The 115343-nt window shown below is 32.9% G+C and carries 124 protein-coding genes, 7 tRNA genes and 4 pseudogenes (2 of these 135 running past the window's edge); 65 read left to right on the top strand and 70 right to left on the bottom strand.

What is annotated here, in order from left to right; genetic code table 11:
* The 3 genes in view from cgi121 to DSQ20_RS08565 are tightly spaced (at most 49 nt apart) and all read right to left on the bottom strand, a layout consistent with a single transcriptional unit that may run on beyond the window.
* Positions 1-412, bottom strand: the 5' portion of a protein-coding gene (gene cgi121 / locus DSQ20_RS08555; RefSeq protein ID WP_179365307.1) for a KEOPS complex subunit Cgi121. It extends 362 nt beyond the left edge of the window; the window shows 412 of its 774 coding nt (coding positions 1-412); the start codon lies at positions 410-412; the stop codon falls past the left edge of the window.
* A 49-nt stretch (positions 413-461) separates the two neighbouring features.
* Positions 462-779: a hypothetical protein gene (locus tag DSQ20_RS08560; RefSeq protein WP_179365308.1), complete on the bottom strand. Its 318-nt coding sequence runs from the start codon at positions 777-779 to the stop codon at positions 462-464.
* A 31-nt stretch (positions 780-810) separates the two neighbouring features.
* Positions 811-1566, bottom strand: a complete 756-nt coding sequence (locus tag DSQ20_RS08565) for a TatD family hydrolase (protein ID WP_179365309.1) — start codon at positions 1564-1566, stop codon at positions 811-813.
* A gap of 93 nt (positions 1567-1659) precedes the next feature.
* Between DSQ20_RS08565 and DSQ20_RS08570 the strand changes: the two genes are divergently transcribed.
* Positions 1660-1875: a histone family protein gene (locus DSQ20_RS08570; protein ID WP_007551282.1), complete on the top strand. Its 216-nt coding sequence runs from the start codon at positions 1660-1662 to the stop codon at positions 1873-1875.
* Positions 1876-1999: 124 nt separating this feature from the next.
* Here the strand turns inward: DSQ20_RS08570 and DSQ20_RS08575 are convergent, their stop codons facing one another.
* Entirely contained in the window at positions 2000-2416 is a 417-nt protein-coding gene (locus DSQ20_RS08575) for a plastocyanin/azurin family copper-binding protein (RefSeq protein ID WP_179365310.1), read from the bottom strand.
* A gap of 75 nt (positions 2417-2491) precedes the next feature.
* Between DSQ20_RS08575 and DSQ20_RS08580 the strand changes: the two genes are divergently transcribed.
* Both DSQ20_RS08580 and DSQ20_RS08585 read left to right on the top strand, forming a co-directional pair.
* Complete coding sequence (locus tag DSQ20_RS08580) at positions 2492-4243, top strand: AIPR family protein (RefSeq protein WP_007551285.1); 1752 nt, start codon at positions 2492-2494, stop codon at positions 4241-4243.
* A gap of 159 nt (positions 4244-4402) precedes the next feature.
* The gene (locus DSQ20_RS08585) at positions 4403-4570 is read left to right on the top strand and encodes a hypothetical protein (protein ID WP_007551286.1); all 168 of its coding nucleotides are present in this window, start codon (positions 4403-4405) and stop codon (positions 4568-4570) included.
* Here DSQ20_RS08585 and DSQ20_RS08590 read toward each other — a convergent pair.
* Positions 4567-5112 carry a hypothetical protein gene (locus DSQ20_RS08590; RefSeq protein WP_179366369.1) on the bottom strand — a complete coding sequence of 182 codons (546 nt, stop codon included), beginning with the start codon at positions 5110-5112 and terminating at the stop codon, positions 4567-4569. The genes DSQ20_RS08585 and DSQ20_RS08590 overlap by 4 nt on opposite strands.
* Positions 5113-5230: 118 nt before the next feature.
* Here DSQ20_RS08590 and DSQ20_RS08595 point away from each other — a divergent pair, with 118 nt between their 5' ends.
* The 4 genes from DSQ20_RS08595 to DSQ20_RS08610 all read left to right on the top strand — a co-directional run bounded on the left by DSQ20_RS08595 (position 5231) and on the right by DSQ20_RS08610 (position 7116).
* Positions 5231-5512, top strand: coding sequence for a winged helix-turn-helix domain-containing protein (locus tag DSQ20_RS08595; protein WP_237698822.1), 282 nt, complete (start codon positions 5231-5233; stop codon positions 5510-5512).
* A gap of 277 nt (positions 5513-5789) precedes the next feature.
* Positions 5790-5966, top strand: coding sequence for a hypothetical protein (locus DSQ20_RS08600; protein WP_007551290.1), 177 nt, complete (start codon positions 5790-5792; stop codon positions 5964-5966).
* A 731-nt stretch (positions 5967-6697) separates the two neighbouring features.
* Entirely contained in the window at positions 6698-6904 is a 207-nt protein-coding gene (locus DSQ20_RS08605; RefSeq protein WP_179365311.1) for a type II toxin-antitoxin system HicB family antitoxin, read from the top strand.
* On the top strand, positions 6901-7116 hold the full coding sequence (locus tag DSQ20_RS08610) for a type II toxin-antitoxin system HicA family toxin (RefSeq protein WP_179365312.1): 216 nt from the start codon (positions 6901-6903) through the stop codon (positions 7114-7116). The genes DSQ20_RS08605 and DSQ20_RS08610 overlap by 4 nt, the downstream gene beginning before the upstream one ends.
* 160 nt (positions 7117-7276) lie before the next feature.
* Here DSQ20_RS08610 and DSQ20_RS08615 read toward each other — a convergent pair whose 3' ends face one another.
* Positions 7277-8437 carry a 2'-5' RNA ligase family protein gene (locus DSQ20_RS08615; RefSeq protein WP_179365313.1) on the bottom strand — a complete coding sequence of 387 codons (1161 nt, stop codon included), beginning with the start codon at positions 8435-8437 and terminating at the stop codon, positions 7277-7279.
* 125 nt (positions 8438-8562) lie between these two features.
* Between DSQ20_RS08615 and DSQ20_RS08620 the strand changes: the two genes are divergently transcribed.
* Complete coding sequence (locus DSQ20_RS08620) at positions 8563-9159, top strand: tetratricopeptide repeat protein (protein WP_179365314.1); 597 nt, start codon at positions 8563-8565, stop codon at positions 9157-9159.
* Positions 9160-9231: 72 nt separating this feature from the next.
* Here the strand turns inward: DSQ20_RS08620 and DSQ20_RS08625 are convergent, their stop codons facing one another.
* Positions 9232-9594 (bottom strand): hypothetical protein, encoded by a 363-nt coding sequence (locus DSQ20_RS08625; RefSeq protein WP_179365315.1) that lies wholly within the window; start codon positions 9592-9594, stop codon positions 9232-9234.
* A 98-nt stretch (positions 9595-9692) separates the two neighbouring features.
* Here DSQ20_RS08625 and DSQ20_RS08630 point away from each other — a divergent pair, with 98 nt between their 5' ends.
* Both DSQ20_RS08630 and DSQ20_RS08635 read left to right on the top strand, forming a co-directional pair.
* Positions 9693-10823 carry a hypothetical protein gene (locus tag DSQ20_RS08630; protein ID WP_179365316.1) on the top strand — a complete coding sequence of 377 codons (1131 nt, stop codon included), beginning with the start codon at positions 9693-9695 and terminating at the stop codon, positions 10821-10823.
* Positions 10796-12832 (top strand): Hsp70 family protein, encoded by a 2037-nt coding sequence (locus DSQ20_RS08635; protein WP_179365317.1) that lies wholly within the window; start codon positions 10796-10798, stop codon positions 12830-12832. Before DSQ20_RS08630 ends, DSQ20_RS08635 begins: the two co-directional genes overlap by 28 nt.
* A 74-nt stretch (positions 12833-12906) precedes the next feature.
* Here DSQ20_RS08635 and DSQ20_RS08640 read toward each other — a convergent pair whose 3' ends face one another.
* The gene (locus DSQ20_RS08640) at positions 12907-14205 is read right to left on the bottom strand and encodes an LEA type 2 family protein (RefSeq protein WP_179365318.1); all 1299 of its coding nucleotides are present in this window, start codon (positions 14203-14205) and stop codon (positions 12907-12909) included.
* 84 nt (positions 14206-14289) lie between these two features.
* On the opposite strand from DSQ20_RS08640, the gene DSQ20_RS11045 reads away from it, so the two are divergent.
* The 9 genes and pseudogenes from DSQ20_RS11045 to DSQ20_RS08695 all read left to right on the top strand — a co-directional run bounded on the left by DSQ20_RS11045 (position 14290) and on the right by DSQ20_RS08695 (position 20285).
* On the top strand, positions 14290-16098 hold the full coding sequence (locus tag DSQ20_RS11045) for a plastocyanin/azurin family copper-binding protein (protein WP_370464186.1): 1809 nt from the start codon (positions 14290-14292) through the stop codon (positions 16096-16098).
* Positions 16095-16853, top strand: a complete 759-nt coding sequence (locus DSQ20_RS10895) for a CFI-box-CTERM domain-containing protein (RefSeq protein WP_255458225.1) — start codon at positions 16095-16097, stop codon at positions 16851-16853. Before DSQ20_RS11045 ends, DSQ20_RS10895 begins: the two co-directional genes overlap by 4 nt.
* 264 nt (positions 16854-17117) lie before the next feature.
* Positions 17118-17405 (top strand): annotated as a pseudogene (locus tag DSQ20_RS08660) (peptidase); the annotation flags it as partial.
* A 734-nt stretch (positions 17406-18139) separates the two neighbouring features.
* Positions 18140-18370, top strand: a complete 231-nt coding sequence (locus DSQ20_RS08665) for a hypothetical protein (protein ID WP_179365319.1) — start codon at positions 18140-18142, stop codon at positions 18368-18370.
* Positions 18371-18416: 46 nt separating this feature from the next.
* Positions 18417-19055 carry a zinc ribbon domain-containing protein gene (locus tag DSQ20_RS08670; RefSeq protein ID WP_179365320.1) on the top strand — a complete coding sequence of 213 codons (639 nt, stop codon included), beginning with the start codon at positions 18417-18419 and terminating at the stop codon, positions 19053-19055.
* A gap of 48 nt (positions 19056-19103) precedes the next feature.
* Positions 19104-19418: a zinc ribbon domain-containing protein gene (locus DSQ20_RS10440; protein WP_218841287.1), complete on the top strand. Its 315-nt coding sequence runs from the start codon at positions 19104-19106 to the stop codon at positions 19416-19418.
* A gap of 42 nt (positions 19419-19460) precedes the next feature.
* Positions 19461-19844 (top strand): hypothetical protein, encoded by a 384-nt coding sequence (locus DSQ20_RS08685; RefSeq protein ID WP_179365321.1) that lies wholly within the window; start codon positions 19461-19463, stop codon positions 19842-19844.
* 38 nt (positions 19845-19882) lie between these two features.
* A complete protein-coding gene (locus DSQ20_RS08690) occupies positions 19883-20053 on the top strand; it encodes a hypothetical protein (RefSeq protein ID WP_179365322.1) in 171 nt (56 codons plus the stop codon).
* A 4-nt stretch (positions 20054-20057) separates the two neighbouring features.
* Positions 20058-20285 carry a hypothetical protein gene (locus DSQ20_RS08695; protein WP_179365323.1) on the top strand — a complete coding sequence of 76 codons (228 nt, stop codon included), beginning with the start codon at positions 20058-20060 and terminating at the stop codon, positions 20283-20285.
* Here the strand turns inward: DSQ20_RS08695 and DSQ20_RS08700 are convergent.
* The 5 genes from DSQ20_RS08700 to DSQ20_RS08715 form a co-directional block, all read right to left on the bottom strand.
* The gene (locus tag DSQ20_RS08700; protein WP_179365324.1) at positions 20274-21380 is read right to left on the bottom strand and encodes a hypothetical protein; all 1107 of its coding nucleotides are present in this window, start codon (positions 21378-21380) and stop codon (positions 20274-20276) included. The genes DSQ20_RS08695 and DSQ20_RS08700 overlap by 12 nt on opposite strands.
* A gap of 208 nt (positions 21381-21588) precedes the next feature.
* Complete coding sequence (locus tag DSQ20_RS08705; protein WP_179365325.1) at positions 21589-22173, bottom strand: hypothetical protein; 585 nt, start codon at positions 22171-22173, stop codon at positions 21589-21591.
* A gap of 87 nt (positions 22174-22260) precedes the next feature.
* Positions 22261-22392: a hypothetical protein gene (locus tag DSQ20_RS10900; protein ID WP_255458226.1), complete on the bottom strand. Its 132-nt coding sequence runs from the start codon at positions 22390-22392 to the stop codon at positions 22261-22263.
* 207 nt (positions 22393-22599) lie between these two features.
* Entirely contained in the window at positions 22600-24159 is a 1560-nt protein-coding gene (locus DSQ20_RS08710) for a hypothetical protein (protein WP_179365326.1), read from the bottom strand.
* Positions 24156-24446 (bottom strand): hypothetical protein, encoded by a 291-nt coding sequence (locus tag DSQ20_RS08715; protein ID WP_179365327.1) that lies wholly within the window; start codon positions 24444-24446, stop codon positions 24156-24158. Before DSQ20_RS08715 ends, DSQ20_RS08710 begins: the two co-directional genes overlap by 4 nt.
* A gap of 270 nt (positions 24447-24716) precedes the next feature.
* Between DSQ20_RS08715 and DSQ20_RS08720 the strand changes: the two genes are divergently transcribed.
* Positions 24717-25529 carry a hypothetical protein gene (locus tag DSQ20_RS08720; protein WP_179365328.1) on the top strand — a complete coding sequence of 271 codons (813 nt, stop codon included), beginning with the start codon at positions 24717-24719 and terminating at the stop codon, positions 25527-25529.
* Here the strand turns inward: DSQ20_RS08720 and DSQ20_RS08725 are convergent.
* Both DSQ20_RS08725 and DSQ20_RS08730 read right to left on the bottom strand, forming a co-directional pair.
* Entirely contained in the window at positions 25524-26780 is a 1257-nt protein-coding gene (locus tag DSQ20_RS08725; protein WP_179365329.1) for a tyrosine-type recombinase/integrase, read from the bottom strand. The genes DSQ20_RS08720 and DSQ20_RS08725 overlap by 6 nt on opposite strands.
* Before the next feature lie 43 nt (positions 26781-26823).
* Positions 26824-26897, bottom strand: a tRNA-Thr gene (locus DSQ20_RS08730).
* 53 nt (positions 26898-26950) lie between these two features.
* On the opposite strand from DSQ20_RS08730, the gene DSQ20_RS08735 reads away from it, so the two are divergent.
* Positions 26951-28249 carry a phosphomannomutase gene (locus tag DSQ20_RS08735; protein WP_179365330.1) on the top strand — a complete coding sequence of 433 codons (1299 nt, stop codon included), beginning with the start codon at positions 26951-26953 and terminating at the stop codon, positions 28247-28249.
* Positions 28233-29186, top strand: coding sequence for a thiamine-phosphate kinase (thiL, locus tag DSQ20_RS08740; protein WP_179365331.1), 954 nt, complete (start codon positions 28233-28235; stop codon positions 29184-29186). The genes DSQ20_RS08735 and thiL overlap by 17 nt, the downstream gene beginning before the upstream one ends.
* A gap of 1 nt (position 29187) precedes the next feature.
* Here thiL and DSQ20_RS08745 read toward each other — a convergent pair whose 3' ends face one another.
* Positions 29188-29505: a hypothetical protein gene (locus tag DSQ20_RS08745; protein WP_179365332.1), complete on the bottom strand. Its 318-nt coding sequence runs from the start codon at positions 29503-29505 to the stop codon at positions 29188-29190.
* 168 nt (positions 29506-29673) lie between these two features.
* Between DSQ20_RS08745 and DSQ20_RS08750 the strand changes: the two genes are divergently transcribed.
* Positions 29674-30096, top strand: a complete 423-nt coding sequence (locus tag DSQ20_RS08750; RefSeq protein WP_179366372.1) for a 30S ribosomal protein S11 — start codon at positions 29674-29676, stop codon at positions 30094-30096.
* Here the strand turns inward: DSQ20_RS08750 and DSQ20_RS08755 are convergent.
* From DSQ20_RS08755 to DSQ20_RS08765, 3 genes are read right to left on the bottom strand one after another with little or no spacing between them, the layout of a single operon-like run.
* Positions 30093-30404 (bottom strand): hypothetical protein, encoded by a 312-nt coding sequence (locus tag DSQ20_RS08755; protein ID WP_179365333.1) that lies wholly within the window; start codon positions 30402-30404, stop codon positions 30093-30095. The two genes, DSQ20_RS08750 and DSQ20_RS08755, sit on opposite strands and share 4 nt — an antisense overlap.
* A 2-nt stretch (positions 30405-30406) precedes the next feature.
* Entirely contained in the window at positions 30407-30820 is a 414-nt protein-coding gene (locus tag DSQ20_RS08760; RefSeq protein WP_179365334.1) for a DNA-binding protein, read from the bottom strand.
* Positions 30817-32265 carry an RtcB family protein gene (locus DSQ20_RS08765; protein WP_179365335.1) on the bottom strand — a complete coding sequence of 483 codons (1449 nt, stop codon included), beginning with the start codon at positions 32263-32265 and terminating at the stop codon, positions 30817-30819. The genes DSQ20_RS08760 and DSQ20_RS08765 overlap by 4 nt, the downstream gene beginning before the upstream one ends.
* Before the next feature lie 77 nt (positions 32266-32342).
* On the opposite strand from DSQ20_RS08765, the gene purB reads away from it, so the two are divergent.
* On the top strand, positions 32343-33704 hold the full coding sequence (gene purB / locus DSQ20_RS08770; protein WP_179365336.1) for an adenylosuccinate lyase: 1362 nt from the start codon (positions 32343-32345) through the stop codon (positions 33702-33704).
* Here the strand turns inward: purB and DSQ20_RS08775 are convergent.
* Complete coding sequence (locus tag DSQ20_RS08775) at positions 33697-34452, bottom strand: asparagine synthase C-terminal domain-containing protein (protein WP_179365337.1); 756 nt, start codon at positions 34450-34452, stop codon at positions 33697-33699. The genes purB and DSQ20_RS08775 overlap by 8 nt on opposite strands.
* A 73-nt stretch (positions 34453-34525) precedes the next feature.
* Here DSQ20_RS08775 and DSQ20_RS08780 point away from each other — a divergent pair.
* The 3 genes and pseudogenes from DSQ20_RS08780 (at position 34526) to DSQ20_RS08790 (ending at position 38017) form a co-directional block, all read left to right on the top strand.
* Positions 34526-34803: pseudogene (locus DSQ20_RS08780) on the top strand (4a-hydroxytetrahydrobiopterin dehydratase).
* 69 nt (positions 34804-34872) lie between these two features.
* On the top strand, positions 34873-35688 hold the full coding sequence (locus DSQ20_RS08785; RefSeq protein ID WP_179365338.1) for a 6-carboxytetrahydropterin synthase: 816 nt from the start codon (positions 34873-34875) through the stop codon (positions 35686-35688).
* A 7-nt stretch (positions 35689-35695) separates the two neighbouring features.
* Positions 35696-38017 (top strand): valine--tRNA ligase, encoded by a 2322-nt coding sequence (locus DSQ20_RS08790; RefSeq protein ID WP_179365339.1) that lies wholly within the window; start codon positions 35696-35698, stop codon positions 38015-38017.
* A gap of 7 nt (positions 38018-38024) precedes the next feature.
* Here the strand turns inward: DSQ20_RS08790 and DSQ20_RS08795 are convergent, their stop codons facing one another.
* From DSQ20_RS08795 to DSQ20_RS08815, 5 genes are read right to left on the bottom strand one after another with little or no spacing between them, the layout of a single operon-like run.
* Positions 38025-38720, bottom strand: a complete 696-nt coding sequence (locus DSQ20_RS08795; protein WP_255458228.1) for a hypothetical protein — start codon at positions 38718-38720, stop codon at positions 38025-38027.
* Positions 38720-39934 (bottom strand): hypothetical protein, encoded by a 1215-nt coding sequence (locus DSQ20_RS08800; protein WP_179365341.1) that lies wholly within the window; start codon positions 39932-39934, stop codon positions 38720-38722. Before DSQ20_RS08800 ends, DSQ20_RS08795 begins: the two co-directional genes overlap by 1 nt.
* 56 nt (positions 39935-39990) lie before the next feature.
* Positions 39991-40608 (bottom strand): pyridoxal 5'-phosphate synthase glutaminase subunit PdxT, encoded by a 618-nt coding sequence (pdxT, locus tag DSQ20_RS08805; RefSeq protein WP_179365342.1) that lies wholly within the window; start codon positions 40606-40608, stop codon positions 39991-39993.
* Positions 40605-41573 (bottom strand): pyridoxal 5'-phosphate synthase lyase subunit PdxS, encoded by a 969-nt coding sequence (gene pdxS, locus DSQ20_RS08810; RefSeq protein WP_179365343.1) that lies wholly within the window; start codon positions 41571-41573, stop codon positions 40605-40607. Before pdxS ends, pdxT begins: the two co-directional genes overlap by 4 nt.
* Positions 41574-41604: 31 nt before the next feature.
* Positions 41605-42138, bottom strand: coding sequence for a hypothetical protein (locus tag DSQ20_RS08815; protein ID WP_179365344.1), 534 nt, complete (start codon positions 42136-42138; stop codon positions 41605-41607).
* 91 nt (positions 42139-42229) lie between these two features.
* Between DSQ20_RS08815 and DSQ20_RS08820 the strand changes: the two genes are divergently transcribed.
* Positions 42230-42381: transfer RNA gene (locus DSQ20_RS08820), tRNA-Trp, on the top strand.
* A 10-nt stretch (positions 42382-42391) separates the two neighbouring features.
* Here the strand turns inward: DSQ20_RS08820 and DSQ20_RS08825 are convergent.
* A complete protein-coding gene (locus tag DSQ20_RS08825; RefSeq protein WP_179365345.1) occupies positions 42392-44656 on the bottom strand; it encodes an aconitate hydratase in 2265 nt (754 codons plus the stop codon).
* Between the two features lie 154 nt (positions 44657-44810).
* Here DSQ20_RS08825 and DSQ20_RS08830 point away from each other — a divergent pair, with 154 nt between their 5' ends.
* Positions 44811-45443, top strand: coding sequence for a hypothetical protein (locus DSQ20_RS08830; protein WP_007551318.1), 633 nt, complete (start codon positions 44811-44813; stop codon positions 45441-45443).
* Between the two features lie 38 nt (positions 45444-45481).
* On the opposite strand, the gene DSQ20_RS08835 is transcribed toward DSQ20_RS08830, so the two are convergent.
* The 5 genes and pseudogenes from DSQ20_RS08835 to DSQ20_RS08855 all read right to left on the bottom strand — a co-directional run bounded on the left by DSQ20_RS08835 (position 45482) and on the right by DSQ20_RS08855 (position 50136).
* Positions 45482-46051: a hypothetical protein gene (locus DSQ20_RS08835; RefSeq protein ID WP_179365346.1), complete on the bottom strand. Its 570-nt coding sequence runs from the start codon at positions 46049-46051 to the stop codon at positions 45482-45484.
* 18 nt (positions 46052-46069) lie between these two features.
* Positions 46070-46309 (bottom strand): Lrp/AsnC family transcriptional regulator, encoded by a 240-nt coding sequence (locus tag DSQ20_RS08840; protein WP_048110523.1) that lies wholly within the window; start codon positions 46307-46309, stop codon positions 46070-46072.
* A gap of 48 nt (positions 46310-46357) precedes the next feature.
* Entirely contained in the window at positions 46358-46783 is a 426-nt protein-coding gene (locus DSQ20_RS08845; protein WP_179365347.1) for an EVE domain-containing protein, read from the bottom strand.
* Between the two features lie 334 nt (positions 46784-47117).
* A pseudogene (gene pheT, locus DSQ20_RS08850) lies at positions 47118-48754 on the bottom strand (phenylalanine--tRNA ligase subunit beta).
* Positions 48745-50136 (bottom strand): phenylalanine--tRNA ligase subunit alpha, encoded by a 1392-nt coding sequence (locus tag DSQ20_RS08855; RefSeq protein ID WP_179365348.1) that lies wholly within the window; start codon positions 50134-50136, stop codon positions 48745-48747. Before DSQ20_RS08855 ends, pheT begins: the two are co-directional and overlap by 10 nt.
* Before the next feature lie 51 nt (positions 50137-50187).
* Between DSQ20_RS08855 and DSQ20_RS08860 the strand changes: the two genes are divergently transcribed.
* Positions 50188-51297, top strand: coding sequence for a tryptophan--tRNA ligase (locus DSQ20_RS08860; protein ID WP_179365349.1), 1110 nt, complete (start codon positions 50188-50190; stop codon positions 51295-51297).
* Positions 51297-51578: a hypothetical protein gene (locus DSQ20_RS08865; protein WP_179365350.1), complete on the top strand. Its 282-nt coding sequence runs from the start codon at positions 51297-51299 to the stop codon at positions 51576-51578. Before DSQ20_RS08860 ends, DSQ20_RS08865 begins: the two co-directional genes overlap by 1 nt.
* A 143-nt stretch (positions 51579-51721) precedes the next feature.
* On the opposite strand, the gene DSQ20_RS08870 is transcribed toward DSQ20_RS08865, so the two are convergent.
* The 5 genes from DSQ20_RS08870 to DSQ20_RS08890 all read right to left on the bottom strand — a co-directional run bounded on the left by DSQ20_RS08870 (position 51722) and on the right by DSQ20_RS08890 (position 54906).
* A complete protein-coding gene (locus tag DSQ20_RS08870; RefSeq protein WP_179365351.1) occupies positions 51722-52495 on the bottom strand; it encodes a CxxC-x17-CxxC domain-containing protein in 774 nt (257 codons plus the stop codon).
* A gap of 76 nt (positions 52496-52571) precedes the next feature.
* Positions 52572-52901, bottom strand: a complete 330-nt coding sequence (locus DSQ20_RS08875) for a hypothetical protein (RefSeq protein ID WP_179365352.1) — start codon at positions 52899-52901, stop codon at positions 52572-52574.
* Positions 52902-52957: 56 nt separating this feature from the next.
* Complete coding sequence (locus DSQ20_RS08880) at positions 52958-53431, bottom strand: phosphopantetheine adenylyltransferase (RefSeq protein ID WP_179365353.1); 474 nt, start codon at positions 53429-53431, stop codon at positions 52958-52960.
* A 31-nt stretch (positions 53432-53462) separates the two neighbouring features.
* On the bottom strand, positions 53463-54488 hold the full coding sequence (locus DSQ20_RS08885) for a hypothetical protein (protein WP_255458231.1): 1026 nt from the start codon (positions 54486-54488) through the stop codon (positions 53463-53465).
* Positions 54489-54832: 344 nt separating this feature from the next.
* Positions 54833-54906, bottom strand: a tRNA-Ala gene (locus DSQ20_RS08890).
* An 80-nt stretch (positions 54907-54986) separates the two neighbouring features.
* Between DSQ20_RS08890 and DSQ20_RS08895 the strand changes: the two genes are divergently transcribed.
* Positions 54987-55541: a thioredoxin family protein gene (locus tag DSQ20_RS08895; protein ID WP_179365355.1), complete on the top strand. Its 555-nt coding sequence runs from the start codon at positions 54987-54989 to the stop codon at positions 55539-55541.
* Between the two features lie 33 nt (positions 55542-55574).
* Positions 55575-55649, top strand: a tRNA-Ile gene (locus DSQ20_RS08900).
* 4 nt (positions 55650-55653) lie between these two features.
* On the opposite strand, the gene DSQ20_RS08905 is transcribed toward DSQ20_RS08900, so the two are convergent.
* Both DSQ20_RS08905 and DSQ20_RS10445 read right to left on the bottom strand, forming a co-directional pair.
* Positions 55654-56547, bottom strand: a complete 894-nt coding sequence (locus DSQ20_RS08905) for a helix-turn-helix domain-containing protein (RefSeq protein WP_179365356.1) — start codon at positions 56545-56547, stop codon at positions 55654-55656.
* A 130-nt stretch (positions 56548-56677) separates the two neighbouring features.
* Positions 56678-57268 carry a DUF1801 domain-containing protein gene (locus DSQ20_RS10445; protein WP_218841289.1) on the bottom strand — a complete coding sequence of 197 codons (591 nt, stop codon included), beginning with the start codon at positions 57266-57268 and terminating at the stop codon, positions 56678-56680.
* 144 nt (positions 57269-57412) lie between these two features.
* On the opposite strand from DSQ20_RS10445, the gene DSQ20_RS08915 reads away from it, so the two are divergent.
* Complete coding sequence (locus tag DSQ20_RS08915) at positions 57413-57799, top strand: hypothetical protein (RefSeq protein WP_007551335.1); 387 nt, start codon at positions 57413-57415, stop codon at positions 57797-57799.
* An 8-nt stretch (positions 57800-57807) separates the two neighbouring features.
* On the opposite strand, the gene DSQ20_RS08920 is transcribed toward DSQ20_RS08915, so the two are convergent.
* Positions 57808-57930: transfer RNA gene (locus tag DSQ20_RS08920), tRNA-Leu, on the bottom strand.
* Positions 57931-58021: 91 nt separating this feature from the next.
* Here DSQ20_RS08920 and DSQ20_RS08925 point away from each other — a divergent pair.
* Positions 58022-58095: transfer RNA gene (locus DSQ20_RS08925), tRNA-Thr, on the top strand.
* Position 58096: 1 nt separating this feature from the next.
* Here DSQ20_RS08925 and DSQ20_RS08930 read toward each other — a convergent pair.
* From DSQ20_RS08930 to DSQ20_RS08945, 4 genes are all read right to left on the bottom strand, one after another.
* Positions 58097-58957 carry a DNA adenine methylase gene (locus DSQ20_RS08930; RefSeq protein WP_179365357.1) on the bottom strand — a complete coding sequence of 287 codons (861 nt, stop codon included), beginning with the start codon at positions 58955-58957 and terminating at the stop codon, positions 58097-58099.
* A gap of 141 nt (positions 58958-59098) precedes the next feature.
* The gene (locus DSQ20_RS08935) at positions 59099-59749 is read right to left on the bottom strand and encodes an ammonia monooxygenase (protein WP_048110034.1); all 651 of its coding nucleotides are present in this window, start codon (positions 59747-59749) and stop codon (positions 59099-59101) included.
* Positions 59750-59850: 101 nt separating this feature from the next.
* On the bottom strand, positions 59851-60213 hold the full coding sequence (locus tag DSQ20_RS08940; protein WP_179365358.1) for a hypothetical protein: 363 nt from the start codon (positions 60211-60213) through the stop codon (positions 59851-59853).
* 116 nt (positions 60214-60329) lie between these two features.
* Positions 60330-60893, bottom strand: coding sequence for a methane monooxygenase/ammonia monooxygenase subunit C (locus tag DSQ20_RS08945; protein WP_007402982.1), 564 nt, complete (start codon positions 60891-60893; stop codon positions 60330-60332).
* Between the two features lie 253 nt (positions 60894-61146).
* Between DSQ20_RS08945 and DSQ20_RS08950 the strand changes: the two genes are divergently transcribed.
* The 3 genes from DSQ20_RS08950 to DSQ20_RS08960 all read left to right on the top strand — a co-directional run bounded on the left by DSQ20_RS08950 (position 61147) and on the right by DSQ20_RS08960 (position 62689).
* The gene (locus DSQ20_RS08950) at positions 61147-61716 is read left to right on the top strand and encodes a methane monooxygenase/ammonia monooxygenase subunit B (protein ID WP_007551342.1); all 570 of its coding nucleotides are present in this window, start codon (positions 61147-61149) and stop codon (positions 61714-61716) included.
* Between the two features lie 95 nt (positions 61717-61811).
* Entirely contained in the window at positions 61812-62126 is a 315-nt protein-coding gene (locus tag DSQ20_RS08955; RefSeq protein ID WP_179365359.1) for a hypothetical protein, read from the top strand.
* A gap of 38 nt (positions 62127-62164) precedes the next feature.
* The gene (locus DSQ20_RS08960) at positions 62165-62689 is read left to right on the top strand and encodes a hypothetical protein (RefSeq protein ID WP_179365360.1); all 525 of its coding nucleotides are present in this window, start codon (positions 62165-62167) and stop codon (positions 62687-62689) included.
* 92 nt (positions 62690-62781) lie between these two features.
* Here the strand turns inward: DSQ20_RS08960 and DSQ20_RS08965 are convergent, their stop codons facing one another.
* Together DSQ20_RS08965 and DSQ20_RS08970 are read right to left on the bottom strand one after the other, a co-directional pair.
* Positions 62782-63123 carry a hypothetical protein gene (locus DSQ20_RS08965; protein ID WP_255458233.1) on the bottom strand — a complete coding sequence of 114 codons (342 nt, stop codon included), beginning with the start codon at positions 63121-63123 and terminating at the stop codon, positions 62782-62784.
* 40 nt (positions 63124-63163) lie between these two features.
* Entirely contained in the window at positions 63164-63496 is a 333-nt protein-coding gene (locus DSQ20_RS08970; protein ID WP_179365361.1) for a hypothetical protein, read from the bottom strand.
* 127 nt (positions 63497-63623) lie between these two features.
* Between DSQ20_RS08970 and DSQ20_RS08975 the strand changes: the two genes are divergently transcribed.
* The 15 genes and pseudogenes from DSQ20_RS08975 to DSQ20_RS09040 all read left to right on the top strand — a co-directional run bounded on the left by DSQ20_RS08975 (position 63624) and on the right by DSQ20_RS09040 (position 75735).
* On the top strand, positions 63624-64073 hold the full coding sequence (locus tag DSQ20_RS08975) for a 30S ribosomal protein S15 (protein ID WP_179365362.1): 450 nt from the start codon (positions 63624-63626) through the stop codon (positions 64071-64073).
* A complete protein-coding gene (locus DSQ20_RS08980) occupies positions 64073-65494 on the top strand; it encodes a DHHA1 domain-containing protein (RefSeq protein WP_179365363.1) in 1422 nt (473 codons plus the stop codon). The genes DSQ20_RS08975 and DSQ20_RS08980 overlap by 1 nt, the downstream gene beginning before the upstream one ends.
* Positions 65457-65699, top strand: coding sequence for a KEOPS complex subunit Pcc1 (locus DSQ20_RS08985; RefSeq protein ID WP_179365364.1), 243 nt, complete (start codon positions 65457-65459; stop codon positions 65697-65699). Before DSQ20_RS08980 ends, DSQ20_RS08985 begins: the two co-directional genes overlap by 38 nt.
* The gene (serS, locus tag DSQ20_RS08990) at positions 65699-66961 is read left to right on the top strand and encodes a serine--tRNA ligase (protein ID WP_179365365.1); all 1263 of its coding nucleotides are present in this window, start codon (positions 65699-65701) and stop codon (positions 66959-66961) included. The genes DSQ20_RS08985 and serS overlap by 1 nt, the downstream gene beginning before the upstream one ends.
* A gap of 40 nt (positions 66962-67001) precedes the next feature.
* Positions 67002-67613, top strand: a complete 612-nt coding sequence (locus DSQ20_RS08995; RefSeq protein ID WP_007551351.1) for a 30S ribosomal protein S3ae — start codon at positions 67002-67004, stop codon at positions 67611-67613.
* A gap of 24 nt (positions 67614-67637) precedes the next feature.
* Entirely contained in the window at positions 67638-68063 is a 426-nt protein-coding gene (locus DSQ20_RS09000; RefSeq protein ID WP_179365366.1) for an RNA-binding domain-containing protein, read from the top strand.
* 185 nt (positions 68064-68248) lie between these two features.
* Entirely contained in the window at positions 68249-69457 is a 1209-nt protein-coding gene (locus tag DSQ20_RS09005) for an NAD(P)/FAD-dependent oxidoreductase (protein WP_255458235.1), read from the top strand.
* A gap of 59 nt (positions 69458-69516) precedes the next feature.
* Positions 69517-69705 carry a hypothetical protein gene (locus DSQ20_RS10910; protein ID WP_255458236.1) on the top strand — a complete coding sequence of 63 codons (189 nt, stop codon included), beginning with the start codon at positions 69517-69519 and terminating at the stop codon, positions 69703-69705.
* Positions 69706-69741: 36 nt separating this feature from the next.
* A complete protein-coding gene (locus DSQ20_RS09010; RefSeq protein WP_179365367.1) occupies positions 69742-70539 on the top strand; it encodes a MoxR family ATPase in 798 nt (265 codons plus the stop codon).
* Positions 70540-72100: pseudogene (locus DSQ20_RS11050) on the top strand (VWA domain-containing protein). It begins immediately after the preceding gene.
* A gap of 77 nt (positions 72101-72177) precedes the next feature.
* Entirely contained in the window at positions 72178-73728 is a 1551-nt protein-coding gene (locus DSQ20_RS09020) for a pyridoxal-phosphate dependent enzyme (protein WP_179365368.1), read from the top strand.
* A gap of 5 nt (positions 73729-73733) precedes the next feature.
* Positions 73734-74183, top strand: a complete 450-nt coding sequence (locus tag DSQ20_RS09025; RefSeq protein ID WP_179365369.1) for an ASCH domain-containing protein — start codon at positions 73734-73736, stop codon at positions 74181-74183.
* A 66-nt stretch (positions 74184-74249) separates the two neighbouring features.
* Positions 74250-74813: a TATA-box-binding protein gene (locus DSQ20_RS09030; protein ID WP_007551360.1), complete on the top strand. Its 564-nt coding sequence runs from the start codon at positions 74250-74252 to the stop codon at positions 74811-74813.
* 45 nt (positions 74814-74858) lie between these two features.
* The gene (locus DSQ20_RS09035; protein ID WP_179365370.1) at positions 74859-75080 is read left to right on the top strand and encodes a hypothetical protein; all 222 of its coding nucleotides are present in this window, start codon (positions 74859-74861) and stop codon (positions 75078-75080) included.
* Positions 75081-75150: 70 nt separating this feature from the next.
* Positions 75151-75735, top strand: coding sequence for a hypothetical protein (locus tag DSQ20_RS09040; protein ID WP_179365371.1), 585 nt, complete (start codon positions 75151-75153; stop codon positions 75733-75735).
* Here DSQ20_RS09040 and DSQ20_RS09045 read toward each other — a convergent pair.
* Together DSQ20_RS09045 and DSQ20_RS09050 are read right to left on the bottom strand one after the other, a co-directional pair.
* Complete coding sequence (locus DSQ20_RS09045) at positions 75725-76423, bottom strand: hypothetical protein (protein WP_179365372.1); 699 nt, start codon at positions 76421-76423, stop codon at positions 75725-75727. The genes DSQ20_RS09040 and DSQ20_RS09045 overlap by 11 nt on opposite strands.
* Positions 76424-76532: 109 nt before the next feature.
* A complete protein-coding gene (locus DSQ20_RS09050; RefSeq protein ID WP_179365373.1) occupies positions 76533-76709 on the bottom strand; it encodes a hypothetical protein in 177 nt (58 codons plus the stop codon).
* 126 nt (positions 76710-76835) lie between these two features.
* On the opposite strand from DSQ20_RS09050, the gene DSQ20_RS09055 reads away from it, so the two are divergent.
* The 3 genes from DSQ20_RS09055 to DSQ20_RS09065 all read left to right on the top strand — a co-directional run bounded on the left by DSQ20_RS09055 (position 76836) and on the right by DSQ20_RS09065 (position 78139).
* Positions 76836-77177 carry a P-II family nitrogen regulator gene (locus DSQ20_RS09055; protein WP_007551366.1) on the top strand — a complete coding sequence of 114 codons (342 nt, stop codon included), beginning with the start codon at positions 76836-76838 and terminating at the stop codon, positions 77175-77177.
* A 128-nt stretch (positions 77178-77305) separates the two neighbouring features.
* Positions 77306-77560, top strand: coding sequence for a hypothetical protein (locus DSQ20_RS09060; RefSeq protein WP_179365374.1), 255 nt, complete (start codon positions 77306-77308; stop codon positions 77558-77560).
* A gap of 222 nt (positions 77561-77782) precedes the next feature.
* Complete coding sequence (locus tag DSQ20_RS09065) at positions 77783-78139, top strand: DUF6659 family protein (protein ID WP_179365375.1); 357 nt, start codon at positions 77783-77785, stop codon at positions 78137-78139.
* Positions 78140-78258: 119 nt separating this feature from the next.
* Here the strand turns inward: DSQ20_RS09065 and DSQ20_RS09070 are convergent, their stop codons facing one another.
* The 6 genes from DSQ20_RS09070 to DSQ20_RS09095 all read right to left on the bottom strand — a co-directional run bounded on the left by DSQ20_RS09070 (position 78259) and on the right by DSQ20_RS09095 (position 87024).
* Positions 78259-78399 (bottom strand): hypothetical protein, encoded by a 141-nt coding sequence (locus tag DSQ20_RS09070; RefSeq protein WP_179365376.1) that lies wholly within the window; start codon positions 78397-78399, stop codon positions 78259-78261.
* Between the two features lie 102 nt (positions 78400-78501).
* Positions 78502-79029 (bottom strand): Lrp/AsnC family transcriptional regulator, encoded by a 528-nt coding sequence (locus DSQ20_RS09075; protein WP_179365377.1) that lies wholly within the window; start codon positions 79027-79029, stop codon positions 78502-78504.
* Positions 79030-79201: 172 nt separating this feature from the next.
* Positions 79202-80158 (bottom strand): tRNA dihydrouridine synthase DusB, encoded by a 957-nt coding sequence (gene dusB, locus DSQ20_RS09080; protein ID WP_179365378.1) that lies wholly within the window; start codon positions 80156-80158, stop codon positions 79202-79204.
* A gap of 70 nt (positions 80159-80228) precedes the next feature.
* Entirely contained in the window at positions 80229-82370 is a 2142-nt protein-coding gene (locus DSQ20_RS09085; protein WP_179365379.1) for a thrombospondin type 3 repeat-containing protein, read from the bottom strand.
* 85 nt (positions 82371-82455) lie between these two features.
* Positions 82456-84597, bottom strand: coding sequence for a thrombospondin type 3 repeat-containing protein (locus tag DSQ20_RS09090; RefSeq protein ID WP_179365380.1), 2142 nt, complete (start codon positions 84595-84597; stop codon positions 82456-82458).
* Positions 84598-84609: 12 nt separating this feature from the next.
* Positions 84610-87024, bottom strand: a complete 2415-nt coding sequence (locus DSQ20_RS09095) for a thrombospondin type 3 repeat-containing protein (protein ID WP_179366375.1) — start codon at positions 87022-87024, stop codon at positions 84610-84612.
* Positions 87025-87178: 154 nt separating this feature from the next.
* On the opposite strand from DSQ20_RS09095, the gene twy1 reads away from it, so the two are divergent.
* Positions 87179-88204 (top strand): 4-demethylwyosine synthase TYW1, encoded by a 1026-nt coding sequence (twy1, locus tag DSQ20_RS09100; RefSeq protein WP_179365381.1) that lies wholly within the window; start codon positions 87179-87181, stop codon positions 88202-88204.
* Here the strand turns inward: twy1 and rdgB are convergent.
* Together rdgB and DSQ20_RS09110 are read right to left on the bottom strand one after the other, a co-directional pair.
* Positions 88167-88730, bottom strand: coding sequence for an RdgB/HAM1 family non-canonical purine NTP pyrophosphatase (gene rdgB, locus DSQ20_RS09105; protein ID WP_179365382.1), 564 nt, complete (start codon positions 88728-88730; stop codon positions 88167-88169). The two genes, twy1 and rdgB, sit on opposite strands and share 38 nt — an antisense overlap.
* The gene (locus tag DSQ20_RS09110) at positions 88714-89334 is read right to left on the bottom strand and encodes a KEOPS complex kinase/ATPase Bud32 (protein ID WP_179365383.1); all 621 of its coding nucleotides are present in this window, start codon (positions 89332-89334) and stop codon (positions 88714-88716) included. Before DSQ20_RS09110 ends, rdgB begins: the two co-directional genes overlap by 17 nt.
* Positions 89335-89423: 89 nt before the next feature.
* Between DSQ20_RS09110 and DSQ20_RS09115 the strand changes: the two genes are divergently transcribed.
* Entirely contained in the window at positions 89424-89750 is a 327-nt protein-coding gene (locus DSQ20_RS09115) for a hypothetical protein (protein ID WP_179365384.1), read from the top strand.
* On the opposite strand, the gene kae1 is transcribed toward DSQ20_RS09115, so the two are convergent.
* Entirely contained in the window at positions 89744-90727 is a 984-nt protein-coding gene (gene kae1 / locus DSQ20_RS09120; protein ID WP_179365385.1) for a KEOPS complex N(6)-L-threonylcarbamoyladenine synthase Kae1, read from the bottom strand. The two genes, DSQ20_RS09115 and kae1, sit on opposite strands and share 7 nt — an antisense overlap.
* 1 nt (position 90728) lies before the next feature.
* The gene (locus DSQ20_RS09125; protein WP_179365386.1) at positions 90729-91919 is read right to left on the bottom strand and encodes a redox-regulated ATPase YchF; all 1191 of its coding nucleotides are present in this window, start codon (positions 91917-91919) and stop codon (positions 90729-90731) included.
* Between the two features lie 73 nt (positions 91920-91992).
* Here DSQ20_RS09125 and DSQ20_RS09130 point away from each other — a divergent pair, with 73 nt between their 5' ends.
* Both DSQ20_RS09130 and tgtA read left to right on the top strand, forming a co-directional pair.
* The gene (locus DSQ20_RS09130; protein WP_179365387.1) at positions 91993-92541 is read left to right on the top strand and encodes an adenylate kinase family protein; all 549 of its coding nucleotides are present in this window, start codon (positions 91993-91995) and stop codon (positions 92539-92541) included.
* Positions 92542-92572: 31 nt separating this feature from the next.
* On the top strand, positions 92573-94084 hold the full coding sequence (gene tgtA / locus DSQ20_RS09135; protein WP_179365388.1) for a tRNA guanosine(15) transglycosylase TgtA: 1512 nt from the start codon (positions 92573-92575) through the stop codon (positions 94082-94084).
* A gap of 38 nt (positions 94085-94122) precedes the next feature.
* On the opposite strand, the gene DSQ20_RS09140 is transcribed toward tgtA, so the two are convergent.
* Both DSQ20_RS09140 and DSQ20_RS09145 read right to left on the bottom strand, forming a co-directional pair.
* A complete protein-coding gene (locus tag DSQ20_RS09140; RefSeq protein WP_007403030.1) occupies positions 94123-94425 on the bottom strand; it encodes an ATP-binding protein in 303 nt (100 codons plus the stop codon).
* Positions 94426-94584: 159 nt separating this feature from the next.
* A complete protein-coding gene (locus DSQ20_RS09145) occupies positions 94585-94797 on the bottom strand; it encodes a hypothetical protein (protein ID WP_007403031.1) in 213 nt (70 codons plus the stop codon).
* Positions 94798-94910: 113 nt separating this feature from the next.
* On the opposite strand from DSQ20_RS09145, the gene DSQ20_RS09150 reads away from it, so the two are divergent.
* The 4 genes from DSQ20_RS09150 (at position 94911) to DSQ20_RS09165 (ending at position 97521) form a co-directional block, all read left to right on the top strand.
* Positions 94911-96176 carry an MBL fold metallo-hydrolase gene (locus tag DSQ20_RS09150; protein WP_179365389.1) on the top strand — a complete coding sequence of 422 codons (1266 nt, stop codon included), beginning with the start codon at positions 94911-94913 and terminating at the stop codon, positions 96174-96176.
* Between the two features lies 1 nt (position 96177).
* The gene (locus DSQ20_RS09155) at positions 96178-97020 is read left to right on the top strand and encodes a DNA glycosylase (protein WP_179365390.1); all 843 of its coding nucleotides are present in this window, start codon (positions 96178-96180) and stop codon (positions 97018-97020) included.
* 33 nt (positions 97021-97053) lie between these two features.
* A tRNA-Arg gene (locus DSQ20_RS09160) sits at positions 97054-97128 on the top strand.
* A 42-nt stretch (positions 97129-97170) separates the two neighbouring features.
* Positions 97171-97521, top strand: a complete 351-nt coding sequence (locus DSQ20_RS09165; protein ID WP_179365391.1) for a hypothetical protein — start codon at positions 97171-97173, stop codon at positions 97519-97521.
* Here DSQ20_RS09165 and DSQ20_RS09170 read toward each other — a convergent pair.
* The 8 genes from DSQ20_RS09170 to DSQ20_RS09205 all read right to left on the bottom strand — a co-directional run bounded on the left by DSQ20_RS09170 (position 97518) and on the right by DSQ20_RS09205 (position 113090).
* Positions 97518-97979 (bottom strand): plastocyanin/azurin family copper-binding protein, encoded by a 462-nt coding sequence (locus tag DSQ20_RS09170; protein WP_179365392.1) that lies wholly within the window; start codon positions 97977-97979, stop codon positions 97518-97520. The two genes, DSQ20_RS09165 and DSQ20_RS09170, sit on opposite strands and share 4 nt — an antisense overlap.
* Before the next feature lie 54 nt (positions 97980-98033).
* Complete coding sequence (locus DSQ20_RS09175; RefSeq protein ID WP_179365393.1) at positions 98034-99617, bottom strand: cytochrome b N-terminal domain-containing protein; 1584 nt, start codon at positions 99615-99617, stop codon at positions 98034-98036.
* On the bottom strand, positions 99598-100206 hold the full coding sequence (locus DSQ20_RS09180) for a ubiquinol-cytochrome c reductase iron-sulfur subunit (RefSeq protein WP_179365394.1): 609 nt from the start codon (positions 100204-100206) through the stop codon (positions 99598-99600). Before DSQ20_RS09180 ends, DSQ20_RS09175 begins: the two co-directional genes overlap by 20 nt.
* A 39-nt stretch (positions 100207-100245) precedes the next feature.
* Entirely contained in the window at positions 100246-104118 is a 3873-nt protein-coding gene (locus DSQ20_RS09185) for a S8 family serine peptidase (RefSeq protein ID WP_179366376.1), read from the bottom strand.
* A gap of 34 nt (positions 104119-104152) precedes the next feature.
* Positions 104153-105121, bottom strand: coding sequence for a methyl-accepting chemotaxis protein (locus DSQ20_RS09190; RefSeq protein WP_179365395.1), 969 nt, complete (start codon positions 105119-105121; stop codon positions 104153-104155).
* 109 nt (positions 105122-105230) lie between these two features.
* Entirely contained in the window at positions 105231-110327 is a 5097-nt protein-coding gene (locus tag DSQ20_RS09195; protein ID WP_179365396.1) for a hypothetical protein, read from the bottom strand.
* 203 nt (positions 110328-110530) lie between these two features.
* Entirely contained in the window at positions 110531-111874 is a 1344-nt protein-coding gene (locus DSQ20_RS09200; protein ID WP_179365397.1) for a ThiF family adenylyltransferase, read from the bottom strand.
* Position 111875: 1 nt separating this feature from the next.
* A complete protein-coding gene (locus DSQ20_RS09205) occupies positions 111876-113090 on the bottom strand; it encodes a threonine synthase (RefSeq protein WP_179365398.1) in 1215 nt (404 codons plus the stop codon).
* Positions 113091-113287: 197 nt separating this feature from the next.
* Here DSQ20_RS09205 and DSQ20_RS09210 point away from each other — a divergent pair, with 197 nt between their 5' ends.
* Positions 113288-113860 carry a hypothetical protein gene (locus DSQ20_RS09210; RefSeq protein ID WP_179365399.1) on the top strand — a complete coding sequence of 191 codons (573 nt, stop codon included), beginning with the start codon at positions 113288-113290 and terminating at the stop codon, positions 113858-113860.
* Position 113861: 1 nt separating this feature from the next.
* On the opposite strand, the gene hisI is transcribed toward DSQ20_RS09210, so the two are convergent.
* The 3 genes in view from hisI to hisA are tightly spaced (at most 23 nt apart) and all read right to left on the bottom strand, a layout consistent with a single transcriptional unit that may run on beyond the window.
* Positions 113862-114191 carry a phosphoribosyl-AMP cyclohydrolase gene (gene hisI, locus DSQ20_RS09215; protein WP_179365400.1) on the bottom strand — a complete coding sequence of 110 codons (330 nt, stop codon included), beginning with the start codon at positions 114189-114191 and terminating at the stop codon, positions 113862-113864.
* A 23-nt stretch (positions 114192-114214) separates the two neighbouring features.
* Positions 114215-115018 (bottom strand): imidazole glycerol phosphate synthase subunit HisF, encoded by an 804-nt coding sequence (hisF, locus tag DSQ20_RS09220; protein WP_179365401.1) that lies wholly within the window; start codon positions 115016-115018, stop codon positions 114215-114217.
* A protein-coding gene (hisA, locus tag DSQ20_RS09225; protein ID WP_179365402.1) for a 1-(5-phosphoribosyl)-5-[(5-phosphoribosylamino)methylideneamino]imidazole-4-carboxamide isomerase crosses the window boundary here: on the bottom strand, positions 115015-115343 show its 3' end. 379 nt of this gene lie beyond the right edge of the window; the window shows 329 of its 708 coding nt (coding positions 380-708); its start codon lies beyond the right edge, outside the window; its stop codon occupies positions 115015-115017. The genes hisF and hisA overlap by 4 nt, the downstream gene beginning before the upstream one ends.

Below are 115343 nucleotides of genomic sequence, written 5' to 3' on the forward strand. Positions count from 1 at the left end.
TGTTTAAAACAAAATTACTGGACACTGCCTGAAGTTTTACGCTAGGAAATTTTTTCCTTAGATTATCAACAAAAGTAACTGTGAGGTCATCTTTGCCTTTAATTTCAACGACTTGAATTAATTTATTTGATATATTGAAAAATAGTCTTTTAGACGAACCACCATGAATTATAGGAATTATACTTACTACATCGTTGTTTTTAATTTCTGTATTTTTGCCATCCATTGCAGAAGAATCAACACCGTTAATTGCGATCAAAATATTTTCAACATCAAGATTAGGAGTATTTGTTGGTTTTAGGTTTAGTAATAAATCAAGGAGTTCTTGAATAGTTATATCAGATTTATCAATTTTTATCTCATCGGTTAAAAATGACTTTTTTGCACCTCCTACAAGTTTAATCATGATCATATAGATATCATCAAAAATGCTAGTGATTAATTTTCTGTTTTGCTAAGAGTTATTCTTCAGTAGCGGTGCTTTTTGGTTCTGAGACAATTTCAATAACTTGTTCTTCATTAGAGTCGTCATCTGAAATTTTTTCTTGTAATGGGTAATTTTCGACTTTAGAAGACTCAATTTGAGACTGTTTTATTTTTTCGTCACGAATTTCTTTTTTGATAAATTTAGTAATATAGCCTGCAATTTCATTTTTTAATCCTTTAGAACGAATTATAGCTATTTGATCTAAGATTTTTTTGTTATCAGCAAAATCTTCTCCAAATTTTTGTTTGTGCTCATCTAATACTTCGTATGAAAGTCGCTTAATTCTATCCACTCCTCGTGTATTGAACAGGGGTTTTTTATACCTATATTCGAAGGAATGATTTGGTATTTGCTTCCAATAACATAGCCATTTCATCATATGATTTACCAAGTACTTTAGAGGCACAAAATACAACACTTGGTATGAAACTAATCTGACCAGATTTCATTTCAAAACACCTTGAGAATTTTACAGGACCGTCAGTTTCAACTAGAATTTTGTTTTCCGGTGTTTGAGATAACAGTGCTTGTTTATCATTGGCATAAATCGTTACAGGTCCATATGAAACAAAAAAACCCATATCCATTGCTTTTTGAAGCTGCTTTTTACTTCCATCAAACCAATGAAGTAATGCATGTTTAGTATTATAAGAAGTCATTATAGAAAAAATCTGATCTAAACTTTTTCTAGAATGAATAGAAATTGGTTTTTTGAATTTTTCTGCAATGGATAGAAAGGTTTCAAAAAAGTAGATTTGGTTTTTATTGTCTTCATCAGATTTGACATATGTAGGATCTAATCCAATTTCTCCAATACCTGAAATATTTTGCTGGTTTTCAGTAATTAGATTTATCATTAATTCTAAATCATCATCGATACGTTCAGGATGAATACCAATAAAGGGCAAGATAAGATTACTCTTGTTTCCAAGCTCCAATGTTTTTTGGGATGTTATAGTATCCATTGAGACGCAGCAAGCTTGAATTTTCATATTTTCCATGCCCCGAATAATATAATCCAGATCATTTTGATAATACGGATCAGTTAAATGAATATGAGAATCATATAACCAAGTCATTGCCTCAACTTTGAAAATAGTCTGTATAAATCGATTCCTTAGTGATATTTTTTAACTCATAATCTTTTATCGGAAAAAAGAAAATGAAGGTTAATGAAATCATCAGAATTGGGCATTTCAGCAATGTATAGAATTTTAAAAAAATCAGGTGCGGAGAGAGTTAGCGATGAATCAGCAGAAGAACTACGAGGAATAATCGAAGAATTGGCTAACAAAATTGCAAAAAGTGCAGTAGATATGGCTTTACATGCAGGAAGAAAAACGATTAAAGCCGAAGACATCAAACTTGCATCAAAACCATTTATCTGATTTTAATCTAAAGAGTTTAATTATTCAATTCATGTTTTTCAAAACGGTACTCTGGCAGAACGGTTATGCGTGAGCCTGCAAAGCTTATACAAGGGGGTTCGACTCCCTCGGGTACCTTTTATTGTCAATTAGCAATTACTTGTCCTTTCATCCATGGATGTAATGTACAAAAATAATCATAGACACCAGGATTTTTGAAAATAAATGTAAAAGATTCCTCAGGATCTAAATATTCACTATCAAAAAGTCCACTTTGATTTCCATAATAACCAGAAGTGACACTATGAAATGCTGCATCTTCGTTTAACCATGTAACTGAGTCACCAGATTTTATTGAAATTTTTGATGGAATGTAACAAGAATCAGTTTTTTCACATCCAGGACGGGAGACTTTTGTTGGCATGATAACATCAGCTTTGAGTATGGGTTTTGAGTCGTCCGTGGTTTGAACGTAATTATCATTTTGAGGTATCAATACGATGCCAATTACCACTATAATTATCACAAAAATGGAGGCTAAGGGTATTATTTTTTTCTTCAAATTACATCACATATTGATCGGAGTTATTATGTAATTACCAAATTCTCTAAATATATAACATAATTGATATAACAATTGGCTCAAAACGGAAATAGCTTATTAGAATACATACCAGGTTCCCATACACTTTTAGCTCACAAAAATTCTAGTTTACCATTAGAAGGATTTTCAGAAAATGTAAGAGTAAGCATACAAGAATATGCAGAAGATTCAAAAAGTGAGGTAGAAAAAGGCAATAATTTTCTTCAATGGGTACTTACACGAGTTTTTGAGGCCACAGAAGATGATGCTGCAGATGCAATTGTAGATGGTGCAAATGATCTCGGTATTGATGCATACTTACCAGTAGATTTTTCAGATAATACTATTCGTCTATTTCAATCAAAGTATGGGACTTCACATTCATTTGAAGCAATTGCAAAATTCAAAGAAGATGCAAAACGTTTACTTGGAAAAGATGTTTCAAAAATGAGGCCTGAGTTAGCTCAGTTAGTTACAAAGATCAAAGAAAAAAATCTAAAAATAAAATGCTGTTATGTGACAGATCAAAAAGTAGAGTATCAAGATGATATAATTGAAATAATAGATATTGAAAAAATTGTTCAAAAATTATGGGAGCGAATAAAAAAACCGGCTGCTGGAAAAAAATCATCTATTAAATTAGAAAGAATGCTTAGACATGAAAATACAATTTTAGGAATTTTAAAACTAAGAGAATTAACTGAATTTGTTAGCAAAAACAGAGATTATGTGTTTGAATCAAACATAAGACAATGGATGCAATTTAAAACAACAGTAAACAAAGGATTGAGAGAAACACTTCAAAGTAATCCAGGAAAATTTTTTTATTATAACAATGGAATTACAATTGTAGTTAGTGATTTTGAAGAATTAGGAGATAATCTCATAGAACTTCATGCGCCACAAATTGTAAATGGTGCACAGACTTCTAATTCAATTCTTGATCATTCAAAGAGAACAAAAAACATGGATGGTTCTATGACAGTTACAATAATCAAAGCCGATGATGAGCAAGAACAGAACAACATTACAAAATATAGAAATTCGCAGAATTCAGTTAGAGGAAAAGATCTTGTATCACTAATGGATTTTCATAAATCTATTAAATCGCAATTAAAAAATTGCGGGTATTTTTATGAGATTCAAGCAGGATCGTTTGATACAAAATCAAAATCAAAACAATCAGAATATCAAGGAGATTCTCTATATAATGAATATCTTCCAGATAATCACAAAAAAGTCATTGTTGCAAAAGATGCCATACAAGCTCTAGTTGCTGGAATCGAACAAAGACCTACAGAAGCATATAGTTCTCCAGCTCAATTTCTTCCGAGAGGAAGTAAGTATGATGATGTGTTCAACGATAATCTAAAAGATGATTATAGAATTTTATTATATCCATATTTAGTAAAAGAATATGCAAAAAAGACATTGAAGTATGGAAAACAAGGAGGTCATAAAACAAAAAGATATGCAACTTTATTTTATGTCGGAGTTTATTTTAGAATTTTACATAAAAAAATTCTAGAAACTAAAGGAGATTTCAAGAGTGATGTGAGAAGAATGGAACCAATATTTCGTAGTTTTAAACTAAATTCTAGAATTCTGAAAATTGCAGATGTGGTTGTGACAAAATTTTTAGAAGATACAGTAGTAGATGATGAAATAGAGTTAGCAAATACAAAACACAATTTCTTCTCACAACATGTATGGAATGATTCAATGCTTAGAGTAGTAGATAAAAAAATAAGGCAAGAGGAAGAAGAAATCTTAGCCTTGAAAAAACTTGCAAATAACTTGTTTTAGATTTTAAGAAGGTAGAAGTCTAACCAAGTAAAAATTTGCAGGAGGTTTACACTGGTCAGACTATCTACCTAGAATTCATATAAACCAGTATTATTTAACATGATTTTTCAAATAGATTCTAGAATCTTTTTTATATAGATCAAAGAGAGCGTAATTGATTTGGGAACCAAAGAAAAATGTACAATTTGCAATAGCAAAATATCTTTACGTTTTAACCCCATGGAAGAATGGGGAATTAAAGGTCCTATTTGTGGTGATTGTTATTCAAAGAAGATCGATAAGCATTATCCAGGAGATCATGTTCGAGTAAATAAGGAAAAAGACTAGTCTAATTTTGAATATTTGTTAACATAAAGACAATTCCAAGCAAGTGGATCTTCTTTGACATCTTTTTCTTCAAGAAATACAATGTTAGTGATTGTTTTTTTTCTTTTTAGTAGATTTACCTGAAAACTTGAAAATGTTTTACAATTACAATCGTTGTATAAGCATACATCACCATCACCTTCATCATGATCTTCTGCTGCATGTCCACAATCACATAACGCGTCATTTTTTACATCCTTACGAGATTTCTTTGTGTAAATTCCAAATCTCAAATATGCTTCACCACCATGTCCCTTCTTGAATCGTTCATAATTTTCTGATTTTTGTAATACTTTAAAAAAAGACATATTTGATTCTGGGTGCTGAGAATCTGAACCGATAATTATCCAATATTCATCATCGATCTCAACAAATCTAATCTTGATCGTTGAATCTAACCACCAATGTACGGTATCATGCCAAATAGTTGAAGCTTCTTTTCTATCACTAAATAAAGGAACGACATTCATTCTGAGATCATAATAACGATAGGCTACACCCATAAAATTATCAAACCATGGAATAGATGATGTCAATATAACAAAAAGCAGATTAGAGCGTATTTATCTGATCTGAATTAGTGGTAATACCCTTATATCTCGGTTTTATACCTATAACCATATGGTTTCCTATAGGACAAGCATGCAGATAGTAGCAGATCTTTTGACGGTCACACAGCAATCTGGTCAAGAGGGCATTAAAACAACATCATTACTAACAAAGGCAAATTTATCACATTCTAGATTATCAAAATTCTTAGAAAATTTAACAGGTTCTGGATTAATCAATAAGATAGAATTCGACAATAAGAATACATTTGTAATAACTGAAAAAGGAAGACAGTATTTGGAATCTTATGCAAAGTTTGCAGGCATTGCAGAATCCTTTGGATTAGAACTCTAAGTTTATTTTTTAGATCTTCGATTTAACTTATCTTTTTGTTTTTGCTTTCTTTCTTTATATGAGCTGTAAATTATAATTATACATATTCCAGCTATAGAGCCATAAAAATATAGGAGATTTGGATGTTCTTCAAGTTCTCCTGTAGAAACGGATATGAGCGATAGAGGTATTGTAACAATAAGAAAAATCATAACAACCATGAGATATTTGTCCATATCCAGTATGATTTACAAAACCATATATCTTTTTGATTTAACTAGAATATAATAGAAAAATAATGATAAAAATTCTTGAATTGATCGGATTTGGATTAATTGGTGGGACAATTTATTCTTCTATAGGTATGATTGGAAACGAATTACGATGGCCGGTATTTTTTGGTTGTGCTGCTGGGGCACTAGCAATTATAATTTATCGTAAAAAATTAAGACAAAAACAAAATAATTCTGTTTAAAACTATTAGAGAGTGTTGATCAATGTTGAATCAACCGACAGATCTATAAAGGAGAATTAAAAGCAATTATGAGGGCAAATGGCAAACGAGACAACACAGTGGTGGAAAGGATTGGGAAAAGAATTAGAAACAGATATTGAAACATTTGATGAATAAAATATTAAAAAATAGAAAATTTTAGAAATTATTATGAAATAAGCCTCGGGTGGGATTTAGTCAAATAGTTTTAAGCCCAAATAGCCTGAAATTCCTCTTTATTGGTAATGTTCTGTTATAATATAATTTAATTTCAAATAAGAGAGTGGGATGATTGGGTACCAAATATTTTCAAATATGCCGGGGATGAGTTTTGTCAAATCAGTTTGATGCCCACCACTTTTGTTTATAAATAAAATCTAAATTTCAAGAAATTTACCAGATCGTTTTTCTATCTCAAAAAGGATGAATAAGTATGAGTCCAAAACATGAGAAAATTACTGATGAACTTATTGAGAAATACTCTAAACTTTTAGATGATCTCGCTCATGACGACTAGTTTCTAGCCTTTTTCAAATTTTTACACTAAACCTATGAATACTATGATCCTTGAATTGAATTCTGTATCCATTTTATTTCCCAAAGAGGTAAAAACTAAAAGTCGTTATCCCAAACTTGTTCTGTTCACATCTAAACTCCAACTTTACAATATTTGCAAAACCTAATTTTATATACTAAAAATTCTAAATTGTACCATGAGTGAAAAAAGAGACTATAGTATTTTATTAAAAAAAGACGGCACATTTTATGTAGGACAGTGTTTAGAAATTCCTCAAGCTCGGGGTCAAGGAAACACAAAAGCAGAAGCAATAGAAGATACAAAAAAAGCTATAAAAATCTGCAAATCATATTTAGAAAGTAAAAAGAAATTATCTTCCAAACTAGTGACAGTTTCAATTTGAGCCTTCCAATAATCGGATGGAGAGAAGTTCTAAAGGCATTAAAGAAACAAGGATTCTATGCAACAAGGCAGTCTGGAAGTCACATTATAGTTGAGAATGGACAAGGATTGTGGACATCTATTCCAAGAAAAAGCGAACTTGGTAAAGGATTGATATTACAAATCATCTCTGATTGTGGTTTAACAAAGAAAAAGTTTCTTGAATTATTATAAATCCAAAAATTTGTACTGTTTATCAAAAAATACATTCGACTTCTTCAAGATTCGATCTTAAATAGCTTGAACCATTTTTGTGGAAGAAATTATTTCTATTCCACATTACATGGACTCTATCACCATTTTGGGGATAAGCGGACGCAGACAGGTGTAAAAATTATCCATTCATTGTTTTATAACTTCGTCCAGTCTCAATTAAGGAAATAATTCTATCTAGATTTATTGGCGTATAGTCAATCAACTCAGAAGAAACATTGATGGTCTTATTTTTTTGATGAAGAAATGGATGATCTTTCATACTTGTGTTATGGGTATGTCCGTGAATAATCCATCCCTCATAACCATGTGGTCTCCAAGGATGATGCATTAGCAAGAATTGATAGTCGTGGTATTTTATTCCATATCTATCGTGAAGTACTGGAGCATTTTGAATTATATCGCTATCATGATTTCCCCTCAGACAGTATATCTGTCCGCTAAGTTTTCCCAACCAATAGTCTATTGGTCGTCTTCTTCTGCCAAGTGACATATCTCCTAAGAAATACACTGTATCGTTGTTAACCGTATCATTCCATCTAGAAATTAGTTGTTGATTCATGTGTCTTGTTGAAGCAAATGGCCTATCTGAGAATCTAATCACATTAGTATGATCAAAATGAGTGTCGCTAATTACAAAAATCTTTTTCTTTTTTGTAATATCTTCAAATTCTATTTCTGGAGTTTCTTGCTTTTTTTCTAATTTTGAGATTGATTTTTGTAGTGTTTTTTTGTCCAATGCTTGAGAACGATTCAATACTTTTCTCTGCATGAGGTCATATTCTGCAAGTATTTTGTAGTCTTTTATTATTGCAATTCTTAAAATGTATTGATCCATTTTAGGAATTTTCCAAGTTTGAAGATAGTCCCAAATCATATCAAATTTTCTTTGAATGTCTTTGAAAACAAGCGTGGCATGAAATGTGAAATTTCTATCAAAATCATATTCTGATAGCTCGCAGAATTTTTCCAGTCTTTCTTTTAATTCCAAACGGAGTTTTTTGAGTTCATCTGATGGCTTTATTCGCACATAAATTACACGATTCTCAAAGCTATCAAATCCATCTATGCCAAATTTCACCAAATCATAGTGCTTTGCAATGTTTTTTACTTCTTCAACTAGTTGTTTTTCATTTCTAGTGTATAATGGCCCTACAAGTGTAATGTGTGGAACTATTTTTCTTCTATTGACATGATAGTTTCTAGATATGTTATCTTTTAATTCTCTTATTGCTCCTTTTACATATCCTGAAAATCTAAATTCTATGAGATAATGTGTCATTTTGATATTGCTTTAGATTACATCTATTTGAGACATAGATTAATTTTTCACGAGTATACTTTTTCATTCCTAAATCCTTAAGTTTTTAGAATAATTAGAAAATTATGGGCATTTTTGATAAATTCATGAAAGAAGATGACCCTAATGCTTGGAGTAACAAGGGCATTGAATCAGGTAATTTAGGTCTATATGAAAAAGCCATTGAATATTTTGACAAAATGTTAGAGATTCAACCAAATGATTTGTGGGCATTAAATTGTAAAGGCTATGCACTAAATCTATTCGGTAAATATGAAGAAGCCATAAAATGTTCTGACAAAATGTTAGAGGTTGAACCCAATAATGTATGGGCGTGGAATAACAAAGGCTATGCACTTTACCTGCTTGATAAAAATGAAGAAGTTGTAGAATGTTTTGACAAAATATTGGAAACTGAACCTAATAATGTATGGGCATTAAATTACAAAGGTAATGCACTCAGTGAACTCAATAAGGATAAAGAATCCATAGACTGTTTCAACAAAGCATTGAAGATCAATTCACATAATGCATGGACATGGAAATACAAAGGTAATTCACTGAAGAAACTTGGCAAACATAAAGAAGCAGAAGAGTGTTTTCTAAGAGCCAAAGAATTAGAAGAGAGAGAACAGCAACAAAACATCAAAGTGTCTTTCATGACTAAATTATTAAATTTCATACGAAATTTTAAGAAATCATAGATTAGAATAAATTAATTATCCAAGTATATACTAAAGTTGTAAGTTCTAAACTCTTTTTGTGACATTGGAGAATTATTTTTTAAATAATTTGATTATTATTTTCTTTACAATACCTTTCACTTCATGAGGCGGTCTATATTTATCAAGATTGATATGAGAATTATCTTGTCTGAACTTTCTTTTACTATAATCCCATAATATTCTTCTAACCTTCTGCCTAATTTCATGACCACTTTCACCAATGTCACCTTTATTTGAAATCCATACATGATGTGAAGTATGAGTTATTTCTCCTCTTAATTTATCTATGAAGATTTGATCATCTGAATTATTTTTATTTTCATCTATGTATCTTGCAATTTTTGATTGAGCTTCATTTAGATCAAGGTGGTTGCTATACGATAATGATTTGCCACATTTAGGACATTTTGGCAACTTTTTTCACATCCTCATAATTTTGATTATTATCTTAAACTTTCTCCTTCTAAACTCTTTTCGTAAATCCTTAATTGAATAGAAAATTTAGAAAATTCATGGGCGATTATTGTGAACGATGTAGAAAATCTCTGCCTCGACTAAGTATTACTACAGTATGTGACCAATGCAAAGAAAGAGTCAGTCGTGAACGAATTGAAATGGAAGAGGCTGAAAAAATAAGAGCAAACAGACAAACCCAGAAAAGTCTTGAAAGACAGAAAAAATTGCGGGAAAAAGAACCCACGAAATCATCTAAGATAGGACTATTTAGTAAATTTAGAAAATATGATGATGATGGATATGACAAAGATGGAATTCACAGGGATACGAATACAAAGTTCAATACTTTTGGTTTTGACAGGGAAGGTTATGACAGATATGGGAATGACAGTGATGGACACAGTAGAGAATACAATACCAAAGAGAAAGATAATAAAAAGATCAATTATGCAAGATGGGTACATTCACCAAGTGATAATTTTACAAATGAGTCTAGTCAACACAAATATGAAAAAACGAATAATGAATTAAAAGAAAAAGAATTAGATATTTACAAAAAATTTCAAGAAGAACAAAGACGACAAAAAGAAATACAAGATGCAGAAATTAGAGAACTAGACAGGAAAAGAAAAGAAAACGAAGAAAAAGAAAGAGAATATAGAGAATCTAATAGTTACAAGAAAGATCAAGAAGAGCAAAGACGACAAAAAGAGATTAGAGACGCAGAAATTAGAGAAAGAGAAAATCAGACTTATAAGAAATTCCAAGAAGATCAACTAAAAAATCCACGCAAAGACTCCGCACAAAATTATAGAGACAATACAGTAGAAGATCTTTTAAAAAATTTAGCAAATGAAATCTTTAAAGAAAATCCACAACAAACTGGAGGATACAGTTACACTCCAAAACAAGAATCTAAACGAGAATATCGTCCACCACCAAAACCAACACAACAAAAAACTATGTATTCCAACGTTCCAGATTTTTCATCAGATGATCCAGATTGCGTTCTCGGTGTATTCCCAGATACACCAATTTCAGAAAAAAATCAAAGGCGACGAGAATTATTAACACAGTATGATTCTTCACGTAATAGGGTTAATAGATCAGAAAAAGAACTAAAAGAATTAGAACGTATTCAAGCAAAAATTCATTGGGCATGGGAAAAAATCAAATCAAAGACATGAAGGTTCTAGGCATAGATTTAGGCACAAGCAGTTCTGCAGCAGCAGTCCTAGTAGATGGCAAAGTCATGATTATTCCCTCAGATGAAAAAGCATCTACTGAAAAACCACTTCCTTCAGTAGTATCGTTTTTTGCAGATGGAAGTTGCTTGATAGGAAAAAATGCGGTTGAACAATCATTTTACAATCCAGAAGGAACGGTGTCTAATGTAAAAAGACTGATGGGTTCAGGGCAACAAATTGAAGTTTTTGGTAAATCATATTTGCCGCAATTTATCTCGGCATTAATTTTATTAAAAATAAAAATTTATGCAGAAAAACTACTAGGAGAGAAAATTGAAAAAGCAGTAATCACTGTACCTGCATACTTTAATGATAATCAAAGACAAGCTACACGTGATGCGGGAAAAATTGCAGGGTTGGATGTATTACACATTATTCCAGAACCAATTGCCGCATCAATTGCTTTTGGAATAAATCGAGATGAAAAAAATAATCGTGTACTAGTATTTGATCTTGGTGCAGGAACACTTGATGTATCTATAATTGAAATTGGTGGTGGCTTTCATGAAGTACTTTCTACTGCAGGAAATACTTCTTTGGGTGGTATTGACATGGATGACAAACTAATGAAATTGATCATAAAAAAAATAAAAATACAGTATCCTTCATGGCATGAATCAAAATCAGATAAAATATCTTTGGCAAATTTAGCTGAATCAATTAAAATTGAACTATCTACTAAAGAATCAGTTACCATAGATTATGATATTTTAGATGGAGTACAAATCAATGTAGTACGTTCTAACTTTGAACATCTAATTGCAGACATTATAGATCAATGCAAACTAGTTGTCATGGATGCACTCAAAGGTGCAAATTTAACCCCATCAGATATTGATAAAGTAGTTCTAGTGGGAGGACCAACAAAAATTCCTATTATTCAAAACACAATTTCTGATTTAATTAGACCACCTGAGCCAGGCATTGATCCTACATTTACCGTAGCCTCTGGGGCTGCAATACAAGGTGCAGTTCTTGTAAATGAGAATAACCTTCCTGTATTGTATCAAGGCTTGACTTTGGTAAATGTCACGCCTCTTGATCTTGGAGAGATGGCAAGAAAAGATGGTGAAGAAATTTTGGATCCAATGATTGCAAAAAATACACCATATCCAATAGAGGTAACTAAAACATATTATGTTGCAAAACCGATGCAAACCGAAGTTCAAATAAGTGTCTGGCAAGGGGATTTTGAAAAAAATCATGGATTTTTAGAAAATGTGGAGATTGGAGAATTTTGGTTACGAGGATTAAGAAGTGGAGTGATGAATAAAGAAATTGAAGTCACATACAAGCTTGATGCTGACGGTATTCTAACTGTAAGGGCTAGAGAAATCGGTGGAATAGCTTCAGGCGAATTAGTTATAGACAAATTTGGAAATTCCATTATTCCACCACCACAATTAGAATTTTCTTTAAAGGAAGCACAAAAAATTGAAAAGAAAATTTACAGAGATGTTCTTAGTCCATATGAAATTCCAATAGGTGGAGAACATGTTGTTAGTAATGATAACAATGCAATTTGTTGGATGTGTGATTGTCTTAATGATGCAAAACAGCTAATAATACAACATCATATTCATGATGCTAAAGAATTTTTTGAAAATACTCAATATGAAATATCATTACAAGATGTCAAACAATATGCATATGCGTTTATTCAGATTGGATTACATCCGTATTATCCAATAGGAGTTCATGTTTCATTAATGGAGAATACTCCTAGAAATTATAGAATGTTAAAAGTAGTTTTAGTACACGAGCTTTTACATGCATTACATCCAGATTGGGGTCATAATAGAATTAATCCAGCTGAGAGGAGAATAGCAAACTTGGGTAATCATTATGATGCATTAGAAGAGATGAAAAATTTGTTTCTAAGTGGTAAGATGAGTTTTTGCAATAACGATGTACGAATTGTAGATCATTCATCATCAGTAAAGTGTTAGCTTATCCTTCATGAATTCTGTCAAATTAGTTTGATGCCCACCACTTTTGTTTATAAAAAGATTGAATTTCTAAATTAATTTACTTGAACATTAATCTGGATACTACGGGCATTACCGTAATTAGTTGAACCTTCAAAGACGGCATAAATCTCAACTACATTATCAAATGGGTCCATAGTTCTTGCACTCCAGTTTGTACTGTAATTTCCGTTGGAATCTGTAGTTAAGGTGCCTATTTCATCATCCCCACTACCAGTGTCTTCATCTTTGATATAGATTAGTGCGTTTGGCACTCCCCTACCTGTAGAGTCTATGAGTTTTCCAGAGATTGGTAGAATGTCTCCTTTATTGACTACCATATATGGAATATTCAGAGTAATGCTAGTAGATTTGAAAGTATTTTGTGATGTTTGTGGTGTTGATTTTGGTTGAGTGTATTGCTCTGTTGATTTTACTGGTTGAGAAACAACTGATACATCGTATTGATAACTTCTAGCCGAGTCATAAGTTGATTCTCCTTCAAAGACTGCATAGAATTCTACTGTACTATCAAATGGGTCCATGGTTCTTGCAATCCACGTAAATCCAAAATTACCATTGCTATCTGTATATAATGATTTAATGACATCATCCCCACTACCAGTGTCTTCATCTTTGATGTAGATTAGTGCATTTTGTAATGCCCTTCCATCTGATGTCAACCTACCATTAATGTATACAGTATCTCCGCTATAGACGGTGTTTATTGGAATATCCAAAGTAATTGCAGTGGGTACTTTTTGATTTTTAGATAGTTCCCCAGATAATTTCTTTTTTATTTCATCATACAGTGAAATTTGTTTTGACGACTCAAATGGTACTGGAATCTCAAATCCTAATAATTTAAAATATGCAGTACCTTTTACGCGAAGATCAATTCTTCCACCGTCACTTACTATGGAATTAATTGCTGGAGAAAAACCTGATTTTTTGAAATTTTGAAATGCCTTGACCTGTTTTGTTTCTCCCGGATAAATTGTTGTATCAATTGAAATTTTTCCTGTGCCCATAGGTACTCCATTTAGTATCAAATCATATGATAAATCAGGAATGTATACAGGTAAAAATCCATAATTTGATAATGCAAAAAACAAATTAAGATTTACACCATCAATAAGATCAAATGCCGCACTTAGCCAATTTCCTGTGAGTGTCTTTAGACCTATTTTGAGAAGAGTTGAAAGCGATAACTCTGTCCAATCTATGCTGTGATATGAAACGTCATTTAGACTTACATGAATTTGTGTGTATGAATAATAAATTAAGCCTAGAATTATTGCAATAATTAAAACAAATATTCCTACTCCTATTCCTATGGCTTTAGCTTTTCTCACTCATAAATTATGAAATGACTGATTCTTAAACAATTGAATAATAATTCCCAAAATGCTTAAGTTCATAAAACATTTAGAAAAATATTGAAAAAAATTCTTTTTTTATTTACTTTGGCAGTTTTAGCTGGAGTCATTTCTATTAATGATGCATTTGCAGATCATACTCAAGTCACAATTACTCCATCTCCAGGATCTGGAGCTCCTGGATGTGAAGAGTCTTCAAAAGGATGCTATTATCCAAAAACTGCAACAATAGATGTTGGCGGTAAAGTAATATTTTCAAACACAGATACTGCTGCACATACATGGACAGCAGGAACTGCAGCAGAAGGTCCATCAGGAGAATTTGATACTAGCTTAGTAATTGCTGGAAGTTCATATGAATGGACAGCAACCACAGCAGGTGAATTTCCATATCATTGTATGGTTCACCCATGGATGGAAGGATTACTTATAGTCCAACAAGCATCATATTCTCCCCCTACTTCACAATCAAGCTCATACAGTGGTACAGTAATTGCCTCTGGTACAGACATTAAATTAAATTACAAAATATCTGGAGGAAAAATTTACAGTGTTACTCCTGATGTTGAAGCTAATTCACTGATAATATCAATAGGTGCAAATCAGGATGGTGCACTTGTCATTACATTACCAAGAACTTTGATTGATGCAAAGATGGGTTCTCAAGATGATACCTTCTTTGTTTTAGTTAATGGTGATGAGGTAGATTTTGAGGAATCATCAACTTCTAGAGATAGAACACTGACAATAATGTTTCCGGTAAGAACTAATGAAATTGAAATCATCGGCACATTTGTATTCTCCAATTCAAATAATTATCCCCAACCAACTCCTTACTCTCCTTTACCTTCTACTCCAACACATGTTCCATATGGAACAAATATTGTTATCCCAAGTGGTACAGGTTCTCCTGGCTGTGAAAATTCAAATTCATGTTATCAGCCATTCCAATTTTCATCTGGTAAAGGTTCTACAGTTACATGGTATAATGCTGATTCAGCAGCTCATACCGTAACTAGTGGAAATCCAAGTAATGGGCCAGATGGGGCATTTGATAGTTCGTTGATGCTTTCAGGTAGTACATTTTCTCATAAATTCAATTCTGATGGTACGTACCCTTACTACTGCATGGTTCATCCATGGATGACAGGTTATGTGATAGTACAACGTGGTGGAACTATAATTCCTGCTCCAACTCCTGCTCCAACACCAACCCCTACACCAACACCAACAACACCTGGAACAATTTCAGTTTCTACTGATGCTTCTCAATACAGTCCAGGAGAACTCGTTACAGTCAAAATATACACTTCAAAAAGTGCTAACGTTGCAGTTAGTGTAATTGGTCCAAGTGGAGATAGTATTGTATCTAGAACTGTTTCTACTGATTCTGGAGGCTATGGTTCTTTGCAATTCAAACTCCCTGATTCATCTCAAAATGGTTCATACCGAGTTGATTCAACTGCAACAATTTCCGGAAAAGTCTCAGATTCTACAACATTTAGTGTAAAATCTACATCATCTAGAGTAACTATAGTCTCATTACAACCTACTGATCAACAAGGAAATGCAATTTCTTCATTTACAAAAGGTAAATTGGGATTTGTCAAAGTTGTATTAAATTCTGATTCAAATACAAATTCACTAGTAACTATCAACTTGTTTGATTCAGAGTTGACCAGTCTTGGTATTGGCTCTTTTAAGACTACGCTTGGTTCAGGCCAATCAGAAATGACTTTATCATTTTTTATTCCAAATGATGCAAAAATAGGAAACGGTGATATCTATGCAAATGTATTTTCTGACTGGCCTAGTCAAGGTGGAGTTCCACTCACTGGTGAATCATCTACACAGGTGAGAATTCAATGAAACTAGTTTTATTTTTAGCTACACTACTTGTAGTATCTGTAATTCCTTTTTCCTTTTCTGAAACCATAACAATAAACACAAACAAAGAACAATTTGCAGGTGGTGATACTGTAGAGATTAATGGTAATGTAGAAAATGGAAATGCAGGAGAATTTGTTGCATTAGAAATTAAAAATCCTGATGGCGAAACAATTCTAATTAGAACAGTCACACTTGGTGATGGTGGTTCATTTTATCTCAAGTTTAAAATTCCAGAATCTGGTAAAGCAGGAAGTTATAACATTGTAGCAAATTCTCAACAAGCAGGACAAACTGTTACACAAACAAAAACAATTACACAATCTAATTCTGTTGAGAGTCCACCACTTGAATCAAAACCCAAAGGTGGAGGATGTCTAATTGCCACTGCAACATATGGCTCTGAACTAGCCCCCCAAGTACAACAATTACGTGAACTGCGAGACAATAATCTCTTGCAAACAGAGTCTGGAACTACATTTATGAGTACATTCAATCAATTCTACTATTCGTTTAGCCCAACAATTGCGGATTGGGAACGTGAATCACCGATATTCAAAGAAGCAGTAAAAATTACTTTAACTCCTTTGATTAGTTCACTATCAATTCTAAACTATGTAGATATGGATTCAGAAGTTTCAGTGTTAGGATATGGAATCTCTTTGATTTTACTTAATGTAGGAATGTATTTTGTAGCCCCTGCCATTGTAATTGTTGGAATTAAAAATAAATTATGATTCAGAGAAAAAATGAAAATTCCAATATTGATTATTTTAATCACATCTGTTGCATTTGTACCAATTCTAGCTGATGCACATCAAAGTGGATGTCATCGATGGCATTCATGTCCATCGGATTCTGGTTCATACATCTGCGGTGACACTGGTTATTGTTCACAATGTCCTGATAATCAATATTGTAAAGCAGGACAGCCTTACACTAGTTATACTCCACCAAAATATGATCCACCAAAAGAACCAGTAAAAGTGGAACCAAAACCTACACCTCAAGTCCAATCTACAATTCCATCTTGGATTAAAAATAATGCAGGATGGTGGTCAAATGGACAAATTGATGATGCTACATTTGTTTCTGGAATGAAATTTTTAATCAATGAAGGAACACTAAAAATTCCACAAACTACACAAGGAACAGGTACTGGAAGTAATCAAATTCCTACATGGATTAAAAATAATGCAGGATGGTGGTCAAATGGACAAATTGATGATAATTCATTTGTTCAAGGAATTCAATATCTGATTAAAGAAAGGATACTAAAAGTATCAAATGATGAAAAACCAATTAGTCCTACAAATAATTACGAATCACTAATTTCAGTTTCTACTAAATCAAACTATGTAGAAGGAGAAACTATTGTAATTTCAGGCAAAGTAAGTACTATCATAATAGGTACTCCCGTAACATTACAAATTTTCAATCAAGGTAATTTGGTAGATATAGTACAGTTCAATGTTGCAGAAGATGGAAGTTATTCATATACAATCATTGCTGAGGGGCCATATTGGGCTAAATCAGGAGAATATACTGTAAGAGCATCATTTGGTGAAGGCAATGTTGCAGAAACTCAATTCAATTTTTCGCCAAAATCAGATGTAACTACAACTAACATATTTGAAGTGGATGCTGGTAGTTATGGTACATTTGATGTAAAGTATGGGATTACTGTGGGATCTCTAAAAAATATAACAACTGATTTTGGAAATTATGCATTAGTAGTAACAATAATGTCCACAGATAACGGATCATTGCTACTAGAAATTCCAAGAGAATCATTTGATGCAAAAAAACAAGATCAAACAGATGATACGTTCATAGTAATAATAGATGGTATAGAAGTGCCATATCAAGAGACTGTAACTAATACAAACTCAAGAATGATCAAAATTAATTTTGAAAATGGAGATTCTGTAATTAAAATAATTGGTAATCTATTACGGGCTAACTAAAATGTGTTTGAAAGTTTTCATAAATCCTTAAGAGTTAATGTAAGATCTATAGACGTATGGATGAAATCCCCAAAATAAAACCAACCAAATTGATATGGTTAGTTCCAATTACAATGGGATTGCTTGGTGGAATTTTGATGTACATTGCAGTTAAAGATGAAGATCCACAAAAAGCAAATGATGGAATTTTGGCAGGAGTTCTAAGTACAATTGCGATAATATTTTTGTATGTGCTCTTTATTAGCATATTTTCAGCTATGAGATTTCCAATGATGCCTTTTAACTAAATCTGCTTCCTAAATCCTTAAGTTTTACACACCAATTACAGAACTATTGCCATTTTGTCCTAAATGTGGAAATGAGATTCCAATTGAAGGAAATTTTTGTAATAAATGTGGTTTTTCCATTTCGGATATATCTAAAAATGAAAAAAACAATTTCAATTCATCAGATGATAAACCAAAGAAAAAAGGACGTAGTAAAACAAAGAAAATAGGCATTGGATTGGGCATAGTGGTTTTGGTATTTTTTGGATTGGTAATTTTAGCTGCAATTGGGTCAGATTCTACTGATTCAATAGAAGTAAAAAAAACAAATCAACCGTTATCTCCTACACAAATTAAAAATTCTGCAATATTGGGAATTGATTACGATGAATTACTGCGCCATAATGAAAAATATGTAGATAAAATTGTGTATTTAGAAGGCAAAGTAGTTCAATCACAACGAGTGTATGGAGATAATTATGCACTACTAGTTTCAATTACAAAAGAAGACTTGGGATTTGGAACCACATTTTATACAGATTCTATTTGGTTAAATTATGAAGGACCTAGAGTTTTAGAAGATGACATTGTTGGAATTTATGGAAAGGTTACAGGTATAAAAGAATACACCGCAGTTCTTGGAAATATTATCTCAGTACCTGAAGTTAATTCTTTATTACTTGAAGTAATTGACAAAGATAACTAAACGTACATTTTCATAAAAACTTAAGTCCATATGAAAATAATATGAGTCATGGTTTTTTGTATTAAATGTGGTTTTCAGATTGTAGACGAATCAGATAAGTTCTGTCCTAAATGTGGCTCTCAAACACTATCAACAACTGAAAAACCTGAAACTGCAACAGATTATGTTTCTAGACAATCATCTATAATTCCGACATCAAGAAGTAATTGGTGGTATCTTTTACCAATATTTTTAGGCATTATTGGTGGACTAATCGCATATTTTGTATTGAAAAAAGATGATGCAAAATTGGCAAAAAATTGTCTTATTGTAGGAGTGATCATGATGATTTTGGGATTTATTATTGGTATATCAGGATTCTAACTTTTTGTAAATCCTTAAGTTAATACAAAATTTAGAAAAATCATGAATGATTTCGTAGAATCCATTGGTTTGTCAATTGGTATTGCATTTACGATGGGGGCTATTGGCATGGGTATTTGGTTTTTGATTGATAAAAACAAACGAAAAGAATATGAAGAAAAACAGAAAAAGAAAATACTTACAACCAAAGAATGGGCTTATACCGTTTTTGGTATTTTGGGCATTATACAAGGCAGTTCAATGATTACAATATATGCAAATACTATGGCCACAATCGATTTTAGTGCACTAATGTCTGGAATTGGAATGTTTCTTATCATTGGTGGGGTATTACTAGAATTACGGACACAAACACATCATCGAAAATCAATTATAGATTTGGAACAAAAAGTAGAAGAAATATTAAAAAAATTAGATGAAGAATGATTGTTAAAGTTATTACATTCTTCTTCTAATCAATATTCATGGGTAAAGACGATGTGTGGATTGCATTAGGCGCGGTCTTATTAGGCGCATTATTACTAAAAGCAATATTCGATCCTAATACCAAAATTTACAGATGTCCTCATTGTAATCTTGTAATTCAAAAAAATACGGCTATTTGCCCACGTTGTAGAACGCAATTATCTTGGTGAAATAATGGAAAAACGTGTTTTACAAAATATTACTTCTGCACAACGAATGGCTGCAATTTGTTTCTTAATTATTTTTGCAGTTGCGTTAATTATGGTAATTCTATCAAGTATTGGCACAAAAATAGATAATTTTCCTTATTGGTCAGATCTGCTTAAAACTATGACTGGCGGAATAATTGGTTATTTGTTTGGTGCTAATATGAAGAAAGATGATGTATCATCAACCAAATAAATTTGAATCAAAATATTCCTGATCAAATTCAGAACCCGTTATTTTGTTATATTGTTTTAGCAACTGCTTATACTCATCATTCACTTGTTTTTCCATATTTGTTAGATTTACAATTACATATGATCGCGAAGTATTTGTTCCTGGAAACTTCCCTTGTTCATATGATTTTGTTTTATGGTATTCAGAATACATCTCCGTAACTTTTTCCGATATTAGATACTTTGACTTTTCAAAAATATCTCCAAATCTATTTTCTTCATCAGGTGTGCCTAGAATGTGTGTATTGTTTTTCATATTGCTAATACCATGAACATTTTGCCAATTTCCTGCAACTGATAGAAGTGTTGATAGTGTACCATACACTTCTAACTGTTTTATTATCTGCTCTGTTCTAAGTTTAGTTCTTTGTTCTTGAAAGCCTTCTTGCGATGTTGTTTCTTTTGCTATTTGAGTTTGCCACCACTTTGCCAATCCCCAATCGCCTTGTTCTATCGCTCTTCCAAAACTATCTTTTGATGCTTTAGTGGGAGATTTCAAATCCAAGTTAAATCTATAAAAACCTGCCATCGTTGTTCGTTCAATTAACTCCTTCTTCATCTTTCTAGCTTCATGTATTAGAAAAGATGCTAATATTGTTGGAAAAATAATACCTAATATTCTAATACAATTACTATCGCAAATTATTTGGTCTGTTTGATTTGTGATAACAAGAATATCTACAAAAGATTGTGACAATCCTATGGCTAATATAAAAAATAACATTAATGATATAAAATAGAGAAAACTAACAATTCTATCAACTTCAGTTCTAATTGATTTAATATCTATTGCACTAAGATGATACTGTAGAAGTTGTTCTTGCTGTTTGCTAAGATTACTTGGAAATGTTTTTCTCAGGTTTTTTTTCAACCCACGAATTACAAATTTCCCAACTGGATCTATGATAACTAATGATGTACCAAAAAATCCTGCTGCTGTCAAAAACAGATAATGATTATTTACAAAGCCATAACCTAAAGAAACCAAAAGTATTGTGATAAACGAGTATGCAAATGGATAGTCTGAAATTTTTAGAAGAGTTTCTCCTGCAGTCATTTATGGTTTCTTTTTCAAACTAGCTTTTAGAGATATTGATTAATCATTCATCACAAAAATCTAGTAGATTATGATGCTAGTATTATCCTATTTTTAATCACCAAAAATGCGATCATGTCTTTAGGCAGTTTTTCAAAATGAACCAATTCCATTTTTTTAGACTGGTACACGCCTAGATTTCAGATATTCAACTAGACATAACCAGTCTTTATTCAATTCTTTTCTGAAGCTCTGGGCTCATTTCAATTATCTCTTCTTTTATCAGTTGTAGGTTTTCATCAAATTCTACTACTTTTTTCTTTGTCTCATTGATTGCAATTTGGTTGATAGGATCTCTTCGTCTAATCATTGATTCATTCTGTATGGTATCTCTTGCCAGTATCTTTGCCTTTACGCTTAACTGTTTCATTGCTCTAATTACTGCACCTTTATGTAACGTGCTGATTAATTCTATTGAAAGTCTAGCGTGATAGTTTCTTGCTTTAAGTAGTAATTTCTCATCTGCATTTTTTCTTTCTGAAAATTCTTTAAAGTATTCAATGTCTTTTGATAATCCTAACAAAGTTTGTTCATATATTGCTGGATAATGAATGTCTAATAGGTTATCTAGAAAAGTATCATACGTGCCTTTCTTTATTTCTTTCAAGTCTAGATAGATTTGCTGTACTGTTACTTGTATTCCAAAGTGTTGTAATAACGACTCTTGAATTTCTTTTGGTGAAAGTCCAAATGAATTATATCTTCTAACTAGATTGATACGCTCAGTAATCTCTTCTTTGGAATGAAATGGCATACTTTGTTATGACCTATTGATCTTAATATTTTTTCATAATTAAAAACAAGAGTATGGTATCAAAGTGCCCCACTAGCATTCAAAAGTTTAGAATGATATCTGCTCACTTTGAAATAAAGTCTTTTCAAAAAATTTAGTGTAGCTCATACTTCCTTTGAGTTTCTTTATCTTTTCTCTAATCTCCCTTTTGACAGGAATATCCACAAGACGTTCAGACATGATCAAATTATGAGGTTATAGGTATTAAGTATGAATTTGATTTGTTTCTAGCTTTCTTTCGTAATGTAACTTTGCAACATGGACATAACTTTTCATCACATATAATAGAAAACATACATTCCGTACAATACTTGTATCCTAAATGGTATTTTGGATTTCCAAAGTAACCGCATTGAATTGATGTGCATATTCCTTTACATGAACAACTCATTTCGCTTCCTCGTTGCTCTTCGATGCTTCGTTATTGGTCATTTTATGCCTATTTTTGATGACTTTAGCATCGATTTCGTTTAGTGTATCTATGAGTTGTTTTGGTGTGATTTTGTCTCCTTTTTCATTTATAATCTCTAATTGTTTTTGGTTGAATCGTTGCTCGAGATATTTTTTTACGAATAATTCTATACATGAGACATCAAGTAACGATGTATCGATAAGTGTCGATTCTACACTAGCCTGTTTTGACAAAAATGCATCTGCAATAATATAGATGTCTCTAGATCTATTATCTGGATCTTGATATTTTTCTAGGAATCCATGCTCTACAAGTGGTTTTAGTATTGTTTCTTGTAGTCTTTGTCTATCTATGTTGATATCTTTTTGAGATAAAATATCTGAAATTTCACTTGCAGTAAGATACAGAATATCTCCATTGACTGATGGCTTTTTATTTCCATATTCAAGAATGACTGACCTTATGTAATCATTAAAGTATTTTATCTTGTAGGATTGAATCTCTTTTTGTTCTTTTGATAGACTGCATGCTTCTTCTATGTCTTCTCTAGTTGATATAGGAAATATTTGTCCTGAAAACAGTATTTTTGGTCGATGTTCTATGTTTGCCAAAGTATGAACTTTGATGTTATTATTTAATATCTTAAATTGTCTAGTTCGAAATCCTGCATCGTCTTTGAGAAGATTTGAAATCCCTATTCCGTATAAATTAAAGATTTCATCATTATTTTTGATCTCCTCAATCAATATTCTTATTTTTGTTTTAATTTGTTCTATCTGTTTTTCAGAAATTATTTCTTCATTGTACATGACATTAGGAATACTAGAACGAATTGCTTCTAGTTTTAGCATCTCTCTATATTTTTTAGAACTTGCATTAAGAGAAACAGTATTGAATCTAGTATTGATTTCATTTGTTTCATCTCTTTTTTGTTCATCTTTTGCAGAACAGTAGATTACGGCAGGAAATCCACGTATTACAAATTTTTGGCCTAAAATCGTGCCTGATTTTGACTTGTTTACGCTGAAACTCTGAATCTCGTGTTGGTCATGAGATAGAGTAGTCTTGATTGATTCAAAGAGTTCAAAACTTTGCGAATCTACCAAAATGATTATCTTGTTTGTAAAATCCACTAGACTGCAAGCTGATTCACGTAATTCTTTTATCTGTTCTTTTATTTCTTGTTGTTTTTCTTTATCTTTACTTTTTGCAAGATCTTCTTCTAGTGGTTTAATTGCAATGTCATAGTCTTGCCAATTTCCAGAACCGTTTTCAACTACTCTCTTTGAGATTAATGCATACTTGAATGATTGAGGAGTTGCTTTTGCAAGCATTATGATGTTTTCTTGTGGAAATAATCTTGCAAGTTTTGTTACAAGATATGTTTTTCCTTCTCCACTTGGAGCTAAGATTCTTGTATTTTGTGGGTTTTTTGTCCATGCTGAAAGAAGTGTGAGAATTATTTGTTGAATGTTATTTTCCTCTTCTTTAATTTCCATACTGCACAAGCGTATGATCTCTTTTAGTAGAGTCATACTTGGTTCACTATCTTCCATCTGTCTTTGATTAAACAAACTTTGTTTGGTCCTTTAAGATAAAAATTCAAGTTATGAAACCATTCATGGATATTTTGATTGAAATAATCAGTGAAGGCCTGTTCAATTTCTGTTAAATTTCCAATTTTAGGTTCTCCGCTTTGAAAACCTATACAATTATTATGTGCTGCTTTTATTTTTACAAAAAATGTTAGATCATCATCAGTCCATGGACCAGCTCCTCCATTAGAGACTTTACATAAAGAATCACAATGCCAGCTAGTCATTCATATGCTCCGTTTCGTTACATATTGGACAAGGATCTGAGTTAATGGATAATTTTTCCAGTCTTTTTAGATTACATTCAAAACAATGAGAAAAAATTTTTTCTGAATGTATGATTGGTTTATTGCACCAATGACATGTTCTATCGTTTTTCATATGCTGTATACAGTACCGTTAAATATCTGGAATTGACTACCTAAATTGTGTTAAAAAGCCACAATTCATATTTAAGAGAACTACAAATCTTAGATTCTCTATTCAATTCCCAAAGTTTGTTAAAAAAAGGAAAAACTTTGAGGATATATGGATTAAACATTAGTGATTTTAGTAAAAAACCTGAGAATGAAAAATCTCCAAAATTATCAAGGGATATTTTTTATGATTATTCAAAAGAACTTCTTAACTCAAAATTGATTATTGAGATTGATGTTAAAAACAAACGTGGAAAATGTTATTCAATAACTCCTTTGGGAATTGTATATTTGTTACAAACCCATTCAAATTATTTTAATACAATCAGCATGACTGAATTTAAACGCATAGAATTAATTTTGAATTATTTTATTATGCGTAGTACTACCAGAACTAAACTTTTCAAATTTGAAAAAGAGATTATTAAAGATGTTTTTGTTTTGTTGTCACATCTAATGAATTTATCAAAAGATATTCAAATGTTCTTGCCAAAAATTGTGGATTATTCTGATGATTTTACCAGAATAAATTTATCTATTCCAATTAACAATGTAACTAACTTTAACATTACAAATTTAGTGAAACAAGGTGATACCTATGCTATTGGTGAAAATACATTAAAAGATTCAATGTTATATGCAGATGAATTATCTGATAATGAATTTCATTCATATTTTGCCAATTTTCTAATTTGTGCTTTATCTTATTCAGTAATTTATAAATTTTATTTGAAATATATGAAAAAAAACAATATTGAAATAAATAAGATTACGATTAACAATATACATATTTTACAAAGAATTAAACAATTCAATGATTATCTTATTTCTCAAAGTGAAATTTTGGATAATAATTTAAAAAGCTTTGATAATATGATTTCTAAAAAATTATAGATTAAGATCTTTAATTAAATTATCTATTTCATCTTTTTGTAATTCTGGAATTTTTCCTGTCATTAACATTTGAATGAGAATCTTTCCTGCAAGTTTATTTGTGTTAAACTGTTGTTGATTTGCAATCTCTTCTAATTCCATGGCTTTTTTGATGTCCAACGGCTTCCCGCATTTATTACAAATATCTGATTCAGATGAATTTGATGTATTACAGATAAGACAGATTTTAGGGACAAGTGATTTTTTTGTTTCTTCTTGGATTATGCCTAAATGTTTGAGATATACCTCATCTACATCAGCATTTACCAAGTGTACATAATTTGCAGGCATTTTAGAATCATTTGTCCATCCATGCCTAATTTTCATTTGAGCTTCAGTCATGAATTTAGCAGAATTTGTAGCTTCAGAGTGTCTGAATAACTTTAGATTGATATGTTTTCTAATTCCTGCTCTTTTCATTGTTCTTCGAAGAAGACTAGTTGCAGTAGCATAATTCATGGGTAGACCAAATTTTGGTTTTTCTAAAATTATCCAAAGGGGGGATTCAGGATCATCTTTTAGTGGATGGACACTTATCCAATTAGCAAGACGTGGAACGGACTTTACTAGCCTGATAGGTCTGGAACCAGTTTTACCATCAACATTAATGAATGCTCCAAATTTGTCAAACTTTACGTTTTTAATTCTAAGTGATAGTATCTCTCCTGGTCTTGTCCCTGCTTCATAGTGCACATCAAAAAATGCCTTGTCTCGTGGATTAATACAAGATTTGGTAATTTCAGAAAGATCTTCTTCGGTTATTAGTTGCTCACGAACAATATTGCTTTTTAGGCGATTCTGATGAATCCATTTAGTCTCTGTGGGATCTCCAACATCTTTGTGGTCACGTGAACCAAGTTTTATCCATCTAAAGAATATCTTTAGAATTTTTTTATGGTCCCATGTATGATGAGTTTCCTTTCCTGTTGAGGAAAACATCTGCATGAATTGGTAAACTAGTTCTTCAATATCAGATTTTGTGACATCCTCCCAATCTTTTTTTAAGATTCTAGACAAACTGAGTATGGTTGAAAGATGTTTTAGACGTGTTGCTCTAGATAACGATCTTCTTACCATTTCCTTGTCGTATTTTTTGATTAGTTCTGAATTCTTTGTAGATAATTCTCTCTCAATTGTTTTTAATGTATGGTCAAGGCCTTTATCAAAATCATGAATAGTGATTTCTTTTTTCTGAACTTGTTTTGTACTCATAATAAGAATAATGTATGGTGAGGGCTTTAAACACAAAAAGTCAAGCCTCGGGTGGGCTCCGACCCCACGACCTAACGCTTACGAGGCGTTCGCTCTACCAGGCTGAGCTACCAAGGCACTTTTGGGTGATGCCATCAGAGTTAATAAAAAGCCTTTCCGACTTTGATCAAATGAAAAAAACAATTTCTGGAATTAGAGGTATTTTTGGCGATGATTTTAATCTAAAAGACACATTGTATTTTTGCAGTAATTTTTCTTCGTTGATTAAATCTAAAAAATGTGTAATAGGCAAAGATACAAGACCATCAGGAATGATGATCAAAGAAACGGCATCAGCTGCATTAATGAAAAATGGAATTAATGTTTACAATTTAGAAACAGTACCAACTCCAGTAGTTTTTCGAGAATCAAGAAAGTACGGGGCAGGAATAGTAATTACATCTTCACATAATCCACTAGAGTGGAACGGAATAAAATTTATCATTAATGGAAGGGGGATCAATGAAAAAGAACTACCAAAGATTATCGAAAATCAAGAAGTTTTAATGTCAAAAATAGGTATTGAGGAGCAAATTACATCATCATATTTACAAGATGCAAAAGAATTGATTGGGCAAATACAGAATCAACCTGAAATAGTCATCGATATTGGTGGAGGTGCTGCAAAAGAATTTGCTCCAAATTTACTAAGACAGTTAGGATGCAAAGTCAAAGTAATAAACGAAGATCTGGATAATTGTTCAAGAGGTCCTGATCCAACTGCAGATAACTTGTCAGATCTTGTAGCTGCAACTTCTGAAAAAGGAATTGGGTTTGCTTTTGATTTAGATGGAGATCGTCTAGTTGTTGTAAGAAAAGGAGAAAAACAAACTCCCGATGTGACTTTAGGTTTGGGAGTAGCAAAAGCATTAGAATTAGGATATAAGAAATTTGTATTTAGCATAGATACAAGTGTTTCAGTTGAAAAATTTATCAAAGAAAAAGGAGGTAGTGTGCAGAGATCAAAAGTTGGAGAATCAAACGTAATAGAATTGATGTTAAAAACAAATGCACAAGCTGGAGGAGAAGGAAGTAGTGGTGGTTTTATCTTACCAGAATTTAATTTTTGCAGAGAGGGAATTCTAACAAGTGGTCTTATTTCTTCAATGATTGGAAATTCAAAATTTGACGAGATATTAGATTTTATGGAGAGCTATAAACAGTTAAGAGAGAAAATCAAAGTGGATTCAGTATTTCATGATAGAGTTATTGATGAAGTATCCAGAAAACTTACAAAAGAATACTCAGAAGTTATCACTCAAGATGGAATTAAAGGAATTATTGATGAAGATAGTTGGGTTTTGATTAGAAAATCAAATACGGAGGATATCATAAGAGTCTCAGCTGAATCAAACAACTTAGATAAATGTAAGAAAATTGTAAAAAATACATTAGAATTAGTGAAACAATGTTATGACAGCATTAGATGAGTCTGCAATAATAAAAAATTTGCATAAAAAAGTAGGAAATAAAAAATTTGTATCAGAAGATGTGGAGATTTTCAAAGTAGGTAAAACAAAAATCATAGTAAAAATCGACACGTTTGTTGAGAGTACAGATATGCCTTCAAAAATGAAAATTTCTGACGCTGCTAGAAAAAGCATTGTAGCATGTGTTAGTGATTTTGCTGCTAAAGGAGTAAGACCTCAATATGGGATAATTTCGTTGAATTTACCAAAAATGATTTCACGCTCAAAAATTAATGAAATATCAAATGGGTTTAGCCATGCTTCCAAAGAATTCAAGTTCAAAATTTTAGGAGGCGATACTAATGAAGGAAAGGAAATTGTATTCACTGTATCCCTATTTGGAACTACAGATAAGATAGTAAAAAGAAGAGGAGCTAAAATAGGAGACATCATATTTGTAACTGGTCCTTTTGGTTATACTGCATCAGGTCTAGAGATTTTACTTAGAAAAAAGAAAGGTAAGAAAACTTTTGTCAAAAAGGCAATTAGTTCAGTTTTTAGGCCAACCCCAAGATTAGATTTTGGTGTAAGTAATAAAAAATATTTTACATCTACGATGGATTCCAGTGATGGATTATCTACTACATTAAATGAAATGGCTAGTCAAAGCAATTGTAAATTTATCATAAACAATATTCCAGATAGATATGAAATATCAGAATTTGCAAAATCAAATAAAATAGAACCTAACAAACTAGTATTTCATGGGGGAGAAGAGTACGAGTTTGTATTTACTGCTTCAAAAAAATATAAGGCAATAATTGAAAAAAATGCTACATCATTAAAGACACCAATTATTGAAATTGGGTATGTAACTAAAGGTAAAGGAGTATTTGTTCAGAAAAGGGGAAAATTCAGTTCCCTGAAAGATTTTGGATGGCATCACTTTAGAAAATAGATCATTCACCAGAGTAAAAATCATGTTCTACTTTTTGAATTATATTAAATACAGATTCGGCAGACAATCTGGAAACACAATCTTTGATCCACATTTCATCAAGATACATCAATCTATTCATATCAGCGGAAGGAAGCTGATCAGGTTGAAGATCTGGGTACATTACATGTATTCGAAATCCTTCTTTGGCAATACCTTCACATTTTTTTTCTAATGAGGTCATAGAATCGTTATTTGGTGTTAAAAATTCGAATATTAATGAGCCAGAAATTGCAGATATTATTACAATACCAATTAGTAGCCAAAGTATGGATACCATACAAGAACAAATTAAACATAGTATTTGAGCAATAATGAAAAAATCACGCGTATCCAAAAAACAGGTTCAAAAAATGAATGTTTTTTAAACCCTTTTAGATGTGATTAGACATTGTCAGAAATTGAAGCTGAGATTGAAGTAGAATCCCCAATTGAAGAAAAAGAGGAGATTCAAACTAAATCTAGACCAGAAACAAAGACGGATGGTCCTGAAAAATGGGGAATTGCCCATATTTACAGTAGCTATAACAATACAATTATTCACATGACAGATCTAACTGGTGGAGAAACTATCTCTATTAGCTCAGGCGGAGTTCATGTCAATGCTGACAGATACGAATCATCACCTTTTGCTGCAATGAAGGCTGCAAACGCAGTTGTCGAAGTTGCACATACAAAAGGATTCACAGGATTTCATATCAGAGTACGAGCTGTTGGAGGAGTAGGTTCCAGAGTTCCAGGCCCAGGTGCACAAGCTGCAATCAGAGCTTTGGCAAGAGGTGGATTTAAAATTGGAAGAATTGATGATGTAACACCAATTCCTCATGATACCACCAGAAAGAAGGGTGGAAAAAGAGGAAGAAGAGTCTAGTCCAATACTTTTATTCTAACGTTACAACCTTTAGATTGAAAATAATCAGTCATAAATTGAGTAAATTTTTCAGATTGATTTTTGAATCGGTATTTGCTTAACATGTCAGCAAATTTTTCTTCAATACCTTGTTGTAAGTTTTGTTTAAAAGTTAATTTAAAAAAAGTCCATCCAAATTGTGATGATGGTTCACTTAGAGTATACCCATTATAACCTCCAACCAAAGTTTCCATATGAGATAATGATTTTTTTATTAATAATAGATCATCAAGATAATTTTTTGTGCTAATTTCAAAAACAATACTCAAGACTAATCACTTTCATCAGATGATTTATTACTTAATTTATCAGATAAGGAAACAAATTTTCCGTCTTGTTCCACATTAATTTTGGTCTCCATTCTAATGTTAAGACCAATTGATCTAAATAGCGCTAATAATTTTCCACCATCAAGAATTTCAGTAATTTCACCTGATGTGATTAATTCAGCTAATTTTTCTACGACCATCGTAGTATCATTTGGAAATTGTGATTCTGCATTTTGTAATACTTCAAGACCTCTGAATCCTAGACGTCCAACAAGAACATCTCGAGGATTTTTTGTTGTTTTAGATTGTGAATTGGCAGGTGGTGTTTCTATTTTTTTTCTAGTAGAGATATTTTGTTGCATTTCTACAAGTCTTTTTGCCTTTAATCTTTCAAGTTCGGAATCGTCTTCGCTCAACCTTTAATCACACCTATAGGCACCAATTTTGCTACTTTAGTGGCTATTCCTAGATTATGAGATACATCTACTACAGCATCAACATCTTTGTATGCTTGAGGTGTCTCTTCCACAACTCCATCACGCGTTAATGCCTTGATAAATATGCCTTTATCGCTTAGAGATTTTCTGACATTATCTTCTGTGAAATCTCTTCTTGCCTTTGATCTAGACATAGTTCTTCCAGCACCGTGAGCTGTAGAACCAAAACTCAAATCCATTGAATTTGGTTTTCCAAGCAATATCCAGCTAGCAGTTCCCATTGAACCTGGAACTAAAACAGGTTGACCAAGATCTCTGTATTTTAATGGAACTTCTTCTCGATTTGCAGGAAATGCACGTGTAGCACCTTTTCTATGAACTACAAGTTTTCTTTCTTTGCCATCAACTTTATGTTTTTCAACTTTAGCAATATTATGAGCAACATCATAAACCAAATTCATCTCAAGATCAGATTCTGATTGATTAAAGACTCGTTCAAAAGATTTTCTTGTCCAATGAGTAATCATTTGTCTATTACTCCATGCAAAATTTAATGCAGCAAACATTGCTTTTCGGTATGATTCACCTTCTTCAGATGTATTTGGAACACATGCAAGTTCTCTGTCTGCTAAAGTAATATCGTATTTTTCCATAGATTGTTCTGAGATTCTCAAATAATCACTACATACTTGATGACCAAATCCACGAGAGCCACAGTGAATTAAAATTGTAATGGTTCCTTCTTTAATTCCCATTCTTTTTGCAGCTTCTTCATCATGAATTTCAGATACTTTTTGTACTTCAAGAAAATGATTTCCAGAACCCAAGCTTCCTAGTTGTGGTGCACCTCTTTTTCTTGCTTTATCTGAAACTTTATTTGGATCAGCATTTTTTATTTGCCCATTTTCTTCACAAACATCAGAATCATGTGTTGAACCATATCCATGATCAATTGCCCAATCTACACCACGTACCAATACTTCATCAAGTTGAGAGTGACTAAGTTTTACTGCTCCTTTAGAACCAACACCAGATGGAATTGAACTAAAAAGATCTGTGACGAGTTCTTTTAATTTTAAACGAACGTCGTTTTCAGTTAAATTTGAACGAAGTAATCTTACACCACAATTGATATCATACCCTACACCGCCTGGGCTAATCATTCCTTCTTCAGCATCCATAGCTGCTACACCTCCTACGGGAAATCCGTATCCCTCATGACCATCTGGTAAGACTACGCTATGACCCACTATCCCGGGGATAGTTGCAACGTTTTTTGCCTGCATGATAGTTCGATCAGTTAACATTTTCTGTAGTAATGCTTCATCAGCATAGATCTTAACTGGAACCTTCATTCCAAGATTTAAGTCAGCCTCAATTAGATATTGATTTTCTCCAATTTTTTTAGGAGTTATAGTAGACATAAGTAATGGTAAATTTTTGCCTCAAGCCAATTTAAATCATAAGTAGATTTATTTTCAATGTCATAAAAGAGTAAACATTGGCAATTTTACCGATAGATAGCGGACGTTATGGCACTAAAGAAATGATGGAGATTTTTAGTGAGCAAAAAAAAGTAAATTATCAATTAGAAATTGAAGGAGCAGCTGCAATATCACAGAGTGAAATTGGAATTATTCCAAAATCAGTTGGTAAAACAATTTACAATGCGGCATTGTCAGGAAAAATTTCAGTAAAAAGAATTAAAGAATTAGAAGCAAAAAGTGATCATGATACCGCGGCTTTAGTTGAGTCATTGAGTGAAAAATGTACAAAAGATGCAAGACCGTGGATTCATTATGGATTAACAAGTAATGATTTGGTAGACACAAGCAATTCTATGCAAATGAGAGATGCGCTAAAAATCATAGAACCAAAAGTTGCAAAAATGGCATCATTGTTAGCAAAAAGAGCAGTTCAACATGGTAAAATCCCAGCAGTTGGTAGAACACATGGTCAACATGCAAGCATAATATCATTTGGATTAAAATTTGCAAATTGGGCAGCAGAAATGGCAAAGCATGTTGAAAGAATTGAAGAGATTAAGAAACGAGTTTTAATTTGCAAAACATTAGGAGTGGTTGGAACAGGATCATTAATGGGTGCAAAATCACTTGAAGTGCAAAAACGAGTTGCAAAACGATTAAACCTATTTCCAGCAGAAGTAACTACACAAATAATTCCCAGAGAGAGATATGCAGAATATGTTTTTGAATTAGCACTTATTGGTGCAACTTTGGAAAAAATTGCAATTGAGATTAGAAATTTACAAAGAACAGAAATAGGCGAAGTTGCTGAACAATTCAAAAAAGGTCAAATGGGCAGTAGTGCAGTTCCAGTAAAGAGAAATCCGATAAAAAGTGAAAGAGTTTCATCATTATCAAAAATGCTACGCAGTCAAATAGCAATTACATTTGAAAATATCCCATTATGGCATGAACGAGATCTTTCAAATTCAGCAAATGAGAGATTTGTACTACCTACAACAGCCATTCTGATAGATGAAATGCTAGAAACCATGATCAAGATAGTTTCAAATCTAATTGTAAATGAGAAGAGAATTGTAGAAAATCTATACATCACAAAGGGGCAAATATTTGCAGAATTCGTTTTAGAGGCACTAATAAAAAAAGGTGTTCCAAGATTTGTTGCATACAGAGATGTGCAAAGAGTCGCATTTGAGGCAAATGATAAAGGAATGCAGTATATTGATGCAATAAAAAAAGATAAAGCTTTCACTGCAATTCTTACAGATAAAGAGATTGATTCTATTTTTTCACCAGAAAAACATCTTGGTGCATCACCTGCAATAATTAGCAATGTAAAGAAATCAGTTCAAAAAACTATTAGTAAATTTATTTAGTTTTTAGCAATGCTTTGTGAATTTTAGAACCATATTGTAATGCTTTTTTTCGTTTTGTACATGAAATTTCAGGTACTTTGATTTCCCTTGCTAATTTTCTAATAATGTGTTTCCTATACAAGTCTTCAGAGTCATGAATTTTTTCAGAAATTGGAATGGTTTTTGCATACTCTATAAAATTTGCAGATAGTAATGGCTGGAGAATTTGTACTTTAAATTCGGATGCAATCAAATTTACAGCCTTCATCATTTTTAGTTCATTATCTAATTTTGTATTCATTACTTCCATTATTTGTGATTCCCCACCAGAAAATGCTTCTCTATATGCGTTATACCCACAAAATAATTCATCGATTCCGTTTGCAGTAATTACTGTATCAATATTCAGACTACTTGCAAGTTTAGAAACATAATAAAATGCAATACAGTTTTCATTCCATGAAAGATTCTCAGTCTTTATAATTTGATGAATTTTTGTTGTAATATTTGCAAAAGTTTCAGGATTAATTTCTAAAATATGATGAGTATATTTTAGAAACGAATTAACTTCTTTTGCAAATAAAATATCATGAGAGTCAGCAAATCCAATTGTCAACAGAGTAATATCAAAATTCATCTCAAAGCAAATTTTTGAAATCAGTGTACTGTCAACACCACCAGAAAATGCAATTCCAATTTTCTTTGTACTAACAGTTTCAGAAATTGAATTTTTAATATTTTCAAGCAGTTTTTTATTCATTTCATTCATTATCGCTCATAAGTTTGAATGTATAGAAAGGTAATGAATCAATCTTTTAATTTAAGATTATTTCTAAAAAAATATGATACGATTATCAGAAAATGACATCATTGAAGAACTAAAAAATCTACCAGGATGGAGTGTGGTTAACAAAAAACTACACAAAGAGTTTCAGTTTGAGAGCTTCAATCAAGCTTTTGGTTTTATGACCAGAGCCGCTATGGAGATTGAAAAATGAATCATCATCCAGAATGGTTTAATGTCTACAATAGGATAACTATAGAATTAACAACTCATGACGCTGGAGGCATTACAAAAAATGATGTCAATCTAGCCAAAATTCTAAATTCATTACAATAGAGAAAATCAAAGAATTTCAGACAAAATCATTACAGAATTTATATTATATCCAAAATCAAATTATTTCACATGGCTACAAGTCCCACAATTCTAGATTCAGATTTTAGATATATAGATAAAAAAGGAAATTTGCTAAAAACGAGAACAGAATTAACAGTAGCTCAGATGCTCTCATTTTTAGATCAAGAATACCAATACAATCACAAAATTACATTAAAAAACGGTAAAGAAGTGACAGTTGATTTTAAAACAGAAAAAGGACTCATCGAAGTAATTGATAATGATGCAGATATTATAAAATACAAAAAAATCAAAGAAGATTTTCCAGAACAAAAAGTAATGGCAATAGGCCATGCAAAATATGTAGCACAAATCAAAGAACTTCAGGACATTGTGTTTTACGATAAGACACCACAAACAGGTTCAATATTTTTAGAAGATGCATCATTTTCATTTGATTATGCACATATTCTTCCGTTAGTAGAGAAATGTTCAATTTTACATGGACATACATCTTCTGTCATGGTAGAATTAGTTGGACAAATGAAAGATAACCTCCTTGTTGATTTTGGTATTGCAAAAAAAATAATCAAAGAGGTTGTTGCAGAATTTGATCATAAATTTTTCATTAACAGAAAATATCTAAAAAGAGAAGACGATTCACATTATCAAATACAATTTGATGGTCCAAAAGGAATGTTTGACATTCAAGTTCCAATAAATACTGCATATCTATTAGAAGGAGAAGCTACTGTAGAAAATCTTTCAAGTGAGATAATCAAACTCCTTGCTCCTAAATTACCTCATAATGTAGAAGCCGTTGGTGTTTACATTTATGAAGGATACAATAAAGGATCTCACATTATTTCAAATATTTCAAGATAATTAAGAAATGGAACCAAAAATTGCAGAAAAAGCTTGGAACCCAGAGTTAGAAAAGGAGATTCTCAAACAATGGATAAATGAGAAAATTTATGACTTCTCTCCAAAGGAAGATAATTTTACGATAGATACACCACCTCCTTATCCATCAGGTAGACCGTGGCACATCGGTGCAGCTGCACATTATTCTCAAATCGATATGATTGCACGCACTGCAAGAATGGCTGGAAAAAATGTGTATTTTCCAATAGGTATTGACAGAAACGGCCTTCCTGTGGAAATTTACACAGAAAAAAAGCACAATATCAGAATGCGTGAAACTGAACGAGGTGAATTTCTAAAACTATGCAGAGCTGCACTTGATGATTTAGAAGCTGAAATGATATTGATTATGAAAAACTTGGGAATCAGCGGTGATTTTTCTAATTACTATAGGACTGACTCTGAAGAATATAGAACACTAACACAGTCTACATTTATTGAACTTTGGAAGAAAGGTCAAGTCTATCTTGCAAACAGACCAAATAATTACGATTGGGTATCAGGTACAACAATTGCAGATGCCGAAATAATTTACGAAGATTTGCCAACTAAACTAGTCTACATGAAATTTAAAATTAAAGAGACAGACAAAGAAATAATCATAGCAAGTACAAGACCAGAATTACTATGTGCTTGTAAAACAGTAATTGTAAATCCAGAAGATGAAAGATATACAAATTTTATCGGTAAAAAAGTAATTGTACCAATTACTAATGCAGAGGTAGAACTAAGAACACATCATTCTGCACATCAAGATTTTGGTTCTGGTGCAGTAATGGTTTGTAGTTACGGAGATCAAAACGATGTTGCATTATTTAGAGAGTTAGAATTAGAAGAAATTGTTGCGATAGGATTAGATGGGAAGATGACAGAAGCTGCAGGTAGTTATTCAGGATTAAAACCAAAACAAGCACGAACAAAAATTATCGAAGATTTAGAAAGTAGTGGATTAGTTGAAAAAATTGAAGATATTAATCACAGAACTCCTGTATCTGAAAGAAGTAAAAACCCAATTGAAATTATCCCAATGGAAGAATATTATCTAAAACAAAAAGAATCAGTTGAAAAAATGAAAAAATTAGGACAAGAAATTACATTTTATCCATCAATGCATAAACAAATTCTCATGAATTGGCTAGAATCTATCAATATTGATTGGCCAATTTCAAGAAGAAGGTATTATGGTACTGAGATACCTATATGGTATTGCAAAAAATGTTCAGAACCACATGTTCCTGAGCCTGGAAAGTACTATAGACCATGGTTAGAAAAATGCCCCATTAGTCAATGCTCCAAGTGTGGAAATAGTGAGTTTGTAGGAGAAGAAAGAACTTTTGATACATGGATGGATTCCAGTGTCTCACCACTTTATGTTTGTAAATTTAATAGAGATCAAGATTTTTTCAATAAAGTTTATCCCGCATCACTTCGACCTCAAGCAAAAGATATTGTTAGAACTTGGTTGTACTATACACTTCTAAGATGTGAGCAGCTGACAGGAGAAAAACCATGGTCTGAAGCATGGATTATGGGATATGGTCTTGATGAAAAAGGTATGAAAATGAGCAAGAGTAAAGGAAATGCGATTGATCCTTTACCAGTAATTGAACAATTTGGAGCAGACACTTTTAGGTTTTGGAGTGCAAGTGAAATTAATCATGGATATGATTTTAGATGTAATGAACAAAAAATTGAATCTACAAAAAAATTTCTCAGTAAACTATGGAATGTATCAAGATTTTTGTCTAGTTTCCCAGTAATTAAATCTGGAATTCCAACAGAGTCAGACAAATGGATATTATCGGAATTAGATAGTCTAATCAAAGAATGTAAGAGGGGATACGATGAATATAACTTCTTTATTCCTGCAATTGCAATTAGAGAATTTACATGGAATATTTTTGCAGCGCATTACATTGAAATGGTCAAAGCGAGAGCGTATGGAATTGGATTTACAGACGAGGAAAGAGATGGGGCAATCTATACATTACATAAAACACTGTCAACAATTTTGAAATTATTAGCACCAATTACACCATTCATAACAGAATATCTTTGGAAGACATTGTATTCATCAGATAGCATACATAAGCAACTTCAAGTAAAGTCTGAATCAATACAAGAACAAAGTAAGATTACAAAAGAGATAACTGAATTTAATTCCAAAGTATGGAATGAGAAAAAGCTGAAAAATCTTTCATTAAAGGATTCAATTAAAATTATCATCCCAGAAAGTTTAGAGCCTTTTAGAAAGGACTTGAAATCAATGCATAATTTAGACGATAATTGAGCCTAAATTATACATGTATGATTCCATTTGTTATCAAATATTGAAGTCCAGAAACAAACTCAGCATCTTCGATTAATCCATCTGCCCACCATCCAGCATTATTTTTTATCCAGTTCGGGATAGGCTGCTGTGAAGATTGTTCTGACTGAGTTTGAGGAATCGTCATTATTTCTTCATTAATTAAATATTGAATACCTAAAACAAAATCAGCATCTTCGATTAATCCATCTGCCCACCATCCAGCATTATTTTTTATCCAGTTTGGAATTACAATTTCAGTATCGGAGACAAATGGGTTTAATGCATATGTACCAATAATTTCAACAATTGAATCTCCATTAAAAAATGGAATCATCAAAGTTCTTGATGTTGATGTGGATTTTGATTCAACATAGTCAGTTTCAAAACCATCTACTAAAACAAAAAACATATCATCGGTTGATTCAAATGTTGCATCTAAGATCTCTCGTGGAATTGTAATTTCAATAGTCCCATCATCTTGAGTATTCATAGTAATGATTAATTCAAAAAAATCAGGATCCAGAAAAATGGATTCTATATTTCCGTGTTCAATGTTATAAATTACATCAATTGATTCTATAGCAACAACTCCTGAATCTGCAAATGAGTTTGGAATTATTAATGGAATAAAAAAAACAACGAAGATTAAACTAAATAAAAATAAAGATTTAACACTATTCATCATTTATCGCCAAATGACATTCCTTCTTCTAATGAAGTAGTAATATTATTTCCAGAAACAGTATTTTCAGAAGTTAATTTAGTTAGAGTTGCATTACCATTAAGAATCCATAAATTAGAAATTTTGCTTTGTGGACCAATTATTGAAACTTGAGATTGATCAATATTGTTAATTGGGATATTAGCATTTACAAAAAGCTTCATTGTAGTATGTAGTTCTTCAAGCACGCCATCCTCTAAAAATGCCATAATTACAAGCGAATCTTTAGCGCCTGATTGTCCTGAAGATACAGTTCTAGCTTTTCCAAATCCGCAATTATAATTAATTTCATCAACAACAATATTACATTCATTTAATTCTAATTTAAGATCAGATTTACTTTTATCATATAATGTAAATGACATTTTGCCAGTCAGAGTAGACATTTGTGATTGGTTTGATACTTGAGATGCATCTACAGAATCAAAAGTCAGCTCAAATGTTTCAGTATAATCTTTGGTCGGAGTTTTTACTCCCATATATTGTCCATCATTTATCTTATCAAGAATATTTTTGATTCTAGAATCCAATTTATCAGATTTTTCTGCAAGTCTTTGTTGAATTTCTTCGGATTTTTTAATAATTTGTTCTTCAATCTGTTTAGATTTTAGAGAAATTTCATCACTAGATATGTTTTCTTTAATTTTATTTTGAGATTTCTCTTTGATTTCTTTTAATTTTTCTTCATATTGTTGGAATTTTTTTGATTGTTTTGCTTCAAGATTTTCCCTGTTTGTAACAAGTTCAGCTTTTTTCTGTTCTAATTCCTTTTGTCTTTCTTCAGCTTTTTCTTTCTGTTCAGCTTTTTTCTGTTCTAATTCCTTTTGTCTTTCTTCAGCTTTTTCTTTCTGTTCAGCTTTTTTCTGTTCTAATTCCTTTTGTCTTTCTTCAGCTTTTTCTTTCTGTTCAGCTTTTTTCTGTTCTAATTCCTTTTGTCTTTCTTCAGCTTTTTCTTTCTGTTCAGCTTTTTTCTGTTCTAATTCCTTTTGTCTTTCTTCAGCTTTTTCTTTCTGTTCAGCTTTTTTCTGTTCTAATTCCTTTTGTCTTTCTTCAGCTTTAGAGTCATCATCATTCAAAGATGGATTTTGTGCAAATGCATCACCATAAAATAACCCAAATATGCCCAATAGTAAGATAGAACAGAATGTATATGATAAAATAAAATTTGTTTTCATTTTAAAATTTTAAAAGTTATGGTTAAAAAGAATTGCGATGAAGTTATCATAATGAACTAGTTTCTTGATTTCTTAATTAAATTTATAAAATATTTGTGTAATGACACATCTTCTGTTAATTCAGGATGAAATGCTACGCCTAACATATTTCCTTTTTTGACTGCAATTATTTTTTCATTAAACTTTGCTAAAACTTCTACACCTGAACCAGTATCAGAAACAGATGGAGCTCGAATAAAAACACCGTTAAACTTTGGAATGTCAATAGAATTCATAGAGATGTTTGCCTCAAAGGATTCTTTTTGTCGTCCAAATGAATTTCTTTCTAGCTTAATGTCAAGTAAATCTAAAAGAGGTTGATCTGTTTTTCCCACAACGCGATCGTTTGCTGTTTTTGAAAGCATTATCATACCTGCACATATTCCTAGTACTGGCATTCCTTGTTCAATTTTTTCTTTAATTATCTTAAGTGAGCTATTTACAAGTGATAGTTGTCCTATAGTTGTACTCTCACCACCTGGGATAATCAAACCATCTAGTTTTGAAATCTCTTCAGATGTTTTAACACCTATAACTGAACCTTCTACTCCTAATTCTTTAATTGCTCTTTGAGTAGATGTGATATTTTCATGAACATCACCTTGAATTGCTAAAACTCCCACAGTAAGACTCATGCTAAACCACCACGATCTTGCATTCTTAATTCAAGAGTTTTAACATCCAATCCTAACATGGATTGTCTCTCATCAATCATTTTTTGTGCCTCTTTTACTTTATCAGATTCATTCCAAAATGTAGTTGCTAGAACAATAGCTCTTGCTCTTTCTTTAGCATCGTCTGCATTAAAAATTCCAGATCCTACAAATATCCCATCACAACCAAGTGACATCAAATATGCAGCATCAGCTGGAGTTGCAATTCCTCCTGCTGCAAAATTAACTACTGGTAATCTTCCAAGTTTAGCAGTTTTTGCAACTATATCATATGAGACTTTGAATTCTCTTGCAATTCTAATCAGATCTTGATCATCACCAGAATCATAAATGGATTTTATTGTTCTAAGTTCATCGTTGACTTTTTTAATATGAGTAACAGCTTCTGCAACATTTCCAGTACCAGGTTCCCCTTTAGTTCTGATCATTGCAGCTCCTTCTTCAATTCTTCTTAATGCTTCAGACAGTGATCTCGCTCCATTAACAAAAGGTGTTGTAAAATCCCATTTCCAAATATGATGATGTTCATCAGCTGGCGTTAAAACTTCTGATTCATCTATCATATCCACATTAGTTTCATCAAGAACTTTTGCTTCATAGACATGACCAATTCTACATTTTGCCATAACTGGAATTGTAACTGAATCCATAATATCTTCGATGATTCGAATACTTGCAGTTCGCGCAACTCCGCCTGCTTTTCTTACATCAGATGGCAGTTTATCTAAAACCATAACAGATACAGCTCCTGCATCTTCTGCAATTTGAGCTTGCTCTACAGTTGTAACATCCATCACTACACCATTTTTTAGCATATGAGCAAAACCACGTTTTAAAGTAGATGTTCCGCGTAAAATATTATCAGAGTTAGATTTTTCTTGAATGATTCCTTTTGCATCAGTTCTTTCGCCTGAAAGTGAAAGCATAATCAGAGTTTTATTAGAAGGTTATTTGTACCTATTCACCGATTTGCTCTATAATATTATCAAGCTGAGATTCAACCATAGATATTATTGGAGGTATGAATTTATCAGTTGCATTTTGTTCGGGCCAGTTAATTTGATTAATTCTTCCATTAAGAATAACTTTGATATTTGATTTTTGAAAATCAGTTACATTATCGCGAATAGGAAATGATTCTGAAGGAATTGAAATAAAACCAGTTTCTTTAATCAAAGCTTTTAATTTACGAAGTTTTTGTTCATCTATAGTTGATTTGATATCGGGTTTTGGATATCCGTCTTCAGTTACAGAATATTTTATTTCCCCATTATTTTTTATTAGTAAGATTTCCGTTTTCTGTGCTCCAAGTCTTTCAGTTACTCCAAAAGATATTTTCTTTAATTGATATTTTGCATATTCAATTTCCATTACATCACTTGAATTAGATGCGGAATATGGAATCTCAGGTTGTGTGAATAATGGAATTGCAATTAAAATTGCAAGAATAGCAGGAATTGCAGCTATTACTATGACAATTGGTTTTACCATGATCTACCTTAACAAATGAAGCTCATGATTAATCGCAAATAAATCTTGGTTAAAATAACTTAAAATTCTAGTCTATTTCATTCTTGTTCGTGGGGTCGTAGCCTAGCCTGGTAGGGCGACAGTGCATACGTTAGATCACCGCTAAGGGCTCCAAAGGTAAACTAAGCTAAACTGACTCACGAATGATGTAAGTTTGGAGCTGTAGTGACCCGTAGGTCGCCGGTTCGATTCCGGTCGGCCCCACGTTAGAATATTATTTATTTTTTAAAACATTTAGTGCTGAACCAGCTTTGAACCATTCAATTTGTGATTTATTATAAGAATGATTAAGAGAAATTTCATTGTTTGTTCCATCTTTATGCTTAATGATACATTTTACGGGTTTTTGTGGTTCTAGATTATTTAATCCGATAAGACTAATCTTGTCATCTTCTTGAATTTTATTATAATCATCAGGATTACTAAAAGTCAAAGCTAGAATTCCTTGTTTTTTCAAGTTTGTTTCATGTATTCTTGCAAGACTTTTTGTGATAACAGCTGCACATCCTAAATATCTAGGAGACATTGCTGCATGTTCTCTACTACTTCCTTCACCATAATTATTATCACCAATTATTATCCAACGCATTCCTTTTTCTTTATACTGCCTAGCAATTTTTGAAAAAGATTCTAGTTGATTATTTAAGATGTTCTTTCCTTTACCGATTTCATCATTGAATGCATTGACGGCACCTAAAAGCATGTTATCACTAAGATTATCAAGGTGGCCACGAAGTGATAGCCAAGCACCTGCTGGAGAAATATGATCGGTAGTACATTTTCCTTTTGCTTTAACCATAATAGGCAAGTCAACAAAGTCTTTTCCATTCCATGGCAAAAACGGTTCTAAACGTTGGAGTCGGTTACTGTTAGGATCAATAATTACTTCTACATCACTTGAATTTTCAGGAGGTAAAACAAAGATTCCCTCAGGTATCTTAAATCCATTTTTTGGAACCTCGGGGGCAGGTTTTGGTGGTTCAAGTTTAAATTTTGAACCATCTGCAGCAATTAATTCATCTTTTAGAGGATTAAATGAAAGTTTACCACTTAGAGCTAATGCAATAATCATCTCTGGACTACCAATAAAATTTAGAGTATTTCTGCGACCGTCGTTACGACCTGGAAAATTTCTGTTAAAACTAGTAACAATTGTATTTTTTTCATCATTTTTCAATTCAGGTCTATCCCATTGACCAATACATGGACCACATGCATTTGCCAAAACTGTAGCTCCAATATCTTTTAGTGAATCCATTTGTCCGTCTCTTTCAATAGTACTTCTAATCTGTTCAGAGCCAGGGGTAATTAGAAGGGGGATTTTAGATTTAATACCTTTTAATTTTGCTTGTTCTGCTAAACTAGCTACTCTAGACATGTCTTCATAAGAAGAGTTTGTGCAACTTCCAATTAATGCAACTGATATTGAATCAATGTATTCATTAGATTTTACATCATTAGCTAAATTGGAAATTGATCTTGCTAGATCAGGAGTATGTGGGCCAACAATATGTGGTTCTAATGTTGAAAGATTAATTTCAATAACTTTATCAAAGAATTTTTCAGGATTAGATTCTACTTCCTTATCTGCAACAAGTAATTCCATATTCTGATTTGCAAGTTCTGCAATTTTTTCTCTATTTGTTGATCTTAGATAAGTTTCCATTCTTTTATCATATGGAAATATTGAACATGTTGCACCCACTTCTGCACCCATGTTTGTAATTGTAGCTTTTCCAGTACAGCTAATTGTATTTGTACCGGGTCCAAAGTATTCAATAATAGAATTTGTTCCTCCCGAAACTGTTAGTTCTTCAGCAACTTTTAGGATGATATCTTTTGGTGCAGTCCACCCATTAAGTTCTCCAGTTAAGTGGACTCCAATTCTTTTAGGATAAAGTAATTCCCATGGCAATCCAGCCATAGTTTCAGCTGCATCTAATCCTCCTACTCCTACAGCAATCATTCCTAATCCACCGGCATTTGGAGTGTGTGAGTCAGTTCCAATCATTAATCCTCCTGGAAATGCATAATTTTCAAGAACAACCTGATGAATTATTCCTGCACCAGGTTTCCAAAAGCCACATCCATATTTGGCAGCAGCTGATTGTAGAAATTTGAAGACTTCACTGTTTTCATCTAGTGCAACTTTCATATCAGAATCACCTGATACTTTAGCACGAATCAAGTGATCACAGTGAACTGTAGTAGGTAAAGCAGTTTGTTTAAGTTCTGCTTGCATAAATTGTAGCATTACCATTTGTCCAGTTACATCTTGTAATGCTACACGATCAGGAATAAGGAAAACGTAGTTTTTACCCTCATCGAGATTTTTTTCAGCCATTTGTTCAAAATGTCCTGAAAGTATTTTTTCAGTAAGTGTTAAAGGTCTGCCAATTATTTTTCGATATTTTTGAATATTTTCACGTGATTTATTGTAAATACGAGTTACAAATTTTGGGGTAGTATCTATTTCCACAAATGTATGTCAATTTAACCGGAATTTAATATTTGCAATCTAAATTACTGCAAATAATGTGATAGGCATGTAAATTTCTTAACAATTATAAACTAAAAGCAGCTTTATAATTGATTGTTGAGTAATATCAAATATTCTAAAGTGAGGAATTCAAATGGTCAATAAAGGTTTTCCAAAATTTGGAATGTCCCAAGCAGGGGCATTTGTTGCAGCTTTAAAAAATTATAATTTACCAGACTTTATTTTAGTCCTGATTGCAAAAGAATGTAAATCTGATCTCCTAGAAAGAGGACGAATTGATGATAGATTACAGAGCATGAATGATGATGCCTTAGAACTTTTACACAAGGTATTTGTGGGATGTGAAGAAGATGCTGCAGGAAAATATGCACAATACAGATTCTATGCTTATGTTTCTAGTATGTATCATAAATGCGAGGTTTTAGTAAATGAAACTATTCCAGGAGCGACTGGAACAAATCACAAAATACCTGTTGCAGTAAAAAATAATGGAATGTATATTGCAGTTGCAGTTAACAAAGCAACTGGAAATCCAGTAAATAAAAAAGAAACTACACGGTTTTATGAAATGGTTGACGATATCAAAAAAGGTGATCATGGAACCATGTTAAGTGATGCAATCTATGGCTCTTCAGTAGGGTTTAGAGGAGATGCATTAGTAGAGCTTGAGAATTTGAGTAAATCTAGAACACATGATATTGAAAACAAACTTGATTTCAAAACAGCAAATTTTGAAAACAATATTTATTCAGTAACAAAGTGTTGATTCGAATTTATTGAAAATATAGTTTAGTTAACTAGGTATTATTTTGTTCTAAGAGTAGAGGTATCAATTGTAAGAAACATTGGTTTGCCATCAGTTTTTTCAAAATCGGTCCCATATTGTTCAAAATCCAACTGATCATAGAAATGCTTTGTCCACACATCGTGAACTGCCTCTCTGAATTTTTTATGTCCTGATGTTCGTAAAAGTTCATGTGCTAATACATGAGAAACAGTTGTACAATTTTTTTCTGCAAGAAATAGCGTGTCAAAATTATCTTTAGGAGGTTGCCACCAAACCATTCCAAAGTTTTCTGCTTGATAACCTTCACATGTACAATCAGTCCATAGCGGTTTAAAATGACAAAGATAGAAATGAAAAATTTCAGAACCTCTTTGTTGATGATCTTGAAGCAGCGTATGTGTATCTAATTTTTGAAATAAACGTCTTGGTTTTGTAATTAATTCATCACACTGAACTTCAAAATCTTTACCAAATTTTTCTTTGATCCAAACCTTGAAAAAACTTCCCATTTGTTTTACATATTCAAATTCAGGTTTACGTTTTTCAAGATCTTCTTCTTTTACAACAAAAATAAAATGTAAAATCATGGTTAGAAAAAAGAATGTTTATGATTGACCTTCTATACCCATAAGGGTTAGAGTAGATCTAATCTTTTCAATTTTTCGAATCTTCCAAGTAATTGTTTCTCTGAGTTTTTCTACAGTATCAGATTCAATCTTGGCTAAGATATCATATGCTCCGAAAGTGCCATGAACTTCCTTCACACCGTCTAGACCCTTAAGTTGCTGTATAATAGCCTCTTCAGAACCTAGTTCACAGTTTATTAAAACATAAGCTGTTGCCATATAACCATTAAACAAAACGACTATATCAATAAACCGATTATGCCGAATTTAGTTTTGAGAAATATCAATAATAGTATCCCAAATTTGCTGAGGTACAGGCATTACAGATAATCTAGAAATACGAATAAGTTCCCAATTTTGAAATTTTTTCTGTTTTTTCATCTCATCTAATGTGATTGGACGTTTTAATGATTTTTTATATTTAACATCAAACACAATGAATCTTTTGTTATCTTCTTTTGGATTTGGATATGGATCTGAAATCACTTCCATAATTCCAACAATTTGTCGTTCATCACCAGTGTGATAAAATAAAACAAGATCTTCTTTTTTTATTTCACGCATATGTTTTAGAGCTAAATTATTATGAACACCATCCCATATTGTTGTTTTATCTTTTTTTAGAGTTTCAAAATTATATCCTCTTGGTCCACTAGGTTCTTGTTTTGCTAACCAATAATTCACATTTTTCAAAATTTACATCGTTATGAATGCTTTACGTTTTAAAATTGTTAAATGTTCCCCGGTTCTGACTCGCGCAAGATCATTGGTATTTTTAGCCTAAACCTCCTTGGGTTTTCTAACCGGGGTTTGCCCATATTGTAGCACACCTGGGTGAATTAGAAATCATTGGTATCAATACGATCGACATCATCCTAATCCGTCTGTGTGCCTGCTCTTGGGCGTTTAACTATAGATTTAGCTATGCTAAAACCATTGATCAGAATTACTCAGCGATATAAAGTAACTAAGCACAAATTTAGTCTCAATTAGAAAATATAATTGAAAAAAATCAAAACATAAAAAATTACTCAAAAATTAATCCAGAAAGAGAAATCTCAAATCCAACTATTGGGACACGTATTTTGTAGTTTTCAATTGTTTTTGAATTGATTTCACCAATCATACCAATTGTTTTTCCATTTATTGAAATTGAAGCTGTTCGTCCTTCTTCAAAAATTGGATGAGATAAAGTTTTTGTTTCAATTTCTAAATTAAATCCTGTTTTTAATGCAGACTGCAAGATGGACTTAATTTCAGTAAAAGTTGCATCTTGATGTGCACTAATTCCTGCAAGATTAGTTGTTTCATTTATGGGGTTTCCATATGAAAAAACAGTACCAGTTTCAAATAATTTCTGTGGATAAGCAGTATGAATATTTCTAGAAAGATTTTCTAACAATCCAGGAAGAATTGAATCTCGCAAAATTGTATGTTCTTGACTCTTTGAGTCTAATACAGAGATCATGTTTCTAGGTTCTCTGTTTGTCATTTCATATAGAACTCGTTTACTTGTCAAGCTTGAATTTAGAGCTTCAGTGTATCCCAATCCAACCATTATTAGACTTAGAGATTTGAGTTTTACAGATATTGAATTTGGTTGTCCCAAAGTTTGAGATGGTGATAAAATTGGAATTAAATTCTCGATACCGTAACCCAATGAAACTTCTTCAACTAAATCCATCGGACCAAATATATCAAATCGATATGCAGGAACAGAACAAATAATATTTTTACCTTTCAAAGTAGCATCGAGTCTTGATTTTTTAAGAGATGAGATAATCTGAGAATTACTAAGATTAAGTCCAAGTGTTTGATTGATTAGATTAGAATTAATCAAGATTTTTCTTGACTCTAATTTTGGTGAAGTGTTTTTGGCCCCAAAAATTTTTGTAGAATAGAGAGTAAATCCGGCAGTTTGAAGTATTGTGGCAACTACAGAAAGCATGTCTTCTGCATCCTCTTTGTTAATACCTGTTACTTCAACAAAGAGATTTTTTGTTTTTGGAGTAACAGTTGTTACTGCTGCATTGATAATAGGTGGAAATGACACTGTTTGTTTTTTCGAATCTAGAATAAGAGGAATTTTTATTGAATTTCCAAGTATTGTTCCGTATTCTTTCCCTACATCAGTACTACTAAGAATTTCAGATATGGTAAGTTCACTTTTAGAATTTAATGGAATGAATCTGTGATCCCTATTAGTAGTAGTATAAGTTAAAGGAAAATGATTTTATCCAAATCATGAATTCCAATAGAAGATTTTTTTCTTTTTCTACCAATTCCAAAATGAAGATCCTCTTGCATTGCCATTAGTTGTTTAATCAAATTATCATCAACATTTCCATTTTTTGCAATAATTCCAGTTACAAATGGTCTGATTTTAGATACCGATGGATCTACATGAATAATATAATTATTTGATTTTTTTATGATTAATTTGAAAATTCCTGTTTTGATTCCAAGTAACCCTTGTAAACCAAGTGCAATACCTAAATCAGTAGAATAATCAGGTCGATTAGGGCTATACTCGATTCTTACCAGATCTTTATCTTCAGATTCAATATCAAGTCCTAAGAAAGGAAGCAAGTCAGAAATTTGTTTTTTTGAAACTTTTCCAATTAATTTTTGAAGTCTAGAGTAAGATAATTCAACTACTGGCATTTTGTTGTACTCCTCAACCAACTCAAATTATTGTTGTAAAATTCTCTAACGTCATCCAAACCATATTTTAGCATTGCAATTCGTTCAATACCTCCACCCCAAGCTAGTACAGGTTTTGTAATTCCAAGAGGTTTTGTTACTTCAGGTCTAAAAATACCCATACCAAATAGCTCTACCCATTTTTCTAATCGATCATTGTAAACCATTGTTTGTAAAGATGGTTCGGTATAAGGAAAGAATGTCGGCCAGAATTTTATTTTTGTGATTCCTATTCGTCTGTAAAATTCTCGTTGTATTCCCATTAAATCACGCAAAGTAGCATTTTTTCCAACTACTATTCCTTCAATCTGATTAAATTCTACTAGATGTTTGTAACTTACTTTTTCATTTCTAAATACACGTCCAAGAGAGAATACTCTAGCTTCATCAGGTTTGTTTTCTGCGAGGTGTTTGATTGTTACACATGTTGTATGGGTTCGAAGAACCATTTTTCGTGCTTCATTAATATCCCAATTATATCGCCATCCTTTTTTATGAGATTCAGAAATTTTTTTGATTTGTTCTGAGGTCCCAATTTTTTTGGCAGATATACCATCAAGATAAAATGTATCTTGTAATTCTCGTGCAGGATGATCTTGAGGAGTAAATAATGCATCAAAATTCCAAAAGCTTGGTTGAGTCATACTACCAATTATTTCCGTAAAGCCTAATGTAACAAAGATCTCACGAATTTCATCAATAGTATCCTTGAGAGGATGAGTACGTGCAACAAATACGTCAGGCACTTTAGATTCAACATTTATCTCACCTGACAAACCAGCAGTTATTTCAATAGATTTTGCAGTATCTGTTAATGATATTTCTTTTGTCTTAATCACATTTTCTATTATAAAATCAGGTCTTTTCAAAATAAAGGATAAATCATCAGCATCAATTTCATTTTTAGATATTTTATTTTCTCCAATTTGTTTTAGAGTTTTTTCTCCTGGAAGCTCAGAAGGATAATTTTTTAGAAAGATTTTTTCTTCAGATGCATCTACCCAATTATTTTTTCTTGCCAATCCCATAGCGGGACCAAAAACATTTCCAAGTTCTTTTTGTAGATCTTGTAGTTTTTTTGATTCATTTTTTAATAAATCAAGTAATCTTCTTTCAGGTAATCCTTTATGAAATGATTCTAATCCATTTTTTCCAAGTGATAGACTTATAGCTTGAGACTCGGTAACAACAGCTAAGCCTTTTAGTTTAAGCCATTCTATTCCACGGCGGATTTGGTCAGGGGAGAGATTTGTAGATTTTTCAAGTTTTTCAGGAGTTTGTTTTTCATTATTTTTCAAAGAGGTAATAATTTTTTTTTCAATCTCATGAAGTACCTGTGACATCAGCAGAAAGACTGAAAAAGACTTTTTAAACCTTAACCTAAGTCAAAATGAATGTCAGCTGATGACTTTATAGTAACTCCTTGGCATGTTGAAGGTGATATTGATTATGATAAGTTAATCAAAAAATTTGGAACTGAAAAAATTTCATCTGATATTCTTAATAGAATCAAAAAAATTACAGGCGAAGACCATTTTATGCTAAGAAGAGGTATTTTCTTTTCTCATCGAGAATTAAATAGAATTTTAGAGGATTATGATAAAGGTAAGAAATTTTTCTTATATACTGGCAGGGGACCGTCAGGACATACTCATATTGGTCATTTGGTTCCTTGGGTATTTTCTAAATGGCTACAAGACAAATTTGGTGTAAATATGTATTTTCAATTAACAGATGATGAAAAATTTTATGCAAAACCAAATCTCACTTTAGAAGAAACTAGTAAATTTGCATATGAAAATGCACTTGATTTTATTGCTTTGGGTTTTAAACCAAACAATACAAAAATAATTATCAATACAAAAAATATTCAAACATTATATCCTATTGCTGCACAAGTTGCTAAAAAAATTAATTTTTCAAATACAAAAGCAGTATTTGGATTTACAAATGAGACAAATATTGGAATGATTTTTTATACAGCATTACAATCTGCACCGTGTTTCATTGAAGATAAACCAGTTTTGATTCCATTAGGAGTTGATCAAGATCCTCATTTTAGATTAACAAGAGACATAGCTCCAAAAATTGGAAAACAAAAACCGGCCTTAATTCATAATATCATGATTCCTGGACTATCAGGACCTGGAGGAAAAATGTCAGCTTCAGATGAAAATGGAACTATCTATACAACTGATTCTCCAAATACAGTAAAGAAAAAAATTAACAAGCATGCATTTTCTGGAGGCCAAACAGATATTGAACAACATAGAAAACTTGGAGGGAATCCAGATATTGATGTTTCTTATCAGTATCTTAGAATTTTCTTTGAACCAGATGATAATAAATTAAAATCAATTTACGATGATTATAAATCTGGAAAAATGCTTACTGGTGAATTAAAAGCAATATTAATTGAAAAAATAAACGAGTTTCTTGTAATTCATCAAGAAAAAAGAGAGAAAGCAAAAGATCAGATCGATCAATTCATTTTTGAGAATTAATGAAAATCAAAATTAGATGCGATGATAAGTATGAGGCTCAAAAGTTATCCAGCCTTCTATTTATCAAAGACATGAATGAAACTTTCATTACAGCAATTTTAAACATATTTGATAATGAAATAGTTGTAGCATTAAAAGACAAATCGGCTCATAGTATTCTTTTAAAAGATAAAGTAGATGTGGATGTTTTTGTAGATTTTATTCAGTCAGTTATCGAAAAAGAACACAAGATAGTTTCTACTGTAATGTTGGATGAATATGTAGAAATTGGAAAAGAGTGAATTAACCTGAGAATATTGTGTAAATTGCTACAATTCCAACCATTACAACAAGACTGATACCTAATGCTTTAAAGTCATTATCCATATTTGAAAAATAAATAATCATTATTAAAAATGTTAATAAATTCTTAAAAGGGATTCAATTATCTTGGAAAATATCTACTTTTTTTATTCATAGATTTCGGTTTTTTATGTTCAGTTTTGGCTTGAGGTTGTCTAATTTCATTACAGTTCAAACATAATACTCTCAAATCTTTTCTAGCCAATTCGGGTTCAGAAATATACTTTCCCCAGGATGAAGCAAATCCACCTCTACGAATACTATCAAATGCATCTTCATCATTAATATGATTAAATCCTAAAGCTCGCTCATCTTTAAATCCACAACTGGAGCATATTTTACCACCTAAAATTTCAAATAATTTTTCTTTTAGAGAAGAATAGAATTTTTCAGAACCATTTGAATAGAAACTCTCAGATTTTTTTAGGAATTTTTCACTTTTAGATTTAAAAGTTCTAAAATCATCTTGTCTAGATCTTGGTTCATCTCTGGAATATCTATCTCGAGATCTTGGTTCATCTCTGGAATATCTATCTCGAGATCTTGGTTCATCTCTGGAATATCTATCTCGAGATTCTTGTGGTTTATTTTTTTGAAAACATTCGCTACAATATACAGGTCTGTTAAATTTTGGTTCAAATGGAATTTGGCATTCATCTCCACAATCACCACATGTTACAGTATGCATTTCGGGTTTTCTTTCATCTCTAGAATATCTATCTCGAGAAGGTCTTTCATATCTGGAATTTCTAAAAGAACGTGAAGGTATGTCATCTCTAGAATTTCTAGAAGTTTGATTAGGTTTAGAATGTCGATCAAATTTTTTATCAGAATATTTTGCTTTATAGAGATCCATTTTCTTATACATATTCATCACTATTGATTATAGATAGTTAGAGCTTGAATTTGTGCCTAGATAGAAAATTTGTAGATTAAACCAGGGATTTATCCATTTCAGTGCCCATAATTTCTTGAACTTTTAGAAAATATAGTTTTGTAGAATATGGCATATCATCTAAATTATTATCGACTACAATCATAAAATAACGAACCGCCCTTTTTGAGATATCAAGATTAAATTTCATAGGAAGAATTGGATCTTGGTGTACCTTGATTTTATCTTGCAACCATGGAGGAGCCATATCAATAGTTTCTTTAATAATTTTATTATACCAAAATGAAAGATTTTTGGGATGTAGACCCTCCTTAAGATTTGAAATGTCAGCATCGAATTTTTTCATCATGTTATTTATAATCGCCATTGAGCCTTAATCCAAAAATATTGTTTTATTACAATTACTCAAACATAGACAATCTTCTAGTCAATTGATGATACGTTACCATCTGTGTCTATTTCTAAATTTTTTATTCTCGTTGTAGAAATTCTATTTCCATCATGAGCCAAGACCATAGGAACGATTACAATTTTTACAGGAGATAGATTTTTTTCTTTACGAAGTTGATTTAAGATTTCTCCTTGATTTCCGGTCTCATCACTTACTACAAGAGCCTGTACATTTTCTTCTAAAACAGCAGGTCCAAAATCATTATCTAGTTTACTTATTTGAAAGTGCTGGTTTGGGAAATTTGTTTTAATTGTATTTGTTAATGTAACAAATCTTTTTTCATAATTGTTCAGTGTTTTTTTCCCTCTTTTTTCAGCTAATTCGTCGCTGGTCAAACCAATAATCACATCAGACGAAATTGAAAATGCTTTTGCAAGTAAAGTGAGATGGCCTTTGTGAATGATATCAAAAGTCCCTCCCATTGCAACAAGAGTAAACTGAGACATACTAACAAATAGAAAAGATGTAAAGATAAATCTACTTTACAAGTATCAATACTATCGGTCCTGGATTTGCAATTGGAACATTGTTTCTATCCCAGACAAATGTCTCAATGAAGAATAAACCGCTACTTTCTGGAATCCAATCTACAGATTGAGATTGTTGACCAGTTTCAATATATCGTCCATCATATTTTCCTATAAATTCTACATATGGCGTCCCAGATTGTTTAATTTGAACATAATATGTATACGGAGTTTCGTTAGTTTTTTGATCTGCTGAAAATTGAATCCAAGCATCACTTTGTATTATCACTGTTGAACCAACTTTAATTTCTGAAAGGTTTTTTCCCTCCTTATCAAGTATTGATACTTTAGATATCGTAACAAGTTTTGTTGCTATTTCAGACTCTGGAATTATCACATTTTTAGGTTCAGAATAAAATACATTTGATTCAGCTGAAATAGTAAATCCTACTATTCTTGATTGAATTTTTTCATTGAAATTGAAATTTATTGTTTCATTTGATTCAACACTGCCAATAGGAATGGTAATTACATCGATTATTCTAGGAGGTTGAAAATTATCATAGAAGGCAAGATAGACATTAGTATTATTTGATGGTGCAGCACCATTTTTTAGAACACCTGAAAAACGAAGAGTATCATCTAAATCAATATTGTTTACTTCAACAGATAGTTGTTTTGATTTAGAAGTTGATGAATTGAATAAACCAAGAGAAACAGAGGCATGTGTGATCTCAGAATTTGGAGTTTTTGATTTAATAATATAAGGAGAAGTTCCAAGGGGTGGGATTACTTGCAAAGAGGATTTTCCTTCAACAATTTCTAGAGGCTCAGGATTAGTATCGTCATAAAATATAACACGTATTCGTACATCAGTCACAGAAGTAAGAGTATTAGTATTTTTAACTTCACCTACAACTACAGTATATCCCTGTTCATCTTGGTAAACATATGGAGTATTACTTGTAAGAATTACAGATAACGTAGGTAATGTATCAGTTTTTTGAGCAAAAATCGAGGTAATAGGAAATAACATTAAAATCAAAAACATGGTAAAAATAATTTTCTTCATGTGAATTTTATTGATTAGAGATTAATTTTGTGCAACATATGATATAGTCAACAAGAAAGGTAAGAACGTTTAACCCAGTTACCACTGAATAATTAATAAAAAGAAGTTAAAAGAAATAAAAATTTTATCGTCTTTTCTTCATTGCTGTAATTGCAAACCAGTATACTAATCCTGGTGCCAATCCAACAATGAGTGGAATCCAAACTGGCCATGCATCTGCTGCGCTTGTCATAGATTAAAACGAAAAGTTATCCTATTTAAATCCATCCAGAAATCCGATATTCAGAATTGATCGAAGGGTGTGTAAGTGGACTGGACGGGATTTGAACCCATGACCCCCCGCGTGCAAGGCGGGTATACTACCAGGCTATACTACCAGCCCACATCAAGAAGGGATAAGGTGTGGATTTTAATTGTTGTCTTCTTGAGAAGAATTTTATTTGTATAACAAAATCTCATTTCATGGTACTTTTAGAATCTCAGATTAAATTAAAACCAGGAGATAAGGCTCCAGAGTTTCAACTCTTGGGCATTGATGATAAAAAACACACATTAAATGACTATAACAATTATCATGGAATATTAGTTATTTTCATGTGTAATCACTGCCCATATGTCAAGGCAAAAGTAGATGCGTTAAACGAGTTATATGAAAAATTTGGAGATAAAATAGCAATAGTTGGAATAAACAGCAATGATTCCAAAGACTATCCAGAAGACAGTTTTGAAAATATGAAAGTAACTGCAAAAGAAAAGGGATTCAAATTTGATTATTTAGTGGATGACACTCAAGAAATTGCAAAGAAATATGGTGCAATATGTACACCAGATCCTTTCTTATTCAATAGCAACAAACAGTTAGTATTTCATGGAAAGATAGACAATGCTATGAAACCTGATGCTATTGCTACTGAAAAAACAATGAGTAAGAATATAGAAAAATTACTAGCTGGAGAGAAAATTGAAAAAGATTTTGACCCATCAATTGGGTGCTCCATCAAGTGGAAGGAAAATTAAACTTAAATGAGTCCTGTCAAGAGGTTGGATTAAGGGCTCGTAGCTCAGCTTGGCTGGAGCGTTCGACTGATAATCGAAAGGTCATGTGTTCGAATCACATCGGGCCCACTTTTTATTTTGAACTTTCAGAGACAGTTTTTGACCATTGAAGAACATCTTCAAATTTTTCAGAAAGTAAATCAGATTGGATTTTTGTCTTTTTTCCAACTTTTCCGCACAATGCCAGTCGTATTCGTTTTCCCAATTTTTCCTTAATTGAGTTTACAGATTCTGCAAAAAAATGTAGTCCTTCTTCTGTATTTGAAAAGACAAGAATAATCATTATTCCTGATTTTTGTTTCCAAATTTTTCCCATGAGTTTTTGCAAATCAAGATCAAACAAGACATTGATTGCAGACGACATATCACCCAGATGGAAAACTCTCCATCCATCTGAATGCAGAGAAGCAGAAGCCGCTTCAGATAACAAGTTGCTATAAGCATCTGCTGAAATTACAATTATGTTATTTTTTGGGTTTGAATCAATTGAAATTTGATTAAAAATTTGAAGGGATTTTGATATAATATTTTGTAATAATTTCTGCTCGGTATTTCCAATTTTTCCATCATCGTATAATTTTTGAATTGATTCTACAGATGGAATAATTACTTCAGTAACAAGTTTTGGAATAGTTGCCCCAGAATTAATACAGTTTTTAATTAGTGAATAAATTTGAGTCTCTTGTCCTTTGATTAATTTATCAAGATATTGTGGTGCAACTTTAAAGTAATCATCTGGAAAAGAATATGCCTCTTGTCCTGACTCTAAAAACCATAATGTGATATTTCCGATATTATTTTGACGAAGGAATCCTTCGGCTGCAAATACTTTGAGGTATTTTGTCATAGTGGTTCTATTCACTCCAAGTTTTTTTGAAATTTCAACTCCAGACATTCCACTTTTAGAATCCTCAAGTAGTTCAATCAATCTCTGTCTAATTTCTGAAGATTCGTATCCTTTACCCATACTGCTCCAAAGTTAAGGTATTGTATAAAGACTAATTTTCAACGGAGGCTTGTGGAATTATGATAGAGGGGAAAGACAAGTGGAAGACCCTGATTCAAAATGCAAGTGTAAAAGATAGTAATTTTATGATTTAGGATTTTTTAGACAAATTCTCTTTTACCCTTTGTTTTACAATTTTCTTTATGATTTCAAATGGAATTGGTTTATCCAATGGAAACTGAACAGAACCTTTTGCCTGTTTATATGGTGATAATTCTTTTTTGAAAAGTTTGATTGCTGATGGAGTTGGGTAAAATCCAATATGATTTTTAAATGCTGCAAAATGCACTAAATTACCATTTAGTTTGAATGTTGGTATTCCATAACTTATTGTCTCCTCTGATTTAGAGGCGGATTTTTTAATTATCTGTCTAATTTGTTCTAAAATATCTTGAATATTTTTCGGAAATGTAGCAATATACTCATCTATAGTTTGAGTTTGTTTTTTAGATTCTGTCATGCTGGTTTTCTCTTTTATTTGAGTTGTTTTGTATGGCTTTCCTTTTTTATCATATGTTATCCATTCACCAACTTGTTCACCATTTTTAAAATTTCCAGAACGCATTTTTGTTCCATCTAATCTAAACCATTCCCAATATCCTTCAAGCACTCCATTTACTTTGGTTCCTTTTGCGTGTGGGCTTCCGTCTTTATGATATTCTACATGCTTGGTTTTTTTCACACCCTCTAGAAATAAGATAATTATTTTAATTTTCACTCATGTCCCGACATCGAACATAGAGAAAATGTCCCATAGACTTTACAGCACCAACAAAATAAAATCTTATATAGTTGGGTACTTTAATGTACGGTAAGGGAAAGTAAATTGCCGAAAGCTGGATTCAAATCAATAACTGTATCTGAAACCGTCTACGATAAATTCCAAGACGTCTATCAGAAAAATAAAGACAACCTTGCAATGAAAGGTGTTAACAGTTTTTCAGGTTATGTCACTTACATGTTAGAGGAGATGATGCAAAAAGACAAAACATTTGCAAGATATGCTCCAAAGATTGAGAAAATTTCAATTGATGATGATCGTGTCATACTAAAAGACAATATCAAAAACAGAATAGCTGAAGTTGCAGTACAGAAAGGAGAGTTGTTTTGTCAGCTTTGTGAAGAGAAAGATTGTGTCCATATTGGATTTGTATTTTCACTTCCAGATGTTTACGAAGTTTTGAATTCTAGAGGAATCAGACATCCAAAATAAAGGAGCAGTGGAGGAGGTGGGATTTGAACCCACGAACTCCTGAGAGACAGGATCACCCATTTTTATGATCTTAAGTCCTGCATGTCCAAAAGCACTATGTGCTTACTTTGGCCAGGCTTGATTACTCCTCCAAAAAGGTAGAATTTTGTGTGAAATTTAACAGTTTACAGTTTTTTGAGATATAATCAAGAATTATAAGGATTTTCAAACGCTGAAATTTGTGCTTCGATAGCTCAGCCTGGTAGAGCGTTACCTTGGTAAGGTAAAGGTCGCGGGTTCAGATCCCGTTCGGAGCTTTCAATAATTTTTTATTAAAAGTTCAAAATGACCAGTTCTTTTTTTAGAGTTTGAATTAATAGATCGATTTGCTTCGATCCTAGTGATTTTCCATGGTTTCTTTGCAAAGATATCAGATACTTCCTTAGAGTCAGAATTTGACAACAATACATGACATTCTTTAGAATCTAATTTCAAACAAAGTTCAGCTAGTCTAGTAAGATCATCATATGTGAAATCTTTTGTAGTGTAACTCGTAAAATTTGCAGTAGAGCTTACTGGTTGATACGGAGGATCAAAATATACCAAATCTCCTTTTTTTGCATCCCTTAGAACCGACTCAAAATCCCTACATTTGATTGAGATTCTATTTGTCTGCAAGATACTGCTTACAGCGCGAATATTTTCTTCGTTTACAATATTGGGGTTTGTGTATTTTCCTAATGGAACATTAAATTTTCCTTTGCTATTTACCCGGTAAAGTCCATTAAAGCAAGTACGATTCAAGAAAATTAGTCTGGATGTTTTTTCAACTTCATTTCTAGGATTACTTTCTCTTACAGAGTAATAGTATGATTTGGAATCTTTTTGATAATTTTTTTCGTGATTTTTCAGAGATGAAATTAAGGCATCAATTCTATCTCTAATTGTAGTATATGCCAATACAAGATCAGAATTTAGATCAGAGATACTGCATTTTTGACCATTTTTATCAGTAAGAATATGAAAAAGTAAAGCACCTCCGCCAAGAAATGGTTCATAATACGTACCAAAAGCCTCTGGAAGGTTTTGATGTAATATTGGAATTAACTGTCTTTTGCCTCCAGCCCATTTTACAAATGGCTTCGGAGTAACAAGAATTTGTTCATATTGTTGCTTCACATGATATCATCACAATAACACATATTGTCAAAAGAGACAACAAAAGATCACAACATGTACAATATTTTTTAATCAAATTCTAGAATCGGTATAGAATACTCTAAACTAAAATAATAAAATGAAAAGGAAAGGGTTGAAGTTTTAGTCCCACTTTGACCAAGCGGCCATCCATCTGTATGTCCAAGTGTTTAGCTTACAACCTAATGCTGTAAACGTAACTGACAATACTGCACCAGCACCTGCACCCAGTGCTACTGGACTGTTATAGAATTTACCTACTTGAGGCTCTATTGGTGTCATGTATGGTGGCAATGTTGGTCTTGGATATTTGAATGCCGTTTCTAGTGGGTCTGCTACTGTTATCAGGTTTACCATGTTGAATAATGGTAAAGACATTCCTACAAGTACACCGCCAAACAGTATCAATGAATGTTTGTTCTTCTTTGTAGCCCAATATGCCAAATCAAGCAACATTGCTGATGGCAACCAAACTGGTGTTACAATGAAGTCATATGGATAACCTAGAGCAAACCATGCACCTTTTGCTATCCATGTATATACTGTCATAATTAGGGCGTAATACGTCGCTGTTCCTGGAACGCCTGTAAACGTTAGGTAATATGTTGCACCTACGCAAAGCATCAAAGTTTGCGATATTGAAAATACCGTAAACGATGTCCAAGCCCAGTCAGTATAGAAAATGTAGTCTCCTGCATTAATTGTTAACAGTGTAGAGTTAACTGCAACTACTACTATGAACAAGTAGTGAGTACATCGTCTTAGCCAGACCATTATCAAGTAGAATAAACGGTCAGTATATAAAATTTTAGAGTGTGGTGGAGATCGTTAATTTTTTAAAATAAAGTAAAAAGAAGAACTGAAGGATTTTCCTTCTAATGTCCAACAAATAGTACTATAAGTACAGTACCCACAGCGGTTGCGGCTAGAGTTGCAGCAACTATTCCATTGCTGTTCTTCTTAGAGCCTTCTTCCATAACTTTAACACAGAAGAGATAACCGATTGCTTCGATAATTGTTAGAACGATGAACGCATAGTGACCACTGCTTGTTGGATATGCCCATGGATAATAGAAGTATCCTGCTGCAGTACCACCAAAAGTTGCTAACCAAGCTGCGATGTAAGATATAGTGATCATACCTGTCATATTTTCGACACGTCGACCAATCATTTTTTCTACATCGGAACTAGATGCGCCACCTGCGCCACTTGAACCAAATCCTTTCGGAAGAGTCATTCTGGAATTATACTAATCAGAATCCTTTTAAATCTTTCTTAAATGTGAGGCCCAGTACGATCTTCGTGATATTTAAAATAAGAAAAAGAGAAAAAATGTGCTATTGCACTTTGTGTCTATGGAATTGCTCTGCTGTACAATTTGCCTTCTAAAGCCATCTTGTACATCTCTGCAACGTACGGATTCTCACCTGGAGTTTCTGCACCTAATTCTACGAGTCGAGCATATACTCTAACTACGTATGCTAGTGCACCCATGAATGCTACTACGACACCCATGTTAAACATCCAGTGATTTGGTACTGCAAAGATTTCTTCTACAAACCAGAAGTGCCACATCTCATTGACTCCAATTGTAAACATGGTTGCAAGGTAACCAAGAATGGTCATCTTCAATCCAGTGTTAATTGAGTTATTTGGACCTCTGAGTACTGGTACTTTTCTATCATAGATTGCTGCGGCTGCCCATCCAAGTGGTAATGTGATGAAGTGGGAGTATAACCACCAGTGTGCTGGTGTAAATGCACTATCTCTGATAGAGGTTTGATGTAAAGAACCATCAACGAAGTTGTCTACTTCGACTGATGCTGCAGTGGATCCCATAGCAATGACGATGAGCCAGATTTTCTTTAGTCTCTGAATCTCAACTTCTTTTGGGATTAATGCGGGCATCTGTGCCATGTTGACTTTAGTGTTAATTCTGGATATAAAGCAAGGGTTTTGAAATTACAATATTTTATCGGAATTTTGGTAAACAAAACAATAGATTATTGGAATATTTCATACAAAATTCAATATATTTTGAAATAATTATACTTAATTTTTCTTAATTTCAATGTTAATCATCGATGTTGATCATAACTACGAAGTATCGATCCTCGTTATCAAGGTAAAATATATAACAATGTGTATTATCATTCTGAATATTAGGACTATGGTCGAAAAAAAGATTTTCGTATTAGGACTCGCTGCTGTACTTGCATTAGGTACACTTGGTTTCAACTGGGTTGAATCCATAATTCCAACTGCAGATGCACACGGTGTCCAAGCACAACTTCAGAGTCGTTTCATCAGAATCGAAGATGAAACCTTCAATAGACAATCACTACAAACTGGAGAAACTTTGACTGTTCAAGGTACTTTAGTTAGTCTTGTAGAAAGAGACCTTAGAGGATGGATTTCCATTTTCTCAGAATCTACTAACGCAGGTAACAGATGGGAGATGTTAGCAAGAGACCCACCAGGAAACGTCTTTGACATTCCAGGTAACGCTGTTGTTGAATATTCATTATCTGCAAAAGCACTTGAAGCTGGTGTATATCACGTACACACACAACTTAACGTAGCCAAAGTAGGTCCAGGTCTAGGTCCAGGTCAAACAGTAGTTGTTGAAGGAGAACCAATCATCAAACCAATTCCATATACCAACATCGCATATCAATCAATTATCATTGGTGTTGGCTATGTAATCACGTTTGCAACACGACCCTGGCAAGTTATCTAAGCCACCCACTTTTCCTTTTCATTTTATAGATACTCATTACGATTATAGTATTATAATCAACCAAGTTTTATCTGTAAGAAAAAAATAGAAAGAATATGCTAAGTTTTAAAATAAAAAAATTAGATATATTTCAAAGTTATTTTTTTGGAGATGTTGAGTTTCGTAATGATAATTACAAAATAAACATACAAAATCAGAAAAGAGGAAAAGTACTCAAATTACCTTTTGGGATTAATTCAAAAAAAGAAAAGATGATAGTGAGAATCACAGGATCAAAAGATCTATTTGTTGAAGATTATTTGCCGTATTGCGGTCAATCAGAATGGCTTGAAATCGATTCAGATGAAATTACATATTTTCTTGCAGACCATCAAGACCAATTTGACACTATTGAGATAATGGATACTTAACAGAAGGACTTTAAATAATCCACAAAAAAATTACATATATGATTTGGCCAGGAACTGGGGATCCGTATAAGAGAAAAAAGACACTACAGTTTTTGGCTTTAAGTGCAGGAGTAGGAGCTGTTGCGGTTTTAATTACAATTCTAGTTGTAAATCCATTTATCGGAGAACAACCCCGTAGTGCATGTATCAACGATATCCAAACAAATTGGAAGATATCATTTACTGTAGAGATTTATGTCGATAATCAAAAAGCAGACATACCAGCTAATGTTGGTTTCATGGAAGGCGGATGCCAAAGAGCAATTTATACACTAAGTAATGATGGAACGGCATATGCAGAATGGAAAGAAGATCCTAATTTTGAGATTGGGCACTTTTTATGGATTTTCAAATTTCCACTAAGAGATATGGATGAATCAAAATCGGTGATTTATGTTAACGATAGAATTTCAGAAAATTTTATCAAGACCCCATTACAAGATGGATATCATTACAAGGCGATGTTTACCTCAAAAGCATATGATGAGGCAAAAGACACAGACTTCCTACCTCCTCAGAACTAATAAAAAATTTTCAAATCGGACTTTAGAATAAAACTTGAACAAACAGGATTATTCAGAATTATAAAAATAATGAAAAGAGGAAAGGAATTATTTTACCAGTATTTACCGTTGTCTGGAATTAAACCGATACCTTCTCTTTCAAAGTGTCTGTCTAATTCATCGACCCATCTCTCACGGTTGTCTTTGTAAGCCCATCCGTGTACACGTAACCAGAATGAGATTACTCCAAGAAGGAATACTGAGAACATTATGGTTCCGAAGATGTAAATCATTACATCATAGAATAATGGATCATAGTTTGGTCCTAACTGACCTGTAAGTGAAGACAGGATGCTTAGGAAAGTTCCTACGATAGGAGTCATTGTATATTTTGGCTCTATTTGTGCGATATATACATTTCTTTTATTATCATAAAGTACGAGATCAGTATCCACTAAAGTATATCAAAGAAAATAAGAGAAAAGTAAGGTTTGATTATCCTCGTCCCATTGCTGCGTACTTGCCAGATCTTCCTCTAATGAAGAAAGCTCCTGCAATACCACCAAAGACTGCAGCTGTAATAATAGTTGCACCAAGCACACCACTTGCATCAAGATAAGGTGTACCTGATCCAGATGCAGGATTAGCTTCTGCAGCTTCAATTCTTCTTCGTTGAATCTCCAGTGCTTCTTCCAAAGTATATGATCCAGTTTCTCCTTCTGAACCAACGTTACCCATGTATTGTGCAAATGCGATTGCATTTTCTGCATAGTAACCGATGGTGAACACAGCAATCAGAGATGCTGCTAAAAGTATTTTTGTATTCATACAGTTTACCTGTTCGTTCTGATAAAATTGTACATATTTAACTTTTATTCTAAGCTTCAAAATGCAGACATTATGTACGAGAATCGGAATAAGTAACGTTTAATTTTGTTTTATAATCAGCCCAATCATGGGACGATTACACACACATAGACACGGAAAATCACACACAATTAGACCAGCTACACTACGTGCACCTTCATGGAACACACTTAGTCCTAAAGAAATAGAAGAATTAGTTGTAAAATATTCTAAAGACGGATTATCTCCAAGTCAGATAGGATTAAAACTCAGAGATCAACATTCAATTCCACTCATCAAATCGATTACAAAGAAAAGTCTTGGAAAAATACTAGAGGAAAATAATCTCCAAGCAGAAATGCCAGAAGATCTAGACAATATTGTAAAAAAAGCAGTAGGTCTTCAAAAACATCTCAAGGCAAACAAGGGAGATAATAGAAACGTCAGATCACTTGAATTGATTGAGGCAAAAGTGCACAGATTATCAGTGTACTATAAAAGAATAAATCGTATTCCTGAAAACTGGAAATATAAATCAGTAGTTGCTCAATTAGAGTAATGACAAAAACTCTTGATGAGTCGCTTTCGTTTTTCAAAGACACTATTTCAGATTGTATAAAATCAAGAAAATCGATTTCAGTTACAACTCATATTGATTGCGATGGATTAACATCTGGGAGTATCATCACAAAAGCGCTCATGAGATCTGGGGCAAAATGCACAGTTAGAACTTCAAAAGAATTTAGTAAGAAAGTTATTGATTCTCTAAAAAAAGATTCTAGAGATTTTCATATTATTACAGATCTTGCAGGTGGATTTGCAAACAACTTAGATGAATCGTTAGGTGAAAACTGGATTGTATTAGATCATCACCAGATATCTGAAAAAGAACAAGAAAATCAAAGAGTCATCAATGCATGGAAATACGGAATTGATGGAGGTACAGAAATTTGTGCAGGTGGAATGGCATATCTTGCAGCAATGGCATTAGACGACAAGAATATTGATTTGTCTGCAATAGCTGTTGTTTCAGCTCTTGGGGATAGACAAGACCAAGGAGAAAGAAAATCATTTGTTGGAAAAAATTTTGAAATTGCCAATACTGCAAAAGAAGAAGGGTTAGTAGATATTGATTTAGATTTATTGTTGGTTGGAAGAGAGACAAGACCAATTTCAGATTCTTTAGCATTTACATCTCAGCCATTTATTGAAGGCTTAACTTGGAATAGAGATGCCTGCCTATCACTTTTGAATTCTTCAGGAATTCAACTAAAAGAAGGAGGCAGATGGAGAGTTCCTGCAGAATTAAATGATGATGAAAAAAGAATAGTCATTGAAACCATTACCAAATTTACATCAGGAAAAAATGCGACAGAGATAATGTCAGAATTAATTGGATATACCTATACATTTCCAAGAGAAGACAAGAGGAGTTTTTTGCGAGATGGAAGAGAATTTTCAACTATGCTAAATTCCTGTGGAAGAATTAGTCGTTCCGGAGTTGGAATTGCTGTTTGCATGGGTGATAGAAACAAGATTCTAAGAGAAGGAGAAATGATCCTTACAGATTATAGAAAAATGATTAGAGAATACATGAATATCTTAACAAACGAAAGATGGAGAATTTCAGAAAGCAAAACATGTGTCATGGTAAATGGGGAAGGAATTGTACCAGAGATGATGACAGGTACAATTTCATCGTTAATTGCAGGTTCTCCAAAGAATGCTGGAAAAATCATAATTTTAAGGACAGGTGGAGAAGAAAACACTATAAAATTTTCATCAAGAAAGTCATTTGGATGCAAATCAGAGATTAATTTAAGTGAGTTAATGAGAACAGGAGCTGAGAAATTTGACGGAGTTGGCGGAGGTCATAATGCAGCAGCTGGTGCAAAAATAACTAAAGACAAATTAGATGGATTTCTAGATTATTTAGAAGTAAATGTCGTTAACATGCCAAGTACAGGTAATTCTCAATAACCTATCAAAAGAAAAGATAGAAACTGTAAAAAAAGTGTTGGAGCCAGATAATGTAAATTTTCCAGAAGGATTGAGTCTAAATGTTGAAAATATTGATAACAAACTAGTTTTTAATTTTGAGAGTATGGAGAACATGAAAAAATTGATAGGTACTGTTGATGAAGTTTTAGAACATGTTCAGCTTGCATTAAAGGTGATTGAATAATGTTAGATCCAAAAATAATCAAGGAAAATCCACAAAGAATTAGAGATATGCTAAAAGCAAGAACAGTTGAATTCAATCTTGATGAATTAGTAGAGTTTGATCAAAAAAGAAGAGACCTTATTCTAAAAACAGATGAGATGCGAAAAAAGAAAAACCAAGTAGCATTAGAAATTTCTCAGAAAAAGAAATCAGGAAATGATATTTCATCTAGTTTATCTGAAATGAAAAATATTTCAGTGGAACTTACAAAACTAGAATCATTACAGGAAGAAGTAGAAAAAAAATATTCTAATTTAGCATTAACTATTCCAAATTTGATTCACGAGTCTGTACCTATTGGCAAAGATGAAACTGCTAACATAGAAATTAAAAAATGGGGAACAATTCCCAAATTTGATTTTAAAATTAATGACCACATAGACATTTCTGCAAATTTGGATTTAGTTGATCTTGAAAGAGCAGCAAAAGTTGCAGGTGCAAGATTTTATTATCTGAAAAACGATCTTGTCAGATTAAACCAGTCTCTTATTCATTATGGATTAGATTTTCTTGCAGAAAAAAATTATTCTCTAGTACAACCACCATATATGATCAATCGTCAATCTATGGAAGGAGCGATAATAGCCGATGATTTTGAAGAAGTAATTTACAAAATTGATAATGAAGATCTATACATGATTGGAACTTCTGAACATGCTATGGCAGCAATGCGCTCAGACGAGATTATTGAAGGTAAAGATCTTCCTTTAAGATTTGCAGGAGTAAGTCCATGTTTTAGAAAAGAAGCTGGGGCACATGGAAGAGATCAAAAAGGAATTTTCAGAGTACATCAGTTTGACAAAATTGAGCAGTTTGTTTTTGCTCGGCCAGAAGAATCTTGGAAAGAACATGAAAGAATGTTATCTGTAGCTGAGGAATTCTATCAAAAATTAGAGATACCATACAAAGTAATGCTACTATCATCAGGCGATATGGGAAAAGTGTCTGCAAAAACATATGATATCGAAGCATGGATGGCAGGTCAGAATGCATATAGAGAAATTGTTTCATGTTCGAATTGTTTAGATTATCAAGCAAGAAGACTAAAGATCAGGTTTAGAGATAAAACAAATGAAGAAACACAATATTTACACACGTTAAACAGTACATTAGTTGCCACATCACGTGTTTTAGTTTCAATAATGGAAAATTTTCAAACTAATGATGGGCATATTGTTATTCCAAAAGTTTTACAAAAATACATGGGCAAAAACATAATCTAGTCGCATACCCTTATATTTTGGATTCAAAGGTCGATAATAATTGGCACGTAGAAAAGGACGAGTAAAGGACAAATGGCGAGAAAAGAAATGGGTAACTGTAAGCGCCCCAGATTCATTTAACAATGTTCCAATTGCTTATGTTCCAATTACTGATGATGAAAATGCAGTAGGTAGAGTTTTAGAAGTCACATTGTATGACATTCTAAAAGGAGACCCATCACAACATCAATACAAGATTTACTTCCAAATAAACAAAGTAGAAGATGACAAAGCTACTACGATTTTTAAAAGATATGAGTATTCTAAAGAATTTTTGCGAAGTTTGGTAAGACGAGGTTCATCTAAAATCAATTTCATCATAGATATTAAAACAAAAGATGGTTATGTCTTTAGAATCAAAATACTTGCACTTACACATAGACAACTTAACACATCTAGAAAACATGCATTAAGATTGATTGCTAGAGATGTAATTAACAACACTGTACCTCAAATGACAATCGACCAGTTTGTTCAGGCTACATGTTATAGTAAGATTAATTCTGATATCATGGCTGCATTTAAGAAAGTCATTAGAGTAAGACATGTAGGTCTAGAGAAAGTCAAACTCATCAGAACTGCAGAAAAAGAAATAGCATTGCTTGAAGCCTAAACAATAATTGTATTCATACAGCTAATGGTTGACAAATTAGAAGTTACAATTGATGTTATTATACATGCAACTGAAGATATTTCCAAATTCTTAAAATCATTTGAAGACATATTTGAGTTAGATGATGGTTTCACAGTGAATGAAACACTAGGTCATTTTGAGAATACAATAACAATACTAAGTAGGAAAATTGAAAAAAAAGAGGCTCAAAAATTTGTCCTAAGATTAATTGAAGCTATATCAAAGGAACAAATTATCAAATTATTAGAAGAGATAGAAGAAAGAACAGTAGATTCCAGACTTCACATTAGATTAGACAAACAAGAATTCATCAGAGGAAATCTAGTATTAAGTGAAAGAGATGCAATAAAAGTGAAAATTCATACACCAATTTATAATAAAAAAGATACTGTCAAAATATTCAGGCAGGTATTCCAAATTGCCAACTAGATTAAATAGGAATGAGAAGGCAATTTAATTTGGGAATGAGGAGATAATAGCCGCTCCAGTCTGAGCGAAAGCTTTGAAGACGCCGCGACGAACCGACCCCATTTTTGAATTTATTATAAAGATCAAAAATTTTCTCACTGAAACCATGGTATTATTTTAAATACGGATAAACGGGGCGTTCTTTTGTGGTAGATTACGACATCATTATAGCTGGAGGCGGATTGGCAGGAACTATAGCTGCTCAATCAGTTTCATATTATTCAAATCAGGGATTAAAAGTTCTAGTTATTGATAGAAGCCCTTCAAATTTACCAGGATCTAAAAGTGTATCAGGTTGGATATGTGGAGATGCAGTTAGTAAAGAAGCTGTAGACTACATGACAAACAGAATTAAAGTTAATTGGAGTGAGCCAGAAATTGAACATAAAGTAAAAGGTGTAATGGCATTTTCTCCAGATAGAGAAACATCCATTCCATTTGATGGTGCTGGATATATGCTCAATAGACAAGTTTTACCAGAACGTCAAAATGAAAGAACGTTGGCAATGGGAGTAGATTTTGATTTTGAAATTAATCTTACTGGATTAGTATATGATGAAAATCAAGTAATTGGAGTTCAAGGAATAAACAACAAAACAAAAACTCCATACAAAAAGACAGCCAAAGTTGTAATCGATGCAACTGGAATGACATCTATGCTTCGAAATCAAATTTCCAACACAACAAAGATGGAAAAAAAAATAGATCGTACAGATGTAGAATCAACAGGAAGACATATCATGTATTTTGACCAAGGAGAAGAAGATCTAACAGAATTTGATCCAAATTATTGCATAATTCATCTTGATCAAGATATTGCTCCAGGTGGATATGGATGGGTATTTCCTAAAGGAAAAAATAAAGTAAACATAGGTCTTGGGGTTGAAAAAACACTTCTTGAAAAACGAAATCAGAGATTAGGAAAAAACGATAATGTATCCATGTTGATTAATCAATACGTTGAAAGAAATCGAGCAATTAAAAATGCAAGACTATCAGAGGATCCTCAAGATAAGAATAATGCAACTGGAAATTTCCAAGTTTCAGTCAGAAGACAAAATGATTGTATGGTAGCAAATGGATTTGTAATAGTAGGGGATTCTGCATGGATGCCAAAACCACTTGATGCCGGAGGAATTGGACCAGCATTAGTTGCAGGAACTATTGTTGGAAAATGTGTAGTAGAAGCAATTCAATCAGGAGATGTTACGGAAAAAGGATTATGGAAATACAATAAAGAATTCATTAATGAATATGGTTACAAAACAGCAGGATTGGAAATTTTTAGAAAATTAATTCAAACTCTCACCAATGAACAAATCAGTTATGGAATGAAACACTTTTTGGTAATCTAGACGTTGAAGCAATTTCAAAAGGAGAGCATCCTGACTTTTCAAACGTTACAAAATTAGGAATGATGATCAGAGGGGCACTAAACAAAAAACTAGCTGATGGTTTACGTTTTACTACACAACAAAATAGACTCTTAACAAAACACTATTACGAATATCCTGAATCTCCAGAAGGATTTGATGAGTGGAGTAAGAAACTACATCATATTCTTGATGAATCTAATGCTAAATTACCTCAATATCAAAACTAAGCTTTATTTGTAAACTTAATCATAAAAAAATATCAGATGTTAAAAGAGATACAGTATTTAGATTGGAATAATTCAAATGAGATTTTAAAGAAAGCCTATAAGGCAAAATTATTTGTGTTGATAATTGGTCCTAAGGGTACAGGAAAAACATCGCTAGTTAGAGATTTTGCAGAAAATATGAATATGAAGCTAGAATCTATTAATTTTAGCCTCCGAACACGAGAAAGTCACTTAATTGGAACTAAAACTTTGACCAATGGAACTGTTAGTTTTGAGGAAGGTCTTTTGATTAAATCAATGAAAGAAAGTAACATGTTATATCTAGATGAAATTAATGCTGCTGAAGCTGATGTATTACTTAGATTGGATGAAGCACTTGATGACAGAAGACAGATCGTATTAAAAGAATCCACAGGTGAGATTGTAAAAGCTAAAGAAGGCTGGTTTGTAATTGCAACAATTAATCCGTTAACACATAGCGGAACCAAAGAATTGCCACCACAATTACTCAGCAGATTTCCAGTTAGAATTAGCTTAGAATATCCACCAGAAGAAATTGAATTAGAAATTGTTAAAAAACATGTTTCTGGAAATCATGATTCTGAGATCATTCAAGCAATTAAACTTGCAAATGTATTAAGACAGGCAGCTGCAGTTGAAGAATTATTTTACTCTCCAAGTTTAAGGGAAACTATTGCGTTTGGAAAATTACTTGATGAGGGAATGACTCCTAAAAAAGCAGCAAACATTGTTTTTGGTAATGTGTATACACAATGGGGAAATATAGAATATCAAAAAGTAAGTGACATCATTACCTCAATGTTTGGAAATTAGATGCAATCATTACAATTACAAAATGAGTCACTAGTTGAGATAGCCACATTTTTGATTAGAAGGTGGTCAGAAAGAGAAAACATCACAGTAGAATTTTCAGATAGAGTCAACACAAAAACAAGATTACAAGAAAATAGAGTAATCTTAACTCCAATTGAAAAAAGAATTGGAGATGAATTTCAGAGATACAGACAATTTAGAAGTTCATTATGGTATGAATCTATGAGAGTAAAATTTTGCAAAAAAATTCTTAGCAATGATCATGCATTTGGATTTATTTTAAACACAATGGAGACAGTAAGAGTAGAACAGCTAGGAAGGAAACTTTGGAAGGGAATGGATGAAGAGATTATCTTTAATTATGCATACATGCTTGTAGGCAGGCCTCAATTACATACAGTTTATGGAAAAGCACGAATTGTAGAAGCATTTTATCAATATTTTATGTTTGGAACAATAAAAGGCGAAGTGCAATCTAGTCATTTTGAAAGAGTAAAAAAAGCCTCAAACTTTGCTAAGAAAATTGTTGATGAATCTATAAGAAAAAAATATGGTACAGAATGGTTAGAAAAAAAAGTGGTAGAAATAATTAAGATCCTAGACATAGATTCGTTACTTACAATTCCAGTATCGTTACCGTTTATGAAAGTAGGTATGGCATTATCAGAAGAAGAGTTATTAAAATTTCTAACAATAATTTCAAAAAATAAAGAAGGAGATTTTGGAAAGATTGATCCAAAATCGGCGTTGAGTGGAGAAAATATCTATGATGAATACAAAGTAATTCTTGAGGAAAAAAAAAAATGAAAAAAAAGGATTAGGACCAAAATCAATAGGAGTTCAGGTTCCTATTGTAACTAACATTGATGAAACAATAATTTATGACATGAATTTAATAAATAATCTTAAAATAAAATTTAAAGAATTAAAATCTGGGTGGAAAGAACAACATCATATTAGCGGAGATGAATTTGATGAAGAAAACTACATTGATGAGCATGAGCCATTTTTTACAGATATTAAAAAATTAATTAAATCTAAGATAGTTATTTTATTAGATCATTCATCGAGTATTGCATCAGATGCATTAGAATACAAAAAAGCAACACTTGCACTTTGTGAAGTACTAGCATATCTTAAAGTAAAATTCGCTGTTTATGCATTTAATACACATAACAGAGATATTGTATGTTGGTTGATAAAACCAGATAATATGAAATGGAATAATATTTCTGCAAAAAGATTAGCTCAAGTGGTTGCAAACGGTTCAACACCATTAGCAGAAGTGTACGGTAAAATGTTCTCAACATTACAGGCAAAAAGACCAGATATTTTTTTAACATTAACTGATGGAGAACCATCTGATCCTGATGCAGTTAGAAATATGACTAAATCTTTCAAAAGATTAGGCATAAACATGGTAGCTTTGGGTTTGGGTCCAAATACAATTAGAGCTACAACAATAGCAAATAATCTCAAACATCTAGGATATGAAAAAACAATGGCAGTCAGTAGATTAAAAGACATTCCAAGTAAAGTGATTAGCATTTTAGATGTATAATTTAGAATTCATATCAACCCAACATACTATCAGATATTTTATATGAGCTTTATTAGATTAGAACAGTTAGAGAAAAGTTGTCAGACGAAAAAGAAAATAATATAGACAAAGTCCTATTGGAACGTTTTGAACAAGAAATTTGGAGTAAAGTACCCCATTTAGAAGGTACAAAGATTGTAAATTCAACACCGCTGGTTGATCTAACAGAAGATTTCAAAGAATGTGCTAAAAGTGTGTATAAATTCGAACTTGATGATAACAATTTGAAAGTTTATGGAAAGTTTGATTCTACACTACTAAGCGGTTCAATCAAAGTAAGAGCTGCTACTCATATCATTCATGATGCAATTGCATCTGGAAAACTAAAAGGAAATCAAACTGTAATTGAAGCTACTTCTGGAAATTTTGGAATAGCTTTAGGATTATTATCAAAAATTGGAGTAAGTGTAGTTGCACTAGTGTCAAGAAAATTACAAGAGGGAGTGTTTAAAGAATTAAGAAATGAGAATATTCGAATTATGGATTTGGATATGGATATTTGTCCAGCTCCAGGAATGGAAAATCGAGCAGATGAGTTAGCTGCAAAAGCAACTGCTGGAAATATTCGTTCACAGTTATCAGAACTTGGTTTTAATCCTGAAATTTTTGATATTAATATTCAAGAAATAGAAGCACTGTTAGCTAAACAAGACATCATAAATTTAGCAAGATTTCTTGCAAAAATTTACAATTTATTCTGTCCAAAACAGTACGATAACGAATTGAATGTTGATGTTCATAGAATTATAACAGCTCCAGAAATTGATCAACAACTTCGAGAAAATGGAGATTCGTTGGAAAATTATCAAATAATCTGTTCATTTGGTACTGGAGGAACTTCCGGAGGTTTAAGTCAATATATGGCTAAAAAATATGATAAGAAATCGATACATGTTGTTTTTCCTATTCCTGGTCAGGATGTTGCGGGAATTAGAACAAAAGCCAAAGCTTCAGGTTTGACACTTTACAAACCAGATACATTTGCTGCAGAACATGAGATAGATTATGAGAAAGCAAAATTCCTATTGAAGTTTTTTGTAGATAAGGGACACGACATAGGTGAGAGTACTGCTCTAGAATTATTTGCTGCTATGCAGATGGCAAAATCAGGAAATTATAAAAAATTCATCATAATAGTAGCGGATGGAATTGAAAAATACAGAAAGAATTTCGAGCAAATATCAAAAAAACAATTGCCAATTAATATTTCATTAGAAGAAGCTTCATCAATTGTAAATGATTATGACAGAATTATTTGGGTACATACACAATATACTCCTAAAGAAGCTGGAATTGAAATGCTTGCAAAATCATTAGGAGTAGATAAATCTAAAATTTCCATACCCAAAGCGAGAACTATTAACGAATTATTATCCACCCAGAAAATTCCTGAAGAGTTAAGTAAGGAACTAAACGGTTCAAAAGGAAAATCACTATTAGTTTGTATGGCTGGAAATACCTCCCTTATGACTGCACAAGTACTTGCCAGTAAAGGAATAATTACTCAAAGCTTGAATGGGGGAATTACTAATTTGCCTGAAGGAAGAGGTAGAAATCCAGGTGAATTCATAAAAGCAGCTACTGAATAATAGTTTTGAAGTGTTTATCAATATCCCAACCATTTGCAGATTTAATAATTTCAGGTAAAAAAACAATAGAACTAAGAAATTGGAACACAAATTTTCGAGGAGAATTTTTGATTCATGCACCACTTAAAATAAAAACTGAAGATTGTAAGAGATTAAAAATTAAAAAAAAATTCGTAACAGGTGTCATAATTGGAAAAGCAGAACTATATGATGTAAAAAAATATAATTCACTTAAAGAAATAAGAGAGGATCAAAAATTTCATTTTGCGGCAAAAAAATTTCAAAACAAAATTTATGGATTTAAAATAAGAAATGTAAAAATCTTAAAAATTCCTATTCCATGTAAAGGACAATTAGGTTTTTTCAATGTAGAATTAACAAAAATCAAAAACAAAGATATTTTGTCAGATATAATAGATGAGGAGTATAGATATCAATGGATCAATCATCATTGAAAAAATAAGGTATCATCAAAAAAGCATTACTAGTATATATAAAGGGACTATTTAAAGTCCCTCGACATGCCTCAAACAAAACCTATCGTTAGTGTTGAAAATGTAGTTGCTTCTGCATCAGTGGAGCAAAAAATTGATCTAAACGAAATAACTGAAAAATTTCCAGATACAGAATATCATCCAGAACAATTTCCGGGATTAGTATTTAGATTACAAAATCCAAGAACGGCAACGCTCATTTTTAGAACAGGAAAAATGGTATGTACGGGTGCAAAATCCGAAGATATGGCAATTAAAGCTGTTAATACAGTAGTTCAAAAACTAAGAAAAGGTAAAATAAAAATAAAAAATGACGCAGTGATAACAGTTCAAAATATAGTAGCAGCAATAAATCTTGGTGGTAAAATCCACTTAGAAAAAGCGGCTAGAACATTACCAAGGAGTATGTACGAGCCTGAACAATTTCCAGGATTAATTCACAGAATGCTAGATCCAAAAACAGTCATACTATTATTTGCCTCAGGAAAGCTAGTGTGTACAGGTGCAAAAAAAGAATCAGATGTATATCGGTCTGTACATAACCTACACTCATTATTAGAGGAAAAAAACCTCATGATATATGATCAGTAATAACAATCACAATATTCAAATTAATTATAAAAAATTTAAACTTAATTGGATAAAGACACATATGAAAAAGAAAAAAATATGCTTACTCCTGAAAACGGATTTAATTTGGTTGGAATAGACTATTTTGCAGATTCAGATAATCAATTGTATTTAGTAGAGCATTTTGAAATGTATCAAGATGCATTAAATGCAAAAAAGGAACGCAAAAATTCAGAAGATTATTTTATTTTGTATAAAGGTGCAAGTGGAGAAAACCTCTGCAGATAGATTACAAAAATATCAAAGATTCAATTAATTTTACAAAAGATCTTATCATTAACTTCTCCAAATCCAATCATTGACTGATAAAACCAGTGATTTAATTGACATATTTTATGATAAAGGAAAAAATATTCAAAATGAGTTAAATTCGCAACAAATTAGAAAAAGTTCGAGAGCAAAATATCAGATTTTTGATGAATCTGAATTTACACGTGGTAGAGAGATACTTGGAGATCTAATAGTTCATGGCATGATAGCCTCAGGTGGAACCGATATTGATTGGCTAATTGAGCATAACGGAGGTTTTATCATTATGGAATTCAAGGGATTTCATAACGATAAGATAAACATTCCAAAAGGGCAAATTATTGCGTATGAAAAGTTACATGAGAAACTAAATCAAACCACAAAATGTTATTTGTATATTATTGGTTGTGATGACATTGATTTTTTAAATCCTGATTCATCAATTTGGATCTTTGAAATGAAACAATGGAAAATTGGAGTAATTCCAAAAAATACTAGAGATATTTATGGAGAAGATTCAGGAAAACAGAATAAATTTATCGTTTATCGGGAATATATGGAAGAGATAAGCATAGAAAAATTAAGAGATATGATTGATTCGCATTGGAAAGAATTTGAAAGAATTAAACCTTAAATGAAAATGTTTTTGATTTTGTTTCCATGTTATTTTCTACTTTTATTGTATATGTACCAGATTGGTCCCAACCAGGTCCTCCAGCAATTGCTAGGGTAGAAAACCTACCATCATTTTTTACAGATACTTGCTCAGACCAAACTAACTGACCGTTTTGATTTTCTATTGAGATGTTAATTGTTTCAGAGGTATTAGATTTTCCACTAATTGAGATGATATCACCCTTTTGATATGATGATAAATCAGTTTGAATGGAAAGTGAGGCAGATGATGAATCAGAATCCATTATAGAATCTGACTCCATAATAGAAATTCCAGATTGAGAGATACCAATGGCAATTATGATTGCTAGCACTGCTACACCAGCACCTATCAACATTTTTGGATTTTTTGGTTTTTTCTGAATGATTTGTGGAGCCATTGAAGTTGGAATTTCAATTTTTTGCTGTAAAGATGTTGTCGGGATAATTACATCAGAAATAGTTTGTTTTTCTTCAGTAGATTGATCGTCTGTATTTTCAGGCAATCTACCAAGATATTTTTCCGCTAAATTTTTAACATAATTTCTCTCATAATTACTAATTACTTCATTATTTTCACAAGCTCTAAGAATTTGTTTTAGTATACGTTCATCTCCCTTTTCTTTATCAAGTAAGGTTTGAACATCATCAAACAAGGGATCTGTCATACTATTTTATTCTCCTAACAGATTATTTATGAAGTTACCTTGTTTAAGATTACTAAGAATTAATACAAATAGGCTTGAATTAAGGGTTAATAAAACCAGATAGTGGCAATTATTTAGAATATATTTTTTGAGCTTGAATTATGACAGTTCGGATGTAGTCTTTTGCGGTAGAATCAGAAACACCCATTTGTTTAGCTCTTTGATATAGAGCATATTCTTGTGGATTACTCAAATAATATTTTAAAAGATAATTTAGTCGGTGAGATCTTTTCTCTTCACTTTTCATGTATCTACTTTATCTTAATACTAAAAAGGCCAAAGGATTATGTTATAACCAGTTGATCTCAATGTATCATAGAATTGGAATTAAAACATGTGATCTTTTTTAAATAATAAAAATTTAGTGAAGCAAATGAAGCAAATCGAGGCAACAATTCAAAATGACAAAATAGGTCCAGTTGCAGATGCCATAAAAGAGATGGTTGGAGGATTTACGGTATTAGAAGGAAATGGTAGAGGTTCTGGTCAAAGACAAACCATAAGAGGCGGAAGAGGCACTGGTACTTTTGTTGCAGAATTCAATAAAGTTGCAACTGTTAGCACAATTGTAGACGATTCAAAAGTAGAAGCAGTCATTAAAGCGATTTCAGATGCAGCATTTTCAGGAAAAGCAGGTGATGGGATTATTGTTGTGTCAGCAGTTGATGATGTTATAAATATTGCATCAAAAAAGAGAGGCTCAGAAGCCCTCTAATTATTTTCTTTTCATCAAAATTATAAAATGATGGTAAAAGTGAATAGTTTTAAATTATTTAGAATAACATTTGAAAATATAAAAATGAAAGTTCATAAATTATAAAGTGGCCTTAAAGTAAAAAGTCATTGAAGGGACTATATTGGTTGATTTTAGGATTGTCTGTTTGGTTCATTCCAACTATAATATTTCAAATAATAATTACATCTGAGGATTCGTTAAAAACAGCAGAAGCAGCAGTTTCAGATATTCCAAAAGAATTAGTGATCGTTTTGTTTGCAATCTCTTTACCAATTATTGTTAAAGGAGTAATTACAACTCGTAAAGAACGCAAAGCATCAAAAAATAATGAAGATACGAAGAATAAAAAATCTAGAAAATAATCAACTGAGAGGATAACAATGGTTTCCTCTCAGTGAGGTATCCCTTTGGGGGACATGTGTTTTGAAGGGATAATCAACCATTACAATTTAAGTATAAAAGCAAATGATTTAGTGTTTCTAAAAAGATTTTAGATTAGGCATAATTTTTGATTAATTCATAGTTAGCAGAAATAATCATTTATTATACAATCATCAACCATAGAACAAATATTAGATAATAAAATGAATGATAATTTTTACCAACAGAGATTAGATGAGATTTTCCAAGAAAATGACATAAGATTTGCGGGATTCATAGATAGTAAAGGGAATTTGATAAAAGGTAAATTTAGAGAAGATATTGTTCCTTTTGAAACAAATGACGAGCAACAGAAAATATTTAGAGAATTAGCATATAGAGTAGCAACCAGAAAAAATTTTGATTATTCTATGGGTCCTGTAAAATATTCAGCATCAAGACGTGAAAAATTAGTAATGATGAGCTTTCCTCTTAAGAAAAACATTCTTTTAATCACTACCGAACCAAATGTAAACATAGATAGATTAGCATACAAAATTCTTCAGATTCTTGAAAAATAGCATAAAATTTTCATGATAAAAATAATGGATGTTAAAATAGATAATAAGATGCATACATAAATTCATTCAAATTTAAATTTTAAATCAAACAAATTTTCAAAAAATAATAAAGTATCTAATTAATTAGCAGAGCCAATTAACAATATGCCATCAAAAATAAAATATATGTATGGATGCAAGCACGATAATCCAAGCATTTTATCAACTGTTGTTTTTGAAAGAGGATTGGAATTACCAGCCATCTTTTGTGATAATTGCATTACAATTTGCAGTATTTGTCTAAAAAAAGAAAAAACAAAAAAATATGATAAACTTGAATTATGTGAAAAATGTTACTTGAATGTCATAAAAACTTTGAAACACTAAGTCTCTTGCTCTATAATGACATTTAATGTCATAGTAGTTCTGACATGAGGTAATTTTCTAATACCTTTTGTAATTATATTTTCCATTAATTTGTAATCAGATGTTTCAATTTTACAAATGACATCATAATAACCAAATACCACATCAGCTTCTTTTACTTCTTGAATATGACTCAAATTTTTTAAAATATTATATTCTTCCCCTTTATCACCGTGAATGACAACATAAGCCTGTACATCATTTTTACCAAGCATAGATCCAATAAGTTTTTCAGATGCTTGGAATAGTTCTTTGCCTTCTGATCTAGTAAGAGTTACTGTAGACTGAATTTTTGGAATTTTACGTATTACATTTGTAATGGTTTTTTGAATCTTTTCTTCAGAATCTGATTCTATTTTTGAAACAATATCATAAAGACCAAGAGTACCATGTACTTCGATAACATTTTCAGTTGATTTTAACGATGAAATTACACTTTTTTCAGATCCTAGATCACAATTTATCAGCACATATGCTCGTGGCATTCAATTATCCGTCCCCATTTCTATATTTTTAATATCATTAGAAATTATATAAGAATAATCTGAATTTATTTAAATATTGATAGATTAAAAATTAAAAAACGAATATGTGTATACATATTGTAAAAATTTCAAGAAAATTGTCAGTAATTGAATCTAGAATATTGTAGTAAAGTTAAACATAAGCATCGTTCATAATTTTTTCAAGTTCAATTAGATTTTTTGATTGAGAAATTTTTGGTCGCAATTTTGCACCACCATTCATTCCCTTAGTAAACCTCATAGCCTGACTTTTGATGTTTGAAAATTTTATTTTGTATTGAGTTGTAAGGTGAAGGTAATCAAAAAACGCATCTAGTTTATCTTTGAATGTATATTTGTTATAAGTTCCAGTTGCCAAGTAATCATTAATTTGTTCAAACAAAAAAGGATTACCCATTGCACCTCTACCAATCATAATGTAATCACAACCAGTTTGATCTATCATTGTTTTAGCATCTTCAGGAGTTGTGATATCACCATTACCAACTATAGGAATATTTGATATCTCTTTTAGTTCTTTAATCATTTGCCAATCAGCATTACCAGAATATCCCTGAGTTACAGTTCGAGGATGAAGTGTTATCATTTGTATTCCTTCATCTTCAGCAATTTCTGAAATATCTTTAAAGAGATATCTACTTGCTTCAGTAACTCCTAAACGTATTTTCAAAGTTACTGGTTTTTTAACAGCATTAACAAGAGTACTAAAAATTTGTTGGGTAAGGTTGATTTCTTGTAATAGAGCTCCACCTGCCATTTGTTGTGTAATATGTGGTGCTGGACAACCCATATTGTAATCAATTATATCAAAAAAAGGTTCAACAATCTTTGCAGCTTTTTCTAATGCTAAAAGATCAGAACCAAATAATTGAACAGATAAAGGTCTTTCCTGTTCAGAATATTCTAAAAATTCCTGAATGTTTTTTTTATTTTCTTTTAGTTGTTTTTCTTTGGCAATAATACTATGAATACTAGTAAATTCAGTTACTACCAACCCTGCACCCATTTTTTTACATTGTAATCTCAAGGCAGCATCACTAACACCTGCCATTGGTGCTAAAAAGGCTCTACTTGAAAAAGTTGGAAGCATTATGATAGTTTTGAATTTTGGATATATTTATCATATTAATAGATTTTTTTATATAAGAAAAATCAAAAAATTATTGCTCGGGGCAACCGTCAATGATTCCAATATAGTCTTCAGATTTTAGTGGGCATTTATCAATATCATTGATAATTCCATCAAGATCATCATCATGAACAAATCTTTGTTGTTCTGGAGCAGTATCAGGACAACCGTCCCAATCTCTGTATTTATTCCAAGTTTCAGGTGCAGTTGGACATGAATCAACATCATCAGGATATCCATCAGAATCAGAATCAGGTCGTGTTGGTGCTGATGAATCTGCTCCTCTCACATCAGGACATCCATCCCAATCAAGATATCCGTTAAAGTTTTCTTTTTCGTTAAGACATGAATCCCATCTGTCATCAATTCCATCCTCATCAGCGTCTGGGAATTTGTAGTCAGTTGTAGTACCAATTGCTACATCAGGGCAGCCGTCTTCATCTTGGAAATTATTGTAAGTTTCTGGGTTTGATGGACATGCATCTACGGCATCAAGAATTCCATCTTGATCAATATCAAGAGTTGATGTAAATTTATCAGGGCAGCCATCGTCATCCTGGAATCCGTTAACTGTTTCAGGTTGAGTTGGACATAAATCTAGATTATCTAAAATGCCGTCACCGTCAGTGTCTGCAGCAAATTTATCAACGAAGATACTGTCAGGGCAGCCATCGTCATCCTGGAATCCGTTATAATTCTCTCTTGAGTATGGACATAAATCATTGTCACCAAAAATACCGTCATAATCAGAATCTCCAACTGATTTTAAATCAAGACTATCAGGGCAGCCATCGTCATCTCTGAATTTGTTAAAGTTTTCACGTTCTTGAGGACATTGATCAATAGAATCTGGAATTGAATCATAATCAGAATCAATCAAACTTCCAGAACGTGCTGTTACTGTGTCAGGACAACCATCCCAATCCAAAAATCCATTAAATGTTTCTGGTTCACTTATACATGAATCCCATCTGTCATCAATTCCATCGCCATCAGCATCTGGGAATTGGTAAGATGTAGTAGTATCAGAAGTTACATCAGGACAACCGTCAGTGTCTTGGAAATTATTGAAAGTTTCCCTAGTATATGGACATAAATCATTGTCACCAAAAATACCGTCATAATCAGAATCAAGTGAGGATGTAAATTTATCAGGACAACCGTCAGTGTCTTTGAATCCGTTAACTGTTTCAGGTTGAGTTGGACATAAATCTAGATTATCTATAATACCGTCACCATCAGTATCTGCGATGGATTTTTCATTGAAAATACTATCAGGACAGCCATCAGTGTCTTTGAATTTATTATATGTTTCTGGATTATATGGACATAAATCATTGTCACCAAAAATACCGTCACCATCAGCATCACCTACTATTTTATAATCAATCACATCAGGACAACCGTCATTATCTTGGAATTTGTTAAAGTTTTCACGTTCTTGAGGACATTGATCAATAGAATCTGGAATTGAATCATAATCAGAATCAATCAAACTTCCAGAACGTGCTGTTACTGTGTCAGGACAACCATCCCAATCCAAAAATCCATTAAATGTTTCTGGTTCACTTATACATGAATCCCATCTGTCATCAATTCCATCGCCATCAGCATCTGGGAATTGGTAAGATGTAGTAGTATCAGAAGTTACATCAGGACAACCGTCTTCATCTTGATATTTATTATAAGTTTCAGGAGTAGTTGGACATGAATCTAGATTATCAGAAATGCCATCTCTATCAGTGTCTGTTGATGAAATATTATCAGGACAACCGTCTTTGTCATCAACTCCATTGAATGTTTCTGGTTGAGTTGGACATGAATCTAGATTATCTATAATACCATCACCATCAGTATCTGCAGCTACCTTATCTGTAGAGGGTGTCAAGTCAGGACAGCCGTCTTCATCTTGATATTTGTTGTATGTCTCTCTAACAGTAGGACATGTATCAATATGATCTGGAATTCCATCAAAATCAACATCATACCATGGGACAAATGTAGATGGACAGCCATCAATTGTACCGGTATAATCTTCTTGAAGATTTGGGCATAAATCAAGATTATTTGTAACACCGTCATTGTCATTATCTTCAACACCAAAGGCATTACTTTGGAAAATACCAATAGAGGCAATCAAAAGTAAAAATCCAAGAATGTAATATTGTTTCATTATCTTTGACTTCGATATTATTGAGTATTTATTAAATCTCACGTTAAAAAGATCCTTCTATAAAATATCTAACAACAAAAGAGACCTATTGCTCTGGGCAACCATCAATTATTCCAATATAATCTTCTGATTTTAGAGGACATTGATCTTCATCGTTGATAATTCCATCAAGATCATCATCGTGAACAAATCTTTGTTGTTCTGGAGCAGTATCAGGACAGCCGTCAGAGTCATTGTATTTATTCCATGTTTCAGGAGCAGTTGGACATGAATCTACAGAGTCAGGATAACCATCACCGTCAGAATCAGCTCGGTCAGATATAGTAGATTCAGCCCCTGGAACATCTGGACATCCATCCCAATCAAGATATCCGTTAAAGTTTTCTTTTTCGCTAAGACATGAATCCCATCTGTCATCAATTCCATCCTCATCAGCATCTGGGAATTTGTAGTCAGTTGTAGTACCAATTGCTACATCAGGGCAGCCGTCATCATCTTGGAATTTATTGTAAGTTTCTGGGTTTGATGGACATGCATCTATTGTATTTGAAATACCATCACCGTCAGTGTCAAGAGTAGATGTAAATTTATCAGGGCAGCCGTCTTTATCTTGATAGTTATTGAAAGTTTCAGGTTGGGTTGGACACAAGTCTAAACGATCTGTAATACCATCACCATCAGTATCTGTAGTTGATTTATCATCTGCAATATAGTCAGGGCAACCGTCTAAATCCAAATATCTATTGTATGTTTCTTTAATGAGTGGACATTGATCAATATCATCTGCAATGCCATCTTTGTCTGAATCACCTCCAGATTTTAGATCTATACCGTCAGGACAGCCGTCTTCATCTTGGAATCCGTTGTATCTTTCTGCAACTGTTGGGCAGTCATCTACAGCATCTGGAATACCATCATAATCATAATCAGCTAATTTACCAGCAGTTGTACCTGGAACATCTGGACATCCATCCCAATCAAGATATCCGTTAAAGTTTTCTTTTTCGCTAAGACATGAATCCCATCTGTCATCAATTCCATCCTCATCAGCGTCTGGGAATTTGTAGTCAGTTGTAGTACCAATTGCTACATCGGGGCAGCCGTCATCATCTTGGAATTTATTGTAAGTTTCTTGAATAAGTGGACATGAATCTAAATGATCAGAAATGCCATCCCTATCAGTGTCATTATTCAAAAGAGATTTATCAGGACAACCGTCTTTATCTAAAAATCCATTGAATGTTTCTGGTTGAGTTGGACACAAGTCAAAATAATCATTTATACCGTCACCATCAGTATCTGCAGTTGATTTATCATCAGCAATATTATCAGGACAGCCGTCATCGTCTTGGAATTTATTGTAAGTTTCTGGATTAAATGGACATGAATCATTTTGATCAAAAATTCCATCACCATCAACATCGTTTATTATTTTATAATCAATTACATCTGGACATCCATCAGCATCTTGGAATTTGTTAAAGTTTTCACGCTCTTGAGGACATTGATCAACAGAATCTGGGATTGAATCATAATCAGAATCAGCTAAATTACCAGCAGTTGTACCTGGAACATCTGGACATCCATCCCGATCAAGATACCCGTTAAAGTTTTCTTTTTCGCTAAGACATGAATCCCATCTGTCATCAATTCCATCCTCATCAGCGTCTGGGAATTTGTAGTCAGTTGTAGTACCAATTGCTACATCGGGGCAGCCGTCATCATCTTGGAATTTATTGTAAGTTTCTTGAATAAGTGGACATGAATCTAAATGATCAGAAATGCCATCTCTATCAGTGTCTGTTGATGAAATATTATCAGGACAACCGTCTTTATCATCAACACCATTAAATGTTTCTGGTTGAGTTGGACACAAATCTAGATTATCAATAATACCATCACCATCAGTATCTGCAACTGCCTTATCTGTTGAAGGTGATAAATCAGGACAACCGTCATCATCTTGGAATTTATTGTAGATCTCTCTAACAGTAGGACATGTATCAATATGATCTGGAATTCCATCATAATCAGCATCATACCATGGGACAAATGTAGATGGACAGCCATCAATTGTACCGGTATAATCTTCTTGAAGGTTAGGACATTGATCAACATTATTTGTAACACCGTCATTGTCATTGTCTTCAACACCAAAGGCATTACTTTGGAAAATACCAATAGAGGCAATCAAAAGTAAAAATCCAAGAATTTGATATTTTTTCATTTTATGACACACCTATTGTTCTGGGCATCCATCAATTACACCTAGATAATCTTCTGGCACTGTAGGACATAAATCGTAATTATTCACAATACCGTCTAAATCATCGTCATGTTTGTAACGTGATTGCTCAGGAGAAGTATCAGGACAACCGTCATCATCTTGGAATTTATTGAAAGTTTCTTTGTCATTAGGACATTTATCAACATCATCGTTTATTCTATCACCATCTGTATCTATAGTGGTTTTACCTATTGGAATAGTATCAGGACAACCGTCATAGTCGACATACTTATTCCAAGTTTCCTTTTGTGTTGGACACATATCCATTATGTCAGGAACACCATCACCATCTGCATCAGGTTGAGATATGTTAGTATCAGGACAACCGTCAGTGTCTTCAAATCCATTAAATGTTTCAGCAACCAAAGGACATTGATCAAGTACATCGCTTATTCCATCATTATCAGAATCTATTACAAATGATTCAACAATTTTGTCAGGACAGCCGTCATCATCTTGGAATTTATTGTAAGTTTCTTTAGCCATTGGACATGCATCTATTCCATCAGGTAATCCATCTTGATCTGAATCAATATTAGAGATATAATTATCAGGGCAGCCGTCCAAGTCTAAAATTCCATTAAAGGTTTCTGGCTGATTTGGACAGTTATCTATACGATCATGAATTCCATCACCATCAGAATCTGGCATACCTTTATCATCTGCAACATAGTCAGGACAACCGTCAGTGTCTTGGAATCTATTGTAGGTTTCTGGAACAAGCGGACAATTATCTAGAGTATTTACTATACCATCAAAGTCTGAATCAACATCTGTCAAATAAGATGGGAAATCAGGACAGCCGTCAGTGTCTTCAAATCCATTATATCTTTCAGGAACTAGCGGACAAACATCAGTAGAATCTAAAATTCCATCAAAGTCAGCATCTAAATCACCAGGATTATCAGGACAACCGTCATTATCGATATATCTATTCCAAGTTTCTGGTTGAGTTGGACATTGATCTAAGGAATCTCTAATTCCATCGTTATCAGAATCCAATATAGAAATGTCTGGACAGCCATCGGTGTCTTGATAACCATTAACAACTTCAGGTTCTAATGGGCATTTATCTAATAGATCAGCAATTCCATCACCGTCAAAATCTGAAGAAGAAGCACTGGATATTTTATCGGGACAACCGTCTTCATCTTGGAATTTATTGTAAGTTTCTTTTTCTGTTGGACATGCATCTTTAGTATCTATAATTCCATCTCCATCTCTATCAATCAATGATGCATTATCAGGACAACCATCGTCATCTTGGAATCCATTAAATGTTTCAGCACGAGTTGGACACAAGTCTGCATAATCTCGAATTCCATCACCATCAGAATCTGGAGATGTTTTATCATCTGCAACATAGTCAGGGCAGCCGTCATCATCTTGGAATTTATTGTAAGTTTCTTTCACTGTTGGACATTGATCTACATTGTTTGGAATTCCATCTTGGTCTGAATCAACAGTAATAGAATAAACAGGAATATCTGGACAACCATCGGTGTCTTCAAATTTATTATATCGCTCAGGTTCTAATGGGCATGCATCATCTATATCCATAATACCATCACGGTCGGAATCGTTTAGTTTTCCTGTGAATGAAGGAACTGAATCAGGACAGCCATCGTAATCAGCAAATTGATTGAATGTTTCTTTTTGGTTAGGACATGTATCAGATTTGTCAGGAACACCATCGCCATCTGCATCACTAAATGTAGTATCTAAAACAACATCAGGACAGCCGTCAGTATCTCTATAACCATTAAAAGTTTCAGGTTCTGTTTGACAAAAATCAATTTTATCAATTATACCATCATTGTCAGTATCAACAAATGATGAATCAGTAATAGTATCAGGACAACCGTCAGTATCTTGGAATTTATTATAAGTCTCAGCACTTAGTGGACAGGAATCTAAATGATCTGGAACACCATCTCTATCTCTATCTGAACCAGAACCAAAAGTATCAGGACAACCATCGGTGTCAAAGATACCGTTAAACGTTTCAGGTTGAGTTGGACACAAATCTAGAACATCAATAAAACCATCACCATCAGAATCAGGAGGTCCTCCAGTAGTTCCAGGAGTAGTATCAGGACAACCGTCAGTATCTTGGAATTTATTATAATTTTCTCTCAAACTTGGACATTGATCAATATTATCCTGAATTCCATCAAAGTCCTCATCATACCATGGAACAAAATTAGATGGACAACCATCTATTACACCATCATAATCTTCTTGAAGATTAGGACAGCTATCTGTTTCATCTGTAACTCCATCACGATCTAAATCATCAGTAGCAGCAAATACAGGACTTGTGGAAATGCCAATTATTATGGCTAAAAATAAAAATATGAATCCCATACGTATTTTTTTCAAAGCTTAAATTTACGTCAAAGATCCAGTTATTAAACTTCACTCTGAAATCGGCTAAAAATGGGAAAAGTTTTGAGAGTTATTTTTAAGAAAAAACAAGGATCACGATCAATTTAAGTAAAGCAAAACAGATTTTTTGCATATGAGTTGTTCTGGAGAAATAGTTGATGAAGAGAAATTAATACAGATCAAACCTGGAATTTCACAGCAATTAAAAAAAGCAAAATACGGTGTTGCAGATCATTCTACAGTAGAACTTTGTCATTGGACAAAAAAATCATTCAAACATGAAGGAAGTTGTTACAAGCACAAATTTTATGGGATTTCAACTCATAGATGTATGGAATTTTCTCCTGCTGGAATGCATTGTGAAAATCGTTGTGTATATTGTTGGAGACCAATGGAATTTTATGATTCATTAAAGATGGAACCAGAAAAAGTATCTGAGCCAAAAGAGATACTAACTAAGTTGATGGAAGAGCGAAAAAAATTGATAATGGGGTATTATGGAGATTCGAGAAATGATAAACAAAGATTAGATGAATCGTTATTACCAAGTCATTATGCTATTTCACTTTCCGGTGAACCAACGATGTATCCTAAGCTTCCAGAATTAATAAAATATCTAAAATCATTAGAAGCAACAAAGTCAATTTTTCTTGTAACAAATGGACAAGAACCAGACATGATTCAAAGATTGCAAGATGAGGCTGCGTTACCAACACAATTGTATTTATCTACTAATGCGGCAGATTATGATTCATTTTTGAAAATTAATAGACCAAAATATGATGACTCTTGGAAAAGATGGAATAGAACATTAGAAATGCTAAAGCACTTAGATACAAGAACTGTACTTCGAATTACGCTCATAAGAGATTACAATGACCAAAAAGAGATGATTCCAGCTTTTGCTGCAATGCTAAAACAAGCTAGTCCACACTTTATTGAAATAAAATCTTACATGCACATTGGTCGTTCAACTAATAGATTAGAACATTCAAACATGTTAGAAATGGAAGAAGTGCGGAGATTTAGTGAAGAAGTAGCAAAACATAGTGAAATATTTTCAATAATGGATGAAAGTCTCGTTTCAAGAATTGTAATATTGCAAAACAATCAAAGATCCATTAATCGTTGGATTTCAGCTTATTCAAATACCAATTAGAAAATTTTTTTAATGCTTTGTATCTATGAGATAAATCATTTTTAGTTGTTAACTGTGCAAATGTTTGATTAAAATTTTTAGGAATAAAAATTGGATCGTAACCCCACCCTGTTCCATTTTGTGATTTAGAAATAGTTCCATCAATTTTTGCTTCAAATGATTTACAATTTTTATTATCATGATAAGAAATAATTGAGATGAATTTGGCTTTTCTATTTTTTTTTAAAAGGTGTAAAATTCCTTTGTTACCAATTGTTTTGAAGACATATGAAGAATATGGTCCAGGAAATCCACCTAGTGAATCTATGAAAAGTCCATCATCTTCTATTATTATCGGTTTTTTACATTTTTGAAATGCTTGTATCGCTTTTTTAGATGCAATTTCTTTGAGAGAAGAAGATTGAATTTCTTCAAGATCGTATTTAAAAAATTTAAGATTAATATCAAATGACTCTAAAATTTTTTTTGCTTCTTGATATTTGTGAGGATTTGATGATACAAAGAAAAGATCAGATGACTGTTGCATATCTTCCTCTACTTTCAATATCAGATACTGAATGCATAATTTTTGAATAGGTTATAGTACCAACTACAGATTTGTAGCCAGAAATAAAATTTTTCCATGCAGATTCCATGATTTTTGCATGTGCGCTGTTAAGAATTTCTTTTATTAATCGTAAATCAACAGCATGATCTTCAGATTTGATTGTTTTCTGCGATAAACCAAAATCAATCACATATACTTTATTTTTGTATAAGATAAAATTTGAGGTTGTTAAATCACCATGCATAATACCATTTTTATGCATAATTCCAACTAGTCTACCAATTTCCTTGGATAATTTAATTATCTTCAAATCAGGTAAATCGTGAACAGGTATGCCAGGAATTTCTTGCATTAGAATAGATGAATTTGTTAAATTTACAAAGTATACAAGCGGAGTTGGAATTCCAAATGACTTTACTTCTGAAATTGTTTGAGATTCTTTAATTGTTCTTTGTTTCCGAATTTTTGCATCAAGAATAGAATTACGATATGATTTTGTCTTTCTTATTTTCAATATTGATGGTAAATTACTCCATTTCGTAAGATAGATATCTGCTTCTGCGCCTTTTTTTAGTAGCTTCATAAAATAGATAATTGAAATGTTATAATTTAGAGTTATTTAACATAATTTTCATTAAAATTATAACCTAGAGATACGGGTAAAAACGAATCATGGAAGATGGAGAAAAGAGGTTAAAGCAGGAAGATTGTAACGAAGATAAACTCGGTGCAGGAATCTTAACTTTAACTAATAAAAGATTGGCTTTTGATAAGACAAAATCACGAATGATGGACTTTTCAAAACGTTTTGGAGATACAGTAATGGATGTTTCACTAAATGATGTAGACAAAGTTTGGAAAGAGGGACGACTGATAAAAAAAGTATGTTTTACTTCCAAAACAAAAGAAGGTGAACAGACATACAAGTTTGGAGTTTTTAATACTAAAGATTGGCTAAAAAATATTGAAAATGCCATAAAAGAGCATAAAAATCAATAATCTATTTTAACTGAATCTAATCGCCATGATTGTTGTACAAAGGTTTCTTCAATAGGAACACCGCTTTTTACTTGAGATTCTAGCAATCCTGTCCAACATATTTGACTACCACAGTCACCTGCATATTTTTGAGGGGCAATAAAAAATTTGCAAACATGTCTTTTACAAACATCTTGTAGCATTTCAGACAATCTTTTATTTGCAGCAACACCACCAACAATTAGCAATTCTTTTTTTCCAGTAAAAGATAGTGCTCTTTCTACTACTTCACTGATCATTGCAAATGCAGTTTCTTGTAATGAAAAACATGCATCAGCTTTACTTTTTTGTGCTATTGGTTTTGATGCAGACAACAATCCAGAAAATGATACATCGTTGCCTTTTACAGAATATGGAAGTAGAACATAATTAGAAGTTGAGGAAGCTAAATCCTCAATATTTTTTCCACAGGGAGATGCAAAACCAATTGATCTTCCAAATTGATCTAGTAGTTGACCTAATGTAATATCCAATGTTTCTCCAAATACTCTCCATTGTTTATTTAGAAATGCAAGAAGCATTGTATGACCACCAGAAACTAAAAGAACTAGTGGATTTTTTGCGCCAGTAAGTAATTTTCCCAATTCAATGTGTCCTAATGCATGATTAACTGGATAGATTGGAATTTTATAATAAGATGCAAGAGAACGTGCTACTACTGCACCTACCCTCAAACAAGGACCTAGACCAGGACCTGCAGCATATGAAATAATATCAAGATCTTTGATTTTAACGCCAGCCTCCTTAAGGCATTCGGATAATACAATGGAGCTATTTTCAACGTGATGCCTTGATGCTTCTCTAGGATGAATTCCTTCGCCCTCAGGTGGGCGATAAATTTTTCTAACATCAGATAAAATTTTTCCTTTATTTTCATTTTTTTCTATTATAGCACATGAGAAAGTGTGAGCTGTGCTTTCAACTCCAAGACCAAGCATATTATCCCCTACTTAATGTTGAAACGATTTTGATCACATCTCCATGTTTCAATTTATGATCACCGCCGATTCTTTGTTTTGTTTTACAATCAATTGCATGTAAAAATCCCTTGGCAATATCAGCATGAATTAAACCTGCCAAATCTTTTGCAGTGGAATCATGTGGCAATAATTTTGCATCAGGTAAAACATCACCATTTTTGTTAGTTAATTTTGTTTCATCTTCTACAGGAAAAACAACAATGAGTTTCAACAAATCAAACACTGCAAGATTTAAAATTTTTTGAATTCCTGTCGAATGAATTTTTGTAAAAACATTGTTTACTAGATCTAGAGCTTTTTGTTGTTGTGGCAGTATTTCTTTATTTTCAACTATAGAAAATTTTTCATCGCCTGATTCATAATGTATCATTCCTGATTTAGAAGCTTTTCGTAATAATAATTCAGTTTCAGCGCTACAGGGAACTACAATCGTATCAGGAATTTTTTTGATTATATCAAGATCTTTACAAAGGTCTGCTTTATTTGCTGCAATGATAAACGGTTTTGTGTTTTTTCTTAATTCCTTAACAAAAGTTTGAATGTCAGAATCGTTCCATTCTTTAGGATTTTTTGAGCTAAGTTCTAGTTTATGTAAAACATCTTGTATTTGATAATCTTTAATTCCCAAACCAGTAAATCGTTTTGCAATTCCATCAGTGAGTTTTGCTCTTTTTTGTTCTATTTCCCTAGTAAGTTTATCCCATTCCCTTCTAAGAATATCTGTAAACCACTGATCAAATTCATTTTCAACAAAATTAACGTCTTCTATAGGATCATGTGTGCCGATAGGAACTGGTTGACCTTGAATGTCAGTTGTTCCAGCAATATCAACAACGTGTATCAAGACTTCAGCTTGCCTTGCATCATCAAGAAATTGGTTTCCTAAACCTTTTCCTTCATGTGCTCCAGGAACTAATCCTGCTACATCAATTAGTTTTATGGGGATAAAACGAGTCCCATTTACACATAGTGGGTTTTGATGTTTAATTTCAAAATGTTTACAGGCGCAATCAGATTTTACATAAGCAACACCAACATTTGGTTGAATTGTTGTAAATGGAAAGTTACCTATAGGGACAGGAGTTTCAGTAGCAGCTGAAAAAAATGTAGATTTTCCAACATTTGCTTTACCTAATAAACCAATTTGCAATACACACAAAAATGCTATTGTACTTATTAGTATTGCAGAAATTGTTTAATTTGGTTCATGTTTGTTTTATAATATGTCAATAGTAATTACTGGAAATCCTGGAGTTGGGAAGCATACTATAGCCAATGAAATTGCCAAGCGGTTAGAATTACAGATATTAGACATAAACAATATCGCTAAAGATTCTGGATTATTTGAAAGAGATGAAGATACAAATGATGTGGATACAGCAGAATTAAAAAAAATAATTAACAAGAAAATTTCAAAATCTACTTTAGTTGTTGGACATTTAGCACCATATGTTTTATCATTAGAGCAAATAAAGAAAATGATTGTGTTGAGAAGAAATCCATATGATTTAATTTCAGTTTATAAAAAAAGAGAGTATTCAGATAAAAAAACTAAAGAAAATACAGGTAGTGAAATTTTAGGAATAATAGCACATGATGCAATAAATCAATTTGGAGTAAAGGTATTTCAGGTGGATGTTACAGCAAAGAGTGTTTTAGAGGTGACAGATAAAGTGATGAGTGTTATCAACGATGAAGATTCAAGTGAAGATGTTGATTGGCTTGATTTAGTAGCAAAACATGATGATTTGAAAAAATTTTTTGCTTATTGATTAAATAACGCTATTATTGAGAATCTGTAACTTGTTTGAGATTTTAAAAAGCGATTTGGCTGGAAGAATTGGTGTTATTCATACAAATCATGGAAAAATTGAAACTCCTGCTTATGTCCCTGTTATTCATCCTGTAAAACAGACTATTCCAGCTAAGAAAATCAAAGAGATTGGTTTTGATTTAGTAATTACAAATGCATACATCACCAGAAACAATTACGGTGACGAAGCCGTAAAAAAAGGAATTCATAATATAATAAATTTTGACGGCGCAATAATGACAGACTCTGGAGGTTATCAGGTTTTAGAGTATGGTGATGTCAAAGTTTTACCACCAGAGATGGCAGAATTTGAAAGAAAGATACTTACAGATTTTGCAATTCCGCTGGATAAACCAACAGGTTATGGATTACCATGGAAAAAAGCTGAATCATATGTCAACCATACTCTCAAAGTCTCAAAGAAGACGCTTGAAGACAGTGAAAGTAATGGTCAGATCTGGATTGGACCAATTCAAGGTGGAGAACATTTTGATCTGGTAGCCAAATCAACTAAAGGTTTAGTCGATATGGGTTTTCAAATGCTAGCTTTAGGTAGTCCAGTTGAATTTATGGAATCATATGAATACAGATTATTAGCACAGATGATTGTAACTGCAAAAAAACAGATGCCGCATTCCATTCCTTTACATTTGTTTGGTGCAGGACACCCATTAACTATACCATTTGCAGTTGCACTAGGTTGTGATACTTTTGATTCTGCATCTTACATGTTATATGCTAAACAAGAAAGGTACATCACAGATGATGGCACAAGAAATCTTTCAGATATTTCGGTATTTCCATGTAACTGTGAAGTATGCTCAAAGTATACGCCTGATGAGTTACGTCAATTAGAAATTCATGAAAAAATTAATGAAATTGCGCTACACAACCTTTATTCAATAAAAAACGAAGTAGATAAAGTAAAACAGGCAATTCATGAAGGAAGATTGTGGGAATATGTCTTAAAAAAAGCAAGAGCACATCCAAAGTTATTTGAGATGATTGATATTTTTACTGAAAATTCAAATTACTTTGAAACATCAACGCCAAAATTCAAAGAAAAAGCCATTTTCCTTTATGGGAAAGAGGATCAGTATCGTCCAGAAGTTCAGTCATACCATAAAACGGTTAGAAAATTCAAGTCAAAGAAAAAAACTTTAATCATAACCAAAGAATCCAATACAAAACCAGCATACTTATCGCATGAGTATTTCTCACTAAAACAAAAGTTCAAAGAGATGAAAAATATTCAAGTTTGCCAATACAGTCCACATTTAGGATTAATCCCACTAGAAATTTCAGATGTCTTTCCGGCATCACATCATGAAACTTCAAGATTAAAATTCAACCCCGCAGAGTTTCCAACTTTTGAAAACACCTGGAATGTATTTTTTAAAAATAATCAATTTTCAGAAATTTATTTTGATAAAACCGATGAATTTTTGAAGTACTATATCAAAATGCTTCCAAAAGATATCAAAAAGAAATCTATTGTTTAAACAAAAATAAGAAAAAAGTGTGTGCTAAAAGATTCTGCTTATAGTGCAGCGTCTTCTGCCCAACCTTTGATGAAGATACCGTTTTTGTGAAGAGGTACTGGTTGTCCAGCTGTGTAATTCATTGGTCTCATCCAAAAGATTGATTTTGTTGGGCATACACCGATGCATGCACCATCAGAAATACATCTTTCTGGATAAAATACAAATGCTTTACCTCTCTTCCAGCCTTCAACAGGTTTTACTCTAAGGACATCAGGACCAAGAGTTGTACAGATTTCTACACATAGTGCACATCCGATACATCTTTGTTCATCAATGTCTGGAAGTATTGCTATTGGCATTACAACATAATGTCTGCTTGGTTGCTATTTAAACCATAATCAAAAATCATAACCCTGTTATGAAATTGATCGGAAATAAAAATGCTAAAAATGAAATAACATCAAGGAAGAAAAATTATCAGTATAATAAAAAACAAAAAGATAACGTGTGTTACACGTTTATTTTCTCATTGCATCAATTTGACCAGAGGTTACCCAGTCAAGTAATTCAGCTGAAGATGGATTTAGGTCTGCTCTCTGTTTCATCAGATTGTTAACCCAGATCCAGTTAAGTTGGTTAAGAAGTGGTTTGTTTGCTTCGTCGCCTGCACGTGTTTTAGCAACTACTGCTTGATCTTGTTGTTTTAACCATTCTTGGAAGCTTCTTCCCATGAGGATCGAGTCTTAGCTTACACTAATTAAAGCTTTTGTAGATTCTATGATAAGCATAATGATCGGTTCTATGCTAAGAAGGTTTTAAGGTAGAGCAAAATTCAATTTATTTCTTGGAGGTTAAAGTTTTAGGAGCAGCCAATGAGGTAGGGCGTTCAGGTTTTTTGGTAAATTGTAATGGAACAAATTTGTTATTAGATTATGGAGTATTATTTGGAAAACGTGGATCGCCACCAGAATATCCACTTCATGTAAAACCAAAAGATCTTGATGCAATTATCATTACTCATGCCCACCTTGATCATTCAGGAAATGTTCCATCATTATTTGTCAGTGGCAATACAGACGTTTATGCGACACCACCAACTTTTGATTTAACAAGATTACTCATAGAAGATATGCTGAAAATTACAAAAGATGCTCAACCGTTTGGACAGCCTGAATTAAACAATATGATGCGAAATGCAAAAGAGATAGGATTTAGACAAAAAATTACTAAAGGCAATGCAACTTTTGAATTAAGAGAGACAGGACATGTAATTGGAGGAGGTTCTGTATTAGTAGAATCTCAAAAGAAACGACTTTTCTATACGGGTGATATCAAAACACATGGCTCAAGAATGCTTCGTGAAGCAGATTTGGATGTAGGAGATATTGATCTTTTAATCATTGAAAGCACATATTCACAAACAGAACAAAAACCTAGAAAAGAATCTGAAAAAGAATTAATTGAATTTGCAAATGAGGTCATGGATAGAAAAGGAGTATTATTTATCCCATCATTTTCAGTTGAACGTTCTCAAGAAATGGCATGTATTTTAAGAAGTTCAAACTTTAAACACAAAATCATAATGGATGGAATGGCACTAAAAGTAAATGAAATAATGTTTAATCATCCAGAATATCTAAGAGATCCAAAAGTGTTTGCAGATGCAATCAATGAATCAGTTGCAATAAGAGATCATGAAAAAAGAAAGCATGCTTTGGAGGAACCATGTGTTGTTATTTCACCTGCTGGAATGCTAGTAGGAGGTAATGCAACATATTATTTGCAAGAGCTTTCATTTAATAGCAACAACGGAATTGCACTTGTATCATACCAAGGTGAAGGAACTCCTGGGAAAAAATTACTAGATACAGGAAAAGTATCCACCCGAGGAAAAGATCTAAGAGTTGCTGCAGAGGTAAAACAATTTGAATTTTCAGGTCATGCAGATCGAAATGAACTTTTTGAAATAATTGAAAAAATCAAAGGTAATCCTAAAGTCTTAACAGTTCACGGAGACTCTGAATCATGTAAAAAATTTGCTCAGGAAATTCATGAGAAATTTGGTTTCGATACACATGCTCCAGATGTAAATGAGATAATTACTATCTGAGATGATAGATTATAGTACAATTAACATAGAAAATACAATAAATAGTGGGCAAGTTTTTCTTTGGAAAAAACAAGATGATTTTTGGTATGGTGTTAATGGTCAAGATATTTTAAAAATAAATAATTCAGGAAACATCATATCATATAGTAGTAAAAAATATGATTTTTTTAGAAGTAATGATGACATTGAAAAAATAATTAAATCAATCTCAAAAGACAAAACAACAAAACTCGCTGTAAAAAAATATCTCGGATTAAGATTGATCAGACAAGATCCATTTCAGTGTTTTATATCATTTATTGTTTCTTCAAATTCCAATATTCAGAAAATTAAATCAAGTCTAGAAAAAATCTCGATAAAATTTGGTACAAAGATTAAATTTGACAACCAAGAATTTTACAGTTTTCCAGAGCCAATTAAAATAGCAAATGCGTCTATTCAAGAAATTCAAAGTTGTGGTGTTGGATATAGAGCAAAATTCATTATTGATGCAGCAAAAATGGTAGAATCAAAAGAGATAGATTTTGAACATCTTAAAAAATTAAATTATCATGATGCAAAAGAGACAATTCTAACAGTACCGGGAATTGGAAATAAAGTTGCAGATTGTGTTTTGTTATTTTCACTTGACAAGACAGAAGCATTCCCATTAGATACTTGGATGATTAGAATTTTAAAAAAATATTATTTAGAAAAATTTGAAATTGAGACAAAATCAATTACAGAAAAACAATATAACATATTACATGAAAAAATTGTAAATTATTTTGGCCCATATGCTGGATATGCACAGCAATTTTTGTTTAAAATGGAAAGAGAAAATTACCAGAAAAAATGGTTGTAAACCCTTAAAATGACAATTAATTTTTAGATTCTTGGGCTGGTAGCTCAGCTTGGATAGAGTGCTGGACTTCTAATCCAGTGGTCAAGGGATCGAAGCCCTTCCGGCCCGTTTTAACAAAATTATTTATGCAGACTCAAATAGTTTGTTTACGTGAAAGATATTGAATTTGAGTTGAATCCTAAAGAGATTCATCCAAAGTCCGAGATAAAGGGGGTAATTGTTGTATCATATCCAGGCAGATATGACGGAGTAGTAATCAATACACAAATTTTAGATTCAAATGAACACATTATCTACAAGTCATACAATGGAAAAAAAATATCACAAAATGTTGCACGATTATTCATCAGCAAAGACGTTATGCCTGAAAATAAAGCAGATTTTACGGCAATAATAGAATTTGAACCAAAAAAGATACATGAGATAAAATTCAGAGCATCAATTATTGAACAACATAAAGAAATTGAAAGTAAAATAATATTTGCAAAATATTCTATCTAAAATCTTTGTTTTGTAATTTCCAGTTTACCTTTCATCCATGGATGTGGTTCACAATGATATTCTATTACTGTAGGTTCTGTGAAAAGAAACTCATAATCATATCCAGGTTTTATAACACCTTGTGAACCAAAGACACCACTGTAAGAATCTTCAGTTCTATGATCGGGTGTAACTGTATGTGCAGTGGTATCAACATTTTTCCAAATAACTTGATTGTCTATTCCTAACTGTATATTTACTAATTTTGGTACATAATTATCCTGTTGGGCAGAACTAGCAGAGCCTTCAATTATTTCAATAATGGTCTCTTTGACAGGATGTAAAATATGTTCATCAACAGATGGTTTCAATAAAGATTCTGGAAGATAAAATGATGTGTAAAAAACTACTCCAACAGATACGCCGATAATTATTGCCATAACTCCAATGCCATATGCATGACTTGATGTTGCACTCAACGATTTTTGTAGGTCTTTAGAGTTCTTATAAAGCTTTTTTAGAATTTTGAAAGGTTATGGTTTTTTTAGATCTGAAGAACCTAAATCTGGAATTGTATTAGTACCAACTCCCAAATCAGCTTGAACTTTTGGCGGTGTAATTTGTGGAGCAAGTTCTTTTGTTTCTTTCTTACTATCATCTAATGATTTTTCTTCTGGAAGTTTTCCACTAGTTGGAATTGATTGTGGTAGCTCCTTTGGTTTTTCTTCATGTATAGGTGTAGGTGGTGGTGGAGGGGCATTCTTTGCTTGGTTTAGTCCATATCTGTAAAGATGGAAGAATCCAGCAAACACTATCAAGATTATTCCTATGAAAAATAAAGAGATATTTTTCATTCCTGTCAAGGCTGCATTATATGCTGCAATGTTTAGAAATACTTGGAATGCCAACAGTGCAACAATTAGCCAATTGATCCATTTTTGTGATAGATTAATTGTTGCCACTTTCTTTGGACCCTTGTCTTTTGCAAGTTTAGCTTTTCTTTCAGATTCTTTTGCAAGTTTGATCATCATATATGAGAATCCAAATCCTAGTGGAACTAACAATATCATTACTGTGTATAGAAACACTGGATCAATTACCAAACGCTCTACTAGAGGAATAGTAGTGTCAGATGGAATATAGAATCCCCAATATGTTGTAACCATGATTTGAGCTATTCCAGTAATACCAAATGCAGTAATTATTGGACGATCTTTCCAAGAGAATTTTTTATATCGATCAATAAATGGAATCAGTAAAAATGACGCAATGAAAAGTCCAGGCCACAATACACCTGTAACAAACTTGTCATACTGAGTTCTCAAAAATGCATAGAGGCCTGTAAGATACCATTCAGGCACAGTGATTCCAGGTGGAACAGTTGGTTCAAACTTGAATCCCATATCAATTGGAAACACGCCACCAGTTATCAGAATCGCACCACCGATTGCCATAACCATGGGTACATCAAACACAAGAAATCTTGGAAAGTGTACAGCCATCAGTCCAAGCATTACAAGAGGTAAGAGAAACACATGTTGTGCATAAAATCGTAACACAAAGTCTGAAAACCCACTACCAAACATCGCATCACGGATTGTCGGTCCTGCTATTGGAATTGACGTGGTAAGAGATGCAGCTATACTAATTGCAAGTTCTGCCCTTTCACTAAATATCACATCATAACCAGTAAAAGCTTCAAGAATTGTAACGGTTCCAAGAATTACACCAGTTGCCCATAAAATTTCATTTCTAATTTTGTATCTTCCACTAAAGTATTGGTAATACATATGTAAAATTGCTAAAAGAACCATGGCGTTGGATCCATGATAATGAATATTTCTAATGTGAAAACCAAATGGGACTTCATCATTGATGAACTTTACACTATCCCATGCTCTATCCAACATTGGTTGATAATAAAACATTAGAAGTGCACCTGAAATTCCAAGAATTACAAATACAACAAATGTAAGCATCCCCAGAAATCCAAATGGACTTACAAACCTAGCAGGAAATGAAAATTTAATTGCAGTAAAGATTGTTCTGTCTAGTCCATCCCAGAGCCAATAAAAAAAGGCAACTGCGCCAGTACGTCTATGAAGCGAAACGGCCATATCCAATTACTCCATTGTCATTCACACCCCATGTTGGCGGTAAAACCCATAAAAAGCCATCTGCATCAGCTTCAAAATTTAATTGTGCCAATGTGTCTGATGGTGCAGCTTGTAATGATGCAGGTCCAGCAAATGCGGTTCCTGTTGTAGGATCATACATACTTCCATGACAAGGACATTCTCCTCTCTTTCGTCCTTCTTCAGGCCAGTATTTCCATAAACACCAAAGATGAAGACACACCATACTGTATGCCCTAAAAGCTGAAACATTTTGTTGTTCTCCTCCAAGTTCTTTTGGCAATCTAATGAACTGCCATTTTCTAAATGCCTCTGCATCAAGTGCAGGATCACCAGTACTTGGATATGTAATTACTTCAGCATGGTTAAGTGGAAATGTTTTGACGTTTGCTTGGGTACCATCAGGCAAAATGACTTTAACTTTTTCTAGAGTTGCCTGTGAAGGATTTGGCATGAAATTTCCAAATGGAACAAAAGGAGCAAAAGCCAACCCAGTGCCTGCAGCCCCCATTAACTTTAGAAAATCCCTTCTAGATAATCCGCCAGACTTTTTTGTCCCCTGCTCAGACATTCAAGCTGTCGTACTCGCCAAATTGCTTATAAACCTTATTCAATAATTTGTTGGTTTTTGTCTAAGAATCAAAAATAGAACAATTCCGATCGCAATCCCAACTCCAATGCCAATAGATAATCCAACATTAAAAGATGAATTGTCATCATTATCAGTTATTATAATTTGAGAATCATTTGTTATGATTTGAGAATCATTTGTGATGGTTTGATAATCATTTGTGATGGTTTGAGAATCATTTGTGATGGTTTGATCAATAAATTCAGAATTAGTTTCGTTTTTGAGAGTTGACATAATTTCTGTATTATTTAATTGAATTTGGGATGGTTGATTTTTTGAAGAAATGTTTGAAAATTTAGCGGCAAGTGTAATTGACTCTGTAGTTTCATTTCCACCAAACAATGTAGTATGAGCTAAAAGAGAGTATGTTCCTGTTTGATTTATTGGAACATAAAGTACAGTAGAATTATTATCTTTATTTTTTACTGGATAGAAACCGCCTCCTTGACTAAAAACAGAATTACCTAACCAATCAAGTGAAGGCCAACCTAGAAAATGACCAAATACTCCTGATGGCATATTAGATTGAATTATTCTTCCTTTAGGATCAACAACAAATACTGACAAGTTTGTGTCATCAGATTTCCAAGATAGTTCTATTGCTGCAGAATTTATCGAGTCATCAACTACATCAAAATAATATTGTCTCCAATCACCTGCCATGTATCTATTTGTCATATCAAATGCGCCTTTGACATAACCGTTACCATAAAGAATATCATCACTTTGCTTTCCATCAATTAATACAAGTGAATCTTTTTGATTAACGGGTTCTTTAACAACAAATGATATCGGGGCATTTACAGTATGATTTTTTCCTTCAAATGATATGAATCCTTGATAGTTACCAGATTGAAAATCATTTGGCGCAATTAACGAGACATTTAATTTGGCAACATCGTTTGCAGGAACAGTAATTGTTTCAAACTCTGGCCAGATTACAGACCATTTATCTTTTTGATAATAGCTTGCAGATAATGTGTATTCCATTGAAGTTGAATTTTGTTTTGTGTCACCTATATAGTAAGAGTATCTAGTTGGAGTAGGATATACGCCGACTAGCGGAGTTCCTTTGAATTTTTCATTTGGTTCAGAAATTCTAAGTTCTTGAACTGTTCCCCATGATCCAGCTCTGCTAACCATTAACAATTCATTGCTAGATATATTGGTGTCACTGTTTTTATCAATCCAATCATAAAGATATAATGAAGAAATTTTCATATCATTTGCATAAAGAATATCAGTTTTATTCATAAAATTATCAAATGGGAAATTAAGATTCAATATCATTAAAGACGATTCAGTTGGAATTGAATTACTATCAAAAAATTCTCCTAATTCTTTAGGGTTTTTTATATCTGATAACTTGATATAGTTTGGAATGAACGCATCTGATTTGTTTAGTATGGAATCTTTTTGTTGTACTTTAGTTGTTCCATCATATAGAGTATTTTTGATCAAAGTCATTGTAGTTGGTTTGATTGATAATTGAATTGGCTTTTCAGTTGGATTTTTAATTGTAAAAGTTGTTTTACTAGATTCTCCAGGATGTAATTGGCCTGCAAACCAACTTGTCATAGGCATGGTTTTTGTTGGAAATTCAAATTTCTCAAATCCAAGTGATGTAGAGTTGATTGTTTCAAGTGGGGATTTTAAAATTTCTTTGATATTATTGTATGATGCATCATTGTAAACAATAAATTTTTCATCCTCACCGTTTACAAAACTTAATGCAGCACTTGCATCCACTAATCCAGCTCCTTGAGTAAATGGATCATTTTTAAGATCTTTAGCAGTAGACATTAAGATATTTTTGATTGTAAAAGAATCATATTCTTTTGATTGTTTGTTTAGGCCCTCCATTAAAAGTGCTGCACTTCCAGAAACCAGAGGTGCTGCCATACTAGTTCCTCCAAATAATGAAAAAGATTCATCCTTTGAATCTTTTTTTGTTTTAATAACATTAGATGGTGTAAAACCATGTGCTCCAATACTCATCAAATCAGGTTTTGGATCACCAATGATTCCAGGACCCCTACTTGAAAAATCTACTACATCATTAAAGTGAGAAGTGCCATTACCAAATCTAGGTTGATCCTTAAACGGACCATATCCAACAAAGACATTGTTTGTGGTAGCCCCTACTGTAATTCCAAATGGAGAAGAGTTTGGCATTCCAATTGTTCCATATCCATGTCCAGAATTTCCAGCACTAGATACAATTGTTATTCCGGGATAATTATCATCAAGTGAATGAGGGGTAGCAAGTATGCTAAGTATTATAGAAAGAATATCCATTCCAGGTGCAGAATTAAATGATGGAAAATTTGAGATGCCCCAGCTGTTGGAAATTATATCTACTCTTGGTTTTCCAGTAAAATTCCAACTATGATCATTACTGTCAAAACCAGATAACCACAACCATGCATAAACAGTATCACCTACCCACAATGATTTTACAGGTACAATTTTTGCACCTGGTGCAACACCTGTGATAGTAAATTTACTGGTATTGTTGTAAATGTCATATGTCTGATTACCTTTTGATGTAATAGAAGAAGCACTTGATGTCCCATGTCCTACAAAATCAGTCATCACTCCAAAAAACATTCCTTTAGAATCAAATGCAGGCAATAAAGTACCATTAATTGCATTTAGTGTTTTATTAATGTCTGATGTTTTGTTTTGAATCACGCCATAAACATCTAGTACTTGAGCACCGACTGTTCCTGCACTATAATCTGCTTTACCATCACCATTTGAATCATAAACAAGAAACTCATTTCCACTTCCTAAAACTATAGGTTTTTCATCAGTAAAATCAAAATCATATTTTGGTCTCTCTCCTGATTTTAAATCAAATCGAGTATAATCTTCCCAAGATGTACTCATATCAGGAATTATAGTATCGTAAACTCCAGCTGTATTAGAATCAACTACAAGTATAGGTACTACTTGTATTCTTGCTAATGGTCCTTCTAAACCCCCCTGATACATTACACCTAAATGGTAAATTCCACTTTTTGATTTGATATAATTTCTATTATCACTACCAATTTTCATATCAATATCTAATATTCCACTAAAGATTGGAGCATTTCCAGATTGTGGAAAAAAAGAGTTGTAAATTGGAATTGTTGTTCCTTTACCATTTTGAGAGATGTTTAAAAAAATTCCATCTCTTGTTTGATATACAGATGAAGTCATTCCTTCTGGAAGTGGTTTTGTGTTGTTTCGAATGATTCCATCTTTATCAATGAATGCAAAAAAAGTGGAATTTGTAAGAATTATTCCTTGTCCATCTGCATCAAGCATGATGGGATGATTGTTTTTGTCTCTAGCTAAAGAACTTCGTATATCAAGATTTGAAAAATCAACACCAGTATCTACTATTCCTATTTTAATTCCTTGTCCATTTACGTCGTATTTTGTTTGTGCCAAAGTAGATCCAGTTATTTCTCCAATTCTTGATGCATCAAGAATAGATGTATCTGAATGAAAGTCTAGTTTGAAATCTTCTATTACATTATATCCTTTAGAAACGAAATTTGAAATGGAATTTTCTGGAAGTACTGCAACATAAAAAAATCCTCCACCAGATTCAATCCCATAAAGAGAATTGTTTTTTAAAAAACTGGATTCGTCAGAACCTGTTCCAAAAATAATGTACCGCTTAAAATTATTTTGTTTAAAAAAATCTGAATCTATTTTTATAATATCAGAATTAAATAAAACAGAATTGTTTGTTGACATCTCATTTTCAAGAGGTAGATCTCCACCTACATATGCATAAGAATTTACAAGCATTCCTAAAACAAGAAGAACGCTAAAAAGAATCGCCGCTTTGGGCATTATGATAAATTTTTCCTTTCTTGCATTATTATAACTATCTTCTTCTGGCAAGTATTGCAATTTGAAGTGCTACAATGATTCCAATTGATGCTACAATTGGGAAAAATAGCGAGTTTAGTTGAGATGATGCCTCTTCAATGTTAGACACAGAATTTGATACTGATGTTACACTTGCATCAATATTAGTACTGGCGCCCTCCAACGTAGATCCAAATCTCTCAATTTCAGATTGCAATGTGTCTAATTCATCTGATGTTTCTTTTAAAATTGAATTTAGTTCTATAATTTGATTTGAAATTCCACCCAGATCCTGACTTAGAACATTAGTTGCAACAGAAGCATGCGATATTGTTCCTTGATTAAATGATACTACATGAAAAACATATGTTCCTTCTTCTTTTGGAATATAATCTAGATAGTATAATCCTTGATGAAGTGTTGAAAACGCATTAGATATTGTTTCTACCTTTCCTGAAGGTAAGTGAATGTGAGTTGTTTGAAGTAATTCTTTTGGATCATCACCTATTAACAAACCATCACTTGTAGTTTGTACAAATATTCTAAATGGATTATTTATTGCTGCAGTCTCTGGAGCAAACACAGATGTGAGTACATGTCGCTCTATTGGTATTTCCATCAAGTCTGTTGTAGATGTAAATTTTACATCTAATTTTTGAGAGATTCCATTTTGTTCAGTACTGATTACCTCTATAGTATATGTGCCAAATGGAAAACTGGAAGTTGGTTTTGGCCATATTAGTAACACATGATTAAAAGAACCATCATCAGTAGTAATTAATTGATCAAACCCTACGATAGTATCATCAGGTGAAAATAATCTAATTATCAAAGTTTCATTTGGGTTACCATTACCATACACAAAAAGAGGTTCGCCTTCTGAGTATACTTGATTGGTTGCAGATAATTTTAATTCAGAATATGCATTATTTACAGGAATAATCAATAATAAAATAAAAGACAATAACAAAATTTGTGATTTCAATTTAAAATAATTGGATAATATCTCCTAGATATTGCTTCTGGAATTATCTATAACTTACGTTAAGTGTTGATTCAAAAAAAAGAAAAAAAGGAAAATGTGAACTAGTTTCTTACTGTACGATTATTGTCGTAGTTACTGGTGGTGATAATGCCGTTGGATTATCAACAGATTCCCAGACAAATGCAGTGGCAGTATAAGTGCCAGCGTCAGTTGGGATCCATGATAAAGCAGGGCTGAATGATTGACCAGCGGATAATGAACCTGTAATCCATGCTAGTGAGACTGTAACACCGTTACCATCCTGAATCTGTACCAAGTAGGCAAATGCTTGCTCTCTATCCTGACCATTTGCTAGGTCGGCAGTTATTTGCACCTGTTGATCAACGTTAACAGCGCTTAAGCTGTTACCGAATGCGTCAACAACTCTCAAGTTAGCAGCTGGTGCTCTCTCAAGAGGTGGTACAACCGTACCGATTAGCGAAGTGGCAGTAATATCAAGTTCATCTGCTGTTGTGTATGGATTAGGCAATGTATTGTCTGAATATTCTGCAGTGACAGTGTCACCTTCTGCGACTCTGAGTCTGTGACCAGATGATTCGTCAGTAGTTGTGAAGAACACAGTACCTTCGAATATTCCGGTTGCCTCATTAGTCTCAGTTACAGTTAGATCAATACCTCCGGCATCGGAGTCAGACCACACGTCAGCGTTGAAATTATCAACTGCTTCTGGGTTTAAGTTCATATCTGGATCAATTACTCTTACAACACCTGTACCGCTTGCTGGGTAGCTTGCTTCAAGCCACTGAACCTCACCAATATTCCATCTGATTAATGCTGAGCCGACAATAGTCTCATCCTCTGAGAATTCAAAGGAGATAGTTATGCCGTCATCATCATCAGCTGGCAACAGTCCATCTGTTGGACCAGTACCAGAAGGAGAAGTGGTTGTTACATCATTACCGTTAGTACCAGTTGTGGTATCGCCATCAGCATTATGTGTAAAGCCGGTAAGAATTACCTCACCAGTGAAAATGCCTGTGTCAGTACCAGTTTCGACTAGTTTGTAGTTGTTGAGTTTGTTACCTCTAGTTGAGACCTTTATTGGGTCTTCATTAGTGTCACCAATCTCATCGACTAAGTTGCTATCGAAGTTGTGATCTGGGGCTACAATAGTAATGTATACTTTATCAGTCCATGTGTAAACTTTTTGGTCAAGCTCTACAGTTGCTCCGAAGTTCGAAGTAAAGAGTGTCAAGTTGACATCTTCGTCTTCATCACCTACGTAGTCAGATCCGGATGGACCCCAATCGCTGTACTCGAGAACAATTTCTTCTCCTCTTTCTAGTTTATCACCGTCTAATTCAGATGGAATTTCGACGACAATCTGGAAGATTCCAGTACTGTCACCTGTTTCTCTAAAGTTAGATGGTTCTGGGTCGAAGTTGGCTCCTTGTCCGTCAGCGTCACCCATGGTAACGGTTGCGGCATCAGAGTCCCATTCAATTAAGTCCAAATCATATGTCTCAGCCTGGTCATTGTCCAAATCGAAGTCTGGTTCAATGAGGGTCAAGATCATGTCGGATCCAATAATATACACTGATTTGTCAGATTGTAATACACCGTTTCTTAGGTCAAAGGTAGCAGAATCAGTTACAGTATTGATATCACCTGATGCATCAGCTGGATCAGTGTATTCTACTTGGAGAATATCTCCTTGTAAGATACAATAATCACCAGTAGTTGCGGCAATATCAAATCTGTCTGTTTCGGCGGTACCTGCACCATCAAGGTTAGTCCATACACTTGTTGTGCTTGGACAAACAGTACTTGCTGGACCATCGGTATATCTAATGACTATATCAGATTCAAATATTCCTGCATCTGGTGCAATTTCGCCCATTGGACCAAATTGTCTGACATCTTTAAGATTTACATTATTGGTATCAATTGTACCAGCTAATGCTTCTGGACCACCAGCAAAACCAAGGACTACTGTTGAAGAACCTCTTAATACAGAGATCTTAACAGGTCCGTTACCGGCTGTACTGTTGGTTCCTATAATGTCTTCACCACTTGCGGATGTATTGAAGTCTGGATCATTAACTCTGATGTGAATTGCTAGATCTCCGCTACCAATAAACTCACCAGATTGAAGTCCTGAACCAGAACGTGATGTTCCAGCTGTATTCTGTCCAGTTTGATGGATTGGGAATATGGATCTTCCATCTGGGGTTGTATCAGTATCAGTGGTAAAGTCCGTTGGGACACCAAATGGTACTGGGTAAACGGTTCGATCAAGACTGACGGATCCGGTGTTAGCGCGAACGCCTGCACCATCAGTTACTTCAATGACTTCACCAGATGCATCTCTAAAGTCAACATAGTTGACTTCAATATCGAGACCTGTGACAGATTCAGATGTTGTTGCACCTGATCTACACCATGCTCCTGGGATTTGGAAATCACCAATAAAGATACCAGTTTCAGGTCCAGTTTCATATATAGTGAATCCGGTTGCACCTAATCCTGTATCTGTTACACCTGCATTCGACAAGGATGTCGCACATGCACTGTCTACTGGTGTAGTCCATTTTTGATCATCAAAAGTGACATCTAATAACCTACCAAGATCATCTCCGGTAGATAGTACTGTTGATGTAGAATTGCTTCCAACAACATCACGTAAACTACCTCCGTCGGTAATAGTAGTATAGATATCAATTAAGTCAGAATCGACGTTAAGATCTAAGTCTTGTAGTGTAATTATAACTGTGTCAGCATTCTTGTATGACTCTGCATTCAAAGATACAACACCTGAGTGACTTGGAGCTGCCTGTTGATCAGCAACTTGAGTTGTAACACCATCTGCACCTAAGTCATTATAGTTGACTCTAGGTGAATCTTCATCAGTTAGATCTTCAATGACGATGAAGTTTGGATCATCGGCAATTAAAGTTAGGTCTGAGTAGGTGTTTACGTCAAGTATGTTTAGCTGATTAATCATGATAAACTCCAAACTACCTGCAAAGGTAGATGTGTTATCACCAGTTTCTTCTGCTTCAATTCTTACAATCTGGTTAGCTATTCTGTCTCCAGCTGCTAAACCATCATTCAAGTATCCAAAGGAAACAAAGTCTGCTGTAATAGCATCAGTACCGGGGGTTGTAATTACACCACCTGCTACGCTGCTAATTATCAACAAACCAACACTGTTAGTTGAAGGAGTGCTAGTTGAGTTGAATATTTGTGCGTTTGTAGCGGTTGTATTGAGTAATGTTAAGCTTTGTGGGTTAACATTATCTCCGAGTAACAAACCACCGATAGATACATTGTTAGACAATATTCCGGTTGAAGTGTTGATAATAGTACCTGTGCTATTCAATAGATAAACATCAAATGTACCTGTGGTATTCAAACTTCTAACATCTAAGTTAAGGAAGTTAAAACCATGGAAAGTACCTGCAGATGGATCTCTAATTGTGTTTTTCAGCTCACCATAAGTTGATCTAAAATCTATGATAAGAGCGTTAGTTGCACCTGCACCAGCTGTTGGAGTGACGATTCCTCGTTCACTAAATTTGTCAACAGCTAAGGTTGCAGTAGCATTGGTACCTGTTGCGCCACTAAGTTCTATGTTAGTGCCGGTAGGTAATGCAGTGAAAGTAGTCCAAAGAGCTTTTGCAGCTGTTGAACTTCCTGTGCCGTTTTCACCCAATGTGAATGGATCACCAGTTTGAAGTGCTGGGATCAATGTCACATTAGTATCAAACAAGTCAAGGTCTTCATCTGCTCTACTGTTTTTGTTAGCATCACTATCAACGATGATTACTGGAATCTCTTCGCCAGAGGTCCATTCAGCATCTGTTGGTTGTATATCGACTGTTGCAAAGCCAAATCCTACAAGAATTGTTCGTGGGGTCGCATTATAATCAACAGTTGCAGAGGTTCCCCTTGCTGCATTACTGGTGATCTTTAAAACAGAGACATCTGATTCATCATATGTACCAAATATGCCGCTGTTTGGACCTTGTTCAGTAAGTGTTACTGGCACCGTATTTGCACCCAATTGTCCGTGTAATCCTGTACCGTTTACTGTGAATGCAGATGCAAGATTTGCATCTGTTCCAGCTTCTAATACAGTATCACCGTTATCTTGGAGTGTAAGTACTGGGTTTGTAGCACCTTGTTTGTTAATGTTAACTAACAGTCTACAGTTATCTTCACACATCAGTGAAGCTAAGACTGAGTCAACATTAATCACACCGGCTGCTGCTGCATCGCCATCCCGATCGCCATTCTCATTGAATACTTGGTAGTATGTACCTTTGCTAGTTGCATTGGTTGCATTAGCACCAAATGTCCAAGAATCTTCATCAGTTGGGTCAATGTTTAACCATAGATCTGTTACTGTTGTATGAACTTGGGCTTTTTGCGGATAAGTTGTTCTATCTAAAGATACACCGGCAAATTGGTCAACTGTATCAAAAGTAAGTGTTGTTGTTTGAACACCACCACCTTTGTTATATTGAACTACAACGTTTCCACCTGCACTTAGAGTATAGAGTTGTATAAATGGCCATACATCTGGATCAATTTGTATTTGTCCAACGTTAGTTGAATTTGGAAATGCATTTACATCTTTTTCTTCACGGATTACATTTTGTGTATCCTGTGCTGTGAAAGAGAATGCAGTACATGTTGCAAATGCAGCTGTACCATTGGAACCACCAGGAGCATTTGCACCAGTTGCGATACCTACGGTATCAGTAACGGATACTACTGGACCTGTTGCGGAACCAATGTTTGTTGCTGGACCACAAAATGTACCAAAGTCAAGACCTTCACCTGCGGTATTACCCACAACTGTTTGGTCTGCTGTTTGTGCCATTGTCTTATCTGCAAAGTAACCATACCAGTTACCATCTACGGCTTGAACCATTCTAAGGCTTTTGCCGTTTACGGTAATGTTTGGTTCACCTTTACCCTCATCAGTGTCATTGATATCAGAATCTATTACCACGACCTCAATTACTTGAGGACCTGACATGTAATTATTGAACTGCGAGTTTTCTGCGGAAACAAATAGGTTAGCGTTGGCTGCATGTGCTACTGGCATCATAGATGGAGCAGCAAATGTCAAACCACCGGCTAACATAATTGTCATTAATGTAAGACTAGTTATTTTTCGTCCTATTTCGTTATTCATGTTATTGGTTTTTCTCTTTAAAATTTGTATATAAGGCTAATGGACGAATTGTCCACAATTAGACAATTTTTTAAGATTTTTTTATCATATTATTAGATTTTATGAAATTATTAGATATATGTAACATAAAATTTATACTTTTAACTTTTTTCTATAATATGATCGATGTATTTTGTATCTTTTTACTATAATTTATGAAATTTTTATAGGCTAGTTTTTGTACTCAATTCCCTACCAAGCAGACTTTTATATAATAATATGGCATCATTTTCATCTTTTGAGCCAACTATTACTGCTGAACCTTTTTTCATAAAACTTACAGAGAGATCATTTGTCCGCAATGATAGCCCCAAGTCACCAAGATTTTCTACTATGAATCCTTGCTTTTTTGCGATGTTAGAAACTATAACAGTATCAACATCAAATGTATCAGTAGGAGTTACAGAGTAAGTTCGCTTTCCACGATTTCTTCCACATAGTTCTTCTAAGATCAATTCTTGTTTTGGTACAGATGTAATTTTTCCTGTTCCACAAATCGGACACTCTTCAGCTCGAAATGTTCTGGTACTTGTAAAATCAAGATTCTCCAAATCAATGTGAAGAATTCTTTGTGACAGACTAGGTTTTTTTCCAGTAATGATTTTTACAGCTTCAGATACTTCTATTCCACCAACAATAGAAAGTATGGACGGATGAACTCCTTCAATGCTACAAGTTGGCATTGTGTCTTCATTTAGTTCAGGAAACATGCAATAGTAACATGCAGATTCTTTTGGTAAAATAGTAAATGCTTGTCCTGACACTCCTACTGCTGCACCAGTAACAAAAGGAATTCCAAATTTTACACATGCATTATTTAGAGCATATCTTGCATTAACACTGTCAAGTGCATCAATTACAACATCGCATCCTTCTACAACTTCAAGTGCAGTGTAATCGTTTACTGAAACTGCCAAAGATTCTATTTTACAATCAGGATTTAGTTTCTGTAATTTTTTAGCTGCAACTTCTACTTTAACTTGGCCAACATCGGATTCATCAAACATTGTTTGTCTATGTAAATTAGATAATTCTATTACATCTCGATCAACAATTCTCAGAGTACCAACACCCATTGCAGCTAGTCTTGATGTTATTGGATTTCCAAGTCCACCTACACCTACAACACATACTTTGGAATTTTTTAGCTTTAATTGTCCAGTATAACCAATTTCTTCCAACATTACTTGTCTTGAAAATCTATCTAGTTCTTTTGCAGATAATTCATCAGAGCCACCAGCTACTGCAGGTAAGATATATACTTCATCTCCATTATTTAGAACAGTATTCATTCCATCAGAAAATTTTGCGTTTTTTCCATTAATGTAAATATTAATCAAAGAACGCGGAGTTCCATCACCTTCTAAAACTCGTCTCTTAAAGTCATCACCCATGATTTGAGATATTTTTACAAATGCATCAGTAAGTGAATCAGCTGAAATATCTGTTTTTTTTTCTCCACCACCTTGATTTAGCACTGATGGAATTGTAAATATGATATTTGCCATTCTAGTTTACTACCGCCGATATTTCTGTAATGTTTGCTTTCATTACTTTTGGTTTTTGTAATACTTCCATTATTGCCTCAGTAGCTTTTAATCCATTTCCAGTGACATAGCACACTACAGAATCATTTTTGTCAATTTTTCCCTGTTCAATCATCTTTTGAAGCACAGCAACAGAGACGCCACCTGCAGGTTCTGTAAATATTCCCTCAGTTCTTGCCAAAAGCAATATTGCATCTAAAATTTCTTTGTTGTTGCATTCTTCTGCAAATCCATTGTATTGCTCTAATCGTTTCAAAACATATCTACCATCTCCAGGATCACCTATTGCTAAACTCTTTGCAATAGTATCTGGGTTCTCTACTGGGATCACTTCTTTGCTATTTTTCTTAAATGCATCAACAATAGGAGCACATCCGTGTGGTTGTGCTGCTATCATGTGCATGTTTGTTATATCATTTAACAATGAAACTGTCTGTAATTCTTCAAATCCTTTACAAATTGCATTAAGCATTGCACCACTTCCTACAGGAACTATAAGTTGATCAGGGACTTGCCAGTCAAGTTGTTCTGCAACTTCATATGCAAGTGTTTTAGAGCCTTCCACATAATGAGAACGCATGTTAATATTTACAATTCCTATTCCTTTACTATCACCAATTTGGGCAGCTATTCTATTTGCATCATCATATGTTCCATCTACTGCAATGTAGTTTGCGCCATAAGATAATGCCTGTGCAATTTTTGCCATCTCAATATTACTTGGTGCAAATACATGACATGGTAATCCAGCTTTTGCGGCATGTGCTGCAGTTGCAGATGCTAAGTTACCAGTAGATGCACAACCAACAGCAGATAATCCAAATTCTTTTGCTTTTGATATTGCAACTCCAGCAGGTCTGTCTTTAAATGAAAATGTTGGATTTACAGAATCATTTTTGATGTATAGATTGTTTAGTCCTAATTTTTTTCCAAGATTATCAGCTTTGATAAGAGGTGTCATTCCTGCTCCAATACTAATAATATTAGATTTGTTTTCTATTGGCAATAATTCAAAATATCTCCAATAGTTATGCTCACGATTTACAAAGGTATTTTTTGTGACTGTAGGAAAGTTATACTTTACATCAAGCGGTCCAAAACAGTCATCACAGACATACTTGAAAGCAGTATCGTATTGTTTTTTGCATTCTCTGCATTGTAGTGATGTTCTAGCCAAGATCAGTTTCTCCTTTGAAATAATACATAAAAAATCCTAATATCAAGTTAAGTAACACTTAACTTTACAGAGTAAAAAATATAATGAAAACATAGTCATATTTTAAAAATTAGGTAGAATTTTGAAGATTTGCAAAAAATATGAATAAATTAACAATTATGAGGAAGGTTTTTAGATATTTTTAGAAAGGAAAAACCATGAAAAAGGGACTGATTATAGGAAGCATACTTGGTGTAAGTATTGCGATAATCATTTTAGCTATAAGTTTGAGTTCCGAATTAAAATCAGATTCAATAGAAGTTGAAGATACACTAGATAAAGAAGTGATTGCAGAAACTGAAACTCCAGAGATTGAAGAAAAAACAGACGATGTAGAAAAGATCAATTTAGAAAATGAATATTCACCTAAACCAAGAGAATGGATAACTTCGGGGCCATTTCAAATTGACCGAAGTAAATACGCTATAGGTGAAAAAATTTTCTTAGTAATTGGAGGATTAAATGGAAACGAAAAAGGTCAGGTTGCGTTTATGAGACCGTTAAATAATACACATTATTCCGTATACATGACAATACCTTTTGATGGTATGAAAAAAGATCTTTTTAATTATTATGTAGAACCAGCGATTTCAAAAACCAAAGAAATATGTTCAATAGATGACTTGATTGGAAAATGGGCAGTAGTTTTTAGAGGAACAGACTATCCAAATTTATATTTTGAAATTACAGATGAAATTGTTCCAGGAACAAACATAGAACCTGCATGTTAGATTATTTTTCTAAACTATTGTGAAAACAAACTTTCTCACCAGTATGACATGCTGGCCCTGATGGCTCTACAAGATAAATAACTGCATCAAAATCACAATCTACAAGAATTTCTTTAATTTTTTGTGTATTTCCAGATTCTTCACCTTTCATCCAGAGTTTATTTCTAGAACGACTCCAAAACCAAGAGTTACCAGTTTTTTTAGTTAGTTCCAATGATTCTTTATTTGAGTAAGCTAATGTCAATACATCTTTTGTATTTGCATCCTGAACAATGACTGGAATTAATCCATCACTTTTTGCAAAATCAATATCTTCAATAGATTTTTTCATCATTTAAAATCACAAAGTATTGTTTATAATCTTACAGGAATTTGTTTGTCTTTGAGATATTTTTTTACGCCATTCACACCATGAGTTTGATAGTGAAATATTGAAGCAGCCAATGCAGCGTCAGCGTTTGATTCCTTGAATACATTGACCATATCATCGGGTTTACCACATCCTCCTGAGGCTATTACTGGAATAGATACGGAGTTTACAATCTCCCTAGTTAGAACGAGATCATAACCGTCTTTGGTTCCATCCTTATCAATACTAGTTAGAAGTATTTCTCCTGCACCCAGCTTTTCTACTTTTTTTGCCCATTCAATAACATCAACACTGGTTGCTTCTTTTCCACCATAAATGAAGACTTCAAACCAGAATTTTTTTCCATTTTCAGAAAAAATATTCTTGTCTTTTTTAAGATCATAGTTTCTTTTAGCATCTATAGCAACTACAACACACTGTCGCCCAAATAGCTGCATTAATTCAGAAATAACATTAGGATTTTTTATTGCGCCTGTGTTGATACCAACTTTATCGGCACCATTAAGTAAAATATTTCTTGCATCTTCTAATGATTTTACTCCACCTCCAACTGTAAATGGAATATCAATTACAGATGCAACTTTTCTTACCAAATCCTTGATTGTTTTTCTTTGTTCGTCAGATGCAGTAATATCTAAAAAAACTAGTTCATCTGCACCCTCGTTACTATATTTTTCAGCCAATTCAACAGGATCTCCAGCATCTTTGATAGATTCGAAATGAAGGCCTTTTACAACCCGTCCATTTTTTACATCAAGACAGGGAATGATTCTTTTTGTTAAAGTCATGCGATTTGTTTTGCCTCCTGAATTGATATTTTATTCTCATAAAGCGCCTTACCTAAAATTACGCCAAATGCATTTTCTTGTTTTACATTTTGAACGTCTTTAATATTTGAAATTCCACCGCTTGCAATTACATGTGTATTATTTAATTGACATGCTTGAGATAAAAATTCTAAATCAGGACCGTCAAGTGTTCCATCTCTATTAACATTTGTTAATAAAAATTCAGAGAATCCCATTGATAGAAATTCTTTCATAGCATCAATTAATTTTATTCCTGTTTGTTTTTGCCATCCATGTATAACTATTTCACCATCAAGATGATCAA

It is taken from the genome of Nitrosarchaeum sp. AC2, assembly GCF_013407385.1.
Lineage (GTDB): Archaea > Thermoproteota > Nitrososphaeria > Nitrososphaerales > Nitrosopumilaceae > Nitrosarchaeum > Nitrosarchaeum koreense.

Bases quoted from the DNA above. Each gene is read 5' to 3' on its own strand.
- DSQ20_RS08565 (WP_179365309.1), bottom strand. From the start codon at position 1,566: ATGACTTGGTTATATGATTCTCATATTCATTTAACTGATCCGTATTAT.
- DSQ20_RS08570 (WP_007551282.1), top strand. From the start codon at position 1,660: ATGAAATCATCAGAATTGGGCATTTCAGCAATGTATAGAATTTTAAAA.
- DSQ20_RS08590 (WP_179366369.1), bottom strand. From the start codon at position 5,112: ATGGGTGTAGCCTATCGTTATTATGATCTCAGAATGAATGTCGTTCCT.
- DSQ20_RS08595 (WP_237698822.1), top strand. From the start codon at position 5,231: ATGGTTTCCTATAGGACAAGCATGCAGATAGTAGCAGATCTTTTGACG.
- DSQ20_RS08600 (WP_007551290.1), top strand. From the start codon at position 5,790: ATGATAAAAATTCTTGAATTGATCGGATTTGGATTAATTGGTGGGACA.
- DSQ20_RS08605 (WP_179365311.1), top strand. From the start codon at position 6,698: ATGAGTGAAAAAAGAGACTATAGTATTTTATTAAAAAAAGACGGCACA.
- DSQ20_RS08615 (WP_179365313.1), bottom strand. From the start codon at position 8,437: ATGACACATTATCTCATAGAATTTAGATTTTCAGGATATGTAAAAGGA.
- DSQ20_RS08620 (WP_179365314.1), top strand. From the start codon at position 8,563: ATGAAAGAAGATGACCCTAATGCTTGGAGTAACAAGGGCATTGAATCA.
- DSQ20_RS08630 (WP_179365316.1), top strand. From the start codon at position 9,693: ATGGGCGATTATTGTGAACGATGTAGAAAATCTCTGCCTCGACTAAGT.
- DSQ20_RS08635 (WP_179365317.1), top strand. From the start codon at position 10,796: ATGGGAAAAAATCAAATCAAAGACATGAAGGTTCTAGGCATAGATTTA.
- DSQ20_RS10895 (WP_255458225.1), top strand. From the start codon at position 16,095: ATGAAACTAGTTTTATTTTTAGCTACACTACTTGTAGTATCTGTAATT.
- DSQ20_RS08665 (WP_179365319.1), top strand. From the start codon at position 18,140: ATGGATGAAATCCCCAAAATAAAACCAACCAAATTGATATGGTTAGTT.
- DSQ20_RS10440 (WP_218841287.1), top strand. From the start codon at position 19,104: ATGGTTTTTTGTATTAAATGTGGTTTTCAGATTGTAGACGAATCAGAT.
- DSQ20_RS08685 (WP_179365321.1), top strand. From the start codon at position 19,461: ATGAATGATTTCGTAGAATCCATTGGTTTGTCAATTGGTATTGCATTT.
- DSQ20_RS08690 (WP_179365322.1), top strand. From the start codon at position 19,883: ATGGGTAAAGACGATGTGTGGATTGCATTAGGCGCGGTCTTATTAGGC.
- DSQ20_RS08695 (WP_179365323.1), top strand. From the start codon at position 20,058: ATGGAAAAACGTGTTTTACAAAATATTACTTCTGCACAACGAATGGCT.
- DSQ20_RS08700 (WP_179365324.1), bottom strand. From the start codon at position 21,380: ATGACTGCAGGAGAAACTCTTCTAAAAATTTCAGACTATCCATTTGCA.
- DSQ20_RS08705 (WP_179365325.1), bottom strand. From the start codon at position 22,173: ATGCCATTTCATTCCAAAGAAGAGATTACTGAGCGTATCAATCTAGTT.
- DSQ20_RS10900 (WP_255458226.1), bottom strand. From the start codon at position 22,392: ATGTCTGAACGTCTTGTGGATATTCCTGTCAAAAGGGAGATTAGAGAA.
- DSQ20_RS08710 (WP_179365326.1), bottom strand. From the start codon at position 24,159: ATGACTCTACTAAAAGAGATCATACGCTTGTGCAGTATGGAAATTAAA.
- DSQ20_RS08715 (WP_179365327.1), bottom strand. From the start codon at position 24,446: ATGACTAGCTGGCATTGTGATTCTTTATGTAAAGTCTCTAATGGAGGA.
- DSQ20_RS08725 (WP_179365329.1), bottom strand. From the start codon at position 26,780: ATGAGTACAAAACAAGTTCAGAAAAAAGAAATCACTATTCATGATTTT.
- DSQ20_RS08735 (WP_179365330.1), top strand. From the start codon at position 26,951: ATGAAAAAAACAATTTCTGGAATTAGAGGTATTTTTGGCGATGATTTT.
- thiL (WP_179365331.1), top strand. From the start codon at position 28,233: ATGACAGCATTAGATGAGTCTGCAATAATAAAAAATTTGCATAAAAAA.
- DSQ20_RS08745 (WP_179365332.1), bottom strand. From the start codon at position 29,505: ATGGTATCCATACTTTGGCTACTAATTGGTATTGTAATAATATCTGCA.
- DSQ20_RS08765 (WP_179365335.1), bottom strand. From the start codon at position 32,265: ATGTCTACTATAACTCCTAAAAAAATTGGAGAAAATCAATATCTAATT.
- DSQ20_RS08775 (WP_179365337.1), bottom strand. From the start codon at position 34,452: ATGAATGAAATGAATAAAAAACTGCTTGAAAATATTAAAAATTCAATT.
- DSQ20_RS08785 (WP_179365338.1), top strand. From the start codon at position 34,873: ATGGCTACAAGTCCCACAATTCTAGATTCAGATTTTAGATATATAGAT.
- DSQ20_RS08790 (WP_179365339.1), top strand. From the start codon at position 35,696: ATGGAACCAAAAATTGCAGAAAAAGCTTGGAACCCAGAGTTAGAAAAG.
- DSQ20_RS08795 (WP_255458228.1), bottom strand. From the start codon at position 38,720: ATGAATAGTGTTAAATCTTTATTTTTATTTAGTTTAATCTTCGTTGTT.
- DSQ20_RS08800 (WP_179365341.1), bottom strand. From the start codon at position 39,934: ATGAAAACAAATTTTATTTTATCATATACATTCTGTTCTATCTTACTA.
- pdxT (WP_179365342.1), bottom strand. From the start codon at position 40,608: ATGAGTCTTACTGTGGGAGTTTTAGCAATTCAAGGTGATGTTCATGAA.
- pdxS (WP_179365343.1), bottom strand. From the start codon at position 41,573: ATGCTTTCACTTTCAGGCGAAAGAACTGATGCAAAAGGAATCATTCAA.
- DSQ20_RS08815 (WP_179365344.1), bottom strand. From the start codon at position 42,138: ATGGTAAAACCAATTGTCATAGTAATAGCTGCAATTCCTGCTATTCTT.
- DSQ20_RS08830 (WP_007551318.1), top strand. From the start codon at position 44,811: ATGGTCAATAAAGGTTTTCCAAAATTTGGAATGTCCCAAGCAGGGGCA.
- DSQ20_RS08835 (WP_179365346.1), bottom strand. From the start codon at position 46,051: ATGATTTTACATTTTATTTTTGTTGTAAAAGAAGAAGATCTTGAAAAA.
- DSQ20_RS08840 (WP_048110523.1), bottom strand. From the start codon at position 46,309: ATGGCAACAGCTTATGTTTTAATAAACTGTGAACTAGGTTCTGAAGAG.
- DSQ20_RS08855 (WP_179365348.1), bottom strand. From the start codon at position 50,136: ATGTCACAGGTACTTCATGAGATTGAAAAAAAAATTATTACCTCTTTG.
- DSQ20_RS08860 (WP_179365349.1), top strand. From the start codon at position 50,188: ATGTCAGCTGATGACTTTATAGTAACTCCTTGGCATGTTGAAGGTGAT.
- DSQ20_RS08865 (WP_179365350.1), top strand. From the start codon at position 51,297: ATGAAAATCAAAATTAGATGCGATGATAAGTATGAGGCTCAAAAGTTA.
- DSQ20_RS08870 (WP_179365351.1), bottom strand. From the start codon at position 52,495: ATGGATCTCTATAAAGCAAAATATTCTGATAAAAAATTTGATCGACAT.
- DSQ20_RS08875 (WP_179365352.1), bottom strand. From the start codon at position 52,901: ATGGCGATTATAAATAACATGATGAAAAAATTCGATGCTGACATTTCA.
- DSQ20_RS08880 (WP_179365353.1), bottom strand. From the start codon at position 53,431: ATGTCTCAGTTTACTCTTGTTGCAATGGGAGGGACTTTTGATATCATT.
- DSQ20_RS08885 (WP_255458231.1), bottom strand. From the start codon at position 54,488: ATGTTATTTCCTATTACCTCGATTTTTGCTCAAAAAACTGATACATTA.
- DSQ20_RS08895 (WP_179365355.1), top strand. From the start codon at position 54,987: ATGGTACTTTTAGAATCTCAGATTAAATTAAAACCAGGAGATAAGGCT.
- DSQ20_RS08905 (WP_179365356.1), bottom strand. From the start codon at position 56,547: ATGGGTAAAGGATACGAATCTTCAGAAATTAGACAGAGATTGATTGAA.
- DSQ20_RS08935 (WP_048110034.1), bottom strand. From the start codon at position 59,749: ATGGTCTGGCTAAGACGATGTACTCACTACTTGTTCATAGTAGTAGTT.
- DSQ20_RS08940 (WP_179365358.1), bottom strand. From the start codon at position 60,213: ATGACTCTTCCGAAAGGATTTGGTTCAAGTGGCGCAGGTGGCGCATCT.
- DSQ20_RS08945 (WP_007402982.1), bottom strand. From the start codon at position 60,893: ATGGCACAGATGCCCGCATTAATCCCAAAAGAAGTTGAGATTCAGAGA.
- DSQ20_RS08950 (WP_007551342.1), top strand. From the start codon at position 61,147: ATGGTCGAAAAAAAGATTTTCGTATTAGGACTCGCTGCTGTACTTGCA.
- DSQ20_RS08955 (WP_179365359.1), top strand. From the start codon at position 61,812: ATGCTAAGTTTTAAAATAAAAAAATTAGATATATTTCAAAGTTATTTT.
- DSQ20_RS08960 (WP_179365360.1), top strand. From the start codon at position 62,165: ATGATTTGGCCAGGAACTGGGGATCCGTATAAGAGAAAAAAGACACTA.
- DSQ20_RS08970 (WP_179365361.1), bottom strand. From the start codon at position 63,496: ATGAATACAAAAATACTTTTAGCAGCATCTCTGATTGCTGTGTTCACC.
- DSQ20_RS08975 (WP_179365362.1), top strand. From the start codon at position 63,624: ATGGGACGATTACACACACATAGACACGGAAAATCACACACAATTAGA.
- DSQ20_RS08980 (WP_179365363.1), top strand. From the start codon at position 64,073: ATGACAAAAACTCTTGATGAGTCGCTTTCGTTTTTCAAAGACACTATT.
- DSQ20_RS08985 (WP_179365364.1), top strand. From the start codon at position 65,457: ATGTCGTTAACATGCCAAGTACAGGTAATTCTCAATAACCTATCAAAA.
- serS (WP_179365365.1), top strand. From the start codon at position 65,699: ATGTTAGATCCAAAAATAATCAAGGAAAATCCACAAAGAATTAGAGAT.
- DSQ20_RS09000 (WP_179365366.1), top strand. From the start codon at position 67,638: ATGGTTGACAAATTAGAAGTTACAATTGATGTTATTATACATGCAACT.
- DSQ20_RS10910 (WP_255458236.1), top strand. From the start codon at position 69,517: ATGATGATCAGAGGGGCACTAAACAAAAAACTAGCTGATGGTTTACGT.
- DSQ20_RS09010 (WP_179365367.1), top strand. From the start codon at position 69,742: ATGTTAAAAGAGATACAGTATTTAGATTGGAATAATTCAAATGAGATT.
- DSQ20_RS09030 (WP_007551360.1), top strand. From the start codon at position 74,250: ATGCCTCAAACAAAACCTATCGTTAGTGTTGAAAATGTAGTTGCTTCT.
- DSQ20_RS09045 (WP_179365372.1), bottom strand. From the start codon at position 76,423: ATGACAGATCCCTTGTTTGATGATGTTCAAACCTTACTTGATAAAGAA.
- DSQ20_RS09050 (WP_179365373.1), bottom strand. From the start codon at position 76,709: ATGAAAAGTGAAGAGAAAAGATCTCACCGACTAAATTATCTTTTAAAA.
- DSQ20_RS09055 (WP_007551366.1), top strand. From the start codon at position 76,836: ATGAAGCAAATCGAGGCAACAATTCAAAATGACAAAATAGGTCCAGTT.
- DSQ20_RS09065 (WP_179365375.1), top strand. From the start codon at position 77,783: ATGAATGATAATTTTTACCAACAGAGATTAGATGAGATTTTCCAAGAA.
- DSQ20_RS09070 (WP_179365376.1), bottom strand. From the start codon at position 78,399: ATGCAATTATCACAAAAGATGGCTGGTAATTCCAATCCTCTTTCAAAA.
- DSQ20_RS09075 (WP_179365377.1), bottom strand. From the start codon at position 79,029: ATGCCACGAGCATATGTGCTGATAAATTGTGATCTAGGATCTGAAAAA.
- dusB (WP_179365378.1), bottom strand. From the start codon at position 80,158: ATGCTTCCAACTTTTTCAAGTAGAGCCTTTTTAGCACCAATGGCAGGT.
- DSQ20_RS09085 (WP_179365379.1), bottom strand. From the start codon at position 82,370: ATGAAACAATATTACATTCTTGGATTTTTACTTTTGATTGCCTCTATT.
- DSQ20_RS09090 (WP_179365380.1), bottom strand. From the start codon at position 84,597: ATGAAAAAATATCAAATTCTTGGATTTTTACTTTTGATTGCCTCTATT.
- DSQ20_RS09095 (WP_179366375.1), bottom strand. From the start codon at position 87,024: ATGGGATTCATATTTTTATTTTTAGCCATAATAATTGGCATTTCCACA.
- twy1 (WP_179365381.1), top strand. From the start codon at position 87,179: ATGAGTTGTTCTGGAGAAATAGTTGATGAAGAGAAATTAATACAGATC.
- rdgB (WP_179365382.1), bottom strand. From the start codon at position 88,730: ATGCAACAGTCATCTGATCTTTTCTTTGTATCATCAAATCCTCACAAA.
- DSQ20_RS09110 (WP_179365383.1), bottom strand. From the start codon at position 89,334: ATGAAGCTACTAAAAAAAGGCGCAGAAGCAGATATCTATCTTACGAAA.
- DSQ20_RS09115 (WP_179365384.1), top strand. From the start codon at position 89,424: ATGGAAGATGGAGAAAAGAGGTTAAAGCAGGAAGATTGTAACGAAGAT.
- kae1 (WP_179365385.1), bottom strand. From the start codon at position 90,727: ATGCTTGGTCTTGGAGTTGAAAGCACAGCTCACACTTTCTCATGTGCT.
- DSQ20_RS09130 (WP_179365387.1), top strand. From the start codon at position 91,993: ATGTCAATAGTAATTACTGGAAATCCTGGAGTTGGGAAGCATACTATA.
- DSQ20_RS09140 (WP_007403030.1), bottom strand. From the start codon at position 94,425: ATGCCAATAGCAATACTTCCAGACATTGATGAACAAAGATGTATCGGA.
- DSQ20_RS09145 (WP_007403031.1), bottom strand. From the start codon at position 94,797: ATGGGAAGAAGCTTCCAAGAATGGTTAAAACAACAAGATCAAGCAGTA.
- DSQ20_RS09155 (WP_179365390.1), top strand. From the start codon at position 96,178: ATGATAGATTATAGTACAATTAACATAGAAAATACAATAAATAGTGGG.
- DSQ20_RS09175 (WP_179365393.1), bottom strand. From the start codon at position 99,617: ATGGCCGTTTCGCTTCATAGACGTACTGGCGCAGTTGCCTTTTTTTAT.
- DSQ20_RS09180 (WP_179365394.1), bottom strand. From the start codon at position 100,206: ATGTCTGAGCAGGGGACAAAAAAGTCTGGCGGATTATCTAGAAGGGAT.
- DSQ20_RS09185 (WP_179366376.1), bottom strand. From the start codon at position 104,118: ATGCCCAAAGCGGCGATTCTTTTTAGCGTTCTTCTTGTTTTAGGAATG.
- DSQ20_RS09195 (WP_179365396.1), bottom strand. From the start codon at position 110,327: ATGAATAACGAAATAGGACGAAAAATAACTAGTCTTACATTAATGACA.
- DSQ20_RS09200 (WP_179365397.1), bottom strand. From the start codon at position 111,874: ATGGCAAATATCATATTTACAATTCCATCAGTGCTAAATCAAGGTGGT.
- DSQ20_RS09210 (WP_179365399.1), top strand. From the start codon at position 113,288: ATGAAAAAGGGACTGATTATAGGAAGCATACTTGGTGTAAGTATTGCG.
- hisI (WP_179365400.1), bottom strand. From the start codon at position 114,191: ATGAAAAAATCTATTGAAGATATTGATTTTGCAAAAAGTGATGGATTA.
- hisF (WP_179365401.1), bottom strand. From the start codon at position 115,018: ATGACTTTAACAAAAAGAATCATTCCCTGTCTTGATGTAAAAAATGGA.